This is a genomic window from Brevibacillus ginsengisoli (assembly GCF_050113715.1).
Taxonomy (GTDB): domain Bacteria; phylum Bacillota; class Bacilli; order Brevibacillales; family Brevibacillaceae; genus Brevibacillus_H; species Brevibacillus_H ginsengisoli.
Genome location: NZ_JBNJQR010000006.1, coordinates 57,672 through 173,014 on the forward strand (window position 1 = coordinate 57,672; position 115,343 = coordinate 173,014).

The 115,343-nt window shown below is 44.8% G+C and carries 117 protein-coding genes (1 of these 117 only partly in view); 111 read left to right on the top strand and 6 right to left on the bottom strand.

Features of this window, described 5'->3' with window-relative positions; translation table 11 throughout:
* From xerC to ACQCN2_RS13975, 79 genes are all read left to right on the top strand, one after another.
* On the top strand, nt 1–415 hold the 3' portion of the coding sequence (xerC, locus tag ACQCN2_RS13585) for a tyrosine recombinase XerC (protein ID WP_426929468.1). Its footprint begins 509 nt before the window's first position; 415 of the gene's 924 nt are visible here — the last part of the coding sequence; the start codon falls outside the window, past its left edge; the stop codon is at nt 413–415.
* Between the two features lie 8 nt (nt 416–423).
* A complete protein-coding gene (gene hslV / locus ACQCN2_RS13590; RefSeq protein ID WP_426929469.1) occupies nt 424–972 on the top strand; it encodes an ATP-dependent protease subunit HslV in 549 nt (182 codons plus the stop codon).
* Nucleotides 973–984: 12 nt separating this feature from the next.
* Nucleotides 985–2,385, top strand: a complete 1,401-nt coding sequence (gene hslU, locus ACQCN2_RS13595; RefSeq protein ID WP_426929470.1) for an ATP-dependent protease ATPase subunit HslU — start codon at nt 985–987, stop codon at nt 2,383–2,385.
* A 46-nt stretch (nt 2,386–2,431) separates the two neighbouring features.
* Nucleotides 2,432–3,211, top strand: coding sequence for a GTP-sensing pleiotropic transcriptional regulator CodY (gene codY / locus ACQCN2_RS13600; RefSeq protein ID WP_426929471.1), 780 nt, complete (start codon nt 2,432–2,434; stop codon nt 3,209–3,211).
* 481 nt (nt 3,212–3,692) lie between these two features.
* Entirely contained in the window at nt 3,693–4,103 is a 411-nt protein-coding gene (flgB, locus tag ACQCN2_RS13605) for a flagellar basal body rod protein FlgB (RefSeq protein WP_426929472.1), read from the top strand.
* A gap of 6 nt (nt 4,104–4,109) precedes the next feature.
* Nucleotides 4,110–4,571, top strand: a complete 462-nt coding sequence (flgC, locus tag ACQCN2_RS13610; RefSeq protein ID WP_426929473.1) for a flagellar basal body rod protein FlgC — start codon at nt 4,110–4,112, stop codon at nt 4,569–4,571.
* A 15-nt stretch (nt 4,572–4,586) separates the two neighbouring features.
* Nucleotides 4,587–4,883 carry a flagellar hook-basal body complex protein FliE gene (gene fliE / locus ACQCN2_RS13615; RefSeq protein ID WP_426929474.1) on the top strand — a complete coding sequence of 99 codons (297 nt, stop codon included), beginning with the start codon at nt 4,587–4,589 and terminating at the stop codon, nt 4,881–4,883.
* A gap of 33 nt (nt 4,884–4,916) precedes the next feature.
* Nucleotides 4,917–6,506, top strand: coding sequence for a flagellar basal-body MS-ring/collar protein FliF (fliF, locus tag ACQCN2_RS13620; protein ID WP_426929475.1), 1,590 nt, complete (start codon nt 4,917–4,919; stop codon nt 6,504–6,506).
* Nucleotides 6,507–6,519: 13 nt separating this feature from the next.
* Nucleotides 6,520–7,533, top strand: a complete 1,014-nt coding sequence (gene fliG / locus ACQCN2_RS13625) for a flagellar motor switch protein FliG (protein WP_426929476.1) — start codon at nt 6,520–6,522, stop codon at nt 7,531–7,533.
* Entirely contained in the window at nt 7,517–8,353 is an 837-nt protein-coding gene (fliH, locus tag ACQCN2_RS13630) for a flagellar assembly protein FliH (protein ID WP_426929477.1), read from the top strand. The genes fliG and fliH overlap by 17 nt, the downstream gene beginning before the upstream one ends.
* Nucleotides 8,340–9,662 carry a flagellar protein export ATPase FliI gene (gene fliI / locus ACQCN2_RS13635; RefSeq protein WP_426929478.1) on the top strand — a complete coding sequence of 441 codons (1,323 nt, stop codon included), beginning with the start codon at nt 8,340–8,342 and terminating at the stop codon, nt 9,660–9,662. The genes fliH and fliI overlap by 14 nt, the downstream gene beginning before the upstream one ends.
* Complete coding sequence (fliJ, locus tag ACQCN2_RS13640) at nt 9,662–10,114, top strand: flagellar export protein FliJ (RefSeq protein WP_426929479.1); 453 nt, start codon at nt 9,662–9,664, stop codon at nt 10,112–10,114. The genes fliI and fliJ overlap by 1 nt, the downstream gene beginning before the upstream one ends.
* 13 nt (nt 10,115–10,127) lie before the next feature.
* Complete coding sequence (locus ACQCN2_RS13645) at nt 10,128–11,018, top strand: MotE family protein (protein ID WP_426929480.1); 891 nt, start codon at nt 10,128–10,130, stop codon at nt 11,016–11,018.
* A 64-nt stretch (nt 11,019–11,082) separates the two neighbouring features.
* Complete coding sequence (locus ACQCN2_RS13650; RefSeq protein ID WP_426929481.1) at nt 11,083–12,594, top strand: flagellar hook-length control protein FliK; 1,512 nt, start codon at nt 11,083–11,085, stop codon at nt 12,592–12,594.
* Between the two features lie 20 nt (nt 12,595–12,614).
* Nucleotides 12,615–13,016 carry a TIGR02530 family flagellar biosynthesis protein gene (locus ACQCN2_RS13655; RefSeq protein ID WP_426929482.1) on the top strand — a complete coding sequence of 134 codons (402 nt, stop codon included), beginning with the start codon at nt 12,615–12,617 and terminating at the stop codon, nt 13,014–13,016.
* A gap of 79 nt (nt 13,017–13,095) precedes the next feature.
* Nucleotides 13,096–13,917, top strand: coding sequence for a flagellar hook-basal body complex protein (locus ACQCN2_RS13660; RefSeq protein WP_426929483.1), 822 nt, complete (start codon nt 13,096–13,098; stop codon nt 13,915–13,917).
* Nucleotides 13,918–13,991: 74 nt separating this feature from the next.
* Nucleotides 13,992–14,213, top strand: a complete 222-nt coding sequence (locus ACQCN2_RS13665; RefSeq protein ID WP_426929484.1) for a flagellar FlbD family protein — start codon at nt 13,992–13,994, stop codon at nt 14,211–14,213.
* A gap of 14 nt (nt 14,214–14,227) precedes the next feature.
* Nucleotides 14,228–14,677 (top strand): flagellar basal body-associated FliL family protein, encoded by a 450-nt coding sequence (locus ACQCN2_RS13670; protein WP_426929485.1) that lies wholly within the window; start codon nt 14,228–14,230, stop codon nt 14,675–14,677.
* 42 nt (nt 14,678–14,719) lie between these two features.
* A complete protein-coding gene (gene fliM / locus ACQCN2_RS13675; protein ID WP_426929486.1) occupies nt 14,720–15,715 on the top strand; it encodes a flagellar motor switch protein FliM in 996 nt (331 codons plus the stop codon).
* Complete coding sequence (gene fliY / locus ACQCN2_RS13680; RefSeq protein ID WP_426929487.1) at nt 15,708–17,078, top strand: flagellar motor switch phosphatase FliY; 1,371 nt, start codon at nt 15,708–15,710, stop codon at nt 17,076–17,078. Before fliM ends, fliY begins: the two co-directional genes overlap by 8 nt.
* A 30-nt stretch (nt 17,079–17,108) precedes the next feature.
* The gene (locus ACQCN2_RS13685; protein WP_426929488.1) at nt 17,109–17,471 is read left to right on the top strand and encodes a response regulator; all 363 of its coding nucleotides are present in this window, start codon (nt 17,109–17,111) and stop codon (nt 17,469–17,471) included.
* Nucleotides 17,472–17,475: 4 nt separating this feature from the next.
* Nucleotides 17,476–18,168 (top strand): flagellar biosynthetic protein FliO, encoded by a 693-nt coding sequence (locus ACQCN2_RS13690; protein WP_426929489.1) that lies wholly within the window; start codon nt 17,476–17,478, stop codon nt 18,166–18,168.
* Nucleotides 18,165–18,953 (top strand): flagellar type III secretion system pore protein FliP, encoded by a 789-nt coding sequence (gene fliP, locus ACQCN2_RS13695; RefSeq protein ID WP_426929490.1) that lies wholly within the window; start codon nt 18,165–18,167, stop codon nt 18,951–18,953. Before ACQCN2_RS13690 ends, fliP begins: the two co-directional genes overlap by 4 nt.
* Nucleotides 18,954–19,010: 57 nt before the next feature.
* Nucleotides 19,011–19,280 carry a flagellar biosynthesis protein FliQ gene (gene fliQ, locus ACQCN2_RS13700; RefSeq protein WP_426929491.1) on the top strand — a complete coding sequence of 90 codons (270 nt, stop codon included), beginning with the start codon at nt 19,011–19,013 and terminating at the stop codon, nt 19,278–19,280.
* A 3-nt stretch (nt 19,281–19,283) separates the two neighbouring features.
* The gene (fliR, locus tag ACQCN2_RS13705) at nt 19,284–20,060 is read left to right on the top strand and encodes a flagellar biosynthetic protein FliR (RefSeq protein ID WP_426929492.1); all 777 of its coding nucleotides are present in this window, start codon (nt 19,284–19,286) and stop codon (nt 20,058–20,060) included.
* A 4-nt stretch (nt 20,061–20,064) separates the two neighbouring features.
* Nucleotides 20,065–21,159 (top strand): flagellar biosynthesis protein FlhB, encoded by a 1,095-nt coding sequence (flhB, locus tag ACQCN2_RS13710; protein WP_426929493.1) that lies wholly within the window; start codon nt 20,065–20,067, stop codon nt 21,157–21,159.
* An 18-nt stretch (nt 21,160–21,177) separates the two neighbouring features.
* Nucleotides 21,178–23,211, top strand: coding sequence for a flagellar biosynthesis protein FlhA (gene flhA / locus ACQCN2_RS13715; protein ID WP_426929494.1), 2,034 nt, complete (start codon nt 21,178–21,180; stop codon nt 23,209–23,211).
* On the top strand, nt 23,211–24,581 hold the full coding sequence (gene flhF, locus ACQCN2_RS13720) for a flagellar biosynthesis GTPase FlhF (protein WP_426929495.1): 1,371 nt from the start codon (nt 23,211–23,213) through the stop codon (nt 24,579–24,581). Before flhA ends, flhF begins: the two co-directional genes overlap by 1 nt.
* A complete protein-coding gene (locus tag ACQCN2_RS13725) occupies nt 24,574–25,440 on the top strand; it encodes a MinD/ParA family protein (protein WP_426929698.1) in 867 nt (288 codons plus the stop codon). The genes flhF and ACQCN2_RS13725 overlap by 8 nt, the downstream gene beginning before the upstream one ends.
* A gap of 30 nt (nt 25,441–25,470) precedes the next feature.
* Nucleotides 25,471–26,559 carry a protein-glutamate methylesterase/protein-glutamine glutaminase gene (locus ACQCN2_RS13730; RefSeq protein ID WP_426929496.1) on the top strand — a complete coding sequence of 363 codons (1,089 nt, stop codon included), beginning with the start codon at nt 25,471–25,473 and terminating at the stop codon, nt 26,557–26,559.
* An 18-nt stretch (nt 26,560–26,577) separates the two neighbouring features.
* A complete protein-coding gene (locus ACQCN2_RS13735; protein WP_426929497.1) occupies nt 26,578–28,668 on the top strand; it encodes a chemotaxis protein CheW in 2,091 nt (696 codons plus the stop codon).
* A 14-nt stretch (nt 28,669–28,682) separates the two neighbouring features.
* The gene (locus ACQCN2_RS13740) at nt 28,683–29,159 is read left to right on the top strand and encodes a chemotaxis protein CheW (RefSeq protein WP_426929498.1); all 477 of its coding nucleotides are present in this window, start codon (nt 28,683–28,685) and stop codon (nt 29,157–29,159) included.
* A gap of 5 nt (nt 29,160–29,164) precedes the next feature.
* Nucleotides 29,165–29,797: a chemotaxis protein CheC gene (locus tag ACQCN2_RS13745; protein WP_426929499.1), complete on the top strand. Its 633-nt coding sequence runs from the start codon at nt 29,165–29,167 to the stop codon at nt 29,795–29,797.
* Nucleotides 29,784–30,269, top strand: a complete 486-nt coding sequence (locus ACQCN2_RS13750; protein ID WP_426929500.1) for a chemotaxis protein CheD — start codon at nt 29,784–29,786, stop codon at nt 30,267–30,269. The genes ACQCN2_RS13745 and ACQCN2_RS13750 overlap by 14 nt, the downstream gene beginning before the upstream one ends.
* A gap of 1 nt (nt 30,270) precedes the next feature.
* Nucleotides 30,271–30,711 carry a hypothetical protein gene (locus ACQCN2_RS13755; RefSeq protein WP_426929501.1) on the top strand — a complete coding sequence of 147 codons (441 nt, stop codon included), beginning with the start codon at nt 30,271–30,273 and terminating at the stop codon, nt 30,709–30,711.
* Between the two features lie 17 nt (nt 30,712–30,728).
* Nucleotides 30,729–31,517, top strand: coding sequence for a FliA/WhiG family RNA polymerase sigma factor (locus tag ACQCN2_RS13760; protein ID WP_426929502.1), 789 nt, complete (start codon nt 30,729–30,731; stop codon nt 31,515–31,517).
* 33 nt (nt 31,518–31,550) lie between these two features.
* Nucleotides 31,551–32,957, top strand: a complete 1,407-nt coding sequence (locus ACQCN2_RS13765) for a flagellar assembly protein A (protein ID WP_426929503.1) — start codon at nt 31,551–31,553, stop codon at nt 32,955–32,957.
* A 14-nt stretch (nt 32,958–32,971) separates the two neighbouring features.
* A complete protein-coding gene (locus ACQCN2_RS13770; protein ID WP_426929504.1) occupies nt 32,972–33,304 on the top strand; it encodes a hypothetical protein in 333 nt (110 codons plus the stop codon).
* A 15-nt stretch (nt 33,305–33,319) separates the two neighbouring features.
* On the top strand, nt 33,320–33,838 hold the full coding sequence (locus ACQCN2_RS13775; RefSeq protein ID WP_426929505.1) for a DUF6115 domain-containing protein: 519 nt from the start codon (nt 33,320–33,322) through the stop codon (nt 33,836–33,838).
* Nucleotides 33,825–34,469 (top strand): hypothetical protein, encoded by a 645-nt coding sequence (locus ACQCN2_RS13780; RefSeq protein ID WP_426929506.1) that lies wholly within the window; start codon nt 33,825–33,827, stop codon nt 34,467–34,469. The genes ACQCN2_RS13775 and ACQCN2_RS13780 overlap by 14 nt, the downstream gene beginning before the upstream one ends.
* Before the next feature lie 178 nt (nt 34,470–34,647).
* Nucleotides 34,648–35,355, top strand: a complete 708-nt coding sequence (rpsB, locus tag ACQCN2_RS13785; protein WP_426929507.1) for a 30S ribosomal protein S2 — start codon at nt 34,648–34,650, stop codon at nt 35,353–35,355.
* 235 nt (nt 35,356–35,590) lie between these two features.
* Nucleotides 35,591–36,478: a translation elongation factor Ts gene (tsf, locus tag ACQCN2_RS13790; RefSeq protein ID WP_426929508.1), complete on the top strand. Its 888-nt coding sequence runs from the start codon at nt 35,591–35,593 to the stop codon at nt 36,476–36,478.
* 128 nt (nt 36,479–36,606) lie between these two features.
* Entirely contained in the window at nt 36,607–37,332 is a 726-nt protein-coding gene (pyrH, locus tag ACQCN2_RS13795) for a UMP kinase (protein WP_426929509.1), read from the top strand.
* Complete coding sequence (frr, locus tag ACQCN2_RS13800) at nt 37,332–37,889, top strand: ribosome recycling factor (RefSeq protein ID WP_426929510.1); 558 nt, start codon at nt 37,332–37,334, stop codon at nt 37,887–37,889. The genes pyrH and frr overlap by 1 nt, the downstream gene beginning before the upstream one ends.
* Nucleotides 37,890–37,996: 107 nt before the next feature.
* Nucleotides 37,997–38,749, top strand: coding sequence for an undecaprenyl pyrophosphate synthase (gene uppS / locus ACQCN2_RS13805; RefSeq protein WP_426929699.1), 753 nt, complete (start codon nt 37,997–37,999; stop codon nt 38,747–38,749).
* A gap of 18 nt (nt 38,750–38,767) precedes the next feature.
* A complete protein-coding gene (locus ACQCN2_RS13810) occupies nt 38,768–39,559 on the top strand; it encodes a phosphatidate cytidylyltransferase (protein WP_426929511.1) in 792 nt (263 codons plus the stop codon).
* 27 nt (nt 39,560–39,586) lie between these two features.
* Nucleotides 39,587–40,750 (top strand): 1-deoxy-D-xylulose-5-phosphate reductoisomerase, encoded by a 1,164-nt coding sequence (locus ACQCN2_RS13815; RefSeq protein WP_426929512.1) that lies wholly within the window; start codon nt 39,587–39,589, stop codon nt 40,748–40,750.
* Nucleotides 40,751–40,777: 27 nt separating this feature from the next.
* The gene (rseP, locus tag ACQCN2_RS13820) at nt 40,778–42,043 is read left to right on the top strand and encodes an RIP metalloprotease RseP (RefSeq protein WP_426929513.1); all 1,266 of its coding nucleotides are present in this window, start codon (nt 40,778–40,780) and stop codon (nt 42,041–42,043) included.
* A 73-nt stretch (nt 42,044–42,116) separates the two neighbouring features.
* Nucleotides 42,117–43,175, top strand: a complete 1,059-nt coding sequence (ispG, locus tag ACQCN2_RS13825) for a flavodoxin-dependent (E)-4-hydroxy-3-methylbut-2-enyl-diphosphate synthase (protein ID WP_426929514.1) — start codon at nt 42,117–42,119, stop codon at nt 43,173–43,175.
* A gap of 102 nt (nt 43,176–43,277) precedes the next feature.
* Complete coding sequence (locus ACQCN2_RS13830; protein WP_426929515.1) at nt 43,278–45,026, top strand: proline--tRNA ligase; 1,749 nt, start codon at nt 43,278–43,280, stop codon at nt 45,024–45,026.
* Nucleotides 45,027–45,201: 175 nt separating this feature from the next.
* Complete coding sequence (locus tag ACQCN2_RS13835) at nt 45,202–49,524, top strand: PolC-type DNA polymerase III (RefSeq protein ID WP_426929516.1); 4,323 nt, start codon at nt 45,202–45,204, stop codon at nt 49,522–49,524.
* A 168-nt stretch (nt 49,525–49,692) separates the two neighbouring features.
* Nucleotides 49,693–50,157, top strand: a complete 465-nt coding sequence (gene rimP, locus ACQCN2_RS13840; RefSeq protein ID WP_426929517.1) for a ribosome maturation factor RimP — start codon at nt 49,693–49,695, stop codon at nt 50,155–50,157.
* Nucleotides 50,158–50,181: 24 nt separating this feature from the next.
* Nucleotides 50,182–51,279: a transcription termination factor NusA gene (nusA, locus tag ACQCN2_RS13845; protein WP_426929518.1), complete on the top strand. Its 1,098-nt coding sequence runs from the start codon at nt 50,182–50,184 to the stop codon at nt 51,277–51,279.
* Nucleotides 51,276–51,566: an RNase P modulator RnpM gene (rnpM, locus tag ACQCN2_RS13850; RefSeq protein ID WP_426929519.1), complete on the top strand. Its 291-nt coding sequence runs from the start codon at nt 51,276–51,278 to the stop codon at nt 51,564–51,566. The genes nusA and rnpM overlap by 4 nt, the downstream gene beginning before the upstream one ends.
* Nucleotides 51,563–51,871, top strand: a complete 309-nt coding sequence (locus ACQCN2_RS13855) for a YlxQ family RNA-binding protein (RefSeq protein ID WP_426929520.1) — start codon at nt 51,563–51,565, stop codon at nt 51,869–51,871. The genes rnpM and ACQCN2_RS13855 overlap by 4 nt, the downstream gene beginning before the upstream one ends.
* Nucleotides 51,872–51,882: 11 nt before the next feature.
* Entirely contained in the window at nt 51,883–54,270 is a 2,388-nt protein-coding gene (infB, locus tag ACQCN2_RS13860) for a translation initiation factor IF-2 (protein ID WP_426929521.1), read from the top strand.
* The gene (locus ACQCN2_RS13865) at nt 54,270–54,551 is read left to right on the top strand and encodes a DUF503 domain-containing protein (protein ID WP_426929522.1); all 282 of its coding nucleotides are present in this window, start codon (nt 54,270–54,272) and stop codon (nt 54,549–54,551) included. Before infB ends, ACQCN2_RS13865 begins: the two co-directional genes overlap by 1 nt.
* Nucleotides 54,552–54,586: 35 nt before the next feature.
* A complete protein-coding gene (rbfA, locus tag ACQCN2_RS13870; protein WP_426929700.1) occupies nt 54,587–54,952 on the top strand; it encodes a 30S ribosome-binding factor RbfA in 366 nt (121 codons plus the stop codon).
* Nucleotides 54,945–55,940: a DHH family phosphoesterase gene (locus ACQCN2_RS13875; protein WP_426929523.1), complete on the top strand. Its 996-nt coding sequence runs from the start codon at nt 54,945–54,947 to the stop codon at nt 55,938–55,940. The genes rbfA and ACQCN2_RS13875 overlap by 8 nt, the downstream gene beginning before the upstream one ends.
* The gene (truB, locus tag ACQCN2_RS13880; protein ID WP_426929524.1) at nt 55,933–56,850 is read left to right on the top strand and encodes a tRNA pseudouridine(55) synthase TruB; all 918 of its coding nucleotides are present in this window, start codon (nt 55,933–55,935) and stop codon (nt 56,848–56,850) included. The genes ACQCN2_RS13875 and truB overlap by 8 nt, the downstream gene beginning before the upstream one ends.
* A 9-nt stretch (nt 56,851–56,859) precedes the next feature.
* On the top strand, nt 56,860–57,804 hold the full coding sequence (locus ACQCN2_RS13885; RefSeq protein WP_426929525.1) for a bifunctional riboflavin kinase/FAD synthetase: 945 nt from the start codon (nt 56,860–56,862) through the stop codon (nt 57,802–57,804).
* Nucleotides 57,805–57,933: 129 nt separating this feature from the next.
* Nucleotides 57,934–58,203 (top strand): 30S ribosomal protein S15, encoded by a 270-nt coding sequence (rpsO, locus tag ACQCN2_RS13890; protein ID WP_426929526.1) that lies wholly within the window; start codon nt 57,934–57,936, stop codon nt 58,201–58,203.
* A gap of 191 nt (nt 58,204–58,394) precedes the next feature.
* Nucleotides 58,395–60,518: a polyribonucleotide nucleotidyltransferase gene (locus tag ACQCN2_RS13895; RefSeq protein WP_426929527.1), complete on the top strand. Its 2,124-nt coding sequence runs from the start codon at nt 58,395–58,397 to the stop codon at nt 60,516–60,518.
* 172 nt (nt 60,519–60,690) lie between these two features.
* Entirely contained in the window at nt 60,691–61,665 is a 975-nt protein-coding gene (locus ACQCN2_RS13900; RefSeq protein WP_426929528.1) for a polysaccharide deacetylase family protein, read from the top strand.
* A gap of 127 nt (nt 61,666–61,792) precedes the next feature.
* On the top strand, nt 61,793–63,046 hold the full coding sequence (locus ACQCN2_RS13905) for a M16 family metallopeptidase (protein WP_426929529.1): 1,254 nt from the start codon (nt 61,793–61,795) through the stop codon (nt 63,044–63,046).
* 21 nt (nt 63,047–63,067) lie between these two features.
* Complete coding sequence (dut, locus tag ACQCN2_RS13910; protein ID WP_426929530.1) at nt 63,068–63,529, top strand: dUTP diphosphatase; 462 nt, start codon at nt 63,068–63,070, stop codon at nt 63,527–63,529.
* A 122-nt stretch (nt 63,530–63,651) separates the two neighbouring features.
* Nucleotides 63,652–63,912 carry a YlmC/YmxH family sporulation protein gene (locus ACQCN2_RS13915; RefSeq protein ID WP_426929531.1) on the top strand — a complete coding sequence of 87 codons (261 nt, stop codon included), beginning with the start codon at nt 63,652–63,654 and terminating at the stop codon, nt 63,910–63,912.
* Between the two features lie 132 nt (nt 63,913–64,044).
* Complete coding sequence (gene dpsA, locus ACQCN2_RS13920) at nt 64,045–64,944, top strand: dipicolinate synthase subunit DpsA (RefSeq protein WP_426929532.1); 900 nt, start codon at nt 64,045–64,047, stop codon at nt 64,942–64,944.
* A complete protein-coding gene (locus tag ACQCN2_RS13925) occupies nt 64,941–65,537 on the top strand; it encodes a dipicolinate synthase subunit B (protein ID WP_426929533.1) in 597 nt (198 codons plus the stop codon). The genes dpsA and ACQCN2_RS13925 overlap by 4 nt, the downstream gene beginning before the upstream one ends.
* 31 nt (nt 65,538–65,568) lie before the next feature.
* Nucleotides 65,569–66,603: an aspartate-semialdehyde dehydrogenase gene (locus tag ACQCN2_RS13930; protein WP_426929534.1), complete on the top strand. Its 1,035-nt coding sequence runs from the start codon at nt 65,569–65,571 to the stop codon at nt 66,601–66,603.
* Nucleotides 66,604–66,653: 50 nt separating this feature from the next.
* Entirely contained in the window at nt 66,654–67,874 is a 1,221-nt protein-coding gene (gene dapG, locus ACQCN2_RS13935) for an aspartate kinase (RefSeq protein ID WP_426929535.1), read from the top strand.
* A 38-nt stretch (nt 67,875–67,912) separates the two neighbouring features.
* Nucleotides 67,913–68,776 (top strand): 4-hydroxy-tetrahydrodipicolinate synthase, encoded by an 864-nt coding sequence (gene dapA, locus ACQCN2_RS13940; RefSeq protein ID WP_426929536.1) that lies wholly within the window; start codon nt 67,913–67,915, stop codon nt 68,774–68,776.
* Nucleotides 68,777–69,013: 237 nt separating this feature from the next.
* On the top strand, nt 69,014–70,696 hold the full coding sequence (locus tag ACQCN2_RS13945) for a ribonuclease J (protein ID WP_426929537.1): 1,683 nt from the start codon (nt 69,014–69,016) through the stop codon (nt 70,694–70,696).
* 325 nt (nt 70,697–71,021) lie between these two features.
* On the top strand, nt 71,022–71,699 hold the full coding sequence (gene pnuC, locus ACQCN2_RS13950; RefSeq protein ID WP_426929538.1) for a nicotinamide riboside transporter PnuC: 678 nt from the start codon (nt 71,022–71,024) through the stop codon (nt 71,697–71,699).
* Nucleotides 71,696–72,700, top strand: a complete 1,005-nt coding sequence (locus ACQCN2_RS13955) for an AAA family ATPase (RefSeq protein WP_426929539.1) — start codon at nt 71,696–71,698, stop codon at nt 72,698–72,700. Before pnuC ends, ACQCN2_RS13955 begins: the two co-directional genes overlap by 4 nt.
* A gap of 33 nt (nt 72,701–72,733) precedes the next feature.
* The gene (locus ACQCN2_RS13960) at nt 72,734–73,624 is read left to right on the top strand and encodes an NrtR DNA-binding winged helix domain-containing protein (protein ID WP_426929701.1); all 891 of its coding nucleotides are present in this window, start codon (nt 72,734–72,736) and stop codon (nt 73,622–73,624) included.
* Nucleotides 73,624–74,178, top strand: coding sequence for a riboflavin biosynthesis intermediates N-glycosidase (gene ybiA / locus ACQCN2_RS13965; protein WP_426929540.1), 555 nt, complete (start codon nt 73,624–73,626; stop codon nt 74,176–74,178). The genes ACQCN2_RS13960 and ybiA overlap by 1 nt, the downstream gene beginning before the upstream one ends.
* A 382-nt stretch (nt 74,179–74,560) precedes the next feature.
* Entirely contained in the window at nt 74,561–75,700 is a 1,140-nt protein-coding gene (locus ACQCN2_RS13970; RefSeq protein ID WP_426929541.1) for a virulence factor, read from the top strand.
* 112 nt (nt 75,701–75,812) lie between these two features.
* Nucleotides 75,813–75,968: a hypothetical protein gene (locus tag ACQCN2_RS13975; protein ID WP_426929542.1), complete on the top strand. Its 156-nt coding sequence runs from the start codon at nt 75,813–75,815 to the stop codon at nt 75,966–75,968.
* A 9-nt stretch (nt 75,969–75,977) separates the two neighbouring features.
* Here the strand turns inward: ACQCN2_RS13975 and ACQCN2_RS13980 are convergent, their stop codons facing one another.
* Nucleotides 75,978–76,301, bottom strand: a complete 324-nt coding sequence (locus tag ACQCN2_RS13980) for a hypothetical protein (RefSeq protein ID WP_426929543.1) — start codon at nt 76,299–76,301, stop codon at nt 75,978–75,980.
* Between the two features lie 680 nt (nt 76,302–76,981).
* Between ACQCN2_RS13980 and ACQCN2_RS13985 the strand changes: the two genes are divergently transcribed.
* The 28 genes from ACQCN2_RS13985 (at nt 76,982) to ACQCN2_RS14120 (ending at nt 107,282) form a co-directional block, all read left to right on the top strand.
* Complete coding sequence (locus tag ACQCN2_RS13985; RefSeq protein WP_426929544.1) at nt 76,982–77,641, top strand: YdeI/OmpD-associated family protein; 660 nt, start codon at nt 76,982–76,984, stop codon at nt 77,639–77,641.
* Between the two features lie 132 nt (nt 77,642–77,773).
* A complete protein-coding gene (locus tag ACQCN2_RS13990; protein ID WP_426929702.1) occupies nt 77,774–78,538 on the top strand; it encodes a ClpP family protease in 765 nt (254 codons plus the stop codon).
* Nucleotides 78,535–78,762: a YlzJ-like family protein gene (locus tag ACQCN2_RS13995; protein WP_426929545.1), complete on the top strand. Its 228-nt coding sequence runs from the start codon at nt 78,535–78,537 to the stop codon at nt 78,760–78,762. The genes ACQCN2_RS13990 and ACQCN2_RS13995 overlap by 4 nt, the downstream gene beginning before the upstream one ends.
* A 110-nt stretch (nt 78,763–78,872) precedes the next feature.
* The gene (locus ACQCN2_RS14000; protein WP_426929546.1) at nt 78,873–81,263 is read left to right on the top strand and encodes an FtsK/SpoIIIE family DNA translocase; all 2,391 of its coding nucleotides are present in this window, start codon (nt 78,873–78,875) and stop codon (nt 81,261–81,263) included.
* 311 nt (nt 81,264–81,574) lie between these two features.
* Nucleotides 81,575–82,303, top strand: a complete 729-nt coding sequence (locus ACQCN2_RS14005) for a GntR family transcriptional regulator (protein ID WP_426929547.1) — start codon at nt 81,575–81,577, stop codon at nt 82,301–82,303.
* A 57-nt stretch (nt 82,304–82,360) separates the two neighbouring features.
* The gene (locus tag ACQCN2_RS14010) at nt 82,361–83,413 is read left to right on the top strand and encodes a BMP family lipoprotein (RefSeq protein WP_426929548.1); all 1,053 of its coding nucleotides are present in this window, start codon (nt 82,361–82,363) and stop codon (nt 83,411–83,413) included.
* A gap of 116 nt (nt 83,414–83,529) precedes the next feature.
* The gene (locus tag ACQCN2_RS14015; RefSeq protein WP_426929703.1) at nt 83,530–85,044 is read left to right on the top strand and encodes an ABC transporter ATP-binding protein; all 1,515 of its coding nucleotides are present in this window, start codon (nt 83,530–83,532) and stop codon (nt 85,042–85,044) included.
* A complete protein-coding gene (locus tag ACQCN2_RS14020) occupies nt 85,037–86,107 on the top strand; it encodes an ABC transporter permease (RefSeq protein ID WP_426929549.1) in 1,071 nt (356 codons plus the stop codon). Before ACQCN2_RS14015 ends, ACQCN2_RS14020 begins: the two co-directional genes overlap by 8 nt.
* 3 nt (nt 86,108–86,110) lie before the next feature.
* Nucleotides 86,111–87,079, top strand: coding sequence for an ABC transporter permease (locus ACQCN2_RS14025; RefSeq protein ID WP_426929550.1), 969 nt, complete (start codon nt 86,111–86,113; stop codon nt 87,077–87,079).
* Nucleotides 87,080–87,221: 142 nt separating this feature from the next.
* Nucleotides 87,222–87,377, top strand: coding sequence for a hypothetical protein (locus tag ACQCN2_RS14030; RefSeq protein ID WP_426929551.1), 156 nt, complete (start codon nt 87,222–87,224; stop codon nt 87,375–87,377).
* A gap of 167 nt (nt 87,378–87,544) precedes the next feature.
* Nucleotides 87,545–88,843 carry an EF-P 5-aminopentanol modification-associated protein YfmF gene (yfmF, locus tag ACQCN2_RS14035; protein ID WP_426929552.1) on the top strand — a complete coding sequence of 433 codons (1,299 nt, stop codon included), beginning with the start codon at nt 87,545–87,547 and terminating at the stop codon, nt 88,841–88,843.
* Nucleotides 88,843–90,135 (top strand): EF-P 5-aminopentanol modification-associated protein YfmH, encoded by a 1,293-nt coding sequence (gene yfmH, locus ACQCN2_RS14040; protein WP_426929553.1) that lies wholly within the window; start codon nt 88,843–88,845, stop codon nt 90,133–90,135. Before yfmF ends, yfmH begins: the two co-directional genes overlap by 1 nt.
* A gap of 16 nt (nt 90,136–90,151) precedes the next feature.
* On the top strand, nt 90,152–90,883 hold the full coding sequence (ymfI, locus tag ACQCN2_RS14045; RefSeq protein ID WP_426929554.1) for an elongation factor P 5-aminopentanone reductase: 732 nt from the start codon (nt 90,152–90,154) through the stop codon (nt 90,881–90,883).
* A gap of 91 nt (nt 90,884–90,974) precedes the next feature.
* Nucleotides 90,975–91,226 carry a DUF3243 domain-containing protein gene (locus tag ACQCN2_RS14050; RefSeq protein ID WP_426929555.1) on the top strand — a complete coding sequence of 84 codons (252 nt, stop codon included), beginning with the start codon at nt 90,975–90,977 and terminating at the stop codon, nt 91,224–91,226.
* A gap of 116 nt (nt 91,227–91,342) precedes the next feature.
* Entirely contained in the window at nt 91,343–92,128 is a 786-nt protein-coding gene (locus tag ACQCN2_RS14055; RefSeq protein ID WP_426929556.1) for a DUF3388 domain-containing protein, read from the top strand.
* Between the two features lie 13 nt (nt 92,129–92,141).
* Nucleotides 92,142–93,110 (top strand): helix-turn-helix domain-containing protein, encoded by a 969-nt coding sequence (locus ACQCN2_RS14060; RefSeq protein WP_426929557.1) that lies wholly within the window; start codon nt 92,142–92,144, stop codon nt 93,108–93,110.
* A gap of 167 nt (nt 93,111–93,277) precedes the next feature.
* On the top strand, nt 93,278–94,624 hold the full coding sequence (gene rimO / locus ACQCN2_RS14065) for a 30S ribosomal protein S12 methylthiotransferase RimO (protein ID WP_426929558.1): 1,347 nt from the start codon (nt 93,278–93,280) through the stop codon (nt 94,622–94,624).
* Complete coding sequence (pgsA, locus tag ACQCN2_RS14070; RefSeq protein WP_426929559.1) at nt 94,625–95,200, top strand: CDP-diacylglycerol--glycerol-3-phosphate 3-phosphatidyltransferase; 576 nt, start codon at nt 94,625–94,627, stop codon at nt 95,198–95,200. It abuts the gene before it with no gap.
* 58 nt (nt 95,201–95,258) lie between these two features.
* Nucleotides 95,259–96,500, top strand: a complete 1,242-nt coding sequence (locus tag ACQCN2_RS14075) for a competence/damage-inducible protein A (RefSeq protein ID WP_426929560.1) — start codon at nt 95,259–95,261, stop codon at nt 96,498–96,500.
* Between the two features lie 5 nt (nt 96,501–96,505).
* Nucleotides 96,506–98,089, top strand: coding sequence for a DEAD/DEAH box helicase (locus ACQCN2_RS14080; RefSeq protein ID WP_426929561.1), 1,584 nt, complete (start codon nt 96,506–96,508; stop codon nt 98,087–98,089).
* 148 nt (nt 98,090–98,237) lie between these two features.
* A complete protein-coding gene (gene recA / locus ACQCN2_RS14085; RefSeq protein ID WP_426929562.1) occupies nt 98,238–99,296 on the top strand; it encodes a recombinase RecA in 1,059 nt (352 codons plus the stop codon).
* 94 nt (nt 99,297–99,390) lie between these two features.
* Nucleotides 99,391–100,035: a regulatory protein RecX gene (locus tag ACQCN2_RS14090; protein WP_426929563.1), complete on the top strand. Its 645-nt coding sequence runs from the start codon at nt 99,391–99,393 to the stop codon at nt 100,033–100,035.
* A 360-nt stretch (nt 100,036–100,395) separates the two neighbouring features.
* Entirely contained in the window at nt 100,396–101,940 is a 1,545-nt protein-coding gene (gene rny, locus ACQCN2_RS14095) for a ribonuclease Y (RefSeq protein ID WP_426929564.1), read from the top strand.
* Nucleotides 101,941–102,185: 245 nt separating this feature from the next.
* On the top strand, nt 102,186–102,980 hold the full coding sequence (locus ACQCN2_RS14100) for a TIGR00282 family metallophosphoesterase (protein WP_426929565.1): 795 nt from the start codon (nt 102,186–102,188) through the stop codon (nt 102,978–102,980).
* Between the two features lie 116 nt (nt 102,981–103,096).
* Nucleotides 103,097–103,357: a stage V sporulation protein SpoVS gene (gene spoVS / locus ACQCN2_RS14105; RefSeq protein WP_003385776.1), complete on the top strand. Its 261-nt coding sequence runs from the start codon at nt 103,097–103,099 to the stop codon at nt 103,355–103,357.
* Nucleotides 103,358–103,478: 121 nt separating this feature from the next.
* The gene (locus tag ACQCN2_RS14110; protein ID WP_426929566.1) at nt 103,479–104,417 is read left to right on the top strand and encodes a dipeptidase; all 939 of its coding nucleotides are present in this window, start codon (nt 103,479–103,481) and stop codon (nt 104,415–104,417) included.
* A 239-nt stretch (nt 104,418–104,656) separates the two neighbouring features.
* A complete protein-coding gene (locus tag ACQCN2_RS14115; protein WP_426929567.1) occupies nt 104,657–106,444 on the top strand; it encodes a 2-oxoacid:acceptor oxidoreductase subunit alpha in 1,788 nt (595 codons plus the stop codon).
* A complete protein-coding gene (locus ACQCN2_RS14120; protein WP_426929568.1) occupies nt 106,416–107,282 on the top strand; it encodes a 2-oxoacid:ferredoxin oxidoreductase subunit beta in 867 nt (288 codons plus the stop codon). Before ACQCN2_RS14115 ends, ACQCN2_RS14120 begins: the two co-directional genes overlap by 29 nt.
* Nucleotides 107,283–107,598: 316 nt before the next feature.
* Here ACQCN2_RS14120 and ACQCN2_RS14125 read toward each other — a convergent pair whose 3' ends face one another.
* Nucleotides 107,599–108,639 carry a YkvI family membrane protein gene (locus tag ACQCN2_RS14125; RefSeq protein WP_426929569.1) on the bottom strand — a complete coding sequence of 347 codons (1,041 nt, stop codon included), beginning with the start codon at nt 108,637–108,639 and terminating at the stop codon, nt 107,599–107,601.
* A gap of 51 nt (nt 108,640–108,690) precedes the next feature.
* Between ACQCN2_RS14125 and ACQCN2_RS14130 the strand changes: the two genes are divergently transcribed.
* From ACQCN2_RS14130 to ACQCN2_RS14140, 3 genes are all read left to right on the top strand, one after another.
* Nucleotides 108,691–109,428 (top strand): MBL fold metallo-hydrolase, encoded by a 738-nt coding sequence (locus ACQCN2_RS14130; RefSeq protein ID WP_426929570.1) that lies wholly within the window; start codon nt 108,691–108,693, stop codon nt 109,426–109,428.
* Between the two features lie 20 nt (nt 109,429–109,448).
* A complete protein-coding gene (gene mnmM, locus ACQCN2_RS14135; protein WP_426929571.1) occupies nt 109,449–110,009 on the top strand; it encodes a tRNA 5-(aminomethyl)-2-thiouridylate-methyltransferase MnmM in 561 nt (186 codons plus the stop codon).
* A 108-nt stretch (nt 110,010–110,117) separates the two neighbouring features.
* On the top strand, nt 110,118–111,170 hold the full coding sequence (locus ACQCN2_RS14140; RefSeq protein ID WP_426929572.1) for a YheC/YheD family endospore coat-associated protein: 1,053 nt from the start codon (nt 110,118–110,120) through the stop codon (nt 111,168–111,170).
* 66 nt (nt 111,171–111,236) lie between these two features.
* Here ACQCN2_RS14140 and ACQCN2_RS14145 read toward each other — a convergent pair whose 3' ends face one another.
* Entirely contained in the window at nt 111,237–111,989 is a 753-nt protein-coding gene (locus ACQCN2_RS14145; RefSeq protein ID WP_426929573.1) for an MBL fold metallo-hydrolase, read from the bottom strand.
* 120 nt (nt 111,990–112,109) lie between these two features.
* Between ACQCN2_RS14145 and ACQCN2_RS14150 the strand changes: the two genes are divergently transcribed.
* A complete protein-coding gene (locus ACQCN2_RS14150; RefSeq protein WP_426929574.1) occupies nt 112,110–112,526 on the top strand; it encodes an Lrp/AsnC family transcriptional regulator in 417 nt (138 codons plus the stop codon).
* A gap of 63 nt (nt 112,527–112,589) precedes the next feature.
* Here ACQCN2_RS14150 and cbpB read toward each other — a convergent pair whose 3' ends face one another.
* The 3 genes from cbpB to ACQCN2_RS14165 all read right to left on the bottom strand — a co-directional run bounded on the left by cbpB (nt 112,590) and on the right by ACQCN2_RS14165 (nt 115,271).
* Nucleotides 112,590–113,039 carry a cyclic-di-AMP-binding protein CbpB gene (gene cbpB / locus ACQCN2_RS14155; protein WP_426929575.1) on the bottom strand — a complete coding sequence of 150 codons (450 nt, stop codon included), beginning with the start codon at nt 113,037–113,039 and terminating at the stop codon, nt 112,590–112,592.
* 225 nt (nt 113,040–113,264) lie between these two features.
* Nucleotides 113,265–114,404, bottom strand: a complete 1,140-nt coding sequence (locus ACQCN2_RS14160) for an acyltransferase (protein ID WP_426929576.1) — start codon at nt 114,402–114,404, stop codon at nt 113,265–113,267.
* Between the two features lie 54 nt (nt 114,405–114,458).
* Nucleotides 114,459–115,271, bottom strand: coding sequence for a lipoate--protein ligase family protein (locus ACQCN2_RS14165; protein WP_426929704.1), 813 nt, complete (start codon nt 115,269–115,271; stop codon nt 114,459–114,461).
* Nucleotides 115,272–115,343: the final 72 nt, after the last annotated feature.

Below are 115,343 nucleotides of genomic sequence, written 5' to 3' on the forward strand. Positions count from 1 at the left end.
TGCGCTAGTTTTCGGAAAAGGCTCCAAAGAAAGATATGTTCCGATAGGTAGTTATGCGTTACAGGCAATTCGGCAATATTTAGAACAAGGAAGAATTGCTCTTTTAGACGGACAACATGACCGAGGCATCTTCTTGCTGAATTATCGTGGTGAGCCGCTATCAGATCGCAGTGTTCGTCGTGTTGTTAATAAACATGTGGAGGCAGCCGCGCTGCGCTTACATATCTCTCCTCATACATTTCGCCATACGTTCGCGACGCATTTGCTTGACGCAGGTGCCGATTTGCGGACGGTGCAAGAATTGCTTGGCCATGTGAACATCTCGACAACACAGATTTACACACATGTAACCAAAGAAAGATTACGTCAAGTATATGACACTGCCCATCCGAGGGCAGACAAAAGAAGGAAGTGATCCGGAAGATGGAGCAATTTCACGCGACAACGATTTTCGCCGTCCATCATAATGGGGAAGCTGCCATGGCTGGTGATGGTCAGGTAACATTCGGCAACAGCATGGTGATGAAAAATGGCGCCAAAAAAGTAAGAAGACTATACCGCGGTGAAGTAGTCGCCGGCTTTGCAGGATCTGTAGCTGATGCAATTACTCTGTTTGAGAAGTTTGAAGGAAAGCTGGAGGAGTACCATGGTAACCTGCAGCGTGCTGCCGTTGAATTAGCGACAGAATGGCGATCGGATAAAATGCTGAGACGCCTGGAAGCGATGATGATTGTGATGAACAAGGAGAATTTGCTCCTCATATCAGGTAATGGTGAGATTATCGAACCAGATGACGGAATCCTGGCGATTGGCTCCGGTGGAAGCTTTGCTCTTGCAGCAGGCCGCGCGTTGAAAAAATACGCTTCTCATCTCAGTGCCAAAGAGATCGCACATGCTTCTTTACTGACAGCATCCGAGATTTGTGTATTTACCAATTCAAACATTATTGTCGAAGAAATAACAAGCCGATAGGGAGGTATTCGAGTGCTTAGACTAGAACAATTAACTCCCCGTATCATCGTTGAACACTTAGACAAGTACATTGTAGGGCAAGCTCAAGCTAAGAGAGCGATTGCTGTTGCTTTACGGAACCGTTACCGTAGAAGTAAGCTTCCCGAAAATATGATTGAAGAAGTAGTACCTAAAAACATTCTGATGATTGGACCCACTGGAGTTGGGAAAACAGAAATTGCCCGACGCATCGCGAAGTTGACGGGTGCCCCATTCATCAAAGTGGAAGCAACCAAGTTTACGGAAGTAGGGTATGTTGGCCGAGATGTTGAATCAATGGTCCGTGACCTTGTCGAAACCTCCATACGAATGGTGAAATCCGAGAGAATGGAAAGCGTCAAGGATAAAGCGGAAAAGCTGGCGAATGAAGCGATCGTCAACATTTTGGTTCCTTCTCGTAAGCAGACAGCTGGTTTTAAAAACCCGCTGGAGATGTTGTTTGGCAATCAGCAGCAGCAACAGAATACTCAAACGCATGAGCCTGAAGATGCTTCGATCGAACAACAACGCCGTCAAGTTGCCTTTCAGGTAGCGGCGGGACAACTGGAAGACCAAACGATTGAGATCGATGTTGAAGATCAAGCTCCTAATATGTTCGATATGTTCCAAATGCCCGGCGGCGAGCAGATGGGCATGCAAATGCAAGATATGCTAGGAAGTTTGATGCCTAAACGTACCAAGAAGCGAAAATTGCGAATTAAAGATGCTAGAAAGGTATTAATTCAGCAAGAAGCGCAAAAACTGGTGGATATGGACGAAGTTATTCAGGAGTCTGTTGCCCGCGCTGAACAGCAAGGAATCGTGTTTATCGATGAGATTGATAAAATTGCTGGAAAAGACGGGCGCGGTCCAGATGTATCTCGTGAGGGCGTCCAAAGAGACATCCTGCCTATCGTTGAAGGATCAACGGTAATGACCAAATACGGTCCTGTCAAAACGGATTATGTGTTGTTTATTGCTGCCGGAGCGTTTCATATGACCAAACCATCTGATTTGATTCCGGAATTACAAGGGCGTTTCCCGATTCGCGTGGAATTAACCAGTCTTCTAGTAGAAGATTTTGTGAGAATTTTGACGGAACCGAAGAACGCTCTAATCAAGCAATACATCGCTCTGCTTGAGACAGAGGGAATCAAAATTGAATTTACAGAAGATGCAATTTTTGAAATCGCTCGTCTCGCCACGGAGGTAAATCAGTCCACTGATAATATTGGAGCTAGACGCTTGCACACCTTGCTTGAAAAAATGTTGGAGGACTTGTCCTTCGAGGCTCCGGATATTCATTTGGATGTGATTAAAATCACCGCGGAGTATGTGCAAGAGAAGTTAAATAGTATTGTGAAGAACAGAGATTTAAGCCAGTACATTTTATAAAAAGATACTAAATAAAAGATGTGAGTAGACGTCAGGAGGAAAAGAGATGGATTTGCTAGCAAAAACAAGACGAATTAACCGTATGTTGCAAAAATCTGCAGGCCATGCTGTAAACTTTAATGAAATGGCGCAAGTGTTAAGTGATGTGATTGAAGCCAATATTTTCGTGGTTAGCCGTAAGGGAAAAATGTTGGGCTACTCCATTCACCAGGAAATTGACAATGAGCGTATTCGCAAGATGCTAGAAGAACGTCGTTTTCCTGAAGAATATAGTTTAGGCCTTCTGAAAGTAGAAGAGACATCAGCGAATATTGATGTAGATAGTCCGTACTCTGCTTTCCCAGTAGAAATGAAAGAAGTTTTCCAATCCGGTTTGACCACAATTGTTCCAATCATTGGCGGTGGGGATCGTCTAGGCACGTTGGTTCTTGCGCGTGTTAATGAAAGTTTTGTTGACGATGACCTGATTTTGGCTGAAGTTGGGGCAACAGTAGTTGGAATGGAAATTCTCCGTGAACGCTCGGAAGCGATTGAGGAAGAAGCGAGAAGCAAAGCGGTTGTACAAATGGCTATTGGTTCTCTTTCCTATAGCGAACTAGAAGCGGTAGAACATATTTTTGAAGAACTGGAAGGCAAAGAAGGTTTGTTGGTTGCTTCCAAAATTGCTGACCGTGTAGGAATTACACGCTCGGTGATCGTTAACGCATTGCGTAAACTGGAGAGTGCCGGTGTCATTGAGTCCCGTTCTCTGGGTATGAAAGGTACATTTATTAAGGTACTAAATGAAAAACTTCTACCTGAATTAGAGAAGTTGAAAAATTCTTGATCACAAAGGAATACGGAATCTAAGGATATTCTTGGGGTGTAGCTTATGTGCTGCGCCCCTTTTCGTTTGTTTACATACCACAAGTACTTGTGGAACTATTTGTTGGATAGAGAAGTATTCCAATAATATGACATAAAATGTTAAAAAACGTTAAAAGGAGGAAATTTATGACTAAAGAATGAGTAAATAGAATGGGTTTGTATAAATTTAGGGGCTTTTGTCCTGAAATAGCTATGAAGAAAAGATAGGGCTTTTTTCATTAAACTGATTTTGTTATGATTTATTCGTAATTAATGTCGAATTGGCAGGAATATGGGCTGTATTTGCAGAACATTCATTATGTGACTCGAAAAATGTTGGTTTATTATGCTAGTGTAATATGGTTGTTTAGTAAATCCGGAAACATTTACCGCGTATATTTAGGTTTCTGAAGAACTAGATGTAGGGAAATGTAAGTAACCGTTTTGAGGAGGAGTTCTCAGTGATATCTACCAATCAGCTTCAATTGTTAGAGCGAGCTTTAGATGTGAGTACGCTTCGACAAAGGACAATCTCTAACAACATCGCCAACATTGATACTCCTTACTTTAAAAGTAAACAGGTCGTTTTCGAGGAAATGCTGCAGAATGAGATGAATGGAGAAGGACCTAAGCTTGGCGCGTACACCACAGATTCTAAGCACATCCCATTTGGACGCGTTCAAGGAACAATACCCAATGCGCAAATCGTTTCGAACCCGCAAGCGTTTGTGCAAAATAACGGGAATGACGTAGACCTCGAGTATGAGATGAATCAGGAAGCCAAGAACCAAATCTGGTACAACGGTTTGGTTCAACTAACAAGCGGCTATTTCAGCAAAATGAAATCAGTTATTGATGGTGGAGGGAGGTAGTAGATAATGAGTTTGTTTCGCGGGATGGACATTACAGCATCAGCTTTAAGCATGAATCGCCTCCGACTTGACACCGTCGCAGCGAATATCAGTAATGCCAACTCAACACGAGCGCATTATGTTAACGGAGCCTGGCAGCCTTACCGTCGAAAAATGGTTGAGGTTATGCCGAAAACAGATCAATCCTTTGATAATTTGTTACAAGCAGCAGTTGGAGTCGTAAGCAATCGACCTGAGAATGGTGTCCGTGTAACGGCGATTAAAGAGGATAATACACCATTCCAACGGGAATACAACCCGGATCATCCGGATGCTGATAAAGATGGCTATGTTCTCAAACCTAACGTAGACCCCATGAGAGAGATGGTTGATATGATCTCGGCCTCTCGTTCCTATGAAGCGAACGTAACCGTTTTAAACGCAAGCAAGAGCATGATGATGAAAGCATTTGAAATCAATGGGAGATAAGGAGAATAACGAACCATGCAGATTAATGCATTAAAGCCAGTCGGATTTCAACCAGTCGTGCAATCTCCGACACAAACTCCTAATGAGGTATCCAAATCATTTGCGAATTATCTTTCCGATGCGATTGGCCAAGTAAATCAAGCACAAGTAGATTCTGAGACCCTAAATTCGAAGTATGTGGCTGGTCAGGTAGAGGATGTGCATCAAGTGATGATTGCTAGCCAGAAAGCTAGTCTTTCCTTGCAATTAACGATGCAAGTCCGTAACAAGGTGATTGAATCCTACCAAGAGATCATGCGTATGCCGATCTAATCTTGAACGTACCCTTTCTTGGTGAGGTGAATTATGAACGAACGTCTAGCATTGTATAAAGATAAAGTACATACATTTTGGAACCGTTTTACTCCTAAACAAAAATGGATGATTGCGGCAATAGCCTTGTTTTTAGTAGTTTCTCTTAGTTTATACATATATTTTGCTTCTCGCCCTGTTTACGTTCCTTTATATAACCAACGTTTAAGCGAGCAGGAAGTTGGGTTAATCAAACAAGAGCTGGATAGCCAAAAGATTCCGTATCGAATTACTGGAAATGGAACCCAAATTGAAGTGCCTGAGGTCAATGCCCAAGATGTAGTGGTTGATCTGGCGGCAAAAGGGATTCCAAGTGAAGGAACCATCAGTTCAGACATTTTCAAAAGCGCTGGAACTTTTGGGATTACCGACAATCAATTTAAAGTGTTGAAAAAAGATGCGCTTCAAGTAGAGTTGAAGAAGATGTTGGAAAGAGTTCATGGTGTGCAAAATGCGCAAGTCATGATTACTCTTCCTGAAGAAAACGTTTGGGTAACGGACAAGCCGGATAACGCGACGGCATCTGTAATCGTTACCACAGAACCTGGTACACAATTAAATGATCAACAAATTCGGTCTTTATATTATGTCGTCTCTCGCAGTGTAGATAAGCTGCCACTTGAAAATATCACGATCATGGATCAATACTCTAACCTTTTGGAGTTATCGGATACCAATGATGCAAATACACATGCACTTACTCTCTATGAGCAGCAGGAAAAAATGCGATCCGAAGTAGAGAGGAAGATTCAACAAAATGTCTACAATTTGCTAGGTACTCTAATGGGCAGAGACAAGGTGATTGTCCAAACAACTGTTAATATGAACTTTGCCAAAGAGAACCGCGTTGAAAACCTCGTGGAACCTGTAGACAAACAGAATAACGAGGGAATTACGATTAGTGCCGAAAAGCTTTCTAAAACTTTTTCCGGTCAGGGAGCTCCACCGGCGGGGACAGCAGGCACAGGAAATAGTGATGTCCCAAGTTTCCCTGGAGGGTCTCAACAGGGCGCCAACAGTAATTATGAAGAATTAACAGATCGAGTAAATAAAGAGGTCAACCGAATAACCCGTAACATTACGATGAGTCCATATCAAATTGATGATATCTCCATCAATATTGGTGTAGAACCACCTGCTGGCCAACAACTTGATCAGCAAACGATCGATAATATTAAGCAGGTACTACGAAATGTGGTACGGGTAAGTGTAAGCAACAAGACACCTGCCTTAACGGATCCAGAGATCGATCAACGAATTTCTGTCTTTCCACATACCTTCACAGGTAAAGTGGCGACAACAGATCAACAAGGTCTTAATCCAGCTATTCTTTGGGGTGCCGGAGCTGTTGCGTTACTTGCTCTTGGTGCAGTTGCTTATATGCTGTACCGTCGCCGTCGTCAACAGCAAGCGATCGAGGAGGAAATTCCAGATTTACCGTCTCCAATGCCATTTGAAGTGCCAGACTTAACCTACAACGAAGATACAGATGAAGTAGTGATCCGCAAGCAGTTAGATAAATTGGCCCGAAGCAAGCCAGATGAATTCGTGACATTGCTTCGTACATGGATAGCTGAAGATTAGGGAGTGAGGACCGATGGCTCGCGGGGCCAAAGAATTAACGGGTCGGCAAAAAGCTGCAATTCTGCTTATCTCGCTTGGGCCGGAAGTATCTGCTCAAGTATTTAAGCACTTGCGTGAAGATGAAATCGAACAATTAACATTGGAAATTGCCAATGTAAGAAAAGTAGAGACTGACGAAAAAGAAAGAGTTTTAGCGGAGTTCCATCAGATTGCCGTGGCAAAAGAAGTGATTGCCCAAGGTGGGATTACGTATGCGAAGGATATCTTGGAAAAAGCGCTTGGACAATCGAAGGCAATCGATATTATTAATCGACTGACCGCGAATCTTCAAGTTAGACCATTTGACTTTGCGCGTAAAGCGGATCCTAGCCAAATTTTGAACTTTATTCAAAATGAACACTCTCAAACCATTGCCTTGGTACTAGCCTATCTGGAACCGACACAGTCTGCGATGATCTTGTCAGCGTTACCACAAGAGAGACAAGCGGATGTAGCGAAGCGTATTGCCTTGATGGATAGTACTTCCCCAGAGGTTATTGCTCAGGTTGAACAGGTATTAGAACAGAAACTGTCTGCTACGGTTACACAAGATTACACTCAAGCAGGTGGAATTGAAGCCATTGTCAACGTATTGAATGGTGTAGACAGAAGTACAGAACGAACTATTTTGGATTCCTTGGAAATTCAAGATCCAGAGCTTGCTGAAGAAATCAAAAAACGGATGTTCGTCTTCGAGGATATTGCTACACTGGACAATCGTTCGATTCAACGCGTTATTCGCGATGTGGAGAACGCCGATCTCCAACTTGCACTCAAGGTTGCAAGCGAAGAAGTACGCGAGGTTATCTTCCGCAACATGTCCAAGCGTATGGCCGAAACATTCCGCGAAGAAATGGAATTTATGGGTCCTGTGCGTTTGCGTGATGTTGAAGAAGCCCAATCCCGTATTGTTGCGACGATTCGTCGTCTAGAAGAGGCGGGTGAAATTATCATCGCTCGAGGCGGAGGGGATGATATCATTGTCTAGGATCTATAAAGCTTCTAACTATGTGGCTGCGGACGAAAAATTGATCCTTCAAGTAAAAGCGCCTCCTCCACCCATACTGACGGATGAAGTTGCTCAAAGGTTGCAAGAAAGTTTTCCGATTATCCAAAATGCGGAAGAAGAAGCTCGAACCATCATTTCGGATGCTGAGGAAATGGCTCAAAAGATTCTTGCGGAAGCTTCAAGACAATCTGACGAGCTTCGTGAACAAGTAAGGGTAGAGATGGAACAATGGCGCCAGGAGCACGAACAAGAAGCTCAACTCGCTGCCCAACAAGCAAGAGAAGAAGCGAAGGAAGAAGGCTTTTTTCAAGGGATTGAGGAGGGCAAGATAGCAGCTAGAAAAGAAGAAGAAGAAACGATTCAGTTGGCGCGCGATATTCTTACAGAAGGATATCGGACCAAAGAGACGATTATTAATCAGGCGGAACCTTTTCTAGTGGAACTTAGTATGGAAATCGCACGAAAGATTATCGGTGAAGAGCTATCGACTGATCCAGAGAAAATTGTTGAGATGGTAAAAAAAGTTGTTCGGCGTTCACGTGTTCATGGACAAATTACCATTTCAGTGAATCATCGATACTATCAATTTATAGAAGAGCATCGTACACAATTTTTAACGCTTCTGGATGGGCAAGCTGAGTTAGCCATATATCCGGATTACACGGTGCAAGATGAAGGTTGTGTCATTCGGACGCCTTTCGGTAGTGTAGATGCGAGAATTGATACGCAGTTAGAAGAAATTAGACAGGTCCTGTTGGATATTGCGCGAGGAAGTGAATCGAATAATGACTTCGCTTGACCTGACCAAATATCGTTCCGTTTTGGGACAAATGGATTCTGTCAGAATTAACGGCAAAGTTACCCAGGTAGTCGGATTAACAATTGAATCACAAGGACCAGAAGCCAAGTTGGGGGAGATTTGTCACATCTACTCCCAACACGGTGAAGAACCAATCATGGCAGAGGTAGTAGGGTTTCGTGACAACAAAGTGCTGATGATGCCTTTGGGAGAACTCTCAGCAATTGGCCCGGGTTGTGATGTAGTAGCTACCGGCAAGCCACTTACGGTAAAGGTAGGTCCCGAAATTCTCGGTACGGTTCTTGACGGTTTGGGAAGACCGCTCAATGGGAATCCACTGCCGTTTGGCTTAACCAATTACCCGACCAATAATCTTCCGCCCAATCCGTTAGCGCGGCCTCGTATTACAGAACCCATTGGAGTTGGGATTCGTGCGATCGATGGTTTGCTATCGGTAGGAAAGGGACAGCGTGTCGGGATTTTCGCAGGGTCTGGGGTAGGGAAAAGTACCTTGCTCGGGATGATTGCTCGTAATACCAACGCTGATATCAATGTGATCGGGTTAATAGGAGAACGTGGTCGCGAAGTCAAGGAGTTTATTGAACGCGATTTGGGGGAAGAAGGATTGAAGAGATCGGTTGTCGTTGTTGCTACGTCCGATCAACCTGCTCTGATCCGGATTAAAGGGGCCTTAATTGCCACCTCCATAGCGGAATACTTCAGAGATCGCGGTCTGAATGTGATGCTAATGATGGACTCGGTTACTCGTTTTGCCATGGCACAACGGGAAGTCGGTCTCGCCATTGGTGAACCGCCAGCGACAAGAGGTTACACCCCGTCCGTTTTTGCTTTACTACCTAAGCTTCTCGAGCGGGCAGGAACGGCCAAAAAAGGAAGCATTACCGCGTTCTATACCGTACTCGTAGATTCAGATGATATGAACGATCCGATTGCTGATACGGTACGTGGAATTCTTGATGGACATATTGTCTTGGACCGCAAAATTGCGCAGAAGGGGCATTTCCCGGCAATTGACATCTTGCAAAGCGTGAGCCGTGTCATGAATGAAATCAGCTCTGATCAGCACTTGCAAGCGGCGAGACAGCTTAAACGTTACATGGCAACATTCAAAGAAGCGGAAGACCTCATTAATATAGGAGCCTATAAAATGGGGACCAATCGCGAAATCGATACATCGATCCGTTACCGAGATATTATTCGGGATTTCACGGCACAATCGACAGATGAGCCAGCGGATCTCAACATTAGCATTAACGCTTTGATCGCACACTTTGGAGGCGTGAACTAATGAAAACCTATCAGTTTCATCTCCAAAAAGTCCTTGACTTAAAAGAAAAGGAAAAGGAACAAGCTGAATGGGCTTTTGGGAAATCTGTGCAACGAAAAAACGAAGAAGAAAGCAAGCTTTATCACCTAAAAGAGCTTCGTAGTGGCGTTACAGATTCGATTGTTAATCTACAGCAAAAGTCATGCAGCGTATCGGACTTAATGAAAATGGTACGCTACCAGCAATCGATGGATCGAGCGATTGAGTCACAAAAACGGACCGTATCCGGGTGTGAACAAGAAATTGAGAAGTGTCAAACAAAGCTAACCTTTCATATGCAAGAATCAAAGCTATGGAATCGCTTGAAAGAGAAGTCTCAAGATGTTTTTCTCGAACTCAATAAACAACGAGAGCAAAAAGAGCTAGACGAAATAGGGATCAATCGCTATTTACGCCGAGCCACTCATAGCTGAGAGGAGGTTCGTCATGGAAGAGATTCAAGACCAAGAGGAAAAGGTTTACAGTAAATGGGAATGGTTTTTTTACATGATTGTGATCCCTGCTTTATTTGCTACGTTATTAGGCGGTGTGCTTTTGAGTTTGCTAGGGGTTAATGTAATTGGTAAACTCATTCACTTTGGAAATTCGATTCCTTATATCGAGAAGATTGTCCCTGGGCAGAATGAAACCACCAATGATAACCCTAAACAAGCAGCACAAAATCAGCTGAACAATCTACAGACTGAATTGACAAAGAACAAGCAGAGTTCTGTGGCGCTTCAAGAAGAGATCGCCAAGAAAGACGAGACGATTCAAGCCCTTCAAAAGCAAATGGCGGATGTTCAGAAAATGGTGGAACAGAAGCGTGCGGATGGAGAGGAACGTCAAAAACAGTATCAGGATCTTGCCAAAATCTATACGACTATGTCTTCGCGTAACGCCGCGGCTATCATCGCGAACTTGACCAAAGAAGAAGCTGTTACGGTGATGTCTAAGATGAAACCGGAAGAACGGGCAGATATTCTAGCCAAGATGGATCCTAAAAAAGCGGCGGACATCTCGATCCTGACCAAGGATACAACGGTAAGCAAAGATGATGATATTGCGGCTCTTCAACAGCGGATTCAGGTTCTCACCAAGGCTCTTAGTGAAACACGTCAAGATGGGACAAGCCTTGATTCGTTGATTAATACGTTCTCGCAAATGAACCCGGATGATTCAGCATCGATTATTGCTACGTTAATGAACACTAATTCTAAGCGGGCGATCTCCATTTTAGCTGGTATGAGCAATGATAAGCGCGCTCAAGTACTCGCATCCGTTGCGAAAAAGGATGGTAATTTAGCTGCTCGAATAACCAACGAGTTGCTGCGATAAGTGGGGTAAAGCCTTACTGTCGTTATCTATAGAGGCAACTAAATATGATAAAGGAGGTGACAAGATGAATGTAACTAATGCGATAACAACTGGAATTGGGGATATGACTGGTTTAAGTGGAGGACAAGCTACGGCAGCCAATCAAGGTGGAATGGGCGAAATGTTTGCCTTACAAATGGAGAACGCACTCAGCCAAACACCTTTGACCGATCAACTGCCTGAGTTAAAAGGAGAAGGGGACTTTTCCAATCTTGCAGACCTGCTTGCAATGTTACAACAAATGTTTGCAAACAATCCACTGATGAGTCAACAACCGGAACCTGTTGCGGACTCTGCAATCCAACCAGCTGCTTCTGTTGATCAAACCGAAGTAAATCCTGTGCTGTCAGCTATGGTGAATACCCAGATGCAAGTCCCATCACAAGCAGACACATCATCCTTGATGGGCAACAACATTCAAGAAGCGTTACCAGTAGAGAAACTTCCGCAACTCCAGCAGTTTCTTTCTCAATTGATGCCTGAGAAGACACCTAGTGTTGCTCTTGCCAGTGAAACGATTCAACCTGTTGTTGCTGCTTTCATGGAGAAAGGAATGTCTCAAGAAGAGGCGACAGCATTCGTTCAAACACTTGTCCAATTTGCGAAAGCGGGAGAACAAGCCAAACAGCCAGAAGTACGTGTGGCATCTGAACAAATCAGCCAGTTGATGAGTGAATTGGGTGTCAAGACAGCAGATGGGAAGGATCTGAACGCGAAAAAAGCGATGAATCCGTTTGAAACATTGCTTAAGCAATCTGGTTCCAAACAACCTTTGGTTGAACGCAAGATGACACAAGTGGATCAGACGGTTCAGACACCTCTTAATCTTTTGAAAGTAAACAATGCGCTTTCTTCCTACCAAGTGGAGACAGGACAGACGAGCCGGGCACAAGGAAATTTAACTAATCAAAGCAATCCGGGCATCTCACAGCTTGAGGGAAGTGCAGAGCCGCAAACCGGTGAGGAAACCATCACCATGAATATTTCTCAACCGCAGACAACCCAAGCCTTCACCGTAAAAGGCGCAACTACAGAACAACCTGTTAACAGCTATACTCTTAAAGCAGATCAATTTGCGAATCAGGTGAGTGATGTATTTGTTAAACAGCTCAAAGTTGGCTCTCTCAAAGGAGTAACGGAAGCGAAAATCATTTTGCATCCACAATCCTTAGGACAAGTTGATGTCAAAATCACCTCTCATAACGGCTTGATTACCGCTCAGTTCTCTGTAGACAACAGAGCAGGTAAAGAGGTATTGGATAGCCAATTGTCGCAGCTGCGAACCGCTTTGGTTCAACAAGGATTGCAAGTTGATCGCTTGGAAGTGACCCAGCAACAATCACAAAGTCAATTTAGCTTCCAGCAGCAGAAGGAACAAGGCAAGCAACAACAATCCTCCAATAGACAACAGCAAGAGCAACAATCTCAATCCAATCAAGACAGTTTCTCTATTGAGCAACTTGTGGATGGAGATACTTCAACAGCCGCCCTTTGGAATCGGGCAAGGATGGCAGGGTCAGTAAACTATTCCGCATAGGTAGAAGGAGAGTGAATCCCATGAACACACAGTTTCGTGTTGGGCAAACGTATTTTCCTTCAAAACCAGGTGGTATAGCGAATAAACCAGCAACTGCAGAACTGCCTAAATCAGGCAAACCTTTTGATCGTTGGTTAAAAGAGAGCTTACAAGTCCCGCAGGAACCCAAGAAGCTTTCATTCAGTCAACATGCGTTAAATCGGCTACACGATCGTGGTATACAGCTGAATGAGCAGGAGTTAAGTCGTCTTGAAGGTGCTGTGCAGAAAGCCGCTGCTAAAGGTTCTAAAGAATCTCTGGTTGTCATGGATAACGTCGCGTACGTGATTAACATTGCAAACCGCAAAGTAATCACCGCAGTAGATGACGCCAATATGAAGGAAAGCGTTTTTACTAACATTGATAGTGCAGTTTTAGTTTAAAGGGCCGGCCCTCCTAGAGGAAGCCCTGTGGTTACCGAATGACTGAGGTAACAGTTTGAAACATAGAGGAGGTTCAAGAATGCTTCGATCATTATACTCTGGTGTATCAGGTATGCGTGGTTTTCAAACTAAACTTGACGTAATCGGCAACAACATCGCCAACGTCAACACAACGGGTTTTAAAAAGAGCCGTGTAGTATTTCAAGATGTTTTAAGCCAAAACATCGCAGGGGCAACCGCACCATCAGGCGATGGCTTGGGTGGAATTAATCCACGTCAAGTTGGGTTGGGTTCGCAAACCGCGGCGATTGATACTGTTCACACGCCAGGATCCCCAATGACAACCAATCTTGGTACGGACCTTTCCATTGAAGGGGATGGATTCTTCGTTGTAAGTCCAGATGGTGGAACTACTAAATACTTGACTCGCGCGGGTAACTTTACACGTGACGGTGAGGGCTTCCTGGTGAATGCTCAAGGGATGAAGGTATTAGATAGTGGTAGCCAACCTATCCAAATTCCTCGTAATGACGTAGCATCCTTCTCCTTTGGGAAAGACGGTGGAATCATCGCCTACGATAGCACTGGACAAAAGGTAGATATTGGCTCAGGATATGTTGGACTGACGATGGTCAGTAACCCAGGCGGTCTTAAAAAAATCGGAAACTCTCTCTATGAAATGACCGAAAACGTTCAACCTGGGCAGAGTCTTGAAGTAGAAGTAAAGACTCCTGGAGAGTGCAACTCAGCAATTGTTGCAGGTACACTGGAAATGTCCAATGTTGATTTGCAAGAAGAGTTTACGGAAATGATCGTAGCTCAACGTGGATTCCAAGCAAACTCCCGCATTATCACGACATCAGACACGATTTTGGAAGAATTGATTAACCTGAAGCGATAGTCATGTAACCTAGTTGAGTGTAAGGGAGAGAGTGTAAGTCTCTCTCCCCCAAACACAACTGAAAGGAGATCTTCATGATCTTATTAACCCGTTTCAACGGAGCTCAATTCTATGTAAACATCACACACATCGAAACGGTAGAAGCTACGCCTGACACGATTATAACGCTTACCAATGGCAAGAAATTTCTCGTGAAAGAAGAAGCGAAAGAAGTGGCCGCAAATATCTCTACTTTTTATCAAAAGGTCCCTTTGGCTACCGTGGTTCCACGTCCATTGGACGAAATCAATGAATAGCGGGAGGCTGTCCCATGTTTCAGAATAAGCTGTTTAATATGGCATTAATCACAATTATTGCAATTACTCTACTTGGTGTTGCTTCCTTTGTTCTCTATCAGACCTACTTGAGTCCTACGAGTGGAGAGCATGTAGCGAAGGAACAACCTGCTTTATCAGCAGATGACATGGTTTCATTTACGATGGATACAGGGGATATTACCACGAACCTGTTAACCAATAATTATATCATCGTACGATTCAGTATCACGGCTGATAGCAAAGCGGCAAAAGAAGAGCTGACCAAGCGTACCCCCCAAGTGAATCAAATTATTATTAAGACATTAGCTGGTTTAACGCCAGACGATATCAAGGGTACAGAAGGACTTAATAAATTGGAAGCAAAAGTGATGAACCAAATCAGCTCTGTTTTGCAAGAGGGGAAAATTGTTCAAGTGATTACCACTAAGAGAGTCTTGCAGTAGGTTCTATGTGGGTAAATACATACGTAGGGGGAGGTGACCAAATTGGCCGAAGTTCTTTCACAGAGCGAGATTGATGCTCTGTTAGCGGCTCTCTCATCTGGAGAGATGGATGCTAATGAGCTGAAGAAAGAAGAAACGGAGCGAAAGATTAAGGTTTATGATTTTAAACGGGCCCTTCGCTTCTCCAAAGATCAAATACGCGGACTTACTCGAATCCATGAAAACTACGCCAGACTACTCACAACCTATTTTTCTGCTCAGCTTCGGACTTTCGTGCAGATTACCGTCGCCTCTGTCGACCAGCTACCATATGATGAATTTATTCGTTCCATTCCAAAAATGACGATTCTAAACATTTTTGAAGCGCCACCGTTGGAAGGTCGAATGGTAATGGAAGTGAATCCGAATATCGCCTATGCAATGTTGGATCGTCTGCTTGGAGGTCAAGGAGCGATTCCGGCGAAATTGGGTGCTTTGACGGAGATAGAGACAACCGTCATGGAACGAGTATTCAGTAAGGCATTAGACAGTTTTCATGAAGCATGGAAGCAAATTATTGAAATGGACCCTTATCTTGAAGTTCTAGAGATGAACCCGCAGTTTATGCAGATCGTATCTCCGAACGAGATTGTGGCTGTAATTTCATTAAGTACAAAGATCGGTGATACCACCGGCATGATCAACCTGTGTCTGCCGCATGTTGTACTCGAACCGATTATGCCTAAACTATCAGGACAGTACTGGTTTTCCTCACAGCGGAAAACACGTGATGAATCAGAGAAGTTACAGTTGGAGGAACGTGTCAAAACCGCTAAACTACCAATCAAAGCAGAACTGGGTACGGCTACGATCACTGTAAGAGATTTTCTCAGCTTAGCTAGCGGGGATGTGATTCAGTTGGATCAATCGATCGAGCAAAAGTTGCAAATCAAAGTAGGAGAACGCCTCAAGTTCCTGGGTCAGCCTGGAACTAGCAAAGGGCGCGTTGCCGTACAGGTGGATGAAGTCGTAGAGGAAGGGGAGGAGAATTATGAGTAGAGACATGCTGTCTCAGGATGAGATTGATGCGTTGCTTCGAGCGAACAACCTTTCTAGTGACGAAGAGGAACCATCCGATGAAGGCGATGTATACAATTTTTTAACGGCTTTTGAGCAAGATGCTTTGGGTGAGATTGGCAATATCACTTTCGGAAGCGCAGCAACAGCTTTATCGACACTCTTAAACCAAAAGGTAGATATTACAACGCCAACGGTTTCCACCATTCGCAGAAGCGTCTTGGAAAGTGAGTTTCCTCGTCCTCATGTCGCTGTCCATGTAGAATATACGGACGGTTTTAAAGGCATAAACATGCTGGTCATTCGAGTAGAAGATGCTGCTGTAATTGCCGACTTGATGATGGGGGGAGAAGGTAGACCAGATACCACAGATTTGTCTGAATTGCACCTGAGTGCTGTTCAAGAAGCAATGAACCAGATGATGGGTTCTGCCGCAACCTCGATGTCTACCATTTTCAATAAGTTTGTGAACATCACTCCACCAGGGATTGATGTAATGGATCTTTCAAAAGGAATTGGCGAAGAGAATTTGCCAGAGGATGATACCCTGATTAAAGTATCCTTCCGTTTACGTGTGGGAGAACATGGGGAATTGATTGATTCTTCCATTATGCAGCTGCTGCCTGTTCCGTTTGCTAAGCAAATGATTGATATGTTGATGGGAGCCGGAGATGTGCAGGAGAGTGCACCTGCAAGTGAAGCGGTGAAAACTCCAGAGGCTATTCCTACTGCAGTGTCAACACAAGAACCGATCGTGGCACCGATGGCCGCCTCTATGCCGGTACAAGACCAGCAAGGATATGGTCAACAACCACCAATGCAGCAACCAATGGCTACACCTGGTGCACCGATGGGAAGTGGTGATCCGTATGCGGCACATGGATATCCTGGACAGCCTGGGATGCAACCTCCGATGCAAGGGTATCCACCATATCCGTATCCGCCATACCCATATCCACCACAATATCAACAACCATCCCCAGCACCTCAGCATTATGGGGGATACAGCGGCGGAAACAATCAGGCTAATGTAAAACCTGCTCAGTTTTCTCAATTTGGACAGGCTCCGGGCCCATACACAGATGAACAAAATCTAGGGTTACTGTTAGATATTCCTCTCCAGGTAACTGTTGAACTGGGGCGTACGAAGAAGCTAATCAAAGATATCCTGGAATTATCGCCTGGTTCCATTATTCAGTTGGATAAACTGGCTGGTGAACCGGTTGATATTCTAGTAAACAACAAACTAATCGCCAAGGGTGAAGTTGTCGTAATTGACGAGAACTTCGGTGTTCGTGTTACCGATATCATTAGTCAATGGGATCGTGTACAAAAGCTACAGTAATTTTTCCAATTGGTAAGGGAGGATATATTCATGTCTAACAAAGTATTAATCGTTGATGATGCGGCATTTATGAGAATGATGATCAAAGAAATTCTATCCAAAAACGGCTTTACAGTTGTCGGTGAAGCAAGCGACGGAGCACAAGCGGTAGAAAAATATAAAGAGTTGGGTCCAGACCTCGTAACGATGGATATTACCATGCCAGAAATGGATGGGATTACTGCCTTAAAAGAAATTAAACAACTTGATCCAAATGCTCGTATCATCATGTGTTCAGCAATGGGGCAGCAAGCAATGGTAATTGATGCGATTCAAGCAGGTGCAAAAGACTTTATCGTTAAACCATTTCAAGCAGATCGTGTAATTGAAGCGATCAAGAAAACGTTGGGATAAGAGTATGAAACGCTTCCAAGCAGGGCCGTTAACACTCGTTATACTATGTGCCGTGCTGTTGTTCATAAACTTGACTCCATCCTATTGTTATGCAGATCCGAATCGGTCGGTTTCCGAAGCCATGAAAAACGGAGGAATATCCACCACAACACCCAGTACACAGCCAGGAAATGATAATTCCGGGAATGCATTGGGGTCTAAACCGAGTGGCTGGACTTTTCTCTTTCAAGTGATTTTTTCGCTTGGGCTCATCGTAGTCTTGATTTATCTGCTTTTACGGTTTTTAGGTAGTAAAAATTTGAAAGGCTTCAATCAGAATGGCGCGGTCAAAGTCATTTCAACGGTTCCTTTGGGAAATGGGAAGAATTTGCAAATTGTTATGATTGCTGACTCTCTCTATCTTTTAGGTGTTGGAAATGATGTGAATCTAATTCGTTACATTCCAAATGGTGAGGAGGCCGATCTGATTCTATCAGAGGTGGAAATGAATCCACCAAATATCGGTCTTCTTCAATCACTACTATCTTTACGTAAGAAGCAAGATCCACAAGACCAGGAATTGAATTTCCAACAAGAGAAAGTAAGTGGAACTTTCGAACAGTTGCTTGGTCAAAAGTGGGATGAAGTGAAGCGAGCGAATATGCGATCAACCAATGTGATAGAAGAAGAGAGAAAAGATCCGGGGGAACGCTTATGAAGAATAAACTAGGTCTTATCTTCATTCTAGCGGTTCTCCTGTTGCTTCCAGCGACAGTTGCCTTTGCGGCACCGCAAGCACCGGCTGGCGCAAATGATTTACTTCCAAGAATCGATATCAACATTGGAGGAGGAAACGCAGCTTCTGCGACACCAGCAGAAACAGCATCTACGGTTAAAATTCTTCTGATGCTAACTGTTTTATCAATAGCGCCAGCAATCCTGTTATTGATGACTTGTTTTACACGGATTGTCGTTGTTTTATCGTTTGTCCGAAATGCGCTGGCTACCCAACAAATGCCACCCAACCAGGTTTTAATCGCTCTTGCGTTGTTTATGACCTTTTTCATCATGGCACCTACACTTGGAACTGTTAACGATAAAGCGATTCAACCGTATATGCAAGGGAAGATCACACAACAACAGGCATTGGATCAGGCTGTTATTCCATTCAAGGAGTTCATGGCGAAACAGACGAGGGAAAAGGATTTAGCGCTGTTTATGGAATACATGAAAGCGCCGCGTCCAAAGTCAATTCAAGATATTCCGTTGGTTGCACTTATTCCTGCTTATGCGATTAGTGAATTGAAGACAGCATTTCAAATTGGGTTTATGATCTTTATCCCGTTTTTGGTCATTGATATGATCGTGTCCAGTATCTTAATGGGTATGGGGATGATGATGCTCCCACCTGTTATGATTTCACTGCCATTTAAAATTCTTTTGTTTATTATGGTAGATGGATGGTATTTGATTGTTCGTTCTTTACTAGAAAGTTTTCATTAGCGGGAAAAATGGGGTTGTACAAAAAGAAGAAGCTGAATCGAGAGGAGGCTTGCGGGAATGTCACAAGAATTGATACTGCAGATTGCCCAAGGGTCCGTCTATACGATCCTCATCGTAACAGCCCCAGTTTTAGGAGTTGGCCTGATTGTTGGTTTGCTGGTTAGTGTCTTTCAGGCAACTACACAAATTCAAGAGCAGACGCTTGCCTTTATTCCGAAGATCGTGGCAATTATGTTAACGCTTCTGATCGTGGGACCATGGATGCTTCAAACCATTGTGGAGTTTACGATGAACATATTTGGTAATCTTCAGCGGTTCGTAGGTTAATTCATGGAAGCGCTCATTACATATCTACCATACTTTTTACTGGTTTTTGTCCGATTAACTTCTTTTTTTGTTTCAGCACCCATTTTTTCCATGCGAGGTGTACCCAATCACTTCAAAATTGGACTTGCTTTTGTCGTTGCTTTAGTCAGCTCTTTTTATGTGCCGTTTCAGGATAAAATTCCAATGGACTTGAGTTTCATCCTGTACGCTGTTAAGGAAGTACTGATTGGTCTTTTGCTCGGTTTGATTACACAAATGCTTTTTTACGCCGTTCAGATTGCCGGGGGCTTGATTGATATGCAGGCTGGCTTTGCTATGGCGAACGTAATCGACCCTCGAACAGGAGCCTATGTACCGCTGACTGGTAACTTTAACAATATCTTGGCTACCTTTTACTTCCTGAGCATTGACGGTCACCATATGCTCATACGTGGTGTGATTGCGAGCTACAAAGCGATCCCAATCGATCGAATGTGGGCACCATTTGGAAGCGAGAATCTTTTCATGTATATCGTCAAAGTATTTTCGGAGATGTTCACTAGCGCGTTTCTAATCGCAGCACCTGTTGTGGTCGCCCTTTTTCTCGTTGACCTGTCTCTTGGTATTATCGCCAAAACAGTCCCACAATTTAATATCTTTGTGGTCGGTATGCCGATTAAAGTATTTGCTACTTTCTTAATGTTAATTGTAGTTTTACCAGCGTTGTTCATGGTTTTAAACGGCTTGTTTCAGAATATGTTTTCGGCCATGTCGAAAATAATCGTGCTTCTGGGAGGCTGAGAGGATGCAACAACGCTTACTTTTTTCGGTTGACCTTCAGTATTTTAATGGGGAGAAAACAGAAAAAGCCACACCAAGGAAAAAGGATGACGCGCGTAAGAAAGGTCAAGTGGCCAAAAGTCAGGACATCGCTCCGGCTTTGGCTCTCACTTCAATTTTTCTAGTGCTTCTGATAACTGGTTCATCGATGTTTGACAATTTCATTGGAATCATGCGAGAATCGCTGTCACGCTATACGTTGATGGAGGTAAATCAAGAGAACCTTCGATTTATAACAATTCAGCTAGTATTCGAAGCAGTTAAAATTGTTGGACCGGTGCTTGGAGTCGCTTTTTTGATCGCGTTAGCTGCCAACTATATGCAGGTGGGTGTCTTGTTTACTACGGAACCTCTTAAGATGAAGCTGGAGAAATTAAACCCGCTTGAGGGTGCCAAGCGTATTTTTTCGATGCGCGCTTTGGTAGATCTGACGAAGTCCGTATTGAAAATTTCAGCCGGTCTTTATGTAGCTTACATGATTCTGTCGGATTCCAAGGATGAACTGATGCGCCTTTCTCTCGAATCCATCCAGGCTGTCCTGCTCTATACCGCAACCAAAGTTGCCAAACTTGGAATCTTTATTGGACTCACATTTTTTGTCCTGGCTGCTCTAGATTATGCGTATCAGCGCTTTGAGTATGAGAAAAGTCTTCGCATGTCGAAACAAGACATTAAAGACGAGTACAAAAAAGCCGAGGGTGATCCGCTGATCAAAGGGAAGATCAAAGAGAAGCAACGGCAAATGGCTATGCGTCGGATGATGCAGGAATTGCCCAAAGCCGATGTCGTCATCACCAACCCGACTCACTTCGCTGTCGCGATCAAGTATGAGGCGGGTACAATGACAGCTCCTACGGTAATTGCCAAAGGACAAGATTTTCTCGCTTTAAAAATTAGAGAGATCGCAAAAAAAAATCGGATTGTCATCATGGAAAATAAACCACTGGCGCGAGCGCTTTTCAGTCAGGTAGAGATTGGGGAACAGATCCCGGAAGAATTATTTAAAGCAGTGGCCGAAGTTTTGGCTTACGTCTATAAACTGCAAGGAAAAGCGCGTTAAGGGAAGGGAGGAGACGATATGAGAACAAAAGAAATTGGTGTCATCATTTTTGTAATCAGTATTGTCACAATGATGGTCATTCCGTTACCACCAGGACTATTGGATTTCTTGCTGATCATTAACATCGGTTTGGCTCTCACCATTTTGCTCGTCTCCATGAACACCCAGGAGGCATTGCAATTTTCCATTTTCCCGACGTTGCTCTTGATTACGACCTTGTTTCGACTGGCCCTAAACGTTTCGACTACACGAAATATCCTCTCGCATGGAGAGGGCGGCAAGGTAATCGAAACCTTTGGGAGTTTCGTAGTTGGCGGAAATCCAGTCGTCGGATTTGTTGTCTTCCTGATTTTGATCATTATTCAGTTTATCGTAATCACCAAAGGTTCTGAACGGGTAGCTGAGGTTGCGGCCCGTTTTACACTGGATGCGATGCCAGGAAAACAAATGAGTATCGATGCCGACTTGAACGCGGGAATGATTACAGAGGTTGAAGCAAGAAACCGTCGTCAAAAAATCGAGCGAGAAGCAGATTTCTACGGGGCGATGGACGGGGCGAGCAAATTTGTCAAAGGGGATGCCATTGCCGGGATTATCATTTTCATTATCAATATCATTGGTGGATTTATCATCGGGATCGCTATGATGAAGATGGCCTTTACGGATGCGGCATCACATTTCACCATGCTTTCCATTGGTGACGCGCTCGTAAGCCAGATACCAGCCCTTTTGATCTCAACGGCAACGGGTATAATCGTGACGAGAGCGGCTTCTGAGGGTGGATTAGGTCAAGATATTGTCAATCAAATCTTTAGTAACCCGCGCATTCTCTATATCGTCGCTGGATTGATTGGTTTCTTAGGATTATTCACGCCAATTGGGATAGTTGCTACGTTTCCGGTTGCGGCGATTCTCGCATATGCCGCGTACCAGATGACACGCAAACGACAGACGGAGATGGTTGAATCCATTCAGCAAGAAGAAGAGCAGCAGATTGAAGAGGTCCGCAGTCCAGAGAGCGTTGTCAGCCTGTTGCACGTTGATCCGATTGAGTTTGAGTTTGGATATGGACTGATCCCGTTAGCAGATGCTAAGCAAGGAGGAGACTTGCTGGATCGCGTCATTATGATTCGTCGTCAATGCGCGATTGAATTGGGGATTGTCGTTCCAGTGATTCGGATACGAGATAACATCCAGCTTAGACCTAATGAATACGTCATCAAGATCAAGGGAAATCAAGTGGCAAAGGGTGAAATCCTCTTGGATCACTACTTGGCCATGAGTCCCGGTTTTGATGATGAATCTGTGGTTGGTATACCAACAGTTGAACCTGCGTTTGGATTGCCGGCATTATGGGTAACAGAAGAGAATAAAGAGATTGCTGAACTTTCCGGGTATACAGTTGTTGATCCGCCATCTGTTGTCGCAACACATCTAACAGAGATCATCAAGCGTCACGCTCACGAACTCTTGGGTCGTCAGGAAACTCGCGCATTGATCGACAATGTAAGAGAATCTGTCCCTGTACTGGTGGATGAATTAGTACCAGGGATGATTGGAATAGGAGATCTGCAGAAGGTCTTGCAGAACCTGCTCAAAGAAAAAATTTCGATTCGCAATCTAACCATTATTCTAGAGGCACTGGCTGATCATGCGATATTTACAAAGGATCCCGATGTATTGACTGAATATGTGAGACAAGCGCTATCACGTCAAATCACGTTGCAATTAACGGACCCAGGACAACCACTACGTGTCATCACAGCAGGTCCTGGGCTTGAGAAGGCTATTTCGGAACGAATTGAACAGTCCGAGCATGGGAACTACCTGGCTATGGACCCAGAGACTTCACAGTTGGTCTATGAGAATTTATCTGATCAAGTCAGCCGGATGGTGAATGCCGGTCAACAACCGATTGTCCTTTCTTCTCCGGCGATTCGGATGTACCTACGCCAATTAATTGAACGAATGATGCCTGAAATTCCTGTCATTTCATACAACGAGTTAGAGCCTAATGTGGAAGTACAAAGTGTTGGGATGGTGAACGTGTAATGAGAGTAAAGCGATATGTGGTTGACTCTATGCCAGACGCCCTTGAAAAAATTCGGGTTGATCTTGGAAAAGACGCCATCATTCTCAATACCAAATCAATTAAAACAGGCGGATTCCTCGGTTTTTTTGGCAAACAACAAATCGAGGTCATTGCGGCTACAGAAGAAAAAGGACAGGCTGAGCGAGAAAAGAAAGCAGCGACGTCTACAACGGAGCGTCCAAAACCAATGGTAAGCGCGCAATCAGCGAAGCAAGCTTATCAGCGTCAAGCACCGGAAGCTCCTTCAAAATCAACCGTAGAGCCGGTAGAAAAGTATGAGAAACTGGAACCAAAACCAATCGAAAGCAATGGAACTACTAAACAGAGTGGGCTATCAGCTGAACAACTATCAAAGCAGAACGATACGACAAATCTTCCTGCTTTGAATGATTCTTCTGTGAAGATTCAAGCCAACCAGCCAGCAGCAAAACAAACCTTCGAAAAGACGATTCAAATTGCGGATGAGCTTCGAGATATGCGCCAAATGTTTGAGAAACTGCTGATTAAGTCCGATTCAGATCAATACTTGCCGGATTCTTTCACCAAAATTCGCTCGCATTTAATCTCCCAGGAAATTGAACCAGAGATTGTTAGCTCGATCATTTCCAGCTTGATAAAACGTTGGGATCAACCTCATACCTACACCGAGGAAGAAGTAAGGCAGGCGACTAGGGAAGTGATCATCGAAACCTTGTCAACTGAAACAAGCTGTTCAGCCAAAATCTCGAAAAACGTAAAGCATGTCTATTTCTTCGGGCCAACGGGTGTCGGTAAAACCACAACGATTGCCAAATTGGCAGCAGAGTGTATGTTGAAGGAAAAACGCAAGGTAGGATTTATCACCTCGGATACATACCGAATCGCCGCAGTCGATCAATTAAGAACGTACGCCAATATCCTGAATGTTCCGCTTGAAGTTGTTTTTTCGCCAAAAGAAATTTCTCAAGCGATGGACCGTTTAAGTGACTGCGATTTGATCTTGATTGATACAGCTGGCCGTAACTATCGAAATGACGAATACGTGAATGGGATGAAAGAACTCCTACGGTACGGGGAGATGAGCGAGAATTATCTGGTACTTAGTTTAAGCTCCAAATATGCGGACATGAAGTCAATCGTCTCGAACTTTTCGGATGTGCCTTCAGCCAAAGTAATCTTTACCAAAGCAGATGAAACGAAATCTTACGGTTCTATACTCAATATCATTTCGCAGTTTCATTTTTCATTATCCTACATTACAACCGGTCAAAACGTGCCGGATGATATTGTAATAGCCACTCCAGAAATGGTAGCCAAAATGGTGCTAGGAGAAGAATCCTATGGTGCGTGATCAGGCTGAACGACTTCGAGAACGATTGCAACGTAATTTGGGATCCAAACCTACTAGAATCATCACGGTTACCAGTGGTAAAGGTGGAGTAGGAAAGTCAAACTTTACGCTCAATTTTGGGCTTGGACTGATTGAGCGAGGGCAAAAGGTATTGATATTTGACGTTGACCTAGGCTTGGCCAATCTGGATGTGCTTATGGGAATAACATCCCGAAACCACATTTTTCAACTCATCGAGCAAAAAAAATCGATATGGGATATTATCGAAAAAGGTCCCAACGGATTGGAGTTTATCGCTGGTGGATCAGGCTTTACTCAGGTTCTTCAGCTTGATGATCAGAAGCTGAATCGACTATTTGATCAATTATCTGAACTCCAAGGATACGCTGATACCATATTTTTTGATACCGGAGCAGGGATTTCGAATGAATCCATGCGCTTTATGCTTTCGGCAGATGAGATTTTGCTCGTCACAACGCCGGAACCCACTGCTATAACAGATGCTTACGCCGTGATTAAGATGATTCATTCCCGTAGTCCTGATGCCAAAATACGGATGATTATCAATCGCGCTAGTTCTTATAAAGAAGGAAAAGCGACGGCGGATAAACTGACGATGGTAGCCAAGCGATTTTTGGGTATAGAACTAGAGACGCTTGGGTTTGTGCCAGATGATGAGAATGTTATGAAAGCTGTGAAGAAACAGTCCCCTTTTTTACTGGAATATCCGAAATCACAAGCGTCAAAAGGAATTCGAGATCTAGTGGACAAGTATTTAGGAGTTTCTTTGCAGACAAAAGATGATGGTACGACTGGATTGAAGGGGTTCCTTTCTCGATTGAAAAGCATGATTAAATAAACAGAGCAACAAAGAAAGGAAGCGGCTAAAATGGGGAAAATTCGAGTTCTAATTGTTGATGATTCCGCATTCATGCGCAAGGTAATAGATGACATTTTATCGGCTGATCCTGACATAGAAGTGATCGACCGCGCGAAAAACGGACTCGAATGCATTAAAAAAGTCAAAGAACTTAAACCAGATGTCATTACACTTGATATTGAAATGCCTGTGATGGACGGGTTGGAGGCACTGGAGCAACTGATGAAGAACCATCCACTTCCGGTTGTTATGCTTAGCAGCCTAACGAAAGAAGGAGCGGATGCTACCATTCGTGCGTTAGAGCTGGGGGCTTTTGATTTTGTTGCCAAGCCTTCCGGACCCATCTCACTTGATATTCATAAAGTGGCTGATCGAATTTTGGAACGTGTAAAAGCTGCAGCAACAGCTAAAAGAAGAAATATTCAACTTCGCCCGTCCTATTCGGTGCCACCACAACCACCAGCAATCGCCGTTACGAAGAACAAGATTCTACCTAAGCCTTTTGCAACCAGAGGGATTCATGCTCATAAATTAGTGGCGATTGGAACTTCAACAGGTGGACCAAAGGCATTGCAAACGGTATTAACCGGGCTCCCTGCGAATTTTTGCGCACCTATCGCAATTGTCCAACATATGCCGCCTGGATTTACAAAATCTCTTGCCCAACGATTAGATACACTCTGCCAAATTCATGTGGTGGAAGCTGAAAACGGGCAAGTTCTAGAAAATGGTACAGCCTACATAGCACCAGGCGGCTATCATATGGAAATCGTTCCTTCCACCGATAATCGGTTGCAAATCCGCTTGACTCAGACTGAGCCTCGTAACGGGCACAGACCATCTGTGGATACACTCTTTGAATCCGTTGGTGAGCTTGCTGGAGTCGAGAAATGGGCTGTCATCATGACGGGAATGGGAAGCGATGGAACGAAAGGATTATCCTATATAAAGGAAAAGGGACAAGCGTTAAGCGTGATTGAAGACGAATCTAGTTGTGTCGTATTTGGGATGCCACGTGCAGCGATTCAAGCTGGACTAGCTGATAAAGTAGTGCCGCTCGAAAACATTGCGGACACACTTGTTCGCATTGTTATCTGATTGGGAGGTGGATCAACTATGGATATGAATCAATACTTAGACATGTTTATTGAAGAATCAAAAGAACATTTGCAAGCGATTAACGCAAACCTGTTGTTACTTGAAAGTGATCCAGATAATACACAAATCGTCAATGAAATTTTCCGATCTGCTCATACTTTAAAAGGTATGGCTGCAACCATGGGCTTTGAAGATATGGCTAGCTTGACCCACGAATCAGAAAATGTTTTGGACTTAATCCGTAACCATAAGCTGAAAATCAACAGTGACATCATGGATGTGATTTTCCAATCAGTGGATTTGATAGAAGGAATGGTATACAACATCATCGATGGTGGGAACGGTTCAGCAGACGTTTCCGGACCAGTGAACAAGCTTCGTGCGATTGTTGCGGGTGATTTGGAAGCTGTAACAGCACATTCACCGGAGCAAGTAACTGAGTCCAGTCAAGGAACAGAAGCCGCAGCCATACAGGTGGAACCGAAGCAGAATCAAAGCTCTGTTGAGCATTATGGCCTCGATGAGTACTCCATTACCGTCATGAAACAGTCGAAAGAGGCTGGCAACAACCTGTTTTGGATTAAGGTGATTCTACGCGATGATTGCTTGTTGAAGGCAGCACGCGCCTACATGGTATTCGATAATTTGGAATCTCTAGGCGAAGTGATCAAATCCAAACCTTCCGTTGAAGATATTGAGAATGAACGCTTTGACCATGAATTCGAAATCGTTTTTGTAACATCCAAATCGATTGATGAAGTTCGTAAAACGATAGAGAATGTCTCTGAAATTAAAGAAGTGATCATTGAACAAATTGACGTGACTCAATTGGACAAGCAATCGGCCGCGCATCAAGAGATTGCGGCAGCGTCTGCACCATCGTCAGCAGCTCCTTCAGCAACGGCCTCTAAACAAGCCGATACGTCCCAGCAAGCTACTGCGAACAAGAAAGTATCTACCGGAAAAACCATCCGTGTCGACATTGAGCGACTAGATATCTTAATGAATCTGTTTAGCGAGTTGGTAATTGATCGCGGTCGTCTGGAACAGTTGGCTCGTGAGCTAGGAAAGAGCGAATTGCAAGAAACTGTTGAGCATATGAGCCGAATTAGTGGGGACTTGCAAAACATTATCCTCACAATGCGCATGGTACCTGTCGAACAGGTATTCAACCGTTTCCCGCGTATGGTTCGCGACCTGGCCAAAGAGTTAAGTAAAAAGGTAAATTTGGAAATTTTTGGTGCTGAAACAGAATTGGATCGCACGGTTATTGATGAGATTGGCGATCCGCTGGTACATTTATTGCGCAACTCGATTGACCATGGTGTTGAATCTCCAAGCGAGCGCCGTATGGCTGGCAAGTCTGAAGAGGGAACCGTCCAGCTCAAGGCGTATCATAGTGGGAACCATGTCTTCATCGAAGTACGTGATGACGGTAAAGGGATTAATAAAGATAAGGTACTGAAAAAAGCGATCGACAAAGGCATCGTGAATCCACTAAATGCGGATAACTTAAGCGACAAGCAAATATACGAATTGTTATTTGCATCCGGGTTAAGTACAGCAGATGTTGTATCCGATATTTCCGGACGTGGAGTAGGATTAGATGTTGTCAAAACCAAAATCGAATCCCTAGGTGGTTCGGTTAGTGTAGACTCTAACCCGGGCAAGGGCACTACTTTCTTGATTCAATTGCCGTTGACTCTTTCCATTATCTCAGCGATGCTGGTTCAAATCGAGAATGAGAAATATGCGGTTCCGCTCAGCTCCATTATTGAAACGGCCGTATTCCGTCAAGACGAGATCATGATGGCGCACCGCCAAAAAGTTATTGACTTCCGTGGAAGAGTTGTACCACTGGTTTCTTTAAAAGACTTCTTCAATATTCCAGACAACGGTGTGGAAAAAGGGGATGAAGTAGCGGTAGTCATCGTCCGCAAAGGCGAAAAAATGGCAGGTTTAATCGTGGATTCCTTCATTGGGCAACAAGAAATCGTATTAAAATCACTTGGCAAATATCTGGTGAATGTACTGGCTATTTCTGGCGCAACTATCTTGGGCGATGGTCAAGTAGCACTTATTATCGATTGCAACGCGCTTATTAAATAAGGGAGGGAACGGGCATGTTGGATCAAAAAGAGATTGTTGGGGAAATAAAAGTTATCGTATTTCGTTTAAAAGATGAAGAGTACGGCGTGGAAGTAAGCCAAGTGAAATCCATTGAGAAATTGGAGCACATTACACGCGTACCTCGAACTCCTAAGTTTGTGAAGGGCGTAATCAACCTTCGTGGGGTTGTGACTCCGATTATCGATTTGCGTAGCCGTTTTTCGCTGGATGAAGCCGCTTATTCCGAAACAACTCGCGTGATTATCGTAACAGTTGGAGAATTAGAAGTTGGTTTAATTGTGGATGCAGCCAATGATGTAATTGACATCCCGGTTAACGCGATTGAACCTGCACCAGAAGTTGTGGGTGGTGTAGAGGCTGCTTATCTTCGCGGTGTAGCTAAATTGGAAAAGCGCCTGCTCATTCTTCTCAACTTGGATAAAGTGTTGAATACGGAAGAAATTAAACAGCTAGACGCTATCGAGGGTTAAGCGAAATGGCGGACTTTGTGAAATTTGGCGATTTCCAATTAGATGTTCTTCGAGAAGTAGGAAATATCGGGGCGGGTCACGCGGCTACCGCCCTTTCCAAACTCATTCGAAAAGAAGTAGACATGAAAGTGCCACAGGTTAAAATCATCTCCTTCGACCAAATCGCCGATTTTGTTGGCGGAGCAGAAGAGGTTGTCGTGACGATCTTTCTTCGCGTAGAGGGTGATGCGCCTGGCAACATGTTCTTTATCGTGAATTTTGACTCGGCGCGCAATTTGCTAAAAGAATTAATGGGAATCGAAAAAGCGGATGACGATGATATCTTTTCTGAAATGGAATTGTCAGCTTTGCAGGAGATCGGCAACATCCTAGCGGGTTCCTACTTATCATCTCTGGCTGACTTTACAAAATTGAATCTACAGCCATCAGTTCCGGCATTGGCTATTGATATGGCAGCTGCCATTCTCAGCTACGGCTTGATTGAGTTGGGAAGAGCAGGGGATTTCGCTTTAACGATTGACACCGCGTTTTTCGAAGGAAATGAAGAAGTAGAGGGACACTTCTTTCTTATTCCCGATCCTGATTCGTTCAAAATCTTATTCTCTGCATTAGGAGTTCCACTCGATGGAAATTATTAAAATTGGGATGGCTGATTTAGGAGCCACCATTCAACCAAATCGTTTACGCACGACTGGATTAGGTTCATGCGTCGGAGTTGTGCTATATGATGAAACCAAAAAAGTGGCTGGAATGGCCCATGTCATGTTGCCGGATTCGTCCCTCGCAAAAGGCAATGATATCAACATCGCGAAATATGCAGACACGGCAATACCCAAATTGATTCAAGATATGGAGCGTTTAGGTGCTTCTACACGAAATATGGTTGCAAAAATCGCTGGCGGTGCCCAAATGTTTTCATTCCTTTCAGGAAATGATACGATGAGAATAGGCCCGAGAAATGTCGAAGCGTGTAAAACCGCATTAGGACAAGTTCGGATTCGAATCGTAGCGGAAGATACTGGGGGAAACTGCGGACGGACGATTGAGATCGATGCCGTTAGTGGTATTTTACAAATTCGTACTGTAAATCAAGGTACTAAGGAAGTATAAAATGATGACAGGAACAATTCGAATTAATATTTGGATAGGTGTTATTGCCTTTTTAGTAACCTTGCTAACGGCATTTTCGGGAAATGTCATCACTGTTTCTCTAGAGCGGGCCGTCTGGGCTTTTATTCTTTTTTTTCTGGGGATGTTCCCTATCAGGTGGGGTCTTCACCTGATTACCACACATTCACTAGAACAAGACAGTAAGAAGCCTGCACCAACCGACGAAACACAGAAAATTGGAGAGCACATCGATCTGATGACACCAGATTCTGATTCTAGTACGGACGATCAACGAATGGGAACAGAAACGCTTTCAGAAGATGAACCGTCTGATCAGTTCATTCCATTGACACCAAGAAAACTTGAACCGAACCCTGCACAAAGTCCCGAGAACGATCCTACTACTATTACCAATGTAATTAGACGGTTAACTGATGAATAAAGGCTGGTGGTTGATTCGTGGCTCGAGTAAACAATCGCGACAAAGCGAAGGAATTCGATAAATGGATCTCTTGGAAAGAAGAGGGAGACAAATCAGCAGAGCTTGAGTTGGTCGAGCAATTCCTTCCTCTCGTCAACAAGGTAGCGAACCGATTAGCGATCGGATTGCCAAGCAATGTTGACCGTGACGATTTGATCAGCTTTGGACGATTTGGCCTTCTTGACGCACTTGCCAAGTTTGATCATACCCGTGGTTTACAATTCGAAACATACGCGATGTGGAGAATCCGCGGTGCCATGATCGATGGTCTGCGTGAAAGCGACTGGATCCCTCGAACCGTTCGAGATAAAGCAAAGAAAATAGAGGAGGCTTACACGACCCTCGAACAACGTTTGCTTCGTGTGCCTACGGATCAGGAAGTTAGTGAGTTTCTAGGAATTACCGAGAGAGAGCTGCAACAAGTTTTGTACGACACGTCCCTAGCTTCCATGATTTCAATTGATGAGGCTGTTGGTGATGAAGATGAGCAGAAAACAGCTCGTCACTCTTACATCGTAGATGAACTAACCCCAAGTCCCGAACAGGTTGCGGAAACGAGCAGCCTAAAGGAAGTCTTGTCGGTTTCAATTGACAAACTTCCGGAGAAGGAACGCACAGTGGTTTCTCTCTTTTACTTTGAAGAGCTGACGCTGTCCGAAATAGCAGAAGTGATGAGCCTTTCTCCCTCGCGTATATCCCAACTTCACTCCAAAGCGGTTTTGCGGTTGCGTTCCGCACTGAGCCGCTGGAAAAGTCAATTGATATAGGAGTAGCTTCTATGAATGATGGAGGTGACAAGTATGAGTGACCAATCTGAACGATTTGAGCTGAAAATTTCCCAGGATAAGTTGAGCGCAGAACTTATCTTGAACCCCGAATTAACTGAAGAATCGTTAAACTACGAAGATGTGAAACAGTTCTTGTTTCAGAATGCGATCGTTTACGGTATCGATGAGAATGTACTACGTGAGATTTGTGAAAAGCCCAAGAAATTTCTTGGAACACCGATCAAGATTGCGCAAGGAAAAGGGCCAATCGCCGGAGAAGCAGCACGGATAGAATATATTTTCAAATCACAAGTCCATGAAGGCATCAAGCCAAAAGAGTTGGATGATGGTCGCGTCGACTTCTACCAGGTAGTTGATATTGCCAATGTTAGCCGAGGACAATTAGTAGCGAAGAAAATTCCTGCTGGACGCGGGGAAGAAGGAACGTCCATTTTTGGACAGCCACTCCCGCCTACTCCAGGCAAAGATATAATGTTTAAAATGGGCAAGAACGTTCTATTAGACCAGGACAAGCTGTTGCTCTACGCGGCAATCGATGGGCAAGTCAGTGTAGGTGAAGGCGACAAAATTAATGTATTTCCCGTCTATGAAGTCAAAGGGGACGTAGACTTTAGCGTAGGGAATATTGAATTTGTGGGTACCGTGGTCGTTCGAGGCAATGTTCCCAACGGTTTTCGGATTAAAGCGTCTGGGGATATTCGAATCCTTGGAAGTGTCGAGGGTGCTGAATTGGAAGCTGGTGGATCGGTTGAAATCAAGAACGGAATCGCTGCTCAGGATAAAGGACATGTCATTGCTGGCGTTGATGTGAAGACTTCCTATATCCAGAATGGTAATGTCAGAGCTTCTAATGATGTCATTGTTTCGCAAAGCATCATGTTTTCAACGATTCGAGCTGGACATAATGTTCTTTGCAATGGCACTAAAGGAATTATCATCGGCGGATCGATTCAAGCGGGTGAGAAGATTGTTGCCCGTGTCGTTGGTAACTCAAGTGCAACTCCTACGGTACTGGAAGTAGGTGTGAAACCTGAGCTTCGCAACGAACTTCTTGCCGTAACCAAGGAACTCAGCAATTTATATGATAATTTAAAGAAAACCGAGCAAGGGCTTGGTGTACTCGATCAGCTTCTTCAAACCGGTGTATCACTTAGCGCAGACAAGAAATTGCTACAAATCAAGATGGCCAACACCAAGATCATGCTTGAAAAAGAAGTGAAGAAACTCGAAACCCAAAGAAAAGAACTGGAAGTGCAGGTCGATCATGATGCTCATGCGGTTATTGACGTATATCAGGTGATGTATCCGGGGATCAAACTGGTTTTCGGCAAACTGATTCGATTTATTAAACAGGAGTTTCCACGGACGAGATTTCTTGTCGTTCAAGGTGAAATCACAACCTCACAGCTAGTGAGATAAGGAGATGATCGACGATGAGCTTGAAGGCGCTTGAATTGCAAGTGGCTCTGCCCCGTACCCAGGACATCAGCCGTATTCAGGAACAACAGCAAAATCGTCATGCCCTTGAACAGCAGGTATTGATTGGAGACCGCAAGCAGTTTGATCAATTGACCAGACAGCGAGCAACGAACGTTAACGAATCAACAGGTAGAAAGATTAAAGACGATCACGAAGAAAAAGAACATGGCCAAAATCATCAACAAGCTCAGTCTAATCAGCCGGACGAGAAAAAGAGCAAGACAAGTCATTCTACTATTCCGATGACTGATCCACTACGAGGTCATTATATTGACATCTCGTTGTAAGAAAAGGTGAAGAAGATGGATCAACCATTATACTTATTATTTGGTGCAGGGGCGATTATCGTCATCTCTGCGCTTTTTTTAAGGAAAAGAAACAATACATCAGATGAAAAGAATCCCGCTATACATACGTCCTTTGATCGCAAGGAAATCGAGGGTACTCTGAAACGATTTGTTGCGCAAGTCCAGAAGGAAAACGATCAAGCTGTTACCACCATGGAGCGCAATCATCAGAAAACCGCATCTGAAATACACCAACTAAACGAGCGAGTTCAGCACTTGGAGAACGAATTGAAACACATGCGAAGCTTAATTCATAGCCGCCAAGAAGTAGCGACAACGGAGGAAACCATAGCGGAGCCTGAAGCTGATTCACTATTTTTGAAGGAGCGGTTCAAGCGGGTATTTGAATTGAAACGGGAAGGGCTATCAGCAGACGAGATCGCCAAAAGACTGGGAGCTGGGCGGGGAGAGATTGATTTGATTTTCTCGTTGGCGACGCCGGAACAAAGAGGGTCGATCCATGATAAAGCGTAATCTATTGATTGGTTTTGGAGTCGGACTCGTGTTTTCTGCTGGTTTCCTTAGCGTTTTTCCAATGGCTAGTCCAAGTATGGAACTTACCAAAGACCAGTTGGAGGCATATGCCAAAGCACAGAATTTCGTGTTGATGCCAAAAGATCAATTTGAAGAACTGAAGAAGGGAAAAGAAACAGGAAAACAGGCGCCAACCAATCCGAAAGCTCCTGTCAAACCTTCGCAACCAACGGCACCATCGCAAATGACACCTCCAGCTTCTGTCAGCCAACAAGGACAAGTGGTTCCACCTACACAGATTGCAGCACCATCGACAGCCGCAGCCTTGCCACCAAATGGGACAGCGCCTTCTGCCAATATGTCAGCACCTCAAGTGACGCCACCTAAGGCTACAGAGGTTCCGACAACTCCTGTTGAGAATGTAACGGTTCGAATACCGTATAAGGCTACGGGAATCGATACAGCAAGGCTGTTGGTGGAAGCAGGACTGCTACCGAAGGACAACAACTTTGTCGCCGCCTTGAAGGGGCAAAACAAGCTGAATCGAATTCGTGTCGGTTCCTACCAAATTCCCAAAGGCACAAGTGCAGATAAGATCATCCAGATTATTACCACCCCGCCTGCTCAGTAGGCGGGATTTTTTTTATCCTGTTTATTGCAATTGAATGGTCTGTATGTTATATTGTTCTACGGTGTTGAATTCACACGTTTTCCAATTCCAGCAACGGTGCTACAGACTTGTAGTTTTGCTCGGAAGATGCGGAATACGGAGGTCTACACAAAAACCAAAACAGAGGAGGTGTGTTAATATGGCGGTAATCTCTATGAAACAGCTTCTCGAGGCTGGTGTTCACTTCGGTCACCAAACTCGTCGCTGGAATCCGAAAATGGATCGCTATATTTTCACCGAACGTAACGGTATCTACATCATCGACTTGCAAAAAACAGTAAAAAAAGTGGATGAAGCTTACAACTACGTACGCGAAGTTGCTAACAACGGTGGCAAAATGTTGTTTGTTGGAACAAAAAAACAAGCACAAGAAGCTGTTAAAGAAGAAGCAGAACGTACAGGTCACTACTACATCAACCAACGCTGGTTGGGTGGTACATTGACTAACTTCTCTACAATCCAAAAACGTACAGGTCGTTTGGCTCAATTGAACCGTATGGAACAAGATGGCACATTCGATGTACTTCCTAAAAAAGAAGTTATCATTCTCCGTAAAGAGAAAGATCGTTTGGAAAAATTCTTGGGCGGTATCGCGCAAATGACCGAACTTCCAGATGCATTGTTCATCATCGACCCTCGCAAAGAGCGCATTGCAGTAGCAGAAGCTCGTAAATTGGGTATCCCAATCGTTGCGATTGTAGATACTAACTGCGACCCAGATGAAATCGACTATGTAATCCCTGGTAACGATGACGCGATTCGTGCCGTTAAATTGCTAACAGCTAAAATGGCTGACGCATTGGTTGAAGGAAACCAAGGCACAGACCAAACAACAACCGCTGAGTAAAAGACAAGGGTGGACTGAGGGTTTCAGAAACCCTGTCCACTCTTTTTTGTCGATATAGAATTTATACAAATTCTTATCGATCCAAGGGGCCGGCTAAAAGCTCAACGTCCTGTTGAAACGCCGACAGTAGCACGTCCTGTACGTTACAACTAAGGCTCTACCGGCGTCCGAGGCTTGGTATCGCCAAGTTTTCTATGAATCAATAGGAACTCAAAAACTAAGGAGGAACTCACTCATGGCAATCAGTGCACAAGCTGTAAAAGAACTGCGTGAAAGAACAGGCGCAGGTATGATGGATTGTAAAAAAGCGTTGGAAGAAACAGCAGGCGATATGGAAAAAGCAATCGACCTTCTTCGTGAACGCGGAATCGCAAAAGCAGCGAAAAAATCCGGTCGTATCGCAGCTGAAGGTTTGACTGCAGTAGCTTTCTCTGGTAACGTAGGGGCAATCGTTGAAGTGAACTGTGAAACTGACTTCGTTGCGAAAAACCCTGAGTTCCAAACCCTTGTGAAAGATATTGCAGAACACGTAGTAGCTGCACGTCCAGCTGATGTAGAAGCAGCTCTTGCGCTTCCTTTCAAAGGACAAGGTGAAGCTCTTTCCCAAGTAATCAGCGAGAAAATCGCGACAATCGGTGAAAACCTTTCTTTCCGTCGTTTCACAGTAATCGAGAAATCCGATGCAGGCGCATTTGGTGGCTACCTACATATGGGCGGAAAAATCGGTGTATTGGTTGCTCTTGAAGGAACTACAAATGAAGGTTTGGCTAAAGACATTGCGATGCACGCTGCTGCAGCTAACCCACGTTTCGCTAACCGTGAAGAGGTTTCTGCTGACGAGATCGAACGTGAGCGCGAAGTATTGAAAAACCAAGCGCTTGCTGAAGGCAAACCAGCTAACATCGTTGAGAAAATGGTTGAAGGCCGTCTTTCCAAGTACTTCGAAGAATACGTTTTGGTTGAACAACCATTCGTTAAAGATCCAGACAAAAAAGTTTCTGCTTTGTTGAAAGAAGCAGGCGCAACTTTGAAAGCTTTCACTCGTTTCCAAGTAGGCGAAGGCATCGAGAAGAAACAAGAAGACTTTGCTGCTGAAGTTATGGCACAAGTTAACAAACAATAATTGAATTGGTTGAATTCCAATCATGCATTTTTAGGAGGGAACACAGTGTGTTCCCTTTTTTAAGAAGTAAAGCATGGAGGAATCACCAGCTGAAGAGAGAATGTATACTAGATTGGAGGCACATCCACATGTCACTTCCTGCCTATAAGCGGATTGTGTTAAAGTTGAGTGGGGAAGCGCTTGCTGGAGAACTAGGGTATGGAATTGACCCGAAAATCATTTTCTCCATCGCGAACCAAATTAAAGAAATCGTCGAGTTTGGCGTACAAGTAGCTGTTGTTGTCGGTGGCGGAAATATCTGGCGCGGTCTTTCTGGAAGTTCCAAAGGAATGGATCGAGCTACAGCAGATTACATGGGAATGCTCGCTACTGTTATGAATTCACTAGCCTTGCAGGATGGCTTGGAACAAGTGAATGTACCCACTCGAGTACAAACATCGATTGAAATGCGACAAGTCGCTGAACCATACATACGTCGAAAAGCCATTCGTCACTTGGAGAAAAATCGCGTCGTCATTTTTGCGGCAGGTACAGGGAATCCCTATTTCTCCACCGATACGACTGCTGCTCTGCGTGCTGCTGAGATTGAAGCGGAAGTAATTTTAATGGCGAAAAATAAAGTGGATGGTGTGTATACGGCCGATCCATCTATTGATCCAAACGCTGTTAAATATGATGAGTTATCCTTCATGGATGTGCTCAATCAAGGATTAGGTGTTATGGACTCCACAGCATCAAGCTTGTGCATGGACAATAACATTCAATTAATGGTCTTCTCGATCACAGAAGAAGGCAATATAATGAGAGCTGTTATGGGTGAAAAAATCGGAACAATCGTTAAGGGGGATGCCTAATGCCACAGTCGATTTTAAAAGACATGGAAGAACGTATGTCAAAAACGATTCATACCTTAAAAAAAGATTTGGCAACCTTGCGTACAGGTCGCGCTACTCCAGCTATATTGGATAAAGTCATGGTGGATTATTATGGTTCGCCGACACCAATTAGCCAATTGGCCAACATCAATGCTCCGGAACCTCGTCTTCTATTGATCCAGCCTTGGGACAAATCAGCGCTTAAGGAAATCGATAAAGCGATCCAACAATCCGATATTGGTCTGACACCTTCTAATGATGGCCAAGTTATTCGTATTGCGGTTCCACCACTTACTGAAGAACGACGCAAGGATCTTGTGAAGGTAGCGGGTAAAGATGGAGAAGAAACCAAAGTAGCGATCCGTAACATTCGTCGTGACGCGAATGATGATATTAAGAAGTTGGAAAAAGCGGGCACAATTTCTGAGGATGAGTCCCACCGTCACCAAGAAAGCATTCAAAAAACAACAGATAAATTTATCGCTGAAGTGGATAAAGTAGTAAAAGATAAAGAAAAAGATATTTTGGAAGTATAAAAAATGAAGTAGAACGTAAAAACTTCCCCCTCTTGTTTAAAAGGAGGGGGAGTTACGTCTACATTTCTCTTTATGGGGGAAACCTTATGCTAGAACGGATCAGTCAAATGTTGGCAAAAAAGGCCGACCGAAGAGATCAAACACATGAACTGGACCCAAATGCAAATATACCGAAGCACATTGCGATCATTATGGATGGAAACGGAAGATGGGCCAAGATGCGTGGTTTACCTCGGATCGCTGGACATCGAGCGGGAATGAAAACCGTCAAAGAAATCGTCAAAGCAGCTGACGAGATTGGTGTACAGGTATTGACGATGTATGCTTTTTCTACGGAAAATTGGAAACGACCTACTGATGAAGTGGATTTTTTGATGAAATTACCGCAGGAATTTTTGTCGACAGAATTGGATGAATTAATCGAACGCAACGTGAAGATTACCCTAGTGGGAGCCAAAGAGGGTCTACCCAGCCATACCTTGCAGGCGATGGAACAAGCAGAAGAAAAGACCAAAAACAATACGGGGTTGCAGTTGAACTTCGCTATGAATTACGGTGGACGCACGGAAATCGTTAAGGCGGTTTCAGAGCTAACTCAGCTTGTCTTAGAAGGAAAATTATCAGCGGATGAGATTACCGAAGAAGCGATCTCTTCGCATTTGTATACACATGACACCCCAGATCCAGACTTACTTATTCGTACGAGTGGAGAAATCCGCTTGAGCAACTTCATGCTCTGGCAATTGGCCTACACTGAATTATGGTTCACAGACGTACTCTGGCCTGATTTTACTCACGAACATTTTTACCAAGCGATAGCTGAATTTCAAGGTAGAGCCCGTCGTTATGGAGCTGTATAACCGAAGAGGTGGAAGAGATTGAAGCAACGAATCGTAACAGGAGTAATTGGTGGGATCATTTTTCTTACATTAGTATATCTGGGGGGTATGTGGTACTCCCTGTTATTATTACTATTGGCCTTGATTGGCCTTTTTGAATTTTTGCGAATGGCTGGACTTTCGCCGTTCAGCTTTACAGGATTACTCAGCTATCTATTGATGTTAAGCATTACGTGGCCTGATCTCGTCTCTTCAAGCTGGCCACTTTTTCATTTTTCAACTGTCTTGATGCCCGTGGTAATCCTTCTATTATTTTATACAGTAGCCAAGAAGAATGAGTTTAACATTGAACATGCCGCACTTTCCCTTTTGGGTGCAGTTTATGTCGGGTATGGATTTGCCTATATGGGTGCTTTCCGAGACGGGTTAAGTGATCATGGTTTCTGGTTGACGATGATGGTGTTGTTGGGGATCTGGGCTACTGACTCCGGTGCCTATTTCGTGGGGCGCGCGTTTGGCAAGAATAAATTATGGCCCGCGATTAGTCCCAACAAAACCATAGAGGGCTCCATGGGTGGTATTGTTATTGCGTTTGTGATTGTGTTGTCCATCAACGCGGCGAAGAGTGTTGTACCGTTTACCCAAGCGTTAGAAATCGCGTTGGTCATTGGGGTAACCGCACAGATCGGCGATTTGGTAGAGTCTGCTTTGAAACGTCATTTTGGCGTGAAAGACTCTGGTCAAATCTTACCGGGGCATGGAGGCGTACTCGACCGTACGGATAGTTGGTTAATTGTATTCCCAGTACTATACATATTAGGGTTCCATTAAAAGACAGATGGGTAGAGGTGGAAGTAAGTGAAAAAGATAGCGTTGCTTGGATCTACTGGCTCCATTGGAACAAGTACCCTTGAAGTAGTCGCTCAGCATCCGGAAGAATTCAAGATTGTCGGGCTTGCAGCTGGCTCCAATATAGAGCTCTTGGCCGAACAAGTGAAACTATTCCGTCCAGAGATCGTATCAGTAGGTAGTGAAGCATATATTGCGAGACTTCGTGAATATATTGGTGTTGCGGACCTGCCTGAGATTGTCTGCGGGAAGGAAGGTTTAATCCAAGTTGCCAGCCATTCCACAGCCGATTTTGTTCTGACAGCCGTTGTCGGGAGCGTCGGAGTGGAGCCTACATTGGCTGCGATTGAAGCCAAGAAAACAATTGGACTTGCGAATAAAGAAACATTGGTAAGTGCCGGTCATCTGGTCATGGAAGCGGCTCGTCGCAACAATGTGACGATCATCCCTGTAGATAGTGAGCATTCCGCTATCTTCCAATCCTTACAAGGTAATAGCATGGAGGATGTTTCGCGGATCATTATCACTGCGTCTGGAGGATCTTTCCGAAAGCTCTCTCGTGATCAATTGAAGGACGTCAGCATCAAGGACGCGCTCAATCATCCGAACTGGAGCATGGGAGCCAAAATAACCATTGACTCAGCAACTATGATGAACAAGGGATTGGAAGTATTGGAGGCGCATTGGCTGTTCGGACTTCCTTACGAGCAAATTGATTGTGTTCTGCATTATGAAAGCATTATTCATTCTATGGTAGAATACAAGGATAAAGCAGTCATCGCTCAGTTGGGGACACCTGACATGAAGGTTCCAATTCAATATGCGCTAAGCTATCCACGAAGAGTATCTCTTCGTTCGGAGACGCTTGATTTAATATCCTGCGGGACACTGAATTTTGCCCAAATGGATTTTGAACGTTATCCAATGATCAAGCTAGCCTATGACTGCGGAAAACGTGGAGGCACCCTGCCGACTGTCATGAACGCAGCGAATGAAGTTGCTGTTGAGCAGTTCCTGCAAGAAAAAATCTCGTTTTTGCAGATTGAAGAATTGGTGGAGAGTGTTTGCCAGAAGCATGAAGTCTTCTCACAACCGGATATTGAGGCCATTTTTGCGGTCGATCAATGGGCTCGTCGGGAAGCTTATCAGATGGTAGCTAGCATCAGATCATAAATACGCACAGAAAGGTGGCCAAATCCTTTGCCTATGCCAAACTTAGGTTCGTTTGGATCGATTATCGCCATAATCGTGGTATTTAGCTTGTTAGTACTTGTACATGAATTAGGACATTTTCTACTGGCAAAGAAAGCGGGTATTCTATGTCGCGAATTTGCCTTAGGAATGGGTCCGAAGATATTTCGCTTCAAGCGGGGGGAAACCGAATATACCATTCGTCTATTGCCAATTGGCGGTTTAGTTCGGATGGCAGGGGAGGATCCCGAGCTCGACGTGCTAAAAACTCACATGATGATTGATGTGGAACTGAATGCCGCAGGACAGGTCACTAAAATGTTCTTGCAGCCTGCGCCCAATCATCAAGGAAATTTAATGCGTGGTGTCGTCTCTGAATTTGATTTGGAGCATAAATTAACGCTGACCCTGGATATTTCCGGTTCAGAGGAAACCTTCTCGGTTCATCCGCAGGCTGTTCTGGTTTTCGATGGCCGTGAAGTACAGATTGCTCCTTTTGACCGACAGTTTAAAGGCAAAACGGTTAAGCAACGTTTTTGGACAATTTTTGCTGGACCCGCAGCCAACTTCATTCTTGCGTTTGTATTATTGATGGCCAGTGGTTTATTTTACGGAGTACCAACCAATGAACCGTTAATCGGTCAAGTCAAACCTGACGGACCGGCAGCTCACGCAGGTCTTTTGGAAGGGGATCGCGTTCTCTCCATTCAAAATCATCCCGTTCATAGCTGGACGGATATCGTTGAGATTGTAAGTAAGTCAGCAGGTAAGACTCTTGTTTTTGAAGTGGATCGTGGAGGGGTACATAAACAGATTCCCGTACATGTGCAAACAGAGAACAAACAAGGTAAAATAATGGTGTATAACCCTGTAACCTATTCACCACTCGAATCGATTCGCTATGGTGCAGTTGCAACTTACGACTTTACGTCTATGATTATCGGAAATTTGGCCATGCTCTTCTCAGGGTCTGTTGGTCTCAAGGATTTGAGTGGGCCAGTCGGTATTTTCAAGATGACGGGAGAGTTCGCGCAACAAGGAATCAAGATTCTGATTCAGTGGGCTGCCGTTCTAAGTATCAACTTAGGATTATTCAATCTGCTTCCGTTACCTGCGCTGGATGGTGGAAGACTAATGTTCCTCGTTGTGGAAGCATTACGTGGACGACCAGTTGATCCGCATAAGGAAGGCATGGTTCACTTTTTGGGATTCGCGTTTTTGATGTTGTTGATTCTGGTCGTGACTTGGAATGACATTCAGCGATTTTTCTTCTAGAGGATAGAGATTCGTCAAGACAGAAGTATTATGATGTGAGAGAAGCAACCGAGACAAAGGATGGTGTACAATCGTGTACAAACGTGAGGAAACGAAACCGATATTCGTGGGTGACGTACAGATTGGCGGTCAGAAAAGCGTTGTCATTCAATCTATGACAACAGCCGATACTCGTGACGTAGAAGCGACACTGGATCAAATTAACCGCCTGTATGAAGTGGGCTGCCAAGTTGTTCGTTTGGCGGTTATTAATGAAGATGCCGCTAAAGCAATCAAACAAATCAAAGAGCGCTCTCCTTTGCCTCTTGTAGCGGATATCCACTTCGATCACAAATTGGCACTGATTGCCCTTGAAAGTGGTATCGATAAAATCAGAATTAATCCAGGGAACATTGGTTCCAGGGAAAAAACCAAAGCCGTTGTTGAAGCGTGCCGCGAACGCAACGTACCAATTCGAATTGGTGTAAACTCAGGTTCAGTTGAGAAGCGTTTGCTTGATAAATATGGTTACCCGAGTCCGGAAGCCATCGTTGAAAGCGCCATGAGCCATGTTGAGATTCTGGAAGACCTAAATTATGACAATATCGCTATTTCGTTAAAATCATCAGACGTGCCGACCATGATTCAAACCTACTCTCTGATGGCGCAAAAACGGAACTATCCGCTTCACGTAGGCGTAACGGAAGCAGGTACCCAATTCTCCGGCAGCATCAAGTCTTCTGTCGGTATCGGTACAGTGCTATCAATGGGAATTGGTGATACCATTCGTGTATCCTTGACCGCTGACCCTGTTGAAGAGATCAAGGTAGCTAAACAAATCTTGAGAAGCTTGGATATTGTCAACAACGACCCAGTGGTCATTTCTTGTCCATCATGCGGTCGTTGCGCTATCGATTTGATCGGTCTTGCTACCAAGGTAGAAGACGCCGTATCCAACATCAAGATGCCATTAAAAGTTGCAGTTATGGGATGTGCGGTCAACGGCCCGGGTGAAGCTCGTGAGGCGGATGTCGGAGTAGCCGGCGGCAATGGGGAAGGCCTCATTTTCCGCAATGGGGAAATCGTGCGTAAGGTGAAAGAAGAAGATCTTTTTGAAGAGTTAATGAAAGAAATCGAAACGATTGTGAAATAACTGGATGTAACTCGTGTCGTCAAATAACCTCGGACGTTGCCATCGTGTAATGTTCGGGGCTTCCCTATAATTAAGAACATTTGTTCGTTTGGAGGAAATGTCGTGTTAAAACAAAGCCAAATGCTTATTCCAACTTTGCGTGAGGTGCCTTCCGACGCTGAAATCGCCAGCCATAAGCTGCTGCTTCGCGCCGGAATGGCTAGACAATTAGCTTCGGGTGTGTATACCCATCTGCCATTATCCGTACGTGTCTTGCAAAAAATCCAAGCGATTGTCCGTGAAGAAATGAATCGTGCTGGTGCCCAGGAGCTCCTCATGCCTGCCATGCAGCCGGCAGAGTTATGGATGAAATCCGGACGCTGGGATGTATATGGTCCAGAACTCATGCGTCTAAATGATCGACACAATCGACAATTCGCACTTGGCCCAACCCATGAAGAAGTGGTTACCTCTTTAGTTGGAGACGAAGTGAACTCCTATAAGAAACTGCCTTTAAACTTGTATCAAATCCAAACGAAATTCCGTGATGAAGTTCGTCCTCGCTTCGGTTTGATCCGTTGCCGCGAGTTCATCATGAAGGACGCGTATTCGTTTGACACCTCTCGAGAAGGATTGGATAAGAACTTCGAAGCGATGTTTAACGCGTACACTAACATTTTCACCCGGGTTGGCCTGAATTTCCGCGCGGTTGAAGCGGATGCCGGCTCCATTGGGGGAACTGGAACGTACGAATTCATGGCGTTGTGCGAGATCGGTGAAGACACGATCGCTTATTCCACAGATGGTACGTACGCTGCCAATTTGGAAAAAGCGGAAGTGGTTTACGAGGGTACTCCAAAACAAAACGTCAACATTCCTTTGACTGAAAAAATTCATACACCTAACGTTCGTACAATCGACCAGCTCGTAGAGAGTCTCGGTGTACAAGCTTCCGAGATTATTAAAAGCTTGGTTTATCGCATGGATGACAAACTGGTTGTGGTCCTGATTCGTGGAGACCATGAGCTGAACGAAGTAAAATTGAAAAATATGTACGATGCGACCAACCTTCGTATGGCGACGGAAGAGGAAGTGTTTCAGGTAACCGGAGCACCAGTAGGCTTTGTTGGTCCAATTGGATTAAAAGATGACGTAGAAATCGTTGCAGATAACTTCGTCCAAGATGTAGTAGACGGCGTGGTGGGCGCGAATGAAAAAGACTATCACCTTAAACATGTATCCGTGACCCGTGATTTGCGTATTGATCGCTTCGCTGACCTGCGTAACATTATGGAAGGGGACAAGTCTCCTCGTGATAATGGAACCATTGCTTTTGCCCGTGGGGTTGAGGTTGGTCACGTGTTTAAATTGGGAACCAAGTACTCCAATACATTAGGAGCCACTTATTTGGACGAGAACGGCCGATCCCAAGACATGATCATGGGTTGCTATGGTATTGGGGTATCTCGTACGTTGGCGGCAGTGATTGAACAGAATAATGATGAGCATGGAATCATCTGGCCAGTATCCGTGGCTCCGTTCCATGTCCATGTTATTCCAATCAACGCCAAAGTGGACGAGCAACGCGAACTAAGCGAACAGATTTTTGCGAAGCTTTCTGAAGCGGGTATTGAGGTGCTCTATGACGACCGTCCTGAGCGTGCTGGCGTGAAGTTCAAGGATGCCGATCTGATTGGACTTCCACTTCGTATTACCGTTTCCGACAAGAGCGTTGAAGGAACGGTAGAGGTTCGTGTTCGTCGCACAGGGGAAGCCTTCGACGTAGCTGTAGAGGAACTTGCCACATTTGTGCAAAACAAACTGGCTGAGCTTTCCGAAAAAGAAACGCATCCGGTAAAAGCTTCATTCTAGCAGGAATCAACTCATAATTTGTCGAATGTTTGAGTGGTATCCCTTTTTTGGGGGTACCACTTTTTGCATTGGCATCATTCCAAAGGTTTTCTTATAATTCATATGCGCAACTATGGCTCTGCCATTGCTTATCGCTTAGGCGTAGGGGAGTTTTTCAATAAGAGGTGTTCACAGAATGGTTGACCACAAAGAACAAAAAGAACGATTTGCACTGTTACTAAAGCAGTTGGATATCCCGGTTGATTGGATAGAGGCTTATTTTCAAGAAGGTTTGATCAACAAATTGGAATTGTATAAACAGAATAAAGAGTGGGTCTTTACGTTTACGTTTCCGAAACTTCTGCCCCAAAAGGTCTATCAGGCTTTTCAAGCGAGGTTAACCTCCAGCTTTTCTCATTTGGCAAAAGTGGATTCGTATATTCGGTATGGTTCCACACCGCCAGTAGGAGAAGCAGTCGATGAGTATTGGGACTATTTGCTGACCCAAGCGGAGGCTCGGTTGAACTCTCTAGCCGCACAAATTCGTAGCTCAGAGCGTAAAGTGCAAGGCGATGATGTGAAGGTCATGATGCCAACTGAAATGGCCGTTGAATTTGCCAAACGGAAAAAAGCGGATCAGGAGCTTCAGAATCTCTTTCACAAGGTGACGGATACACGCCCGCGTTTTCTATTCATGGCGGATGAGGAACAAACAGACGAGAACCTCAAAGCATTTATGGAACAGCGTGCGGAGGAAGAACGCGCGCTGGTTCAAGTCGTGATGAGTGCGCAAGCAGAGAAAGAGAAGGAAGCGGCAAGTAGTCAGAACGAAGCGATTACTACACTAGTGATTGGCTACGAGATCAAAGAAGACCCGGTTCCTATTCAAGAAATCAAAGAAGAAGAACGCCGGATTTGTATCCAGGGAACCGCGTTTAATGTTGAATTAAAAGAATTAAAGAGCGGACGTCACCTGTTGACCTTTAATCTCACGGATTACACAGACTCTCTATCCATCAAGATCTTCTCACGCGACAAGGAAGACTTAAAGATGCTTGAAGCGGTGAAAGATGGCATGTGGTTAAAGGTGCGAGGAAGTGTGCAGCACGACACCTTCATGCGCGAGTTGGTGATGATGGCCAATGATCTGAATCAGATTGAACAAGTTGGACGCAAGGATATGTCCGAACAGAAACGGATCGAGCTTCATTGCCATACACCGATGAGTATGTTAGACGGGGTAGCGTCACTTAAATCACTGATTTCAACAGCAGCCAAATGGGGACATCAAGCCATCGCGATTACGGATCACGGGGTCGTACAGTCGTTTCCAGAGGCGTATGGGATTGCCAAGAAAAACAACATCAAGTGCATCCTGGGTCTAGAAGCATACGTTGTAGATGATGGTGTAGACATTGTTTATAACCTGAACAACTCAGCAGTAAACGATATTGTGATTGATGAAAATACCAGCTACGTCGTATTTGACACCGAGACGACAGGGTTAAACGCAGCCGAGAACACCATCATCGAGATCGCCGCGGTGAAGATGCGAGGCGCGGAGATTATTGAAGAATGGTCCGAACTGATCGATCCAGGGTTTCCTGTCGGGCCTAAAACAACCGAGATAACGGGGATTACCAATGAGATGTTAGCGGGACAACGGACGCTAGAGCCCGTGCTCAAGCAGTTTAAAGAGTTCGTCGGTGATGCTGTTCTTGTTGCCCATAACGCGGAATTTGACCAAGGATTCTTGAATGCCTGTGCAAAGAGAATAGGTATGGAGCGTTGGGCGAATCCGTTTCTGGATACTTTGCCACTCGCGAGATTACTCTATCCGGGCATGCGAAACTACCGCTTAGGTACCTTAGCCAAACGTTTAAGTGTGGAGTTAATCAATGCCCACCGCGCGTTGGATGATACAGTGGCACTGGCTAAGGTATTTCAGTACATGCTAAAAGAAATGAAAGAGAAAGAAATTCAAAGCTTGGTTCATTTAAACGAAATCAGCAATCAGACGGCAGACTTCAAAAGCTCACGTCCTTTTCACGCTACGATTCTCGTTCAGAATAAAACAGGACTGAAGAACTTATACAAACTCGTGAGCCGCTCGCATGTCGAGACCTTCTACCGCGTTCCTCGAATTCAGCGAAGCCAACTAGTCAAATATCGAGAAGGATTGCTGATCGGAACGGCTTGCAAAGAAGGGGAGTTGTTCCAATCCATTACACGAGGCAAGTCCCGTGATGAATTAGTTGAAGTGGCCAAATTCTACGATTATATCGAGGTGCAGCCAATCGACCATTACCGATCTTTGCTACGCAATGAGAGCATTAACTCTTTGGATTCTGTAAAAGAGTATCACCGCATGATGATTGAGATAGCTCACGAGCTAGACAAACCAGCCGTGGCTACAGGTGATGTACACTTCCTGAATCCAGAGGATGAGGTATTCCGTGATGTCTTCTTGTTCTCGAAGGGAGACCAAGACAACGGGAATCAACCTCCTCTCTATTTCATGACAACGGATGAGATGCTGGATGCTTTCAGCTACTTGGGAGAAGAATTGGCGAGAGAAATCGTTATTCAAGCTCCTAACCGAATTAATGAAATGATTGAAGAAGTATGTCCAATTCCAGATAAATTGTACACGCCAATCATCGAGGGTGCGGACGAAGAGCTTCGAGACATGTGCTATGACAAGGCGAAGAGCCTTTACGGTGAGCCGTTGCCAGAAATTGTTGAACAGCGATTGGAAAAAGAGTTGACCAGTATCATCAAGCACGGTTTCGGCGTAATCTATCTGATTTCACAACGACTGGTGACTAAGTCACTTCGGGACGGTTATCTGGTAGGTTCTCGGGGTTCCGTTGGTTCCTCCTTCGTGGCCACGATGTCGGAGATTACCGAGGTTAATCCTTTACCGCCACATTATCTCTGCCCGAATTGCAAGCATAGTGAATTTATTCTGGACGGTTCCATTGGTTCCGGTTTCGACTTGCAAGATAAGGATTGCCCAGAGTGCGGTCAAGCCTTCAATAAAGATGGTCAAGATATTCCGTTCGAGACGTTCCTTGGCTTTAAAGGAGACAAAGTTCCCGATATCGATTTGAACTTCTCTGGGGAATATCAACCGCGTGCCCACAAGTACACGCAAGAATTGTTCGGTGTGGACAATGTGTACCGCGCAGGAACGATTGGTACGGTAGCGGAGAAAACTGCGTATGGATACGTCCGCAAATATGCGGAAGAGCATGGCATGGTCCTGCGTGGAGCGGAAATTGCCCGATTGGTGAATGGATGCACCGGAGTTAAGCGTACGACCGGTCAGCATCCAGGGGGAATTATTGTTGTGCCTGATTACATGGAGATCGAGGACTTTTGCCCGATCCAGTTCCCTGCCGATGATAACGAGTCCGAGTGGCGTACCACGCACTTCGACTTCCACTCCATCCATGATAATTTGCTCAAACTCGATATCCTGGGACACGACGATCCGACGGTCATACGGATGCTGCAGGATTTAACCGGGCTTGATCCGAAAAAAATCCCGCTCGATGACCAGAAGACCATGTCCATTTTCAGTAAAACGGAAGCGCTTGGAGTCGCCCCGGAACAGATTCGCACGAACATGGGAACACTTGGAATTCCGGAGTTTGGGACAAAATTCGTCCGTCAGATGTTAGAAGACACCAAACCGACCACCTTTGCCGAGTTGGTGCAGATCTCCGGGTTGTCGCATGGAACAGACGTATGGCTAAACAACGCGCAAGAGCTTATCCGCAGTGGAACCTGTAAGCTTCCTGATGTTATCGGTTGTCGTGACGATATCATGGTCTACTTGATCTATAAGGGATTGGATCCTTCTCGTGCCTTTAAAATCATGGAGTCGGTTCGTAAAGGTAAAGGCGTCAATGAAGAAGACCAGGAAGAAATGCGCAACAATAGCGTGCCGGATTGGTACATTGACTCCTGCCAAAAGATTAAATACATGTTCCCTAAGGCTCACGCAACCGCATACGTCATGATGGCTGTACGGATTGCCTACTTTAAGGTTCATTATCCGTTGGAGTTTTATGCGACGTACTTCTCCGTGCGTGCTGACGATTTTGACATTCCACTGATGGCCAAGGGTTCTTCTGCTATCCGTCAAAAGATAGAAGAAATTGAAGAAAAGGGACATGATGCCCAGCCAAAAGAAAAATCCCTGTTAACCGTGCTGGAGATGGCGCTAGAGATGGTGGAGCGGGGCTATCGTTTCCTTAATGTGGACTTATATAAATCCGATGCGACCAAGTTTCTGATTGAGGAAAATTGCCTACGCGCTCCGTTTAACGCCATGCCAGGGCTTGGTACGAATGCGGCGATCAGCTTAGCCAAGGCTCGGGAAGATGGAGAATTCCTCTCCAAGGAGGACTTGCTTTCTCGTTCCAAAATCTCCAAAACCATTTTGGAGTTCCTCGATGAGCAAGGTGCGCTTCAGGGTCTGCCGGAGTCGAATCAATTGTCGCTATTCTAAGATGCCAATTGTTTGCTGGTTTGACTCGGGAACCAAAGGTTGTCAAGGGTAGACTGTTATGTTATAATTTTTTTGGAAATACTGGTTATACACGCAGATCAAGAGTGGGGAAACCCACTCTTTCTTTCTGGCTGAAACCGGAGTTCGGATGGTAAAGGAGGTACTTGCTTGAGCAAGGTAACGCAAATCGTCACAGATCTAGTAACTCCCATTCTGGATGAGATGAAGTTGGAGCTAGTAGACATTGAATTTAAGAAAGAAGGCACCAACCATTTTCTAAGGGTCTTCATCGATAACGAAACAGGAAACATTGACATTGATGACTGCGGTACTGTAAGTGAACGCCTAAGCCAACGTTTGGACGAAGTCGATCCGATCCCTATGGCGTATTTCCTTGAAGTCTCGTCCCCAGGTGCTGAGAGACCGCTTCGTAATGAACGGGATTTTCATAAAGCTGTGGGTAAACACGTACATATCACAACGAAAGAAGCTGTGAATGGACACACTGTTTTCGAAGGCGAACTGATCGCATTTGATACGAATACCCAAAAGCTAACCGTTAAAGAAACAAAACATACTTATGAGTTATCAATCGGCCAAATCGACACGGCGAGAATGGCGATTGTTTTCTAGTTGAAGGGAGGACACAGCAGTCACATGAACGCTGAGTTTATTGATGCACTTAATGAAATTGAGAGAGAGAAGGGAATTGCCAAAGAGGTGCTTTTGGAAGCAATCGAAGCAGCTCTGATTTCCGGCTACAAACGCAACTTTAATTCTGCTCAGAACGTCCGGGTAGATATCAACCGTCACACAGGGGTTGTTCGAGTGTTTGCCCGTAAAACTGTAGTGGAAGAGGTTCTGGATACTCGCTTGGAAATCTCGTTAGAGGGTGCACAAGAGATTGACCCGAATTTTCGCTTAGAAGATATCGTTGAGATTGAGGTAACGCCTCGCGACTTCGGACGTATTGCCGCTCAGACAGCGAAGCAAGTAGTTACTCAACGCATTCGCGAAGCTGAGCGCGGACTTATTTATAGCGAATTTATCGAACGTGAAGAAGATATCGTGAGTGGTGTCATTCAACGTCAGGACGCTAGATTCTATTACATCGATCTTGGCAAGGTAGAGGCGATTATGCCAGTCACCGAAAAAATGCCGACAGATGATTTCAAGCCGCAAGACCGAATCAAGGCATACATCATTAAGGTAGAAAAAACCACGAAGGGTCCGCAAATTGTGGTTTCTCGTACACACCCAGGATTGTTGAAACGACTTTTCGAATTGGAAGTACCTGAAATTTACGATGGTGTTGTCGAGATCAAATCAGTAGCTCGCGAGGCGGGAGATCGTTCCAAAATCGCGGTACACTCCATCAATGAAGACGTCGATCCAGTTGGAGCTTGTGTAGGTCCGAAGGGATTGCGTGTACAAACCATCGTTAACGAATTAAAAGGCGAGAAGATTGACATTGTGCGTTGGTCTGAAGATCCGGCCGAGTATGTCGCCAATGCGCTCAGTCCGTCAAAGGTTCTCTACGTAGATGTGAATGTACAAGAAAAAGTAACTCGAGTCATTGTTCCTGATTATCAATTGTCACTTGCGATTGGTAAACGTGGACAGAATGCTCGTTTGGCTGCCAAGCTTACAGGTTGGAAGATCGATATTAAGAGTGAAAGCCAAGCGGAACAAGAGGGTATCGAGTATCCGAAGCCGTCCGATGTACAGGATTCTGTGGACGTTGATGCAGAATGAAGCAGAAGAAAGTTCCATTACGTAAGTGCATCGTCTGTCAGGAAATGCTCCCCAAAAAGGAGCTGATTCGCGTGGTTCGTACGCCGGATGAGCAAATCGTCATAGATTTGACAGGGAAAGCAGCAGGGCGAGGAACGTATGTTTGCAGACGAGAAACATGCTTAACACCGGATACTTTTGCAGCCGGAAAATGGAAAAAAACGTTGGAGCGCGCTCTCAACATGCCGATTTCACAAGAACAATACGAGAATTTTCGACATAAGTGGCTGGAGTTGATCGGTAAGTGAATCCCAAGATAGCGCAGATGTTGGGGCTTGCCATGCGTGCTCGCAAACTGATTACGGGTGAGGAGCTTGTCGTAAGTGCAGTTCGAACGGGCCAAGCAAAACTCGTCCTTCTTGCATTGGATGCTTCAGCAAATACTGCGAAAAAAATAACCGACAAATGTAACTCATACCATGTGCCATGCCATACCCTTTCTGATCGATACGCAATAGGTCAAGCGATCGGAAAAGATGCGCGTGTCGTTGTAGCAGTATCTGATGCCAAGATGGCCGATAACATACAGCACCTTCTCACACCTAATTCATAAGGGGTGATTTAATGAAGACTCGCGTGTACGAATATGCTAAACAGCATAATATGAGTAGTAAAGAGATTATTACTTTGTTAAAACGTTTAAATATTGAAGTGACTAATCACATGAGTATTATGGATCAAGAGACGATTGACAAGGTGCAACAGCATCTGTCCAAGCTGCGTTCTTCCAGTGCTCCAACAGAAAGCCAAGCGGCGGGAGCGCGTGGAAGTGAGAAAGCAGCTGAACAAAAGCAAGTGCAGTCTCAAGAGAAATCTCGAGATGCCGGCCGTGACAGAGCGAAAAACAATCGTCCTGAGCAACGCCAGCAGCATCAAAACCAGGGGAAGAATCAGGAGCGAAGAGCAGAAAATATGAGTAATCAACCAAAAGTAACAAATCAAACACAACCGACCGTCCAAGAGAGTCAGACTGACACGGGAAACAAAAAAGACCTGGATGATTTTGAAGACAAGGTGATCATTCCTGCAAAAGTGGGAACGGAAACCAAACGCGAAAAAATCAAAAAGGCACCTGTTGGCAAGAAGACGTTTGAAGACAACAAGAAAAACAATGTTCCGTTCAAAGGGAACAACAAACGTCCTGACAACCGACGCAACAACAACAACTTCCAACGCGAACCACAACGTCCAGTTTTGGAACCGCCATCCAAAATTGTGTTTACCGAGTCGCTTACTGTTGGGGAATTAGCGAAGAAACTTCGCAAAGAGCCAGCAGAAATTATCAAAAAACTCTTCATGCTGGGTATCATGGCTACGATCAACCAGGATCTTGACAAAGATACGATCGAGTTGATTTGCTCTGAATACAACGTAGAAGTAGAAGAGAAAATTGTCATCGACGAAACCAACTTCGAAACCATCGAAGAGGTGGATGCACCTGAAGACCTTCAAGAGCGTCCTCCAGTGGTTACGATCATGGGTCACGTTGACCACGGGAAAACCACCTTGCTAGATGCGATCCGTTCTACGAATGTAGTAGCAGGTGAAGCAGGTGGAATTACACAGCATATCGGTGCGTATCAAGTTGAGATCAAAGGCAAGAAGATCTCCTTCCTCGATACACCGGGCCATGCTGCGTTTACAACCATGCGTGCTCGCGGTGCGCAAATTACAGACGTTACCATCCTTGTTGTTGCAGCGGACGACGGCGTTATGCCACAAACGATTGAGGCCATTAGCCATGCCAAAGCGGCGAATGTTCCAATCATCGTAGCTGTCAACAAAATTGATAAAGAAGGCGCCAACATCGACCGCATCAAACAAGAGCTGACTGAGTACGGACTTGTAGCGGAAGAGTGGGGCGGTGAAACCATCTTCTGCCCGATCTCTGCGAAACAACGTATCGGTATGGAAGAGTTGTTGGAATACATCCTTCTCGTATCTGAGGTTCAAGAGCTGAAATCTAATCCAAATAAACGCGCTCGCGGAACAGTAGTTGAAGCTGAGTTGGATAAAGGTCGTGGACCGGTAGCCACTGTGCTTGTTCAACACGGTACGCTGAAAATCGGAGATCCAATTGTTGTTGGTTCTGCTTTTGGTCGTATTCGCGCCATGGTGAACGACAAGGGTCGCCGTATTAAAGAAGCAGGACCATCTACTCCAGTTGAGATCACTGGTTTGAACGATGTTCCACAAGCTGGGGATCAATTCATGGTCTTCGAGGACGAGAAAAAAGCTCGTGCCATCGGTGAAGCGCGCGCAAGCAAACAGCGTGAATCTGATCGTCGCGCCAATACTCGCGTATCGCTTGACGATTTGTTCCAACACATCCAAGAGGGTGATATCAAGGAATTGAATATCATCATCAAGGCAGACGTGCAAGGATCTGTAGAAGCACTTCGCGGTTCATTGGAAAAAATCGACGTCAACGGTACCCGTATCAAGATCATTCATACAGGTGCAGGTGCGATTACGGAATCAGACGTTACTTTGGCCAATGCGTCCAATGCGATTGTAATTGGTTTCAACGTTCGTCCAGAACCGAATGCCAAAAACATGGCGGAACAAGAGAAGATCGATATACGTCTCCACCGTGTCATCTACAACGTAATTGAAGAGATCGAATCCGCACTTAAAGGTATGCTTGATCCAGTATTTAAAGAGAAAATCATTGGTCAAGCGGAAATCCGTCAAGTATTTAAAGTATCCAAGATTGGTAACATCGCAGGATGCTACGTTACAGAAGGTAAGTTGTCTCGTGATGCCGGTGCCCGCTTGATTCGCGATGGCGTCGTGATCTACGAAGGCAAGCTGGATACATTGAAACGTTTCAAAGACGATGCAAAAGATGTAGCTGCTGGCTATGAGTGTGGGGTTACACTCGATCGCTTCAGCGACATTAAAGAAGGCGACGTAGTCGAAGCGTACATCATGGAAGAAGTTAAACAATAATGATCGGAGTAATTCACATCGAATTATTCCTGCCTGCTTCCCAGAATCTGAAGGAGAAGCGGGCCATTGTGAAAAGTATCCTCAGTCGCTTGCGTCAGAAGTTTAACGTGTCGGCGGCTGAGATGTCCTATCACGAACAATGGCAGCGTACCGAACTGGTAATCGCTGCCGTTGCTAATGAGAAGCCTTTTTTAGACAAAGAGCTCATGTCGGCCGTCCGTTTGGTGGAAATGACACCCGGTGTGGAGTTGATTCGATCTGATACGGAATACTATGAGTGAATCAGGCTGTTACCTGGAGGTGAAGGAACATGAGCATGAACAAGACAAGAACGAACCGCATTGGGGAAGAAATAAAAAAAGAGCTCAGTATCCTTTTGCAGCGTGGATTGAAAGACCCGCGTATCGGGTTTGTTACCGTAACTGGTGTTGAAGTAACAACAGATCTGCAATTGGCAAAAGTATATATAAGCGTTTTTGGAAGTCCTGAACAAAAAGAGGCGTCTTTGCAAGGATTGCAAAAAGCAAAAGGCTTCCTCCGAACAGAAATTGGCAAACGAATCAAACTTCGCCATGTGCCAGATCTGCAGTTCAAAATGGATGCTTCCATTGATTACGGAAATAAAATTGATACGCTCTTGCGTGAAATCTCCTCCCAAGAAGGAGAGATCAAGCATGACTGATTATAGGTTGGCATTACAACAAGCGGCGCAGTTTATGCGCGAGCACGATGATTTTTTGGTTATCTCCCATGTCAGTCCGGATGGAGATACGACTGGCTCTGCGCTTGCTACTTGCCTTATCCTGCAACAGCTTGGAAAACAATACATGGTTGTCAATGAAGGAGAAACGCCAAACAAATTTGGCTTTCTCCCTTGTTTTGATGAACTTCTTGATTTGTCCAAGACGAAGCTTACCAGAACATTTTCTCATGTGATTGCTGTTGATGCCGCTGATTCGAAGCGGATGGGACAAATTCAGCATCTATTCGCAAAGAATGTCCAACTGCTGAACATTGATCACCACCCAACGAACGATTTATTTGGGACGGTGAATGTGATTCGAACAGATGCGGCTGCCACTGCCGAGATCATGTATGAACTAGTGGTTGAAGGTGGCTTTCAATTAGATCAATCCCTTGCGACCTGTATTTATACCGGATTGCTAACAGACACAGGTGGGTTCCGTTATTCCAATACCACCCCGAATGTCATGAAAATCGCGGCGGATCTCCTCACATATGGGGTAAAACCGGGAGAGATTGCTGAGCGCTGCCTTGAATCCATTACGATGGAGCACCTGTCGATCCTGCGTCGTGCGCTCCAATCGCTCAAGCTTACGAGCAATGGATTGGTGGCTTCCATGCGAATCAGTCATCAAGATATCAAGGAAACTGCTGCGACCACCGAAGATATAAGCGGGTTGGTCAACTATGGGCGAAATATTGAAGGCGTAGAAGTTGGGATTTTGCTTACCGAAACACAACCAGGTGTTGTCAAGGTGGGTTTCCGTTCCCGGAGTCAAGTTGATGTGGCACAGATTGCCAAGAGCGTTGGCGGCGGTGGACATGCGCGAGCTGCCGGATGCACACTTCAAGGAAACCTGGAAGAAATAGAGCAAACAATTCTTGCGAAAATTAAAGAAGCGTTAGAGGTGAGCACGGATGAGTAACTTTCATGGCGTGCTCGTCTTACATAAACCGGCAGGTGTTACTTCGCATGATTGTGTGGCCAAGGTTCGTAGGCTATTTGCGACCAAAAAAGTCGGGCATACAGGGACACTGGATCCAGAAGTAACGGGTGTTCTTCCAATTTGTCTGGGCAATGCCACTCGAATTGTCGAGTATTTGCAAGAACAGTCCAAGACGTACGAAGTAATCATGCGACTGGGGATATCTACGACAACGGAAGATGCTCAAGGAGAAGCGATTGAACAAGTGCCAGTCGATTCTGCCTTGATTACGGAAGAGCGTATGAAGGAGCTTTTTGAGCGTTTTACCGGGGAGATCGAACAGGTTCCGCCAATGTATTCGGCCGTTAAGGTCAACGGACAACGTCTTTATGATCTCGCCCGTCAAGGTGTTGTGATTGAACGCAAGCCACGTAACGTTACCATCTACGAATGTAACCTGCATCAGATCTCGGTTGGGGAAGATCAGACCGTATTGGTTTCTTTCTCGTGTCGCTGCTCCAAAGGTACTTATATTCGCACGTTATGTGTTGACCTAGGTCTTGCCTTGGGTTATCCTGCCCATATGGCCCACCTAATCCGTACGCAGAGTGGAGGCTTTACGCTTGATCAAGCAATAACATTGCCTGATTTGGAGAGTAAGCTCAAGAGCGGAGATACCGACAATTTGCTGTTTAGCATGGGAGAAGCGCTTGATTTTGTGCGCGTACAGATTCCGGTAGACCGTAAAGCAGCCGTGCTAAATGGCTTGGAAACCTCACTGCATGGCGTTCAAGTGGAGGTAGGAAGCCTTGTATGCCTTTACGCAGGTGATCAGCTCTTGGGAATTCACCGTGTCTGCGAAGGAAACCGGGGATTAGTAGCCAAACCAGAAAAAGTTTTTCATTCTTGAGGTGAGAACGTGAAAACCATTCGACTATCGTATCCGCTATCTCCAAGCTTACAATCAACTCCTTGTGCCATGGCGATCGGATATTTTGACGGAGTGCATTTAGGTCATCGCCGTGTTATCCAGAAGGCTATTGATGTTGCCAAGATGAATGGATGGAAAAGTGCCGTTATGACATTTGATCCTCATCCGCGGGAAGTTCTTGGACAGACAGGATACACACGTTATCTCACTCCACTTGAAGATAAACTGGAGCAGATGGAGAAGATGGGCGTTGATATCGTCTATGTAATGTCCTTTGATATTTCATTTTCCTCCATTTATCCAGAAGAATTTATTACCGATTGTTTGGCTCCCCTGCAGGTTCAGCATGTGGTCGTCGGCTTTGACTACACGTTTGGCTACCGTGGGATGGGGACAGCTCAAACGCTCCAAAACTATAGCGAGAAGAACTACGGAATCGATATTGTAGGACCTGTCAATCGTTTGGGCGAAAAAGTATCCAGTACCATCATTCGCGAGTATCTGCATAACGGTGATGTTGAGCAAGTGAGGCATTTGCTGGGACGATCTTTTCAATTTAAGGGGGTCGTCGTACACGGGGATAAGCGCGGAAGGACGATCGGCTTTCCGACCGCGAATGTGGGGTTAACAGGAGCATACCTAATCGGCAAAAATGGCGTCTATGGCGTTCGCATGACCGTAAATGGACAAACCTACAACGGTGTCATGAATATTGGGATCAAACCAACCTTTGAGTTGGAAAAGAAAGAAAAGTCACTTGAAGTCCATTTGTTCGACTTTAATGAACAAATATACGATGAAAAGGTGACGGTAGAAATTCTTTTCTTTATAAGAGAAGAACAAAAATTTAGCGGGATTGAAGCTCTGGTGTCACAAATTCAAAAAGACGTGGAGACTGCGAAAGAGAAATTTGCTTTATTCAACAATAATTAAGCAGCCAAGCCTTTACTTTATTCTTTCTTCTGTGCTATAATTCCAATGTTGTCTTTTTCCACTGCTTGGCTGTCCGACACTCACCGACGGCATGCTCAGCTGATGGATACATTTTAGGAGGTGAGATTTATGGCAATCACTCAAGAACGCAAAACTCAACTGATTCAAGATTTCCGTACTCATGAGAACGATACTGGATCTCCTGAAGTACAAATCGCGATCCTGACTGAAAACATCAACAACTTGAATGCACACTTGCGCACTCATAAAAAAGACCACCACAGCCGTCGTGGTTTGTTGAAGATGGTAGGTCAACGTCGTAATCTGTTAACTTACTTGAGAGAAATGGACGTTCAACGTTACCGTGTGGTAGTTGACAAACTCGGCCTACGCCGTTAATCGTCTGTTCTTAAGGGAAAGCGGGATATTCCCGCTTTTTCTTCTGTCCAAAGAGGCTGGAACCTGCTGGAATTTATCTGGTGGGTTTTCTAATATTCTTTCCTTTTTATTTCTGACACAGCAGGAAATAATACATAGAAGTAGAAAAAATCATGAAGACTAACTTCGTATAAAGGAGGACTGCTAGCTATATGGAACAACAATATCGTACATACGAGTTTGAACTAGCAGGCCGAAAACTGGTGCTTGAATTCGGTAAAATAGCGAAGCAAGCGCAAGGATCGGTCTTGGTTCGTTATGGTGATACCGCGGTTCTGTCCGCAGTTACTGTTTCAAAAGAACCTAAACCACTTGACTTTTTTCCACTTACTGTTAACTATGAAGAGCGTCTTTACGCCGTAGGTAAAATCCCGGGTGGATTTATTAAACGTGAAGGACGACCAAGTGAAAAAGCGATTCTCGCTAGCCGCTTGATTGACCGTCCAATTCGCCCATTATTTGCCGAAGGATTCCGTAACGACGTGCAAGTAGTTAATACAGTTTTATCTGTTGATCAAGATTGCTCACCAGAGATCGCGGCGATGATCGGTACCTCTGCGGCTTTGTCCGTTTCAGAGATTCCATTCAAAGGGCCAATCGCTGGAGTGATCGTAGGACGCATCAACGGAGAGTTCATCGCTAATCCGACCGTGGCTGAATCAGAGAAAAGCGATATTCACTTGACAGTAGCGGGAACCTACGATGCGATTAACATGGTTGAAGCGGGAGCCAATGAAGTTCCTGAAGAAGTTATGCTGGAAGCGATCATGTTTGGTCACGATATGATTAAGCAAATCGTCGAATTCCAGAACACAATCGTACAAGAAATCGGTAAACCGAAAATGGTTCCGGTCTTGCACGAGGTAGACTCTGAAATTGATACGGCCGTTCGCGCTTTTGCGGATGCCAAACTGCGTGAAGCGATTCGCATCGAAGAAAAACATGCGCGCGCTGACGCGATCGATGCGGTAAAAGCAGAAACGAAAGTTCATTTTGCCGAAACCTATCCAGAACAAGCAGGCGTAATCGATGAAGTCTTGTACAACATCGTGAAGGAAGAAGTTCGCCGCCTGATCACGCATGAGAAAATTCGCCCAGATGGACGAGCTTTGAACGAAATTCGTCCAATTAGCTGTGAAGTTGAAATTCTGGCGCGTACACATGGCTCTGGATTATTTACACGTGGACAAACGCAAGCGTTGAGCGTATGTACATTAGGTGCACTTGGCGATGTGCAGATTCTCGATGGTTTGGGCTTGGAAGAAACCAAACGATTCATGCATCACTACAACTTCCCGCCGTACAGCGTAGGGGAAGCCCGTCCGCTTCGCCCGCCAGGACGTCGAGAAATCGGTCATGGAGCACTTGGTGAACGTGCCATTGAGCCAATCATTCCATCTGAAACCGAATTCCCGTATACCATCCGTCTTGTATCCGAGGTTGTAGAGTCCAACGGTTCTACTTCTCAAGCATCGATTTGCGCGAGTGTACTTGCCTTGATGCAAGCGGGTGTTCCGATCAAAGCGCCTGTAGCAGGTATCGCGATGGGTCTGATCATGGATGAGGAAGGGAAGCAATTCTCTATCCTCACTGATATTCAAGGGATGGAAGACCACCTGGGCGATATGGACTTCAAGGTTGCAGGTACTGCTAACGGTGTGACCGCGCTCCAGATGGATATCAAGATCGAAGGGATTAACCGTGAGATCTTGGAACAAGCCCTTACGCAAGCGAAGGAAGGCCGGATGTTCATCTTGGACAAGATGTTGGCAGCAATTCCTGAGCCTCGTAAGCAGCTCTCTCCATATGCGCCAAAAATCACCACAATGGCGATTAACCCTGATAAGATTCGTGATGTTATCGGACCTGGTGGCCGTATCATTAATAAAATCATCGAAGAAACAGGTGTTAAGATCGACATTGAACAAGATGGACGCATTTTCATCGCATCTGCTAATCAGGAAGCGAATGATCGCGCGAAACAAATCATCGAAGACCTGGTTCGAGAAGTTCAAGTGGGTCAAACTTACTTGGGAACCGTTAAACGAGTGGAGAAATACGGCGCGTTTATCGAATTGTTCGCAGGTAAAGAAGGCTTGTGCCATATTTCCCAACTGGCTGAAGAACGCGTAGCCAAAACGGAGGATGTAGTGGCTGTTGGCGATAAGATAATGGTGAAGGTCACCGAGATCGATGAACAAGGTCGCGTAAATCTTTCCCGTAAGGCCGTCTTGAAAGAACAGCAAGCAATACAAGAGGCTGCTAAGGTCGAATAACAACCGCATAGATTGTTTTACCAAAAAGCTTCTCTTCACGAAGAATTCTTTGTGTGGGTAGCTTTTTTTCTTCTATCAGAAATCTCCACCACATACATTGGACAAAGAGGTATACGATGTCTGATGAAAGCGGAAAGTAAAGAGAGGAAAGTATGATAGAGGTGAAAGACTTATGCTCAGAATGCAGAAGAAATTGTTGCTTGCTTGCGTTTCTGGATTAATAGTAGGACTCCTTTTTTTCTATTCCAATTCAGTGAATCAATACATAAGTGTGATGAAATCAGCTGTGGACAAAGTTAATTCTAGGTCTGAAGGGTCTCTTCGCGAAAAAATTGAAAACTGGAAAAAAATAAAGGATGAACAACCGATTGATGCATATGTTGATCGTATCTGGAAAGCGATTCCGGGATATAACGGACGTGAGGTGGACGTGAAAGCCTCGCTGAAACATATGTCCGAGCATAAGTTGGATACTGAAAAGGGTCTCATTTTTCGAGAAGTCCCCCCAAGCGTCACATTGGAACAGTTGGGCGCTTATCCGATTTATCGCGGCAATCCCAAGAAGCCTGCAGTTTCGTTCATGATTAATGTGGCCTGGGGGAATGAATTCCTAGACAGAATGCTGGATACTTTGGATAAGTACCAGATTAAAACCACTTTTTTCCTTGATGGTTCTTGGGTTAAAAAATATCCCGAACTGGCTCGCAAAATAAAAGATCGTGGTCACGAGATCGCGAATCATGCTTACTCCCACCCGGATATGGCGCAATTGGGAGCAGAGCGTATACAGCAGGAAATTGGAAAAACCCAAGACATTATCGAGCAGACAACAGGTGTAAAGCCAACTTTGTTTGCTCCTCCTTCCGGTTCATTTTCCGATCAGGTGGTTCAAATTGCCCGTAACGGGTTTCATATGAAGACCATTCTGTGGACCGCAGATACTGTGGATTGGCAAAAGCCATCCGCATCCACTGTTATTGAGCGGATCGAGCCGAAGCTGGATAACGGGGTTTTAGTCTTGATGCATCCGACACAAGCGTCTTCTGATGCACTGGAAGCACTGATCAAGATAGCCAAGAAGCGTAGATTGACGATTACAACCGTTTCTGAGGTGATCTCCAGCAATCGAATGAACGAATCGTATTAAAGAATGATTGGTTGTATGAAATGGTGAATTTTGTTATAGTATTACGAGGTTCAGTTGCCCTCACCAAAAATAAAGTAGCTGTTTTTTTGTGAGTGTAACAATGGCTTTCCATTAGAGGAGGATCTCAGTGATTCAACGATACATCTGTGAAAATGGTCTTAGAATTGTAACGGAAAAAATTCCGTCGGTTCGTTCCGTTGCCCTTGGTGTTTGGGTTGGAACCGGCTCGAAGTTTGAAAACGAAACAAATAATGGGATTTCCCATTTTCTTGAACATATGTTTTTTAAGGGAACAACCAGTCGCTCCGCCAAGGAAATCGCCGAATCGTTTGATGAAATCGGTGGAAATGTGAATGCGTTTACTTCCAAAGAGTACACTTGCTATTATGCGAGAGTGCTGGATCAGCATGCTGTAATTGCTTTGGACGTACTAACGGATATGTATTTTAATTCCACCTTTGATAAAGAAGAGTTGGAAAAAGAGAAAAATGTCGTCATCGAAGAAATTAGCATGTATGAGGATACGCCTGACGATTTGGTACACGATTTAATTGCTCGCGCCAGCTATCCTGATCATCCGCTTGGTTATTCGATTCTGGGTACGGAAGAAGTTCTGCGCAGTTTAACTCGTGATGATCTTCTTACGTATGTAAACAATAAATATACACCAGCGAATACCGTGATTACGGTTGCCGGAAACTTCAACGATGAATTAATTGAGGCAATTAAACAGCGTTTTTCCGGGTTTGCGCGTCCAGCGGCAGACTTGAGTATTGCCAAACCTGAGTTTCTAGGTCATACAATTGCTCATCAGAAAACGACGGAACAAGCACATCTGTGCATTTCCTTGCCTGGGTTCCACGTCGGACAAGAAAATATTTACTCACTGATTCTGTTGAACAACATCATTGGCGGCAGTATGAGCTCTCGTCTTTTCCAAGAGATTCGTGAGGAACGTGGATTAGCGTATTCGGTATACTCATACCATTCCGCCTATAAAGAGTGTGGATCCTTCTCGATTTACTCCGGCACAGCCCCTGAGCATGTGGGCCAAGTGTTTGACATCGTAACACATATCATGCATGATATCTCCGAAAAAGGAATTACCGAAAAGGAACTGAACAAGGGCAAGGAGCAACTAAAAGGAAGCCTGATGCTCAGTTTGGAGAGTACAAACAGTCGTATGAATCGTCTAGGCAAGAATGAATTATTGTTAGGCCGCCATCTTAATTTGGATGAAATCATTTCGCGCATTGATCAGGTGACGAATGATTCTGTTTTGCAAGTGGCCAATCAATTATTCCACTCGAAACTTGCTATAGCAATGGTAAGTCCTTTAGATAATTTCCCTGCGAATGTCCGCAATGACGTTTTGTTATAGAAGCTAGGAGGCTAAGTCAGCATGTCTTTTGATGTTAAAATAAAGAAAATGTCGCCAATGATTGGCACCGATATTCCGTTGCCGTTTTACGCGACCAAAGGTTCAGCCGGATTGGATCTGTCTGCGTGTATTGAAGAAGAGGTAACGATCAAGCCGGGTGAGCGCGCCAAGATCCCAACAGGCATTGCTGTACAGATGCCGAATGAACAAGTGGTGGGACTGGTCTTTCCGAGAAGCGGTAACGCGTGGAAATACGGTGTCTCCATGACGAATGCGGTTGGAGTAATCGATAGTGATTATACGGGTGAAATTCAGGTTATTCTACAAAATCTGGACTCCACCAACCCTTTTATCGTGAAAAAAGGAGATCGGATCGCGCAGCTCGTATTTGTTCCTGTCTTCCAAGCCAACTTACAGGTCGTGGATGAGCTGGATGAATCTGAACGTGGTTCGGCGGGCTTTGGCTCGACTGGAACTATCTAATATAAGTCTAACCTTAGAAAATCCGACAATCGTCGGATTTTTTGTTTTTAGCTTTTCTGACATGGTAGTGACGCCCATTGCATATACCCAAACTGTAATGATTCTGGGAGGTGCTCTTCGTAATGCGTCTTAGTGAGCTGAGTGGAAAAGAAATCATTGGCTTTGATCATGGCGAACGACTGGGTACAATAGGCCATGCTGATTTACAAATCAATCAGAAAACCGGAGATATTCAGTCGTTTATTTTACCTGGAAGTTCGTTCCTGGGTTTTGGAAAACGAAAAGAAGCTCTCGTAATCCCGTGGAAATCCATCATAAAAATTGGTCCAGATATGATGATTGTCGAGCTTTATTCCAAAAAACAAGAAGCTGTGGAAAAGTAAACTTTTGTCACCTACCAACGATGTGGGGAATAGGATGAGGTAGATCGCAACGATTTTAGGTAGTACATGATAGGAAAACCTTTGCCTTTCGAGGTTTTCTTGCAGTAAAATGTTTGGAAAGGGGAACGCAGCATGCTAACGGGCATTCATGTTGCCTTTATTGGAGGAGATGCGCGACAGCTGGAGGTTATCAAAAAGTGTATCCAGCTGGATGCGTCTGTTACCCTCATTGGATTTGACAACCTGGAAAGCAGCTTCACCGGGGCAACGAAAAAACCATTAACATGCGATGTGTTGAAAGAGGTTGACGCCCTGATCCTGCCCATCGTTGGTACAGATGAAAAAGGATTCGTTGAGAGTATATTCTGCTCAAAGCCCTTGCAACTTAAGGAAGAACATATGGCTAGCCTTTCTAAGTCTTGTGTCGTTTACACAGGAATGGCTAAACCGTATCTTCGAACTCTCCTTCAAAAGCAGCAAATCGCTTTGGTAGAACTACTCGATCGTGATGATATCGCCATTTACAATTCGATCCCAACCGTCGAGGGAGCTTTAATGATGGCGATTCAAAATACCGATTTCACCATCCACGGGTCGCAGGTTATCGTTCTTGGACTTGGCCGAACAGGCCTGTCCCTGGCTCGAACTTTGCATGCACTTGGTGCGCGCGTTCGTGTAGGCGCCAGACGTCCCGAGCACATAGCACGTATTTACGAGATGGGGTTAACACCTTTTCAGGTGAGTGAATTACGCTCACAAGTGTCGAATGTCGACATGTTGTTTAACACCATTCCACAGCTAGTTGTCACCGCAGAAGTACTGGCTCAGATGCCGCAATCTGCTTTTGTTCTTGACTTGGCTTCCCGACCTGGCGGAGTAGATTTTCGTTTTGCTGAAAGAAGAGGTATTACAGCCCTCCTGGCACCCGGACTACCTGGAATCGTTGCGCCGAAAACGGCCGGACAGATTATCGCTAACATTCTGTCTAACCTGATCGCTGAACAATCCAGAAACCAGGGGGAGAAAAAATGAGCGATTTAAAAGGAAAAACAATTGGATTTGGACTGACGGGTTCGCATTGCACGTTTGAAGAGACTATGCCGCAAATTCAGCGTCTGATGGATGCGGGAGCACGAGTGATTCCAATCGTGACCCATACACTGCTCACAACAGATACTCGGTTTGGGACATCGGCCGGTTGGCAGCAAATGCTTTTGGACATTACCGGGGAAAAGATTATTTCTACCATCCCGGAAGCCGAACCGCTTGGACCTTCCAAACTACTGGATGTGATGGTCATTGCTCCGTGCACAGGCAATTCCACCAGTCGGTTAGCAAATGCAATAACGGACAGTCCCGTTCTGATGGCTGCCAAGGCAACCATGCGTAATTTGCGCCCTGTTGTTCTCGCCATTTCTACCAATGACGGGTTAGGGCTTAACGCCGCCAATATCGCCAAATTGTTAGCGGCCAAACATATTTACTTTGTTCCATTCGGTCAGGATGCTCCAGACAAGAAACCCAATTCTTTAGTCGCACGCATGGATCTTATTCAGGAAACATGTGAAGCTGCTTTAGACGGTCGTCAATTGCAGCCTTTACTGATAGAAAGATTCAACTACTAAGTTACTTGTAAAGGTCATAGGAGGAGAAATAATGGAGAACCAGATCAAATTTAACGTTGCAGTAGTAGGTGCTACAGGAGCTGTAGGTCAACAGATCATCGCGCTTCTTGAGGAACGTGATTTTCCGATTGCCGAGCTGAGACCGCTCGCATCCGGTCGTTCTGCTGGGAAGACCATTCGCTTTAAAGGCCAGGATGTTGTCATTCAAGAGGCAACGCCTGAGAGCTTTGCGGGAATTCACTACGCCTTGTTTAGCGCTGGCGGAGCGGTGAGTAAAGAATTGGCTCACGACGCTGTACGCCACGGAGCAGTAGTGATCGATAACACGAGTGCGTTCCGGATGGACCCGAATGTACCGCTTGTTGTACCGGAAGTGAATATGGATGACGCCAGGAAGCATCAGGGCATCATTGCGAATCCGAACTGCTCAACTATTCAAATGGTCGCTGCATTGAAGCCTCTCTATGACCGTTATGGTATAGATCGCATCATTGTTTCCACCTATCAAGCTGTTTCAGGGGCTGGAGCTTCTGCTATCAATGAATTATTGACCCAAACACGCGATGTTCTTGATGGGAAACAACCGGAAGCCAAAATTCTGCCAGTTGGCAAACTTCCTGTGCACCATCAAATCGCCTTCAATGCGATTCCGCAAATTGATTTATTCACAGACAACGGATTTACCTATGAAGAAATGAAAATGGTCAATGAAACCAAAAAAATCATGGGTGATGAAAGCATTGACGTTGCTGCTACTTGTGTTCGCATTCCTGTAGTGACAGGTCACAGCGAATCCGTCTATGTTGAATTGAAAAATGAATATAATCTTGAAGAAGTTCACTCTCTATTGCGCAACGCACCAGGAGTGGTCTTGGTTGACTCTCCAGAGGAGCAGCAGTATCCATTGGCAACTGACGCATCCGGCAAATTAGATGTGTTTGTCGGCCGTGTTCGCAGAGACCTTACGCATCCTCGTGGATTGCATCTATGGATCGTATCCGATAACCTCTTAAAGGGAGCGGCGTGGAATACCGTTCAGATCGCTGAAGAGCTGATTAAGGGATAAGTGATATAGAAGAGACCTTACAAAGGATTAAGATATAGGAGAGGGATTGAATGAGAATTCTCGTCCAAAAATTTGGCGGATCCTCCCTAACGACTGAAGAATGCCGTTACCAGGCTATCCACCATATCAAAAAGGCACTTGCCGAAGGGTATTCACTGGTTGTAGTTGTTTCAGCCATGGGACGAAAAGGTGATCCATACGCAACGGATACCCTCCTCGAGTTGGTTCGAGGAGGGAATGATACATTGTCTCCTCGTGAAACGGATATGTTGCTTCACACCGGGGAGATTATTTCCGCTTCTGTCATGTGCAGCATGCTGCAAAAAGAGAACATTAAAGCCACGATTCTAACAGGTGGGCAAGCTAATATTATTACGACTGATGACTTCTCCAACGCGCAAATTCTGCAAATTGAGCCAGATCGAATCGTACAGGAATTGGAGAAAGGCACCGTTGTCATCATTCCAGGCTTTCAAGGACGAACAGCTGAGTGGGAGATCACAACGCTCGGACGCGGCGGAAGTGATACAACCGCTACGGCATTAGGTGTTGCCCTGCAGGCTGAGATGGTTGATATCTTTACAGATGTGGAAGGTATCATGACGGCCGATCCGCGAATTGTGGAAGAGGCGCAACGACTGGATTCTGTTTCCTACACGGAAATTTGTAATATGGCCCATTTGGGAGCCAAAGTCATCCATCCAAGAGCCGTGGAGATTGCCATGCAGAAGAATATTCCGATTCGTGTCCGATCTACGTTCTCCGATGATCCGGGCACTTTGGTGACTTCTTTACATGAGATTGACCGCCTCTATGATTCCGCTGTTTCGGATCGTTTAGTGATGGGGATCGCCAATGTTCCTAACATTACCCAAATCAAGGTTATGGCCAAGGATGGGCAGTATGACACGCAATTGCAAGTGTTCAAAGCGATGGCAACCAACGGAATTAGCGTGGACTTTATTAATGTAAATCCTCTCGGGGTAGCCTATACTGTACATGATCGCATGGCAGATAAAGCATCTGCCATCTTGCAGGATTTAGGTTACGAACCGCAACTGTTGCCTAAATGCGCGAAGGTTTCTGTCATCGGAGCGGGCATTGCAGGAGTTCCGGGGGTAATGGCTCAGATCGTCGAAGCGTTAACGAACGAAGACATCTCTATTCTGCAATCAGCTGACTCTCATACGACTATTTGGGTCCTGGTTCATGAAGCGGATATGATCAGAGCAGTTCGAGCCCTTCATCAGCAGTTTCAACTACACAAATAGTTAAGTGAGGCAAGCAGAAAAGAAAGGATGGATAGGAAGTGGCAAGGTTTGGACGATTGGCGACAGCCATGGTAACTCCATTTAATGAACAGCTGCAAGTTGATTATGCGAAAGCTGAACAATTAATTGATCACCTCTTGGCAACAGGTACTGAGACGTTGGTGGTTAGTGGTACGACAGGGGAGTCGCCAACGCTCTCTAACGAGGAGAAACTTCAGTTATTCGAATTCGTGGTTCGTTATGTAAAAGGACGCGCACAAGTCATCGCTGGAACAGGAAGCAACCATACCGAGGCAAGTATTCGATTCACGCAAGCCGCTCAAGAAACAGGCGTAGACGCCGTAATGGTTGTAGCTCCATATTATAGTAAACCTTCTCAGGAAGGCTTGTATCAGCATTTTAAAGCAATTGCCGAGGCTACCAAGCTCCCCGTGATGCTTTACAATGTTCCAGGACGTACTGGGGTGAATATGACTGCTGAGACGACTCTTCGATTGGCTGATGTCCCAAATATCGTATGCATCAAGGAAGCGTCCGGGAATTTATCGCAAATGGCCAAAATCATCGAGGGTGCGCCTCAAGGCTTCGAATTGTATTCTGGTGACGACAGCTTGACGCTGCCTGTTCTTGCGATTGGTGGAGTTGGGATTGTAAGTGTAGCCAGCCACGTAATCGGCAGCGAGATGCAGGAGATGATGAAAGCCTTCGCGGAAGGAAAGCTCTCGCAAGCTGCTGCAATGCATCGCAAGTATATGCCGGTGTTTGAAGGAATTTTTAAATATCCGAGCCCTGGACCAATCAAAGTTTTGCTAGAAAAAATCGGTGTTCAGGTCGGCGGAGTTAGACTTCCTTTGGCCTATCCAAACGAACAAGAACAGCAAGATATTCGTACCTTGCTGTAAAATAAAGACATCAAAAGAGTACCTCGTGTACTCTTTTTTTTATCCCATTTTTCATTGTGAGGAGTGTACATATCCTTATTTCATTTAGGAAAACTAAAATAAATTTACTTACACCTAGACCTAGATTAAAAAAGATTGTCTGAACCTTGTTTTCCTATTTTATGTTGGGGTATAATGGTAGTAAGTGATTTGGGGCGGTTTTAAAAATGTGTAATGACAACTAAATATAGGAGGTACATGATATTGTCAAAGTTACATCCAGTCGTTTCCATTTTCGCCTTGGGCGGAGTAGGCGAAATCGGAAAAAACATGTACGTGGTCCAGTACGACGATGACATCGTCGTAATTGATGCTGGACTTAAATTTCCAGAAGAGGAAATGTTAGGGATTGATATGGTTATTCCTGATATTACCTATCTGGAAGAGAATCGTGATAAAGTGCGCGGAATTATTATTACGCACGGTCATGAAGATCACATCGGAGGCCTAAGCTACGTATTAAAGCATTTAAATGTGCCCGTTTACGCAACCAAACTCACACTAGGCCTTATTGAAGCAAAATTAAAAGAAGCCGGCATTCTCGCCGAAACCAAGCGCCATCTCATCAACAGTAATTCCGAAGTGACGCTCGGCAGCATGACAGCCACATTCTTCCGAGTAAATCACAGTATTCCTGACTGTGTAGGCGTTTGCTTAGAAACTCCAGAGGGACTTATCGTCCATACAGGTGATTTCAAGTTTGACCAGACACCAGTCAATGGCCAAGCTGCAGACCTTGCCAAGATGGCCGAAATCGGTGCCAAAGGTGTGCTTTGTCTCTTATCCGACAGTACGAACGCCGAAAGACCTGGCTATACAGGCTCAGAACGTTCCGTTGGAGAAGCGATTAAAGATGTATTTCACAAAGCGAGCGGAAGAATTGTCGTATCGACGTTTGCATCAAACGTCCACCGTGTACAACAAGTATTCGATGCGGCAGTGGAATACAATCGCAAAGTAACCATTGTGGGTCGAAGCATGGTTAATGTTGTAAATATCAGCAGAGAGTTGGGTTACCTGCACGTACCTGAAGGGGTAGTGGTAGAGCCAGAAGAAATCAACAAACTTGAGGCTGATAAAGTTGTCATTTTATCAACAGGTAGTCAAGGTGAGCCGATGTCCGCGCTCACACGTATGGCCCGATCCGCCCATCGGAAAATCGATATCCTGCCTGGTGATACGGTTATTATCGCGGCAACACCAATTCCTGGTAACGAAAAATATGTATCGCGAACCATCGATCAATTGTATCGAGTGGGTGCTGAAGTTATTTATGGAGGGCATGGACCTAACGGAACCGTCCACGTTTCTGGACATGGAAGTCAGGAAGAGCTGCGACTTATGCTTAACTTGATGAAACCCAAATACTTCATCCCGATTCACGGCGAATTCCGCATGCTCCGTATGCATGGAATCTTGGCCGAGCAGGTTGGAGTAGCTCCAGAAAATATCTTCTTGCTAGATAACGGAGATTCTGTGGAAATTTCCAATGGCGTTGCCCGCCTAGGAGCTAAAGTTCCATCAGGCAATGTATTGATTGATGGACTTGGCGTGGGAGATGTCGGGAACATCGTCCTTCGCGATCGTAAATTATTATCCCAAGATGGAATTCTGGTGGTTGTTGTTACACTTAGCAAACAAAATGGCACCATTCTCTCCGGCCCTGACATTATTTCACGCGGTTTCGTCTATGTGCGTGAGTCGGAGGAGCTATTGGATGAAGCCAATCGCATCGTCACCCAAACACTACTGAAATGCATGGAAGATAATGTGAGTGAGTGGTCCTCACTCAAAAATAACGTAAAAGACACCTTGGGTCGTTTTTTGTACGACCAAACAAGACGCCGCCCGATGATTTTGCCGATTATTATGGAAGTGTAATATGCAGTTAAGAAAAAGGAGCCAAAAACCCCTGCTACCACTGGGGGTTGGCTCCTTTTTGTTTTGCTAAATTCCTTAATTGACCACAAATTCGTTTTAATAATCGTTTGCTGGATCCGTACATATCCTTTCTCCAAATCGCAGTCTTCTATCGTAAGGCTAGAGAATCACTTCTTCAGATGCTTAAGTATATGGCGAGAAAGGATAGAGTGAGAAAATTCACTTGACCGTGGTGTAATTTATTGGTAATTTTGATATTAACAAAATGATAATATCAATGCGATGCGAAGTCATTGGTCGTTCGTATGAATTAGGAGGGGATACGATGAGGAAGTCTTTGGGCGATTGGAACTTATACGAAATAGCTTGGCTGGTCATTTTCTCAGGAATCGCTATCGTTTTGACGGTGATCATGAAGGATACATTGTTCGGATTTACTGTCTTTATAACAGGAGTATTATGCGTGGTACTCGCGGCCAAAGGCAATCTGATGACCTATGTTTTTGGCATGTATAATACGTTTGGCTATGCTTATTTGGCTTACGTTAACGGATTGTTCGGGGAGGTCATGTTGAATCTGCTCTTCTTCGTCCCCATGAATGCGATCGGCTTTGTCATGTGGAAGAAAAATCGGCAGGGTGGCAAGCTGGCCATGAGGAAAATGGATCAGAGAGGTTTGTTCCTAGTAACGGTCATTTGCGTAATAGGAAGCTTGTCGCTTGGTTTCGGACTATCTTTCATACCGACGCAGAATTCACCCTATATCGATGCTCTTACGACAGTGTTATCGGTTGTGGCGACTTTTTTGATGGTAAGAAGATTCAAAGAACAATGGTTAGTCTATATTATCCTGAATATTTCCACGGTACTCTTGTGGGTGATTAGAACGTTGAATGGAAGTTCGGACGGAGTTCTGATGATCGTCATGTGGAGTGCGTACCTGATCAACGCGATATACGGTTATTACACCTGGAACAAAGGGGCTAAGGAGGTTTTGCAATGAAAAAGTTGGGATTAACTTTGGGGAAGTTTGCGCCGCTTCATAAAGGACATCAGTTTATGTTTGATACTGCTTTGCAAGAGGTTGACGAGTTAATCGTTGTCATCTATGAGACTAATGTTATGACGATTCCGCTTCATATTCGAGCAAACTGGATCCGAAAGCTTTATCCGACGGTTAGGGTCATCGAAGCTTGGGACGGCCCAGACGGATATTCAAATGATCGTGAGCATGAGATCCGGGAAGAGCAGTATATATTGGATTTGCTGAAAGGAGAGCAGGTTACGCATTTTTACTCCAGTGAATTTTATGGCGAACATATGAGTCTTGCATTGGGTGCTGTAGATAGACGAGTAGATGAAGATCGTAAGCTTGTTCCCATTTCAGCAACGATGATCCGATCTAATCCTTATAAGTATAGGGGATTTATAAGCGATATCGTGTACCGGGACTTAATTACGAAAGTCGTGTTCATGGGAGCGATGTCGACCGGCAAATCTACAATATCCGAAGCAATGGCGCAAAGGTATCGGACGACATTCGCAAGCGAGTACGGACGGGATTACTGGACGGAGCATCAAGTGGACAGAAGAATTAGTTTGGAGGCTTTTGACGAGATCGCGGTCGGGCATATCGAGCGGGAAGAGAAGGCGTTGCTTGAAGCGGATGAGTATCTTTTCGTTGACACCAATGCGATAACCACCTACATGTACGCTCTGGACTATCACGGTCAAGCACCGGAGATGTTAACCCGAATTGCTTTAGAAAATGCCCAGCGATACGACTTGTTTTTCTTGTGTGACGACGATATTCCCTATGATGATACGTGGGATCGCAGCGGGGATCAGAAGCGGCATATTTTCCATAAACAGATTATTGCGGATTTAAAGGAGCGCCGGATTCCCTACATAACGCTGAGGGGAAGCCTTGAGGAACGAATGCGGAAGGTAGAAGAAGTATTGACGAGGTTCAAGGTATACGACAATTACTTCGGAGAGTGTTAGCAACTTATATGAGATGAACGGGCGGTGAAGCTTGTGGATATTCTGGATCGCAACGGACTAACGGAACGCGAATTCATGGAACAGTATCGGGTAGACGATTACGAGCGTCCCTCAGTGGCGGTGGACATGGTTATCTTTACTGTTACTGATGTGGAGGAGGACAATTACCGTAAACTCCCGGAGAAGGAGCTGAGGGTTCTCGTCATTCAACGAGGAGGGCATCCCTTCTTGGGCAAATGGGCACTCCCAGGCGGCTTCGTCAGGCCGAACGAGACGACGGAACTAGCCGCGGCAAGGGAATTGCGGGAGGAAACGGGCGTAGATAACGTTTATCTGGAGCAATTGTATACATTCAGTGATATCGGGCGTGATCCGCGTACTTGGGTCATGAGCTGCAGCTATATGTCGCTGATTAATAGTGGACAAGTACAGTTAAAGGCGGGAGATGACGCCGTCAGCGCTGTTTGGTTTAAGGTTTGTTATCGGATTTTGCGTGAGAGTAAGGAGCTGATCGAAGGCGGATATGTCAAAACGTTGCAGTTTGAGCTCAAGCTAAGTTCTGATCACGTAGAGTTGGGTGCAGTGGTGGAACGTAAGATTGCGACGACGGAGACTTCGACCTCTAAGTCTTACACCATCGTATCCAACAATGGGTTGGCTTTCGATCATGCGAAGATTATTGCCTATGCCATCGAGCGCTTGCGCGGCAAAGTTACCTATTCGGATATAGCGCTTCATTTGATGCCGAAGCTGTTTACTTTGACGGAATTGCAGCAGGTATACGAGGTGATTTTGGATAAAAAGCTACTCAAAGCTGCATTCCGACGTAAAGTGGCTGACCTCGTAACGGAAACGGATCACTATACCGAAAATGCGGGCCACCGTCCATCCCGCTTATATCGAAGAAGTCTGGAGGAATATTGATGATTTACAGTATTGAAGATTTACGCGACGCTTATCGTAAAGGAAAATCATTCAAGTTTTTGTTCTTCTGGGGTCATACACCGCCAAGCGACGGAAGTGTAGATAAAAGCTGCTTAAGCCAATGGTGGATGAGCCCGTTTGTTGTGGAGGGAACGAAGTACTCCTGTGCTGAACAGTACATGATGGCACAGAAGGCGCGACTATTCCAGGATGATGAGATGTTTGCCGCCATCTTGAAGGCCAAGCATCCCAAGGAGATGAAGGCATTTGGGCGTGCTGTGAGAAACTTCGATAAGGCCGTCTGGGAAAGTAAGTGCTACGAGATCGTCAAGCGAGGCAGCTTGGCCAAATTTTCGCAAAATCCGCAGCTTGGAGATTATCTGAGGTCGACGAAAAATCGTATTTTGGTTGAAGCAAGTCCGCGAGACCGTATTTGGGGTATCGGCATGGGGCAAGCCAACCCTGACGCGGAAAATTCAATGAAATGGCGGGGCAGAAACCTGCTGGGGTTTGCGCTGACCGAAGCGCGAGACGAGTTATTGTTGGAATGTTAAACCTGACGATTGCCACAGTTTTTTTCGCTAAAAAATAGATCGAAAAAGGAAAAAGAAGATAGCCCCTACCTAATTCATTTTGGGTGGGGGACTTTTCAATTTTCTGGGAGGAAATAGGTTGTATAAAAGGATGTAAGAAAATACAAGCAGAATGGACGAACCGCTATGTATGGGCAATTTTTCATCCTAGCAAAAAAGGTGAATATATAGCCAACTTCAAAATTGAACAAAGCAGTCCTGCTTTCCCAGGTAAGCAGTGGATCTTTACGGGAAAATCGTCGCCGATAATCGTTCAAGAGTAATAGACACTTCTCGCCTTGCCAAATTCATTATCTTTGTTACCATTAACACCAAGACTATATCGAAAAGGAGTGGACGCAAGGTGAAACTGTTGTCAATTGAACCTACACCAAGCCCGAACGCGATGAAATTAAATATAGATGTAAAGCTCCCGGTTAGCATGCAGAAAGAATATACAAAAGAAAATACAGCAACCGCTCCTGAGGCGATTCAAAAGTTGTTGGCAATAGAGGGAGTGACCAGCATCTTTCAAACGGCAGATTTTCTTTCATTGGAACGTAAATCGAACGCCGACTGGGAAGCGATACTGTCACAAGTGCGAGAGATTTTAGGCTCGTCTTCATCAGAAAGAGCAGGGGAAGCACTAGAAACAAGCGTTGATTCGTTTGGTGAAGCGCAGGTTTATTTGCAAATGTTTCGGAACATCCCGATGCAGATCAAGGTAACCTCAACTTCGGAACATGTTCGAACAGCACTGCCCCCACGTTTCGCCGAGGCAGCAACTCAAGCGGGATTAGCGTCAAGTAATTTGATTGCAGAGCGACAATGGGTGGAGCAAGGTGTTCGTTACGGTGACCTAAAAGAAATTGGTGAAGAAGTGGCGCAGGAAGTGAACGCCGCTTATGACGAGGAGAGATTAAACCATTTAGTTGAGCTGGCCTTGCAATCAAATGAAGCTGACAGCATGTATGTGGATCAGAAGCGGGAGAAACCCATTGTGACTTTGGAGATGTTTGATCAGCCCGACTGGCAGAAGCGATTTGCGGTTTTGGAACAAATGGAACCAACCGAAGAGCAACTGCCTGTGTTGCGTATGGCCCTACATGATCCCAAATCCTCGATTCGCCGATTGGCTACGGTTTATTTAGGGATGATAGGGGGAAAAGAAATTTTGCCCGATTTGTACCATGCTCTTCAGGATCAATCGGTATCCGTTCGCCGTACCGCAGGTGATACATTGTCAGACCTTGGTGATCCGGATGCGATCCAAGCCATGACCCAGGCGCTCCGGGATCCAAACAAGCTTGTAAGATGGAGAGCGGCGCGATTTTTGTATGAGGTTGGAGACGAGACAGCCCTTGATGCGTTAAAAGAAGCACAGAATGATCCGGAATTTGAAGTGCGTTTACAAATTAAAATGGCGTTGGAACGAATTGAGAGAGGCGAGGAAGCGAGCGGGACAGTTTGGCAGCAGATGACAAAGCGTACTAAAGAACAATAGAACCCACTAGTTCTGAAAAATTCAGTCTCCTTACCTATAGCTCACCTTGATAAACAACTGACCTAGGAGCGGCATATGATGATCTTAGCCAACAGGTAAGGAGTGGTCATCAATGAATCGATTTCAAACAGAGTTGATTCTCAGACTGGTTCGCAATGGGATTACACAGGCTTGTGGTAAACCGTTGATAGATGCCTCAATGGATGAATTAAAAGACGAGTGGGGCCGCTTTGAGTTAAAAAACAAACCAATCGTGAAGAAACAATAGAATCCATCATTACTTGGGAGTTCCAAATTCTAAATGAAAGCTGAAAGCCGAGGATGAAACCTGCAAAAGCTGCTTTGTTTTGGCATCGTATTCCATTACGATGATTTTCCCATATGTATTAGAACCTTCACGAGTGTCAATCAAAGCGATTCGATTTGGTGCCAATGGTACAGCAATCGTGTCAGATGAGTGGGTACTTTGGGATGAGACTTGTGGTAGTTGAATGTTCGGAGGTTCGTTGTAGAAAACAGGCTCTGGCTTTTTCGCGATAAAAAATAAACAGACAAGTATTCCGGCTAAAAGTACGAGTTTAAACTTTTCAAGTTGCATCACTAAAACACCACCAATACAAGAATTAATGATAGTACACCTAAGAAAAATCCGGCTGAAAAACAATCAATTATGTATTTCCTCAGTACCATAAGATAGACCTAATACTTCCATGAGTCAAATTTTACTGAATCGTAATGGAGTAAGGTAAATCTGTACTGGTTTGAGACGGTTCTCTACTAGGTATAATTCGCGCTGCAAGGAATGGATCGTCGTCGCTAATGATTTTTTGAATTTTACGATCATCGTAATGAAACCACACCTGTTCAGTGATTTGCTGTTTATTACATTTGTTTTTAGAATCATTTGGATAGGTGACCTCAATTTCTACATCGTAAATGATATAGTCTCCTTCGTATCGTACGAATTGAGGTTTGCTCAGTTGATGAACCTGATACCCGTGCTGGAGGAGATACTGTCCAACCGCGGATAAACTTATTTTAATACTGCCGTCAGAGCTTGAGGGACATCATTACGCCGAATTTCATGAAGTTCCTCCTTACACAATAAAAGAGTTAATTTATGGGAAATAATAGCATATCAAATCCTTTAGGAACAGGTTGAATATGCCAATTATATGACGGTACTAATAGAAGACGTCAACTACATAGATTGCTTGAAGAGTTCACACAAAACAAAGTAAGGTAAAACTCATAAGCTCACAACAAAGAGAGGAATGCCAGATGACGAATGATCTTATCAAGAAGTTAAAGTTAAAAAGCGGACAACGGGCGATATTTGTCAATGCTCCTGCAGACTACGTGGGTAATGAAAGTGAGCTTCCTGAAGGTGTTGAGATAGGGAAGTCTCTCGAAGGCACATTTGATTTCATCCAATTATTCGTACATAGTGTGGCGGAGTTAAATCATTGGGCTCCTCAAATCATGGACAAGCTTGCGGAGGACGGATTTCTGTGGATCACCTATCCCAAAAAGAGCTCAAAGATCAAAACCGACATTACCCGTGACGCAGGATGGGAAGTAGTGAATCAAGCAGGATTTGAAGGGGTAGCACTGGTAGCCATTGATGAGACGTGGTCGGCTATGCGATTTCGACCAGTAGATCTAGCCAACAAACCAGTGCGCCGTCAAGAACCCAGAAAACGAGCAGAGCGTCCAGATCCTGCTACACGAGTGATAGAGGTGCCAGAAGAATTGGCGGTTGCTTTTGGAACAAGTGAGGCGGCTCAAGTTTTCTTTGAGAGTCTTTCGTATACAAACAAAAAAGAATATGTTCGTTGGATTACGGAAGCCAAACGTGAGGAAACACGGAAGAATCGGATATTGAAGACAATCGAAAAATTAGAGCAAGGTTTGAAGAATCCATCTGCTAAAGAGGTTTAAGATGTTAGTAATGGCAAGTGATGACAACTTGACGCATTTTTTACCTTCTGCCTATCCATACTATGGACAGCTAAGGAGGTATACACTATGTCAACTCATTCCGATCAACCCTTTTCTTCAATCAGTCAAAAAATGCGCGCGCAAACACCACCGTCTCAACCTCCGCAACAGCCGGAAGCACCCATACCGGGGTTAAATCCAGAAGCGCAGCCGGACGATCCGAAGAAACGACTGCTCGACAGCATTACCCAGTTGGGGGCCACCAATGTTCCGCAACTTGAAAGTAATATTTATTGTTTGACGATCATCGGACAAGTAGAGGGACATATCCAACTGCCGCCCCAGAACAAAACGACAAAATATGAACACATCATCCCTCAGCTTGTGGCAGCGGAACAAAACAACAAGATTGAGGGAGTTCTTGTCATTTTGAATACCGTAGGCGGAGATGTGGAAGCGGGTCTTGCCATTGCGGAGATGATCTCCTCACTCTCCAAGCCGGTGGTTACGCTAGTGCTTGGCGGAGGACATAGCATTGGGGTCCCGATCGCAGTATCTGGAAACTATTCTTTTATTGCCGACACTGCAACGATGACGATTCATCCGATCCGTTTAACAGGGCTTGTAATCGGTGTACCGCAAACATTTGAGTATTTGGACAAGATGCAAGATCGGGTTGTCCATTTTATTGCGCGCAATTCTCGGATCACAGAAGAACAGTTCCGCGATTTAATGATGCGTACAGGAGAACTCACGCGCGATATTGGGACCAATGTCATCGGTCAAGATGCGATCAAATATGGCTTGATTGATGAAGTAGGAGGATTGGGGAAGGCTCTTAAGAAATTGAATGAGTTAATGGAAAAAGCTCGCAATGGAGAGCAGGTGCTACAGTGATCATCCACTCAACTGTTCCGTTAGAAATAATTTTTGAGAATAACGAAGAGGTTAACAAAAAAGAGATTCACGAGGTTACGTTAGGACACGCTACCATGCTGGTGGAGCCAATCAGTACATATGAGGGTAGAATCGTCCGGTTAATCAGTCCGAACCCGCAAGACTATTTGAATCCCCGATACGCACCGGGCGAAATCATCGCATTTCGTCCAGATATGTCGTAACCTTTTGCCTGTATTTCTGCTATTTTCCTGTGGTATACTAGAAATTGTACCCAACATGCAGCCGGAGCGTTCGGCTGCCTTTTCATTCTATGGGGCTAAGGAGACATGCCATGAGCAGAAGAGCTAAAAAATCGTCTCAAGCGGCAGTGGCCTCTGTGGTCAAGCTTGAATTATTAGGACTTGTCGTTATTGCTTTATCGATTATCGGACTACTAGAGAGCGGGTGGATAGGCAAGCATATATTTGCATTCGCTTTTCGGTTTCTAGCGGGGACATGGGACTTTGTCATACCTATTTTATTGATTGGAATATCCCTACATATGATGTTTACGAGAAAACCGCCAAGACTTACCCTGCAATTACTTGGATGTTTATTTATTTTTCTTGGGATTCTCACATGGGACCATATGATTTTCTATCAAATGCTTTCAAACAACGGGAAATTCGATCAAAATATCATCCGATTGACGTGGGACAGACTATGGCAGGAACAAAGCCAAAAGGTTTCGACCACCAGTGTTGCCGGTGGTATGGTGGGGGCAATCGTCTTTGCGATTAGTCACGGTTTATTTGGGATGATCGGAACAGGCTTGGTTATCGGGTTGTTTTTCTTGATAGGATTAATGTTTTTATTCAAACTATCGTATGTCGATATTATCCTTTTCATCAAACATCGAATTTCGAGTATGTATGTAAAATCGAAGGAATCGTTTAAAGAAACGGCTCAGTTGCTGGCGGAAGAAAGCGAAAAGCGGAAAGAACAGAAATCCGAGCGGAGACTTCAACAATCGGAGGCTGAAGATCAAGCCCGTGAAGAGTCTATCGTCGACGAAGCAGCGGGAAGTGAGCCTCTTGAAGGTGCTTCCGCACAAGGATCGCATCGGAATATCGCCGAAGAAGACGTGGTGGTTGCACCACTAATTCGAGATTTTGCGGAAAAAATCATGGCGGAAGAAACAACACAGACACAGCAGCCGCCAATCACTTCCGCAAAACCTGATGTTCAGCCCAAATCGACTGAGGTAGATGATGTCAGTTTTCGTGGTTTGACAGACTTAAGTATTGAGGAGCCAGATACCTACGTCATTCCAACCTTGTCCATCTTGGCGCGTCCCAAACATAATGCGATTACCAAAGATGTGGATCACAACACGAACGCTTTAAAGCTGGTCAATACCTTAAAAAGCTTTGGTGTAAGCGCCATTGTCTCTGAAGTCCACCGTGGTCCAGCTGTTACTCGCTATGAAATCCAGCCTGCAGTGGGAGTGAAGGTCAGTCGAATCGTCAGCTTGACGGACGACCTCGCTTTGGCGCTTGCAGCCAAGGATATTCGGATTGAAGCTCCAATCCCTGGTAAATCGGCCATCGGGATTGAAGTTCCTAATTCCGAGGTTGCCGTTGTCACACTTCGTGAAGTACTGGAAGCGCCTAATTATCAGGATGCCTCTGCCAGGTTAACGGTTGGACTTGGTCGCGACATCTCCGGGGAACCGATTGTAGCCGATTTAACCAAAATGCCGCACTTACTAGTAGCGGGAGCGACGGGAAGCGGTAAGTCGGTTTGTATCAACGGAATTATCACCAGCATCTTGTTTAAAGCAAAACCAACTGAAGTGAAGCTAATGATGATTGACCCCAAAATGGTAGAGTTGAATGTATACAACGGAATTCCCCATCTCTTGGCACCGGTAGTTACAGATCCAAGACGAGCCTCAATCGCCTTGAAAAAGGTCGTGGCCGAAATGGAACGAAGATACAATCTGTTTGCAAAAAACGGGGCAAGAAACATCGAGATGTACAATCAATGGGTGAGAGATCAAGCGGAAACCGGCAACAAGCACAGTTTGTTGCCGTATATTGTCGTCATTGTGGACGAGCTAGCCGATTTGATGATGGTGGCTCCTGGAGAAGTGGAGGATGCCATTTGCCGCCTAGCTCAAATGGCTCGCGCTGCCGGTATACACTTGATCATTGCTACTCAACGACCATCTGTAGACGTTATTACAGGGGTAATCAAAGCCAATATTCCTTCTCGGATTGCTTTTGGCGTTTCCTCTATGGCCGATTCACGTACGATTCTGGACATGGGCGGCGCTGAGAAGCTGTTAGGGCGTGGCGATATGCTCTATTTGCCGATGGGGGCATCCAAGCCTACTCGGATCCAAGGAGCGTTTGTTTCGGACAAGGAAGTGGAAGAAGTTGTTACTTTCGTCAAAGAACAACAGGAAGTAAACTATCAAGAAGAGATGATTCCAGAAGAAGTAGGTGAGGAATCGCAACCTGTTGTTGATGATGAGCTATACGATCAAGCCGTTCAGGTAGTGGCGGAAGCGCAAACGGCATCTGCCTCTTTATTGCAGCGCAGATTACGTGTAGGTTATACCCGAGCAGCCCGTCTGATTGATATGATGGAAGCGCAGGGAATTGTAGGTCCCTACGAGGGAAGCAAGCCACGTGAAGTACGAATACCACGTCCAACTCCCGAAAGTCAGATTTCTTGATAAGAACGTCAAATTTGTGAACCCCACGCGTTCAGTTCAGCCCGTTACATCCCCTCTCATGGGGGGACGTAACATCCGGGGACTGAGACGCTATGGGATGAGTCCGCTCGAACGCTTGCTATCCGTGAATTTTTACCGAAAAATCTGAAACATTCAACATAGAAAAGTCTTGAAATTATGACTTGCATGTTTCTATTTGATTGGGTTAAAATTTCTACGGACTAAAGGAATTTGTGGAAGGCCGTCGAATTTTCTTTCTAGAGGTCTGACGTCCTACCAATTGTGTGCCAGAGGGGACGGGAGTGAAGGAGATGATGATCAAAGGAAGTTCACGATCACTAAGCCTTTTGGTCATGGACCGCATCAAGGAAGATATTGAAGCGGGACGATTGCAGTCAGGCGAACGTTTGCCATCAGAGGCTGAATTGTCCAAACGGCTAGGTGTTAGTCGAGCTACCCTGCGAGAAGCACTTCGGTTACTTGAAGAAGAAAAAATCGTCGTTCGGAAGCACGGAGTTGGAACCTTTATACATCCAAGGCCTGTTTTTTCTGGAGGAATTGGGGAACTCTTTAGTGTGACGGGTGCGATAGAACGGCAGGGTCAACAAGCCGGTACCATATTATTACATACTGACTTGGTCGATCCGTGTGAAGAAGATCGTAAACGCTTGCATTTGCGGCCAGATGAAAAACTTCTTAACGTTGTGAGAGTCAGAACCGCAAACGGAGAACCGGTTGTTTACTGTGTAGACAAGATTCCTGCCAGCCTGATGCCTGATGGTTACCATTTGGAATGTGAGTCGATCTTTGAAGCCTTGGAAGAAATGTCAGGGATCCATATTGCCTATGCGGTAGCTGACATTGAACCCATTGGTTATCACGAACAAGTGTCAAGTATCCTGAAATGTGACGCAAAGACCGCTATTCTCCTGCTTCGTCAAGTTCATTACGACGATATGGAGCGGGCAGTCCTGTACTCGCGAAATTATTTTCGTGCAGACAAGTTTCATTTTCAAGTGGTTCGAAGACGCTTAACGTGAGGATGTCTAAGCAATTTTCTTAGTTCAGCAAAAATCAAACACAGGGGGAACAAAAGGATGAAAAAGTTTATTTCTGTACTTTCAGTTACAACCTTGAGCCTTTCATTGTTACTTACCGGTTGCGGCGGCGGTGCTAAACAACCAGCTCCAGGCAACACACAAGGCGGTAACGCAGCTCAACCAGCTGGCGACAAAGCAAAAGTAAAAATTGGTATGGTTACTGACGTTGGCGGGGTAAACGACAACTCCTTTAACCAAAGCGCTTGGGAAGGTCTTACTAAGCTGAAGACTGACACTGGTTTAGAAGTAAAATATCTGCAAAGTACCAGTGATGCTCAGTATGTGCCAAACTTGAACCAATTCGTTAAAGACAAATGGGACCTCACTTGGGGTATTGGTTTCTTGATGGGCGACCACGTGAAGAAAGTAGCGTCTGAGAACCCGAATTCAAAACTTGCCATCATCGATGCTGAAGTACAAGGCGCTCCAAACGTAGAATCTGTTCTGTTCAAAGAGCAAGAAGGTTCCTTCCTCGTGGGTGTTGTTGCAGCAAAAATGACCAAGACCAAAACAGTAGGTTTCGTTGGTGGTATCGATATCCCAGTTATCAAACGCTTTGAAGCAGGCTTCACTGCGGGTGTTAAAGCGGTAGACCCTAGCATCAAGGTAATCCCTGTATACACTGGTGCATTTGACAAGCCTGACCTTGGTAAATCTGCTGCTTCCCAATTGTATGGACAAAAAGCAGACATCATCTTCCACGCTGCTGGAGCAACTGGTGACGGTGTGTTCAACGAAGCAAAAGCGCGTAAAGCCAAAGGCGAAAATGTTTGGGTTATCGGTGTAGATAAAGACCAATCCCTCAAATTCGGTGATGAAGTAACGCTTACTTCCATGATGAAACGCGTTGACCAAGCGGTATACCAAGTATCCAAAGACTTCTCTGAAGGTAAATTCGAAGGCGGTAAAATCGTTAAACTTGGCTTGGCTGAGAACGGTGTAGGCTTGCCTGAGACTTCCAAAAAGAACGTACCTGCTGACGTATTGAAAGCAGTTGACGAGTACAAAGAGAAAATCGTAAAAGGTGAAATCACCGTTCCTGAAAAATAAGCCTTACTTGTAACACCAACAAGGCTAGTTATGATTAACTAGCCTTGTTGTCTACGTATCTGATTACCCACAAAGACGGGGTGAGCACTTTGAGTCAAGTTCAAACAGTAGTTGAAATGCGTGGTATTACCAAGAGATTCCCGGGTATTGTAGCGAATGACAGCATTAGCCTCAAAGTTAAAAAAGGCGAAATTCATGCGTTGCTAGGAGAAAATGGCGCCGGAAAATCAACACTTATGAATATTCTGTTTGGTTTGTATCAACCAGACGAAGGCGAAATTTTGATTAATGAGAAAAAAGTGAAGATTACCAATCCCAACGTTGCCAACGAACTGGGAATTGGAATGGTGCACCAACACTTTATGCTTGTCGAACCTTTCACTGTAACGGAAAACATTGTCTTAGGAAAAGAACCTCGAAGCGGGTTGAAAATAAATATTGAGCAGGCGGCTAAAGAAGTTAAGGCGCTTTCAGAAAAATATGGTCTGAAGGTTGACCCGCACGCCAAAATTCAAGACATTTCTGTTGGGATGCAACAGCGTGTTGAGATCTTAAAAACGCTGTATCGCGGTGCTGAAATTTTGATTTTTGACGAGCCAACAGCCGTGCTTACGCCACAAGAGATCAATGAACTTATTGATATCATGCATAACCTTGTTAATGAAGGCAAAACCATCATCTTGATTACTCACAAGTTGAAAGAAATCATGAAGGTATGCAATAGTGTTACGATTATCCGTCGCGGTAAAGTGATTGATTCAGTACTCGTGAAAGAAACCAACACGGATGAATTAGCTGCTAAGATGGTTGGCCGTGAAGTTCATTTCCATGTGGATAAAGAACCTTCCGATCCAAAAGATGTAATTCTTTCCATAAAAAATGTAACCGCTCTCGGCAATCGTGGCGTTAATGCGCTGAACAAGATTTCCTTGGATGTTCGGGCTGGAGAAGTTGTTGGTATTGCAGGGGTAGACGGAAACGGTCAAAGTGAATTGATAGAAGTTCTAACGGGCCTTCGCAAGGCTCAAAGTGGTTCCGTTCTTTTAAAAGGAAAAGATATCATGAACCATTCCCCGCGCCTCATTTCGGAAGCCGGTTTGTCCCACATTCCAGAGGATCGTCATAAACGTGGATTAATCCTTGACTTCAGTATGAGCGAGAATATGGTGCTTGAAACCTACTTCCACCCTGAATTCAGTAAAAATGGATTGCTTGATTACAATGCCATCAACAAACACGCAGAAAAGCTGATTAACGAGTTTGACGTACGGACACCAGGTATCCATACGTTAGCTCGCTCATTATCAGGTGGTAATCAGCAGAAGGCGATTATTGCTCGCGAGGTTGATAAAGATCCCGATTTGTTAATTGCAGCCCAACCTACACGCGGTCTTGATGTAGGGGCGATTGAGTTCATTCACAAACGTCTGATTGAACAACGGGATAAAGGTAAAGCGGTGTTGTTATTATCGCTTGAACTGGATGAAATTATGAATGTTTCCGATCGTATTGCCGTAATTTACGAAGGACAGATTGTGGGTATTGTCAATCCAAAAGAAACGACTGAACAAGAACTTGGATTGATGATGTCGGGTGGAAAACGTATGCAAGGAGAGGGAAACGATGAGTAGAGTGATCAGTATTTTTACCAAAGAATCGTTTCTGGTACCTGTTGTTGCGATTCTGCTTGGCTTAATTACAGGAGCTATCGCTATGCTTGCTGGTGGATTCGACCCAATTTTGGCGTATAGTTCTTTGCTTGATAAAGTTTTTGGTGACGCCTACAACTTCGGGGAAACCATACGAGAAATCACCCCGTTGATTTTTACAGGTCTGTCTGTTGCCTTTGCGTTCCGTACCGGATTGTTCAATATTGGGGCAGAAGGTCAGTTCGTCATGGGGATGGTTGCTTCCGTATATGTTGGGGTTGCTTTTGATCTTCCACCGTACATTCACGCGCCGCTCGCAGTACTTGCTGGTGGTTTGGCGGGAGGACTTTGGGGAGCATTAGCTGGCTGGCTAAAAGCTGCACGAGGTGTAAACGAAGTAATCACTACCATCATGTTAAACTGGACAGCCTTGTATTTCTCTAATTTTATTTTGGCTCACTACTTGGTTCCCGAAGGCCAACAAAATACTCAAGAGATTCATCAATCGGCTTCAATCTCTAGTGCTTGGCTTTCCACTATGTTTGATAGTGCGCGCCTGCATTGGGGAACCTTATTAGCACTCATTGCGGCTGCTGTGTTCTATGTCGTGCTATGGAAAACCAAAACAGGTTTTGAGCTTCGCTCTGTAGGATTTAATCCGCATGCGTCTGAGTATGCTGGGATGAACGTGAATCGAAATGTCATTAATGCGATGCTTGGTGCGGGGATTTTTGCCGGACTCGGTGGTGCAGGAGAAGTTCTTGGTGTGTTCCACTATCACACCATTATGGCTGATATGCCAGGTTACGGGTTTGATGGAATTGCGGTCGCCTTGATTGGTGGTAATACTCCGATTGGTGTCATTTTTGGCGCGATTTTATTCGGTGTGTTAAGATTCGGAGCAGCGGGTATGGATTTTGGCGCGGGTGTGCCAGTAGAGTTGATCCGTATCGTACTTGCCTCTGTTATTTTCTTTGTAGCAGCACATGCTATTGTGAAAATTTTACTTAAACCATTCATGTCTAAAAAAAGAGAGGGGTTGTAGAAGATGGATTGGTTAAATATCTCTAGCAACTTAATACATGATACCATCGTTTTCTCAACTGCCCTTATTTTTGCAGCGCTTGGTGGTGTGTATTCCGAACGCTCCGGTGTTGTTAACATTGCGTTGGAAGGTATGATGGTCATTGGGGCCTTTACAGGTGCAGTGGTAACATTCTTCATGCAGGACATTTTCCCGGCTCCATCCATGGCTGCTCCGTGGATAGGGTTCATCGCAGCGATTATTGCAGGTGCCATCTTTGCACTTCCTCATGCGTTGGCGTCTATTACATTCAAAGCGGACCAGGTCGTGAGCGGGGTCGCGTTGAACTTTTTGGCAACAGGATTGACTGTCTATTTGACTAAGCTCATTTTCAATGGTGCAGGTCAAACGACAACACTTAATATTGTATTCAATAAGTGGCATATTCCGGTTTTAGGTGATATTCCATTCTTAGGTCATGCGATATTCGAAGCCTATCCAACCAGTTATCTAGCTTTCCTTATGGTATTTGTTACGTGGTTTGTCATTTTCAAAACTCGTTTCGGTCTTCGTTTACGCGCGGTAGGGGAGCATCCTCGTGCGGCAGATACTGCTGGGATCAACGTTAAGCGCATGCGTTACACTGCGGTTATGATTAGTGGCGCTTTAGCCGCTATGGGTGGAGCAACTATCGCATTGACGACGACCAGTAACTTTTCGCACAACACCATTTCTGGACAAGGGTTTATCGCTTTGGCTGCCTTGATTTTTGGTAAATGGCATCCAGCAGGTGCGATGGGAGCTGCTCTCTTCTTTGGGGTAGCACAGGCCGTTAAGTCATTGGTTCAAGTATTGGGATTAACTTCATATATTCCAATTGAATTCATCTATATGCTTCCTTACATCCTGACCATTCTTGTTTTGGCTGGCTTTGTTGGACGTTCCAATGCGCCATCATCCCTTGGGAAAATTTACGAAACAGGATCTCGTTAGCTCCAAGCTAAAATGTCAGCGTAAAAAGTCGAAGTCGCTAGTGTGCGGCTTCGACTTTTTAGTATTTCCGATTTATAATGCGTGCAAATTAAGGAGAGACTATATCCGTACATCATCGAGGGGATAAAGGAGGGTGTATGGGATGTGGATGTGCCCTTACTGCGGAAAAAATATTGGTCAGCCATTTCGGGATAGTCAGCTCAGTGGAATGCTCTGTTTAAATCCTGACTGTGGCCGATTTGATGAAATGAACGATCGGCCCGAAGCGCTAGATGAATATGATACGCATGACATGTAGAAGGCTTGGCCAAAAGGGAGCGCATACAGGCTCCCTTTTCTGTTCATAAACGAAAACGCATACAAATTTTTTTCTGTTTCCCACATAAATTGGGTACAATGATGGAAGAGTGACTTTTGAGCCACCATCACTTCGGTTGTGTTCATGATAGAAAGGAGAATGATTGGATGAGTACACCCGTACAGGAGATTCAATTTGAGTCTAGTTCGATCAATCAAATGGATGTACATATTTTACCGACGCAAAAGTTCAAAACTACCACGATGATCTGCATGATTGAACAAGAACTTTCTGAGAAGTATGTCACCAAGACTGCTCTTCTTTCAATGGTATTGAAGCGGGCGACAGCTCGATTTCCAGAAACAAAACAGCTTCGGGAGCATCTGGACTTTTTATACGGGGCTATTTTTGACGTTGATGTCGTCAAAAAGGGCGAGCGCCAGATCCTGCATATTTACATGGAAGTGCCGAATGAGAAATACTTAACAGCAGCGGATAATCTACTGGAGCAGGCCGTACAATTTGTGGGAGATGTATTGCTGCGCCCTTTTTTGGAAAACGGCGGTTTTGCTGAGAAGTATGTATCTGCTGAGAAAGAATCCCTGCGTAAACGGATTGAAAGCATTATCGACGACAAAATGAAGTACGCCAACCAACGGATTACGGAAGAAATGTTTAAAGGAGAGCCGTTTGCATTGCAGGTGAATGGACGGGTAGAAGATTTATCAGCGATTTCGTCCAAAGAATTGTATGAATATTATCAAGAAATCGTTTCCCACAATCCAATCGAAATCTTTGTGGTCGGTGACGTTGAGCCGTCCAACGTGAAGCAGATCATCCAAACTCACTTGAATATTAATCGAGCTCAGGTTAAAACTTTGCCGGAAACCGTCCAACATCCCCAAGCGATTACCGTTCGAGAGGTAGAAGATCGCCTCGATGTTTCGCAAGCCAAATTGAATATTGGCTGCATTACAGGGATCAACTATGCGAGTGATAATTACCCGGCCTTGCTTGTATACAATGGTATCCTTGGAGGATTTCCGCATTCCAAACTCTTTGTTAACGTTCGGGAAAAGGCAAGTCTGGCCTATTACGCCGTATCTCGACTGGAGAGTACGAAGGGCATTATGATGATGATGTCAGGAATTGACGCTAATAATTATCAACAAGCTGTGTCCATCATCAAGGAACAACTGGAATTGATGAAAAACGGCAACATCACGGATGAAGAGATGAGTCAGACCAAGGCGACACTGCACAATCAGTTCAAGGAATTATTGGACAGCGCTCGAATGATGATTGATTTTACCTACAATGGCATTATTAATAAACGCAAGCGCTTGCTTGAAGAACTGTTACGACAGATGGATGCGGTAACGGTTGAAGATGTGAAAAACGTAGCAGCCAATATTCATATGGATACCATCTTCTTGCTGCGGGACAACAAAGGGGGGGCTTCCTAATGCAAACTACCACCTTTCAACAAGTAAACGAAACCCTGTATAAAGAAACGCTGTCGAATGGCTTACAGGTATTTCTCTTGCCTAAAGAGGGTTTTAGCAAAACGTATGCGGTGTTTACGACCCGTTATGGCTCGATTGATAGTCATTTTCGTTTGACGAATGGCGAGCAAGTGAATGTACCAGACGGTATCGCTCACTTCCTCGAGCACAAAATGTTTGAGAAAAAAGATCGTGACGTGTTTCAGGATTTTTCCCGAAATGGTGCTTCCTACAACGCGTTTACCAGCTTTAATCGGACGGCTTATCTGTTTTCCAGTACCGATCATGTGCAAGATAATTTGACCATTTTACTTGACTTTGTCCAGGAGCCTTATTTTTCCGATCAAAGTGTGGAGAAGGAAAAGGGAATAATCGGGCAGGAAATTCAAATGTACCAGGATAATCCGGATTGGAATGTGTATATGAATTTGCTGAAAGCCATGTACAAAGATCATCCAATTAATATCGAGATCACCGGTACAATTGAATCAATTGCCAAAATCACACCCCAAACCCTTTATGACTGCTATGAGACATTCTATCATCCAAGCAATATGGTGTTATTAGTGGTGGGTGCCTTCGATCCAGAGAGTATTATGCAATTAATTCGCAGCAATCAAGAGAAGAAGCAGTTTGCGCCGACTCCGAAAATCGATCGGATTTTTCCTGAGGAACCAGCTCAAATAGCCAAGCCAAAAGTAGAAAAGCAGTTGTCTGTCGGTCTGCCCAAATGCTTGATTGGTTTTAAGGAAACCGCCAAAGGTCTTACTGGTGAAGCGCTACTGAAGCGGGAAATGACCACCAAGCTGGCGCTGGACATATTGCTCGGCAACAGCTCGGATATTTATCAAAAGATGTACGACAGTGGGCTAGTTACGGAGTCCTTTGACTTTGATTACAGCAATGAAACGGATTACGGGTATTCCATCATTGGTGGGGACACACCAGATCCGGATAAACTAGTGGAGACAATCCGACAAGAAATCACTCGTTATATAGAATCGGGTATAACGAAGGATGATTTTGAACGGAGTAAACGGAAGAAAATTGGCATGTTTTTACGTTCGCTTAATTCTGTGGAGTTCATTGCCAACCAGTTTACCAGCTATCAATTTAATGGTATTGATCTGTTCTCCATTCTTCCAGTGTTGGAAAAGGTTACGCGTGAGGATGTGGACCAACGAATCCAAGAGCACTTCAAATTTGACCAAATGGCCGTTTCCATCGTCCGTTCCAGCAACACAACCGAATAAGTAATAGGAGAAATACATGAGACAAACACCATGGGCTTTGATAACCGGGGCATCCGGGGAGATTGGGCAGGCCATCGCGATACAGCTGGCCGCCCAAGGTGTCCCTTTATATTTGCATTATTTTCAATCTCCCTATAAGTTGGAACCGATTATTTCCTTTTGCCAGGAACGCGGAGTACCCTATGCGCTTGTGCAAGCTGATTTACGGAACCCGATTGCTATTTCCGACATGTATAACCAGCTGTTGATCAAACCGCTATTGCTCGTCAACAACGCGTCAATCGATCATTTGGGGGTTATTCAGGATGTATCGCCTTCGCTATTTGATGAACTGGTCTCAACCAATGTTCGCTCCGCCTTCTTTATGACGCAAGCTGCGCTCACCGCGATGATTCAAGAGCAGTATGGTCGAATCGTCAATGTTTCCTCCATTTGGGGGTTGACGGGTGGATCGTGTGAAGTGTTGTATTCCCTCACAAAAGGGGCGATCAACAGCTTTACCAAAGCACTCGCTAAAGAAGTGGCGCGAAGCGGAATTACTGTCAACGCGGTTGCGCCAGGAGCGATTGATGGTGGAATGATGGAACGGTTCAGTCTGGAAGAGAAACAAGAGATCGCGGAAGACATCCCTATGGGGCGATTAGGTCAACCGGCTGAAATCGCCTCTTTGGTGTCGTTTTTGCTGTCAAGAGAAGCAAGCTACATTACTGGACAAGTGATAAGCCCAAATGGTGGATGGTACACGTAAAAAATATGAATATTTTCGAGTCTGACTTGGGATTCTATCCCTATACGGACAAAAACGTCCGATTGTTATTTCTTGAGGAGGGAATTTCCGAATGTCAGTTCTTGAAAATTTCTCAGATTGGAAACAATTTCTTGGTGACCGTGTGGGACAAGCTGTTTCTGCGGGAATGGAGAATGATACGATTAAAAATGTCGCCTTCCAGATTGGTGACTATCTCTCTCAGAACGTGGATCCCAAAAATGACCAAGAGCGTTTGTTGAAACAGCTTTGGGATGCAGGTGACGAAGGGCAACGGCAAGCTCTTGCCACGATGATGGTAAAATTGGTACAAAATCAAGCGTAATGAAACCTAATCCCCCGATACTTTCGGGGGATTTTCATTTTATGACTATGTCGAATCCCATCGAAAATGATATACTTAAACAGCAATTAAGTTTGATACGGAAACGGGTGGTTACTATGGAGCCAAGAGATAAAAAAGAATGGTACTTTGAATATGAATTAGTCAAGAACCGTCCCGGCCTCTTGGGAGATGTCGCCTCCATTTTGGGGATGCTGAACATTAACATCGTGACGATCAACGGTGTACAGAATGCTCGTCGTGGCTTGCTTCTTTTAACTGACGATGATGAGAAGATTGAGGTACTCCGCAATATTTTGCAAAAAGTGGACAACATAACCATTACAAGGTTGCGGCCACCAACCATGTTAGACCGATTGGCAGTCCGTCATGGTCGGTATATTGAACGTGACAGCGAAGATAAGAAAACATTTCGCTTTATCCGTGATGAACTTGGACTTCTCGTTGACTTCATGGCTGAGATCATGAAAAAAGAGGGTAATCAACTTGTGGGGATTCGAGGCATGCCTCGCGTTGGCAAAACAGAATCAATGATTGCCGCCAGCGTTTCTGCGAATAAACGATGGACCTTTATTTCGTCAACATTATTACGTCAAACTGTCAGAAGCTCATTAGCCATTGATGAGATGACATCTGATCATGTATATTTAATTGATGGGATCGTGTCCACCATGCGCTCAACTGAACGCCATCACAGCCTGCTTAGGGAAGTCATGAATTTTCCTGCGACCAAAGTTATCGAGCATCCGGATATTTTTGTTCGTGAATCCGAGTATGAGCTGTCCGATTTCCATTATATTATCGAACTTCGTCACCATCCCGACGAGGAAATTACGTACGAATTGATTAATCATCGGGGATTTAGTGACTTTGACATGACGTAAGGAGGGTACATACGTGTCTGAGCTTGGTCAAGTGCTACAAAAAGCTCGTGAAGAAAAGGGCATTTCTCTCGATGATGTCCAGAAAGCCACGAAAATACAACGTCGATACCTGGAAGCAATTGAGAGAGGCCATTTTCATATGTTGCCGGGCCACTTTTATGCACGGGCATTTATCAAGAGTTATGCGGAAGCTGTTGGACTCGATCCAAACCATATATTATCGCATTTTCAAGAGGACCTGCCTTCTCAGCCCCCACAAGAGCAGATGGAACGGTTGAGAAGAAGAAAGGTTGCCCAAACCAAAGAGCCATTACAGGCGGGTCGATGGGTGACCACATCGTTGTTTGTGTTATTTGTTCTATTAGTTATGGGTGTGATCTATACAGCATTTTTAAAAGGGAACGGATATAGTTCAAATCCGATTCCAGGAAATAACGCAATTAGTACACCAGACGTGAATAATCCAGCCGCGGAAACACCGCCAGCTGCGCAAACACCACCACCAGCTGCGCAAACATCTCCGGCAAACAATAACATTACAACCCCAGCCACTACTCCACCTGTTGGTTCCAACGGGCAAACTGGAAGCACACCATCACAAGTAACGTTCGTGTCTCAGCAGGGTAGTGTTTATAGCTATACGATTAATGGTGGAGATAAGATTAGCATCAAGGTGAAGGCAACAGATAAATGCTGGTTTGAAGTCAGAGAGACCGCTTCCAAGAGCTCGAAGTCCTTTGAGCGATCCATGTTAAGCGGTGGAAATGAGAAAACGATCGATGCTTCCCAAACAGCGTATGTAATTATTGGAAATCCAAGCGCTGTGGAGATATCCGTTAATAATACTCCGATTAAGACTGCGGATCTGAAGTTTATGCCATCGATCCTTGATTTGAAAATCGAACAACCAACACAGCAACCAACGCAACAACCAACGCAACAACCAACGCAACAACCAACGCAACAACCAACGCAACAATAAAAGGTGAAGTAAGGGCAAGTGATGAACTTGCCTTTTTACTTTGTTAACAGGGAAAACTCCTCAGGACAAGTGATGACGGATAGTTTTGCATTCTTGATTCCCTATAGGTCGTATATTATACTTGATAGGTGAAATCTGGGCAGTTATAGATAACTGGAGGAAATGAAATGACCGACAAAGCACCATCGAAAGAGAAGGTTGCGATTGTAACGCTTGGTTGCGAGAAGAACCTTGTCGACTCTGATATGATGGCTCATTTAATTGACGAGCGTGGCTATGAACTAGTAGACAACCCTGAAGAAGCAACTGTTGTCATCGTTAACACTTGTGGTTTTATCGATGCGGCAAAAGAAGAGTCCGTTTCCAAAATTTTAGATATGGCAGAATTAAAAGAGTCAGGTAACCTCAAATCTTTGGTTGTTGCAGGCTGTCTCACTCAACGTTATAAAGAAGACATTCTGCAAGAAATTTCAGAGGTGGACGGGATTGTAGGTACTGGCGATTTTATGTCAATAACAAAGATCATTGATGAATCGTTAGAGGGCAAGAAACCGATCTACGTAGGAAATCCGGTATTCCGTTACGAAGACGTCGTGAAGCGCAAGGTAAAAGAAGGAACTTATTCTGCTTATATTAAAATTGCAGAGGGTTGCGACAATGCTTGTACATTCTGCAGTATCCCGATCATGCGCGGGGCTTTCCGCAGTCGTACGATTGAGTCGATTCTTGAAGAAGCGAAGCATTTGGCAGCTCAAGGCATTGTTGAGATCAGCTTGATCGCACAAGACTCTACGAATTATGGAACGGATATTTACGATGGAAAATTGATGTTGCCGGAGCTTTTGACAGAGCTGTCCAAAGTAGAGGGAATTGAATGGATTCGTTTACATTACGCGTATCCAGGATTATTTACGGATGAGCTGATTGAAGTATTTGCAACCAATCCCAAAGTATGTAAGTATGTAGATATGCCATTGCAACATTCCGAAGATGCGATCCTGAAGAGAATGCGCCGTCCGGGACGTCAGCGTGATATCCGTGAGTTGACCTCTAAGATTCGTGAGCGGGTGGAGGATGTCGCATTACGTACTTCACTGATTGTTGGATTCCCTGGTGAGACGGATGATGACTTCAATAAACTGTGTGAATTCGTCAAGGATATAAAGTTTGATCGCCTGGGCGTGTTTACTTACTCCAACGAAGACGATACCCCAGCTATGCGCTTGCCTGACCATGTTGATGAGGAAACTAAGGAGAAACGCGCCAATATCCTGATGGAATTCCAAAGGGAAATCGCGCGTGAGAAGAACGGACGTTTAGTTGGAAAAGTTATTCCTGTTCTCATAGAAAGGTTTGAAGGACGAAATGATATTTTCGTTGGTCGGACCCAATACGATGCCCCAGAAATTGATGGAGAGGTTTTCGTTAGTGGCTATACTGGCGAACTGGGAAAAATCGTGAAAGTGAGGATTACGCACTCGTACGAATACGATTTGGCTGGGGAGGTAGTATAGGTGAATCTCGCCAACCGCATTACTCTCGTTAGAATTTTTCTTGTACCTGTTGTCATGTTTTTCTTGCTGGTAAATTATGATTTTGGTTATTTTACAATTGGCAGTATCAGTATGACCTATAACGAGTTAATAGCGGCTTTGGTATTCATATTGGCAGCGAGTACGGACGGCCTTGATGGATACATCGCCCGCAAACACAAGATTGTAACTAACCTTGGCAAATTTCTTGATCCTTTAGCCGACAAATTGTTGATTTCCGCCGCTCTCATCTCTCTTGTAGAGATGCAGCGGCTGGAAGCTTGGATTACGATTGTCATTATTAGTCGTGAGTTTGCGGTAACAGGACTTCGGATGGTTGCTGCCGCCGAAGGACAAGTTATTGCGGCAAGCGCTCTTGGAAAAGTGAAAACATGGGTGCAGATTGTCGCCATTGTTGAGTTGATGATTCGGAATTTCCCATTCGAACAATTCGGGTTTCCTTTCTCTACGATTGCGATGTGGGCGATGGTTATCATTACGATTTATTCGGGGTATGATTATTTTTCCAAGAACCGTAATGTCATTCACTATTCGTAATGTCTTTTTGGAACGATGCACGGTCTCCACGAATATATAGAGACGGGGGATGAACGGGATGAGAGCAGAAATTATTGCGGTAGGAACTGAATTGTTGCTGGGTCAAATCGCCAACACCAATGCTCAATTCTTGTCGCAGAAGTTGGCTGAGCTAGGAATCCATGTTTATTTTCACACGGTGGTAGGCGATAACAGTGAGCGATTAATGCAGGCCATTCAGCTTGCAACCTCACGTGCAGATATGGTGATTTTTTCAGGCGGATTGGGTCCTACTCAGGATGATTTGACGAAAGAAACAGTCGCCGCTTTTCTTGGACATCATCTTTTAGAAGATGCGCCCGCCATGGATAAAATTCTTGATTTCTTCGCGCAACGTGGTATTACCATGACCGAAAACAATCGGAAGCAAGCATTGGTAATCGAAGGCAGCACTGTTTTCCCTAATGACCATGGAATGGCTCCAGGAATGGGAATCAGCCGGGACGGACATATTTTTGTCTTGCTTCCAGGCCCGCCAAGCGAGCTGTACCCAATGATGGAAACGTACGTTATGCCGTTTCTGATGAAACAATTACCAGACAGACAGGTTTTTCATTCCAAGGTGCTACGTTTCTTCGGAATCGGGGAATCCGCTTTGGAAGAACGTTTGTTGGACCTAATTGAGCGTCAAAGCAATCCTACTATCGCACCGTATGCGAAGGAATTTGAGGTTACGTTAAGAATCACGGCGCGTGCGCAGACAGTTGAAGAAGCGGAGCAACTCATTGCCCCCACAGAGAATGAGATTAGAAATCGATTAGGCGGTTACATATACGCAGAGGGAGAGTCCTCCTTGCAGGAAACGCTCGTAGCGGCTTTGACCAAACGGCATGAGACGATTTCGTTTGCTGAAAGCTGCACAGGTGGAACACTCTCTTCTCTTTTGGCATCCGTTTCTGGGGCATCCAATGTTTTTCCGGGAAGTATTGTCAATTATAGTAACGCGGCCAAGCAACAGCTAGTGGATGTTCCGCAAGAGGTTTTGGAGACAGAGGGAGCGGTCAGCGCCCTTTGCGCAAAGCATCTGGCGGAGAATGTTCGCAAGAAGTTTGGAACGACCTATGGGGTTTCTGTTACAGGGGTAGCAGGCCCGAATTCGTCGGAAGGCAAGCCAGTTGGTCTTGTTTATATTGGACTATCAGCAGAAGGACTGCCAACTGAAGTAAAACAGCTTCAACTGACAGGTAGACGTCAAGCAATTATAGGCAGAACAGCAAAATTCGCAATGTTTTATTCGCTGCAACGCTTAAAAGAAAGGTGACAGATATGACGATTTTTTCAGATTTTCCTTTACATAAGTCTATTTTACAAGCGATTCATGATATGGGCTTTGAAGAGCCGTCTCCGATTCAAGCGGCTTGTATCCCTAAGATTTTAGAAGGCGGAGACCTCATCGGGCAAGCGCAAACCGGAACCGGTAAAACGGCTGCTTTTGGCATTCCCCTTTTGGAAAAAATGACGCCAGCCAATAAAATTCAGGCTTTAGTATTAACGCCAACCCGTGAGCTGGCGATTCAGGTTTCAGGCGAGTTGATGCGTATCTCCAAATATAAAAAGATCCGCACTCTGCCTATCTATGGCGGTCAATCAATTAGCCATCAAATTCGCGCGTTGAAGCAAGGAGTTCAAGTCGTCATTGGTACTCCAGGACGTGTCCTCGACCACTTGCGCCGCAAAACGATCCGCCTTGATACCGTGAATATGCTGGTATTGGATGAAGCGGATGAGATGTTGGACATGGGCTTTATCGACGATATCGAAACGATCCTTGAACACTTGAGCGAAGAGCGTCAAACATTGCTTTTCTCGGCAACAATGCCATCTGAGATCAAGCGTTTGGCTCATCGATACATGAAAAAACCGGAGACCGTAGCGGTAAGCCGGGAAGAAGTAACCGCACCACTTATCGAACAAGTGTATTACAAGGTATTTGACCGCAATAAACTGGACAGCTTGTGCCGCATTCTCGACAGCGAAGACGTAGAGCTGGGAATTATCTTCTGCCGTACCAAACGCGGGGTTGATGAACTCACAGAAACCTTGCAGGCTCGCGGCTATCTGGCTGACGGCTTGCATGGCGACTTGTCCCAAGCTCAGCGCGACAAGGTGATGAAAGCTTTCCGTGAAGGCACGATCGAGTTCTTGATTGCGACAGATGTTGCTGCGCGCGGTATTGATGTCGGCAACGTATCTCACGTAATTAACTACGATATTCCGCAAGATTCTGAGAGCTATGTTCACCGTATCGGTCGGACAGGCCGCGCAGGACGTAAAGGAATCGCCATGACGATGGTCACACCACGTGAAATGAAACAACTGGTACTGATCCAGAAGCAAACCAAAGCGGAAGTTGTTTCCCGCAACGTTCCTACACTAGAAGAGGTGGCAGAGCGCAAGCAGGAACAGCTACGCGAACAGCTTGTTCACTTGATCGAGAACGATTCGATTGCCGATATGTACGTAAGAGTAGCTGAAGGGCTACTAGGTGATTACCCGGCTGAAAAAGTAGCTGCTGCGGCACTTCATTTAGCTTTCCACAGTGATGTAGAGGGAAGCGAAGATGGAGAACTTTACAACTTCGGAGAAACAGGCGCTGCCAAAGGCATGGTTCGTTTCTTCCTGAACGTTGGACGCAATGTAAACATGAAACCACAAGACCTTGTACGAGAAATCTCCGAATCAGTCGGAATTCCTGGCAAAGCGGTTGGACGTATCGATATCTTCGAGAACTTCACATTTGTTGAGGTTCCAGAAGAAGTGGCGCCATTCGTGTATGAAGCCCTCCGTCAAACCCGTATTAACGGTAAACGCATCAACATGGAGCCAGCGAAACCTCGCGGCAAAAAATAGAACCGAACACCAAAGCCCATTGCGGATCTACTCTGCAGTGGGCTTTTTGTCCCATGCGAATATTTGTTCGCAAAAAATACTTGGCAAAGCATTCTGTCTCGAGGTATGATGATAACAAGAGTTGAACAAGAGAAAGGGAGTGTCGGTTTTGTCCGATCGTCGCGCTGCATTAGAAAGTGCTTTAAGACAAATAGAAAAGCAATTTGGTAAGGGTTCCATCATGAAACTTGGAGAAATGGCTAACGTTCAAGTTTCAACTGTATCAACAGGTGCGCTGGCATTAGACATTGCCCTTGGTGTTGGTGGTTTCCCACGCGGACGTATTATTGAAGTCTATGGTCCGGAATCTTCTGGTAAAACAACAGTTGCCCTCCATGCAATCGCTGAGGTACAAAAACAAGGTGGACAAGCGGCATTTATTGACGCGGAACATGCGCTTGATCCAGTATATGCGGCGAAGCTTGGTGTTAATATTGAAGAACTGCTCCTTTCCCAACCAGATACAGGGGAGCAAGCGTTAGAAATCGCAGAAGCACTGGTTCGTTCCGGTGCTGTTGACATTATCGTTGTGGACTCCGTAGCCGCTCTTGTGCCAAAAGCCGAGATTGAAGGGGAGATGGGTGATTCCCACGTCGGTTTGCAAGCTCGTTTGATGTCCCAAGCGCTTCGCAAACTCTCTGGTGCGATCAACAAGTCCAAAACCATTGCGATCTTTATCAACCAGCTTCGTGAAAAAGTTGGCGTTATGTTCGGTAACCCTGAAACCACTCCAGGTGGACGCGCCCTCAAATTCTACGCCAGTGTGCGTCTCGATGTTCGTAAAGCAGAGAGCATCAAAATGGGCAATGATGTAGTCGGTACCAAAACCAAAATTAAGGTCGTGAAGAATAAAGTAGCTCCGCCATTCAAGACGGCAGAAGTAGATATCATGTATGGTGAGGGTATTAGCCGCGAAGGTAGCATCTTGGATATCGGCGCAGAAATCGATGTTGTAGCGAAAAGTGGTGCTTGGTACTCCTTCAATGAAGAGCGTCTGGGTCAAGGTCGCGAGAACTCGAAGATCTTCTTGAAAGAAAATCCTGAAATCTCCAAGCAGATTGAGACAAAGGTACGTGAATACTACAGCCTGAATCCGAGTTCCGTTCCTACTGGCACTCCTGAAGTTGATCCGGAAGAAGATATCGAACCAACTTTGGATTTGGAATAGTAGATTCTCTGGTTAAGGAAATAGACCTAGAAGCAGCCTGTCGATTATCGGCAGGCTGTCGCTTTACAATTTTAGGGTGAAAGGAGCGGACGTGATGAGGAGCGGTGTGATTACCGCCGTTCATCAATGCAAGCGAAACAAGCATCGATACGAAATTTATATCGAAGATGAATTGGCATTTGATGTACACGAGGACATTTTAGTCAAATACAGTTTGTTAAAGGGAACCGAAATTGACGATTCCTTATACCATGAAGTTCTAGTGGCGGAAGAGAAGCACCAGGCCTATTTGTACGCACTACGTTATATTGGAATCCGTCCTCGAACAAAACAACAGGTAGAGAAGTACATTATCTCCAAAGGCTACACCCAAGAACGCGCCAGAGAAGCGTGTGACTACTGTGAACAGAAGGGGTACCTTGACGATTCCGCCTTTGCCCGTCAATGGGTGCAGGAGAGGCTTCATAACAAGCCGAGGGGAGCATACGCGATTCGGTACGAGTTGCAGCAAAAGGGAGTGTCCAAGGCCATTGTCGAGAAGGCCCTGCAAAGCATCAATCAAGAAGATGAATGGCAGGGAGCTGTTCATTTAGCGATTAAGAAGGTAAGGGGTAAGACATTGCCACTTGATGCGAAAGAAGAACAGAGAATTCTCTCCTATCTGTTGCGAAAAGGATTTCGCCAAGCAACGATTATGCAGATAAGGCAAGCCATTCGTTCTGGAACTCTATTGGATTAGTGTTCATCGGAACTGTAAATGGGGATGATTGGAAGGTTGATTAGGTGAGCTTCTTGACAAGCTTGATTATCAAATAATAAAATAGGAATGTATTTACGTGGTGTTTCATATCATTATCGCTAATTCTTTCGCTAATTCGTAATCGAACAACTGAAGATCCGTGCATCATTTGCGGATTCAGCGGACCGAGTAGCATCGGTCTTGTTTTTTACCATTATCTACGTTTTTCTTTGAGAGCCTATGTTTCCTACCGAATAACTTCTTGAATGCAGCTTGAAGACACGGTGTTTTAGGGGAAATGACAAGTGCTTATGCAAGGGGAGATGACCTAAAAACAAGGAGGTGAATTTACATACAGTCATGGAAGTGAATCCAATTACAGTAATTGCCATGCTCGTTGTGCTTGTAATCGGCTTTGGAATCGGCTATTTCTTGCGTAAATCAATTGCGGAGGCGAAAATCTCCAGTGCGGAAGAGGCAGCAAAAAATATCGTTGAAGAAGCCAAACGCGATGCTGAGGCAGTCAAAAAGGAAAAGGTTCTGGAAGCGAAGGACGAAGTATTCAGACTTCGTTCCGATGCGGAAAACGAGCTCAAAGAACGTCGTAATGAATTTCAACGACAAGAGCGTCGAATTCTCCAGAAGGAAGAGTCTCTTGACCGCAAAAGTGATCAACTGGAGCGCAAGGAGAACGATCTGACTGACCGCGAGAAAACGATCGCTGAACTGCAAGCCAAGGTAGAGCAGTTATATAAAGATCAAGTAGCAGAACTAGAACGCATTTCGGGCTTGACCCAAGAGGAAGCCAAATCCATCATTCTCACCAACGTCGAGAATGAAGTGAAGCATGAAATGGCCATCATGATTAAAGAAATTGAGACACATGCGAAGGAAGACGCTGACAAGAAAGCTCGAGAAATCATTTCTACGGCAATTCAACGTTGTGCCGCAGACCATGTGGCTGAAACCACAGTTTCCGTTGTTACACTTCCGAATGATGAGATGAAAGGTCGAATCATCGGACGTGAAGGACGTAACATCCGTGCATTGGAAACGTTGACCGGTATTGATTTGATTATCGACGATACTCCAGAAGCGGTTATCCTTTCAGGTTTTGATCCAATTCGTCGAGAAATTGCCAAGACAGCTCTTGATAAGTTAGTGGCAGATGGACGTATTCACCCGGCTCGAATCGAAGAGATGGTCGAAAAATCTCGTCGTGAAGTGGATGAGCGTATTCGTGAATACGGTGAACAGGCTACTTTCGAAACAGATGTTCACGGCTTACATCCAGACTTGATTAAGATTTTGGGTCGTCTCAAATACAGAACAAGTTATGGACAAAACGTGTTGAAACACTCGATGGAAGTTGCTCATCTCGCAGGTTTAATGGCTGCCGAGATGAAGGAAGACGTCAAACTTGCCAAACGCGCGGGACTTCTGCACGACATTGGAAAAGCAATTGACCACGAGGTGGAAGGATCTCACGTTGAAATTGGTGTTGAATTAGCGAAGAAATACGGTGAGCACCCGGTAGTGATCAACAGTATCGCTTCTCACCACGGTGATACCGAACCCACTTCTGTTATCGCTATGCTCGTAGGTGCTGCTGACGCATTATCAGCGGCACGACCAGGTGCACGCCGTGAGACTCTGGAAACGTATATCAAGCGTTTGGAGAAACTCGAAGAAATCTCTGAATCGTTCGATGGAGTTGAAAAATCTTACGCAATCCAAGCTGGTCGAGAAGTACGTGTCATGGTTCAGCCAGAGCGTATCGATGATGCAGATGCTGTTCGTTTGGCTCGTGATATTACGAAACGAATCGAGAGTGAACTGGATTATCCAGGACACATCAAGGTGACGGTTATTCGTGAAACGAGAGCGGTTGAATATGCAAAATAAAGTGGCTACTAGCCACTTTATTTTTTTGGTCGATAAGAATGTTTTCTATTCCTATCGACCAAAATTCAACTAAGGCCAAATCAGCATGGGAGGCTTGGGTGAGTCCAATTTTCGTAGAGAACGATATTTAATACATAAGAGTTAGGCAGGTTAATCTAGGTATGGCGAGAATTAGAGTGTAAGTCCAATGAAACAGCATGAATTACTAGTAAGTAGGACGATAAGTAAGAGTAGAGGTGGAATTCATGAAGATTTTATTCTTGGGTGATATCTGTGGGTCTTCTGGCAGAGAAATGGTGAAAGAATATCTTCCACGCCTGAAACGGAAATACCAACCTTCGATTATCGTGGCGAATGGGGAGAATTCAGCGAATGGACGCGGGATAACCGAGAAGATTGCGAAAGAATTATATGCAGCAGGTGTCCACGCCATTACTCTTGGGAATCACACGTGGGATAATAAAGAGATATTTGACTTCATTGATCAGGACAATCGGATGATTCGACCAGCCAATTTCCCCCCCGGTACACCAGGCAAAGGAATTACCTATGTAACAAGTCCAGAGGGTGAGTTGGCGATTATTAATGCGCAAGGTCGCGCGTTTCTTCCGCCGTTGGATTGTCCATTCACTGTGACCGATCGTTTGGTTGAAGAAGCACGTAAACGGACCAAGTATATCTTTGTTGATTTTCACGCGGAAGCGACGTCCGAGAAGCAAGCAATGGGATGGTATTTGGATGGCAAGATCAGCGCGATCGTCGGCACTCACACCCACGTGCAAACTGCTGACGAGCGGATACTGCCACAAGGGACAGGGTATTTGACGGATGCGGGGATGTGCGGACCGAGTGATGGCATATTGGGAATGGATCGGGAAGCGGTCATCAAGAAGTTTTTGACGCAGCTGCCTGTCCGATTTGAAGTGGCGGGCGGTCCAACGCAGTTAAACGCAGTGCTTTTTACGCTGAAAAAGGATACCGGTAAGACGGGAAAGATCCAACGAATCCGAATTGACTCCGAGTATCCCTTTATGGAATAATATGATTAACTCGGAATTTTGTGAATTTTCTTCGAGAAAATGCAGGAATTTTTAGGGGTTATTCGAATATCATCTTAATGAAAACAGTTATTCTATCAGACGGGAGGTACAAAAGGATGGAAGTATTAAAAGTTTCAGCAAAGTCTAACCCCAACTCTGTCGCAGGCGCCCTTGCTGGTGTGCTTCGTGAACGTGGAGCCGCCGAAATCCAAGCAATAGGAGCTGGAGCGCTTAATCAAGCTGTGAAAGCAGTAGCGATCGCAAGAGGGTTCGTAGCGCCTAGCGGTGTCGACTTAATTTGTATTCCGGCCTTCACTGATATCGTAATCGATGGAGAGGAACGTACAGCCATCAAACTCATTGTCGAACCCAGATGATAGGATAGTCCAGTGAATTAAAGAAAGCACCAAACCTGTTTGTTCAGCGAATAAACAGGTTTTTTCGTGTTTGCAGATCTTTATTCAGCGTTTATGATGAAAAAGAGAGAGGGGGAACATCATGAAAATTTTTGATGCCCACTGCGATGCTTTATCAAAGCTTTATGAACACCGTGATCTTCTTTTTACACAAAAGGACGAGCGACTGATGACAAGCCTGCCAGAGTTGCAAGAAGGAAATGTGCAGTTCCAAGTATTTGCTGTATATGTAGCTGAGCAGGTACACTCGAATTCCCGACTAACGACGGCTCTTCATATGATTGACTTGTTTTACAATCAAGTGGAGCCAAGTGGGTACCGAGCCATACGAACCAAGGAAGAGATGCTTGAAGCCAAGAGGAATGATCAGAATGGCGGTTTTCTATTCCTGGAGGGAGCGGGTGCGTTAGAAGGAAGCCTTGTTAATCTTCGGACGCTGTATCGGTTGGGCGTACGCGGGATGGGGTTAACCTGGAATTACCGCAATGAGGTGGCGGACGGTTGTCTAGAACCCAAACCCGGGGGCTTAACGGTTTTTGGTCGACAGGTGATTCGGGAGATGAATCATTTGGGAATGATAATTGATGTCTCGCATATTGCGGAAGTGGGATTTTGGGATACACTTGAATTGTCTTCGTCTCCAGTTATCGCTTCACATTCCAATGTGAAAAAACTGTGTAACCACCCACGTAACCTGTCAGATCAACAGATTGACGCGATGATCGCAAAGGACGGTGTAATTGGTCTTTCTTTTATCCCGTACTTCAATACCAGCGAGAAGCGGACTGTCTATGTGTCAGATCTTTTCAAGCACCTAGACTATATCTGTGAGCGTGGCGGTGTGGAGAATGTGGCTTTTGGGTCTGATTTTGATGGGGAGGACTTAACGTTTGGAGACTTGACGCGGGCTAGTACCTATGACTTTTTATTGAATGAATTATTGAAAAGGTACAAACCTGAAGAGGTCGAGAAATTTGTGCAGAAAAACTGGTTGCGAGTTTTGACAAAAGTGTTACAATGAAGTTGAGTTAATTAATGAACTTAGTATATCGTTCGAACGATTCTAAAAGTAATTTTAGTAAAAGCACTTGCAATTTTGAAGGGCAAGAACTACAATTGGAAAAGCTTATACACAGTTTGTTCACATCTTAACCATTTACTGTAATGATGATTCATCGACACCTGTACTATTATTGTCGAAAGTGAATGTGTGACAAGCTGTTGCATCTTCTTTCACAGTCACTGAAGGGGTGGAATTACATGATTAGTCAACTTTCTTGGAAAGTTGGAGGACAGCAAGGGGAGGGTATCGAGAGTACCGGCGAAATCTTCTCTACAGCGATGAACCGCATGGGGTATTATCTGTATGGTTATCGTCACTTCTCTTCCCGTATCAAAGGTGGTCACACGAATAACAAAATCCGTGTAAGTACAAAACCACTTCGCGCAATTTCTGATGTTCTGGACATGTTGGTTGCATTTGACCAAGAGACAATCGATTTGAATGCCTATGAGCTTCGTGATGGCGGTATTATTATCGCAGATGCTAAATTTAACCCTGTGTTACCAGAAGGACTTAAACAAGTGCGTCTGTTAACCGTTCCACTGACACAAATTGCTGAAGAGCTTGGAACATCTTTGATGAAAAACATGGTATCCATCGGGGCATCTTCTGCTATCCTTGGTATCGATGTTGAAAGCTACCGCAATATCGTTGAAGATATGTTCTTGCGCAAAGGCGAAAAGGTAGTAGAGAAGAACATGGAAGCGATTGCACGTGGTGCTGAATTCGTAACAAACTTGGTTGGCGGACAATTGCCGGACTTCCAATTAGATAAAGCTGAAGAAACAGATGGACAAACTCGTTTGTTCATGATCGGTAATGACGCGATTGCACTTGGTTCAGTCGCTGCGGGTGTTCGTTTCATGCCTGCATATCCAATTACACCTGCTTCTGAGGTAATGGAATACCTGACCAAAAAACTGCCGAAATTCGGTGGTGCGGTTATCCAAACAGAAGACGAGATTTCTGCGATCACAATGGCAATCGGAGCAGCATATGGCGGTGCTCGTACACTGACAGCTTCTTCTGGTCCTGGATTGTCCTTGATGATGGAAGCAATCGGTCTTGCTGGTATTACGGAAACTCCAGTAGTCATCATTGACACTCAACGTGGCGGTCCTTCTACTGGTATGCCTACCAAACAAGAACAATCTGACTTCATGGCTATGATCTACGGTACTCATGGTGAAATTCCTAAAGTAGTAATGGCACCTAGTACAGTAGAAGAATGCTTCTATGATACGGTTGAAGCGTATAACATTGCGGAAGAATATCAAGTTCCTGTTATCTTGATGACAGACATCGCACTTTCCCTTGGAAAACAAACAACTGAACCTCTTGATTACAGCAAGGTTGAAATCCGCCGTGGTAAATTGCTGGCTGGACAACAGCTTCCTGAGCTTCCTGCAGATCAGTTGTTCAAACGATATGAAGTAACAGAAGATGGCGTGTCCCCACGTTCCATCCCTGGACAAAAATTCGGTCTTCACCATGTAACAGGCGTAGAGCACGATCAAACTGGTCGTCCTTCTGAAAGCCCAGTGAACCGTAACCAACAAGTTGAAAAACGTCTCAGAAAGCTGAATGATCTTCCAGCGAAATTCCCGAATGCTGTTTTGGTGGATGCTCCTAACCAAGAAGCTGACGTTCTGATTGTAGGCGTTAACTCCACCGGCGGTACCATTCATGAAGCGAAACAACGTTTGGAACAAGAAGGTTTGAAAGTAAACCATGCTCAAATTCGCTTGTTGCATCCATTCCCTGCCGAGCAAATGAAATCTCTTGTAGATAAAGCTCGCAAAGTAGTGGTAATCGAGAACAACGCAACAAACCAAATTTCTGGTTTGATGAAAATGAACATTGGTAACGCTGAAAAAATCGAAACTGTAAACAAATACGATGGTAATCCGTTCTTACCAAACGATATTTATACAGGTGTTAAGGGGCTGATCAAACATGGCGACGTTCAAAGAGTTTCGCAATAATATAAAGCCAAACTGGTGCCCAGGTTGTGGTGACTTCTCCGTTCAAGCGGCAATTCAACGCGCTGCAGCTAACGTTGGTTTGGAACCTGAGGAATTAGCAGTTATTTCTGGTATCGGTTGCTCTGGTCGTATCTCTGGTTATATCAACTGCTACGGTCTTCACGGTATTCACGGCCGCGCGCTTCCAATCGCACAAGGCTTGAAAATGGCTAACCGCGAATTGAAAGTAATCGCATCCGGTGGAGACGGCGATGGCTTCGCGATTGGTATGGGTCATACTGTTCATGCCATTCGTCGTAACATGGACATTACCTATATCGTAATGGACAACGCTATCTACGGGTTGACAAAAGGACAAACTTCTCCACGTTCCGCAGCTGGTTTCGTGACGAAATCTACCCCAACTGGTTCTATCGAGTCTGCCATCTCTCCAGTTGAATTGGCATTGTCAGTTGGCGCGACATTCGTTGCTCAATCTTTCTCCAGCGATCTTAAAGGCTTGACTGATTTGATCGAAAAAGGTTTGAACCACAAAGGTTTCTCCTTGATCAACGTATTTAGCCCTTGCGTAACATACAACAAAGTAAACACCTATGACTGGTTCAAAGAAAGCATCGTACCGGTTGAGACAATTGAAGGATATGATCCGCACGATCGTATCAAAGCAATGTCTTACTCCATGCAATACAAAGGTCTCTTGAATGGTTTGATCTATCAAGATACTGAGAAAAAATCTTATGAATCCTCTGTCCATGGCTTCAAAGATCAAGGAATTGCTAACCAAGATATCCGTCTCTCTGCTGAAGACTTTGGTAAATTGGTTGCAGAATTCTATTAATTCTCGATGTCGAAACCTCTCCGTTTATGCGGAGAGGTTTTTTAATTAATATCGGAAAGTTTAATTGCTTTACAGTGGTAAAGTTATTAAACTTATCCATTCGCGCAAGCCCACTGAGAAAAGATTTCGTCCGCTCGACGCTCATTTTAAGCGAAACCAAGTGCAGAGAATGAAGGAAGGTAAAAAGTCGGCATTCTTTACGTCATAGAGAAGCGTAGTGATTTTCTTGTCGACTCCCTTCCGTAATGAACGGAGCGGACAGCAAATGCTACACGCGAGATTAAACAGAGCATAGAGGGACGAAGTCTTTTCTTATTTACCTTTCAGTCCATTGCCTAAACCCTAACATCAGGAGAAAAATCACTACCACCTGTCCGAAAAGTGGGTACAATAGAGAAAGTAGTGAGCTAAATCCGACAAAACTAATCAGATAGGCTCCAGCTAGGATGACGAGAATAATGACGTGGGGCGAAACCTGGAAGAATCTTTTCACTTGTTCAACAAGACCGAACACGTTGGCAACCAGAGAGGAGAAAATCTCTGCGTAAACCAATATCGCGAACAACAGGGCAAACCACTTGCCCATATCCACAAGCAAATAAATCATGGGCATCTCCATTTTCAAAATGGACGGGATATGGCCTGCCATTGAGGAATAGGCGAGAAGAAGTAACAAGCCAATACCTAGTCCTCCGAAGAGTCCTCCCCAGATGAGAGATGCTTTCTCTTTGGTTTCACGCCCGATGGGTACAAGGACGGATTGTGTAAGGGCAAGATTAAGCGATACATAATAAAGAGGAGAACTGATCCAGAACCATGAATGTTCGAGCTTGATGGTACTAAGCGACAGATTTTCAGCCTTCCAGGGTTGATGAAAGAAAAAAACAACTACAGTGAACATAATTAATAGGGGAACGAACAGACTATTCACTGAATAAATCGCGTTCAGCCCTCGAATGGTTATGAGGTAAATACAGCACATAGTAAGCCAAATTCCCACTTGCGCAGGTAACTGAAAGCTTTCCTGAAAGATGGAGCCTGAAGCTGCCAGCATGACCGATGTCGTCCCCAAGAGAATGGTAAGCAGAATCCCGTTAAACAAGGTTCCTGCAGTTTTGCCGAAAAGGTAGGTACTTATATCTTGATAGGAAGACGCTTTGATTTTATGGGCGATGAGCATGATCCGTGTCCCCGCCCAGACGAATAAAAGGGCGGCGATTAGGATACCGATGAAGCCTTGTATGCCGTATTGTACGAAGAATTCTATGATTTCTCTACCTGAGGCAAATCCGGCGCCCACCACAGTACCGATATACGTAAAGGCAATCTGTAGGCTGTGAAACCATTTGTTTGGCATCTTCCACCCCCTGTCCGCCTACAATCATCCTATGAGAAGGAGTGGCGTTTCATGCGCTTGACCGTATTAGGTTGTCAATCCCCTTATCCTGGGCCAAATGGAGCTACACCAGGGTACTTACTCCAGACAGACCAATCGAATATTTTACTAGACTGTGGAAGTGGAGTCATTAGTCAGCTGATGAAGCACCTTCCGCTTGTTGAGCTTGACGCCGTCTGTTTGTCTCATTATCATCACGACCATGTGGCTGATATAGGTGTCTTACAATATGGGATTATGCTGCATCAGCGTCTGAAAGATCGAACCAAAGGGGTTTTACCCGTCTATGGGCCAGCTAATATAGAAGAGCGGGGACTAAAACTTACTTATCAAGAGGCGACCGTCCATCAGGAAATTCGAGAGAACTCTGTTATACAGATCAAGGATGTACAGATTTCATTTCATAGGACGCAGCATGATATTCCCTGTTACGCAATGAGGATCGAATATCAGGGGAGAGTTCTGGTGTATGGCGCAGACAGCGGACCCAAAACTAACTGGGATTTTGCCAGGGATGCGGATCTGTTCATTTGTGAAGGAACGTTTCTAGAACGGTTCAAACCTCAAGGGCCCACTGGTCACCTTAGCATCATCCAGGCCTCACAAATCGCACAAGAACTTCAGGCCAAAAAATTGATGATCACGCACTTGTTCCCCGCCTACAAACTTGAGGAAATTCGAGCGGAAATGCAGGGGTTCACATACGGTGAAAAGCTCATCGCTGAAATTGGCTTACAACTACAGATTTAAGATCAGGAGAGGAAGTCATTATGTTACCAAATGTGTTGGAAGTTGCGCGTCGTCTCATTCGGGAAAGAGTGGGCAGCAGCGAGACAGTTATCGATGCCACGATGGGAAACGGCAATGATACTTTATTTCTAGCTGAACTTGTTGGAAAAGAAGGCAAGGTCATCGCCTTTGACATCCAGAAGGAGGCTGCAGAAAAGACAAAAGTAAGGCTAGAGAGCTATGGTGTCCTAGAGCAAGTGGAGATGAGACTCGTCAGTCATGAACAAATCAAGGAGATCTCCGAGTCTGTAGGAGCCATCATGTTTAATCTGGGATATCTGCCAGGCGGGGACAAAGAAGTTTCAACCCAAGCAAAGAGCACGATTCGAGCGATTGAATCAGGTCTTCAAATTCTGAAATCTGGTGGGATTATGACCATCGTGGTGTATTGGGGTCACGAAGCCGGCGTGATCGAGAAGGAAGAGGTAGAGAACTATTGCATGGCGTTGGATCAATCGGAATATCTAGTTCTAAAATATCAATACCTGAACCAGAAGAACCAAGCCCCATTTTTGCTAGCCATCGAAAGAAGAGAGTCGTAAAGAAGTAGGCTCCTCCTCGCTCGAAATAGGCAATCGCTTTTCCCACATGAAACATATCCTGATAAAGAAACAACTTATTGATAGATTAGGATGTGAGAGGGGATCTGTGTGGGGCAAATTGGAATTCTGTTAGATTGGAAAGTGTTGCAAAGAGCAATTGAAGGGAAAAGCACGTTTGAACGGCTCAACTATTATGAGGAGATCGGTAAGGAACTAAATTTATTTCCTGTTTTTTTTCATCCATTACATGTTGACTTTACTCGTAACAAAGTTAGGGGCTATCGTTATCGAAATGGAAAATTAGTGCGTCATAAGACGAAACTACCGAAGATTATTCATAATCGAGTGTTGACGGGCGATAACAAGACCAATCAGGCCATTCAACGCCTGGGAAGGATCGGAAAAGTGTATAATGGCATCGTTGCTCGTAATAAATCAACGGTCCATCGTTTACTCATTCGCAACCCCAATCTACGGAAGTATCTTCCGCAGACGTCTCTTTATACCAAAGACAATTTAGTCCGTTTCCTGCAAGGAAATCCGGTTGTCTATGTGAAGCCTGTGGTTGGATCTGTTGGAAAGGGAGTAGCTCGCATCGAAAGACAAGGAGACAACTATTTGTTTGTTGCGGCGGGAAAGCGTGCCGTGTTAAGCAAATATGGTGTCGTAACTGAAGCGGGTAGGTGGGTAAGTGGAAGACGTTTTCTAGTTCAACAAGGGATACCATTGGCTAGATATCATGGACGTACGTTCGATATTCGCGTCTCTGTCCAAAAAGACGGGAACCGTGAATGGAATGTTTCTGGTCTCGTTTGCAAAGTGGCCAATCCTCAGAATAAACTAAGCAACTTGTCTCGTGGAGGGAAAGCAGAGCCAATTGATCGGGTGCTACTTGACTTATTTGATTCCAATTTGAAGGTCCAAGAGATCAAAAAGCGGATTTCACAAGCGGCAATAGAAATCGCCCAACAGCTGAATAAATTTTACCCTTCATTAGCCGACCTCGGAATGGATATGGGGATAGATCGTGAAGGGAACCCGTATTTAATCGAAGTGAACGTGCGTGATCAACGGTATTCCTTTTATAAGGCTGGTTCCATAGGCATGTTCAAGGAAACCTATCGACGACCGATGGCGTACGGGAAAAGCTTTTTATCTTAACGGGAAGTAAAGATCAACCTGCACTCAACTTTAGTGGGTGCAGGTTGTTTTTGTATTTAGCTACGTTTAGAAGTAGAGTACTTCTCCATCCAGTGGAATACTCACACGATTTATAAGATCACTTCTCTCCAACTCGCTCCTCAGTTCATCTCGTGTCAGCAAGCAATGGTTAATGGCTTCCATATGAACGGCGACCACCTTGCTGTTTGGAACATGATGACAAACTTCCCTTACATCCTTAGCATCCATCGTAATCGGATCACCCTTGATGAACTGGGCGGCGCCCGCATTCAGTACCGTAACGCTAGGCTGAAAAGAAGTAATAGCTTCACGGACATCATCACACCAAATCGTATCCCCTGCGATATAAAGAGTAGGTTCTTCGTTAGCCGCCAGCACAAACCCTGATACATTCCCCATGGCTTTCCCAATCTCGCCTGTGCCGTGCTGGCCATTTGTACGAGTTATCGTAATGTTATTCCACTTAAAGGTGTCCTGAATGGGAATCACATCCGTAAAGCCAGCGTCACGCAGTGTAGCAACGTCAGTTGGTTGACAAAAGACTGGCAGATGCTTGGGAAGAATCTCTTTAGCGGTATCGTCTAAATGATCCCTGTGGCAATGGGTGATGAGTAACGCGTCTATCTCGTTCCAGATTGGCAGGTTGGAGGGTAGATCGACGAGTGGATTGCGCCTTGTATTCCCCGAATTGATAATAGGCGGGGCAGATTCTTTTGGTCCTAGCATAGGATCGACCAGAATGTTCTGATCCTTTATACTAAGCAGTAACGTGGCATGGCGAATGACTTGCAGTTTCATGGACGATTCACTCCTTACGATTGGCTATTCATAGCGTATCAAATACCAACACCATGAATGAATGGCCTCATGAAAGTGTTCATAAGCGAGAACTTACATAATGAAAGGAATTGGACCAGTATGCTTGATCAGACTGATCTGGAGATCTTGCAGGTACTGCTGCGCGATTGTCGCAAGCAATGGAAAACCATTGGAGAAGAGGTTCATTTGACGGGGCAAGCGGTTGCTTCACGCATCCGAAAAATGGAGGAAATGGGTATCATCGAAGGTTTTACGATTAAACTGAATCAGCAAAAAATGGGGCTAAAGATCACGGCGTTGATCACCATTTTCATGAAATCGGCGAATCACCAACGCTTTCTTGGGTTTCTCGAGCATCAAACGTGTATTGAGGAAGCGCATCGGGTAACAGGAGAAGGCTGCTACTGGATCAAGGCGAACTTTAAAGAGCAAGAGGAGCTGAACCTTTTCCTCGATCAGTTGCTAGATCATGCTAATTATCGGGTGTCTTTGTCTTTAAAGAAAGTGATAGAATAACCTTCTTCAAACAAAAACCAGCCGAACACTGATGGGTGTCGACTGGTTTTCTGCTGTTAGAGATTACTCAAGACCGCGAATTTGACGGTAAAATAACGCCAAAATTGACTTGCGTGTAAGAATGCCCACAAAGACGCCATCCTCATTTTCCACACAGAGGAATGGATGATTAATGGATAGTTCCAAAGCCCGAAGAAAATCATCTGTTTCTTTGATGCGAGGAATTTTTCGATTCATCACGTCTTCTACTTTTTGCTCTGCCAGCTTTTCATATTCAATACGCTCGATCCCCAGGATAGATTCTAATATGAGCGTCTTGCTGATTAACCCGTGAATACGGTAGTCCATATCAAGAACGGGAATAGACGAGTACCCAGATTTGATTAGAACAAGTAGAGCGTGTTCCAGAGAGTTGCCCAGTTGAACATGGGCTACTTTGGAAGCGGAGATGACGAGGTTGGTAAGATCAGCTTGAGGAAGCTGGAGTTGTTTTTGTTGTTGTGGCTCTGACAAAGCTACCACGTCCTTTCTAAAAGCAATCCGAATAACCTAACGTTACTCTGCAACGCTCGGATTGTAAAGATTCTAATATAGTCAGAACGAATTCACGAAAAAAGGCCCAGCTAATTCGCTAGGCCAATTAATCGAGGTGTGGGATTACTGTTCCCGAATAATAGTATGGCCTGATTGAACAAGAAATTCATTAGGGATTTGTTGACAACCACGCTCAAATCCTTATCAGGCTTGATACGATTGCATAACCGGCTTCGATTGAACTTGTGTTTGTGTCTTTTTCCATTTCACGATCGTCGTACAGTTATACAAGATGACGCTGAGTGGGGCTGTTACGATGAGCAAAGCGAAGATGATCATCGGTACTGGCCAGAATCGTACATGGTAAATCACATAACTCTCCAACAGGTACAAGAGAAATGGATGTGTGATATAGATCGCCATATTATGCTTGGCCAATTGAGACAGCAGCTTTCCGAGTCGTTCTGTTCTGCCGAGATAAGCCATAAGCGGGTAGAAAGCCAATATGAAGCTGGTTGTATAAATCATATATAACGGATTGAATATATTTAAACCTTCCAAATAGGTCATTTGCTTGGTCAAATAAAGCGTGATCAAGGTTGCTGTCGAGAGAATCAAAACGGCCCAACTGTAGGGCAACAAACGCTTTATCCAAGTTCTCCATTCAGTGACGTACATTCCAGCGTATGCTCCCAGTATAAAATAAAACACATACATGCAGACGTACAACTGACTATAGGTGTAGCTGTTATGCAGGATCTGCAAAATGACAGAGGAAGACCAATCGATCTGATCGGCTGCCGGTGAAACAAAGAAATATTGATATACTCCGTACAGAAGCAGCTGCAGAATTCCGATGTATATTACATGTTTGAAGCGCAAGTGTTTTTCAATTCCATGCTTTGTGAGCATGAAGAAGACAGTCACTTGCAAGTAGAGCGGAATGTAGTACAAGTGATAAAAGGAACTGCCAGTGATCAAACTTTTTAGGTACTCTGGAACCAAGATATTTAAATCAACGGTATGAAACTGGGTATACGTATAAATTCCTGTCCAGATGAGGTAGGGAATGATAATATTCACCAAACGTTTCTTCCAAAAGGTGCTCCATAGGACTTGACGATGCTTGTACCAGTAAAAAAGGAGCATGCCTGTACCAAAAATAAAAAACGAGCGACCAAATCGTAAAAGAATAATACTCAATGCCTCAATATCGTAGTTCCACGGAAAATCACCTTGAGCATCGATAAAAAAACCAAGAATATGAATCAAGAGGATCGACAATGCCCCAAATACGAAAAAGGCATTCAAGTCTTGAAAAGAGCCTCTTCTATTGTTATCCATGATGTCTGATTCCTCCTAGTAAACGCTAGAACATTCCCAGATTGGTGTATTTGATCAGGGAAGGCGCCAGGAATCTTCCTGAAGCTCTCTAGCGGTAAAAGCAAACAAGCCTAGTTTGTCCTGAAGGTGGGTACGCGCATTCTCAACACTCTCTAAATCAATTCGAAAGGGTACTTGCTTGGCTGAATGACATTTGGAAAAAGCATCCCAAAGAGCAGATTTTACTTCAGCTACCGTAATCTCTTTTTTCATTTGGTCGGAAACACTGCCAATGGTTTCAGCTTCGATTGAGGGGATTGGTTTATGTGATTCCATTTCCTGAAGTCCTGCCTCTTGATAGAAGCGTTCCATTAGCCGCCCTCGTTCTAGGCCACTTCCTTCAACATTGATGCAAAGCTGTAGAATAGAGCCAAAGCGAGTGCGTCGTTGTGCCATTCCACCGATTTTTTTTCCGTTCATCGCAAAGTCGTAATCACCAACGCAGTAGGATCCTAGGACTTCCCCGATTTCAATTTCGCCGTATGAGGACAAGCCTTCCTGCAACATGCTCGTGGCTAATTGGAAGAAATCATCGATCGAGATATTGCGATCAGGCAGTAAAATCGCCATGTTTAGTACGCCTTGGTCTAGTGGAACACATGCGCCCCCAGAAGAACGCAAAAGTGCTCCATACCCTTGTCGGGCAGTTTGTTGCAGGGCTTTCTCCAGTCGGGGAAGCTTGGCGTCTCGTCTTCCAAGAAAAAGAGCTCGTTCGTATATCCATAAATGAACAATCGGTTTCGAGTTTGGTTCCGCCATTAGATTTGCGAATGCTTCATCAATGGCAATAGGCAATACGGGACTCGCGGTATGTGTGCCCGAGTCCATCCAGAGAATTTCGGGAAATGATGAAAAAAATGACAATGTCCTGGCTCCTTTCATCAGGCAAAAGTCGGTTTT

Excerpts from the sequence above, each read along its gene's own strand:
- hslV (WP_426929469.1), top strand. The coding sequence starts at position 424 with ATGGAGCAATTTCACGCGACAACGATTTTCGCCGTCCATCATAATGGG.
- codY (WP_426929471.1), top strand. The coding sequence starts at position 2,432 with ATGGATTTGCTAGCAAAAACAAGACGAATTAACCGTATGTTGCAAAAA.
- flgC (WP_426929473.1), top strand. The coding sequence starts at position 4,110 with ATGAGTTTGTTTCGCGGGATGGACATTACAGCATCAGCTTTAAGCATG.
- fliE (WP_426929474.1), top strand. The coding sequence starts at position 4,587 with ATGCAGATTAATGCATTAAAGCCAGTCGGATTTCAACCAGTCGTGCAA.
- fliF (WP_426929475.1), top strand. The coding sequence starts at position 4,917 with ATGAACGAACGTCTAGCATTGTATAAAGATAAAGTACATACATTTTGG.
- fliG (WP_426929476.1), top strand. The coding sequence starts at position 6,520 with ATGGCTCGCGGGGCCAAAGAATTAACGGGTCGGCAAAAAGCTGCAATT.
- fliH (WP_426929477.1), top strand. The coding sequence starts at position 7,517 with ATGATATCATTGTCTAGGATCTATAAAGCTTCTAACTATGTGGCTGCG.
- fliI (WP_426929478.1), top strand. The coding sequence starts at position 8,340 with ATGACTTCGCTTGACCTGACCAAATATCGTTCCGTTTTGGGACAAATG.
- fliJ (WP_426929479.1), top strand. The coding sequence starts at position 9,662 with ATGAAAACCTATCAGTTTCATCTCCAAAAAGTCCTTGACTTAAAAGAA.
- ACQCN2_RS13645 (WP_426929480.1), top strand. The coding sequence starts at position 10,128 with ATGGAAGAGATTCAAGACCAAGAGGAAAAGGTTTACAGTAAATGGGAA.
- ACQCN2_RS13650 (WP_426929481.1), top strand. The coding sequence starts at position 11,083 with ATGAATGTAACTAATGCGATAACAACTGGAATTGGGGATATGACTGGT.
- ACQCN2_RS13655 (WP_426929482.1), top strand. The coding sequence starts at position 12,615 with ATGAACACACAGTTTCGTGTTGGGCAAACGTATTTTCCTTCAAAACCA.
- ACQCN2_RS13660 (WP_426929483.1), top strand. The coding sequence starts at position 13,096 with ATGCTTCGATCATTATACTCTGGTGTATCAGGTATGCGTGGTTTTCAA.
- ACQCN2_RS13665 (WP_426929484.1), top strand. The coding sequence starts at position 13,992 with ATGATCTTATTAACCCGTTTCAACGGAGCTCAATTCTATGTAAACATC.
- ACQCN2_RS13670 (WP_426929485.1), top strand. The coding sequence starts at position 14,228 with ATGTTTCAGAATAAGCTGTTTAATATGGCATTAATCACAATTATTGCA.
- fliY (WP_426929487.1), top strand. The coding sequence starts at position 15,708 with ATGAGTAGAGACATGCTGTCTCAGGATGAGATTGATGCGTTGCTTCGA.
- ACQCN2_RS13685 (WP_426929488.1), top strand. The coding sequence starts at position 17,109 with ATGTCTAACAAAGTATTAATCGTTGATGATGCGGCATTTATGAGAATG.
- ACQCN2_RS13690 (WP_426929489.1), top strand. The coding sequence starts at position 17,476 with ATGAAACGCTTCCAAGCAGGGCCGTTAACACTCGTTATACTATGTGCC.
- fliP (WP_426929490.1), top strand. The coding sequence starts at position 18,165 with ATGAAGAATAAACTAGGTCTTATCTTCATTCTAGCGGTTCTCCTGTTG.
- fliQ (WP_426929491.1), top strand. The coding sequence starts at position 19,011 with ATGTCACAAGAATTGATACTGCAGATTGCCCAAGGGTCCGTCTATACG.
- fliR (WP_426929492.1), top strand. The coding sequence starts at position 19,284 with ATGGAAGCGCTCATTACATATCTACCATACTTTTTACTGGTTTTTGTC.
- flhB (WP_426929493.1), top strand. The coding sequence starts at position 20,065 with ATGCAACAACGCTTACTTTTTTCGGTTGACCTTCAGTATTTTAATGGG.
- flhA (WP_426929494.1), top strand. The coding sequence starts at position 21,178 with ATGAGAACAAAAGAAATTGGTGTCATCATTTTTGTAATCAGTATTGTC.
- flhF (WP_426929495.1), top strand. The coding sequence starts at position 23,211 with ATGAGAGTAAAGCGATATGTGGTTGACTCTATGCCAGACGCCCTTGAA.
- ACQCN2_RS13730 (WP_426929496.1), top strand. The coding sequence starts at position 25,471 with ATGGGGAAAATTCGAGTTCTAATTGTTGATGATTCCGCATTCATGCGC.
- ACQCN2_RS13735 (WP_426929497.1), top strand. The coding sequence starts at position 26,578 with ATGGATATGAATCAATACTTAGACATGTTTATTGAAGAATCAAAAGAA.
- ACQCN2_RS13740 (WP_426929498.1), top strand. The coding sequence starts at position 28,683 with ATGTTGGATCAAAAAGAGATTGTTGGGGAAATAAAAGTTATCGTATTT.
- ACQCN2_RS13745 (WP_426929499.1), top strand. The coding sequence starts at position 29,165 with ATGGCGGACTTTGTGAAATTTGGCGATTTCCAATTAGATGTTCTTCGA.
- ACQCN2_RS13750 (WP_426929500.1), top strand. The coding sequence starts at position 29,784 with ATGGAAATTATTAAAATTGGGATGGCTGATTTAGGAGCCACCATTCAA.
- ACQCN2_RS13755 (WP_426929501.1), top strand. The coding sequence starts at position 30,271 with ATGATGACAGGAACAATTCGAATTAATATTTGGATAGGTGTTATTGCC.
- ACQCN2_RS13765 (WP_426929503.1), top strand. The coding sequence starts at position 31,551 with ATGAGTGACCAATCTGAACGATTTGAGCTGAAAATTTCCCAGGATAAG.
- ACQCN2_RS13770 (WP_426929504.1), top strand. The coding sequence starts at position 32,972 with ATGAGCTTGAAGGCGCTTGAATTGCAAGTGGCTCTGCCCCGTACCCAG.
- ACQCN2_RS13775 (WP_426929505.1), top strand. The coding sequence starts at position 33,320 with ATGGATCAACCATTATACTTATTATTTGGTGCAGGGGCGATTATCGTC.
- ACQCN2_RS13780 (WP_426929506.1), top strand. The coding sequence starts at position 33,825 with ATGATAAAGCGTAATCTATTGATTGGTTTTGGAGTCGGACTCGTGTTT.
- rpsB (WP_426929507.1), top strand. The coding sequence starts at position 34,648 with ATGGCGGTAATCTCTATGAAACAGCTTCTCGAGGCTGGTGTTCACTTC.
- tsf (WP_426929508.1), top strand. The coding sequence starts at position 35,591 with ATGGCAATCAGTGCACAAGCTGTAAAAGAACTGCGTGAAAGAACAGGC.
- pyrH (WP_426929509.1), top strand. The coding sequence starts at position 36,607 with ATGTCACTTCCTGCCTATAAGCGGATTGTGTTAAAGTTGAGTGGGGAA.
- frr (WP_426929510.1), top strand. The coding sequence starts at position 37,332 with ATGCCACAGTCGATTTTAAAAGACATGGAAGAACGTATGTCAAAAACG.
- uppS (WP_426929699.1), top strand. The coding sequence starts at position 37,997 with ATGTTGGCAAAAAAGGCCGACCGAAGAGATCAAACACATGAACTGGAC.
- ACQCN2_RS13835 (WP_426929516.1), top strand. The coding sequence starts at position 45,202 with ATGGTTGACCACAAAGAACAAAAAGAACGATTTGCACTGTTACTAAAG.
- nusA (WP_426929518.1), top strand. The coding sequence starts at position 50,182 with ATGAACGCTGAGTTTATTGATGCACTTAATGAAATTGAGAGAGAGAAG.
- rnpM (WP_426929519.1), top strand. The coding sequence starts at position 51,276 with ATGAAGCAGAAGAAAGTTCCATTACGTAAGTGCATCGTCTGTCAGGAA.
- infB (WP_426929521.1), top strand. The coding sequence starts at position 51,883 with ATGAAGACTCGCGTGTACGAATATGCTAAACAGCATAATATGAGTAGT.
- ACQCN2_RS13865 (WP_426929522.1), top strand. The coding sequence starts at position 54,270 with ATGATCGGAGTAATTCACATCGAATTATTCCTGCCTGCTTCCCAGAAT.
- rbfA (WP_426929700.1), top strand. The coding sequence starts at position 54,587 with ATGAACAAGACAAGAACGAACCGCATTGGGGAAGAAATAAAAAAAGAG.
- ACQCN2_RS13875 (WP_426929523.1), top strand. The coding sequence starts at position 54,945 with ATGACTGATTATAGGTTGGCATTACAACAAGCGGCGCAGTTTATGCGC.
- truB (WP_426929524.1), top strand. The coding sequence starts at position 55,933 with ATGAGTAACTTTCATGGCGTGCTCGTCTTACATAAACCGGCAGGTGTT.
- rpsO (WP_426929526.1), top strand. The coding sequence starts at position 57,934 with ATGGCAATCACTCAAGAACGCAAAACTCAACTGATTCAAGATTTCCGT.
- ACQCN2_RS13895 (WP_426929527.1), top strand. The coding sequence starts at position 58,395 with ATGGAACAACAATATCGTACATACGAGTTTGAACTAGCAGGCCGAAAA.
- ACQCN2_RS13900 (WP_426929528.1), top strand. The coding sequence starts at position 60,691 with ATGCTCAGAATGCAGAAGAAATTGTTGCTTGCTTGCGTTTCTGGATTA.
- dut (WP_426929530.1), top strand. The coding sequence starts at position 63,068 with ATGTCTTTTGATGTTAAAATAAAGAAAATGTCGCCAATGATTGGCACC.
- ACQCN2_RS13915 (WP_426929531.1), top strand. The coding sequence starts at position 63,652 with ATGCGTCTTAGTGAGCTGAGTGGAAAAGAAATCATTGGCTTTGATCAT.
- dpsA (WP_426929532.1), top strand. The coding sequence starts at position 64,045 with ATGCTAACGGGCATTCATGTTGCCTTTATTGGAGGAGATGCGCGACAG.
- ACQCN2_RS13925 (WP_426929533.1), top strand. The coding sequence starts at position 64,941 with ATGAGCGATTTAAAAGGAAAAACAATTGGATTTGGACTGACGGGTTCG.
- ACQCN2_RS13930 (WP_426929534.1), top strand. The coding sequence starts at position 65,569 with ATGGAGAACCAGATCAAATTTAACGTTGCAGTAGTAGGTGCTACAGGA.
- dapG (WP_426929535.1), top strand. The coding sequence starts at position 66,654 with ATGAGAATTCTCGTCCAAAAATTTGGCGGATCCTCCCTAACGACTGAA.
- ACQCN2_RS13945 (WP_426929537.1), top strand. The coding sequence starts at position 69,014 with ATGATATTGTCAAAGTTACATCCAGTCGTTTCCATTTTCGCCTTGGGC.
- pnuC (WP_426929538.1), top strand. The coding sequence starts at position 71,022 with ATGAGGAAGTCTTTGGGCGATTGGAACTTATACGAAATAGCTTGGCTG.
- ACQCN2_RS13955 (WP_426929539.1), top strand. The coding sequence starts at position 71,696 with ATGAAAAAGTTGGGATTAACTTTGGGGAAGTTTGCGCCGCTTCATAAA.
- ybiA (WP_426929540.1), top strand. The coding sequence starts at position 73,624 with ATGATTTACAGTATTGAAGATTTACGCGACGCTTATCGTAAAGGAAAA.
- ACQCN2_RS13975 (WP_426929542.1), top strand. The coding sequence starts at position 75,813 with ATGAATCGATTTCAAACAGAGTTGATTCTCAGACTGGTTCGCAATGGG.
- ACQCN2_RS13985 (WP_426929544.1), top strand. The coding sequence starts at position 76,982 with ATGACGAATGATCTTATCAAGAAGTTAAAGTTAAAAAGCGGACAACGG.
- ACQCN2_RS13990 (WP_426929702.1), top strand. The coding sequence starts at position 77,774 with ATGCGCGCGCAAACACCACCGTCTCAACCTCCGCAACAGCCGGAAGCA.
- ACQCN2_RS14000 (WP_426929546.1), top strand. The coding sequence starts at position 78,873 with ATGAGCAGAAGAGCTAAAAAATCGTCTCAAGCGGCAGTGGCCTCTGTG.
- ACQCN2_RS14005 (WP_426929547.1), top strand. The coding sequence starts at position 81,575 with ATGATGATCAAAGGAAGTTCACGATCACTAAGCCTTTTGGTCATGGAC.
- ACQCN2_RS14010 (WP_426929548.1), top strand. The coding sequence starts at position 82,361 with ATGAAAAAGTTTATTTCTGTACTTTCAGTTACAACCTTGAGCCTTTCA.
- ACQCN2_RS14015 (WP_426929703.1), top strand. The coding sequence starts at position 83,530 with ATGCGTGGTATTACCAAGAGATTCCCGGGTATTGTAGCGAATGACAGC.
- ACQCN2_RS14020 (WP_426929549.1), top strand. The coding sequence starts at position 85,037 with ATGAGTAGAGTGATCAGTATTTTTACCAAAGAATCGTTTCTGGTACCT.
- ACQCN2_RS14025 (WP_426929550.1), top strand. The coding sequence starts at position 86,111 with ATGGATTGGTTAAATATCTCTAGCAACTTAATACATGATACCATCGTT.
- ACQCN2_RS14030 (WP_426929551.1), top strand. The coding sequence starts at position 87,222 with ATGTGGATGTGCCCTTACTGCGGAAAAAATATTGGTCAGCCATTTCGG.
- yfmF (WP_426929552.1), top strand. The coding sequence starts at position 87,545 with ATGAGTACACCCGTACAGGAGATTCAATTTGAGTCTAGTTCGATCAAT.
- yfmH (WP_426929553.1), top strand. The coding sequence starts at position 88,843 with ATGCAAACTACCACCTTTCAACAAGTAAACGAAACCCTGTATAAAGAA.
- ymfI (WP_426929554.1), top strand. The coding sequence starts at position 90,152 with ATGAGACAAACACCATGGGCTTTGATAACCGGGGCATCCGGGGAGATT.
- ACQCN2_RS14050 (WP_426929555.1), top strand. The coding sequence starts at position 90,975 with ATGTCAGTTCTTGAAAATTTCTCAGATTGGAAACAATTTCTTGGTGAC.
- ACQCN2_RS14055 (WP_426929556.1), top strand. The coding sequence starts at position 91,343 with ATGGAGCCAAGAGATAAAAAAGAATGGTACTTTGAATATGAATTAGTC.
- rimO (WP_426929558.1), top strand. The coding sequence starts at position 93,278 with ATGACCGACAAAGCACCATCGAAAGAGAAGGTTGCGATTGTAACGCTT.
- ACQCN2_RS14075 (WP_426929560.1), top strand. The coding sequence starts at position 95,259 with ATGAGAGCAGAAATTATTGCGGTAGGAACTGAATTGTTGCTGGGTCAA.
- ACQCN2_RS14080 (WP_426929561.1), top strand. The coding sequence starts at position 96,506 with ATGACGATTTTTTCAGATTTTCCTTTACATAAGTCTATTTTACAAGCG.
- ACQCN2_RS14090 (WP_426929563.1), top strand. The coding sequence starts at position 99,391 with ATGAGGAGCGGTGTGATTACCGCCGTTCATCAATGCAAGCGAAACAAG.
- rny (WP_426929564.1), top strand. The coding sequence starts at position 100,396 with ATGGAAGTGAATCCAATTACAGTAATTGCCATGCTCGTTGTGCTTGTA.
- ACQCN2_RS14100 (WP_426929565.1), top strand. The coding sequence starts at position 102,186 with ATGAAGATTTTATTCTTGGGTGATATCTGTGGGTCTTCTGGCAGAGAA.
- spoVS (WP_003385776.1), top strand. The coding sequence starts at position 103,097 with ATGGAAGTATTAAAAGTTTCAGCAAAGTCTAACCCCAACTCTGTCGCA.
- ACQCN2_RS14110 (WP_426929566.1), top strand. The coding sequence starts at position 103,479 with ATGAAAATTTTTGATGCCCACTGCGATGCTTTATCAAAGCTTTATGAA.
- ACQCN2_RS14115 (WP_426929567.1), top strand. The coding sequence starts at position 104,657 with ATGATTAGTCAACTTTCTTGGAAAGTTGGAGGACAGCAAGGGGAGGGT.
- ACQCN2_RS14120 (WP_426929568.1), top strand. The coding sequence starts at position 106,416 with ATGGCGACGTTCAAAGAGTTTCGCAATAATATAAAGCCAAACTGGTGC.
- ACQCN2_RS14125 (WP_426929569.1), bottom strand. The coding sequence starts at position 108,639 with ATGCCAAACAAATGGTTTCACAGCCTACAGATTGCCTTTACGTATATC.
- ACQCN2_RS14130 (WP_426929570.1), top strand. The coding sequence starts at position 108,691 with ATGCGCTTGACCGTATTAGGTTGTCAATCCCCTTATCCTGGGCCAAAT.
- mnmM (WP_426929571.1), top strand. The coding sequence starts at position 109,449 with ATGTTACCAAATGTGTTGGAAGTTGCGCGTCGTCTCATTCGGGAAAGA.
- ACQCN2_RS14145 (WP_426929573.1), bottom strand. The coding sequence starts at position 111,989 with ATGAAACTGCAAGTCATTCGCCATGCCACGTTACTGCTTAGTATAAAG.
- ACQCN2_RS14150 (WP_426929574.1), top strand. The coding sequence starts at position 112,110 with ATGCTTGATCAGACTGATCTGGAGATCTTGCAGGTACTGCTGCGCGAT.
- ACQCN2_RS14160 (WP_426929576.1), bottom strand. The coding sequence starts at position 114,404 with ATGGATAACAATAGAAGAGGCTCTTTTCAAGACTTGAATGCCTTTTTC.
- ACQCN2_RS14165 (WP_426929704.1), bottom strand. The coding sequence starts at position 115,271 with ATGGACTCGGGCACACATACCGCGAGTCCCGTATTGCCTATTGCCATT.